Source organism: Anaerospora sp., from assembly GCF_032013335.1.
Taxonomy (GTDB): Bacteria; Bacillota; Negativicutes; order Sporomusales; family DSM-15969; genus Anaerospora.
Genome location: NZ_DALZUO010000012.1, coordinates 1 through 113,903, shown reverse-complemented (window position 1 = coordinate 113,903; position 113,903 = coordinate 1). Strand labels below are relative to the sequence as shown.

Below are 113,903 nucleotides of genomic sequence, written 5' to 3'. Positions count from 1 at the left end.
ACTTGTTTAGTTTTGCATTTCACATCACAGAATTAAGAACGAGGCAAATGTTGCAGAAATTCCGTTTGCGTTGCATATTATTTAATGAAAATTCTGCAGCTGTGGATTTGTGTTGCAAAAAAGATGAAAACGATGCACTTAAAAGCCCTACTGTCAGAAATACAGTAGGGCTATCTTCCTCATAATATATTATTTTTTTGCAGATGATGGATTAGATAATGCTATACATGAACCAATGATAAAGATTCCGCCGATAACAGTTGTTAGTACCGGCGCTTCATTCCAGAATAAAAATCCCCATACCGCATTATAAATGATACCGATATAACGAACGACTTCGACTACGGCAACACAATCATGCGAAAAGGCCCTCGTTAAGAAAATCTGGCCCACTAGTGCGATTGCTCCTAGAATGATTAGATAGAAAAGCTCAGTATAGCTAGGGACTACAAAATTGTTCCATATCATGGGAATGGGTACCAATGTGACGGCAGCCATAAAATAAAAAATAATTTCAAATGTATGGTGTCTTGTACTTAAATAGCGGAGAACGATAGCTACGCAGGCGGCAATTGCGGCACTTAATAGGCCAATCAGCGCATTGATTGAGTAAGCTGAGAATTGAAAAGGGTTGATCGTCAGCATGGCACCAATAAAAGCTAATCCTAATAACGCCCACGTTCTTCGAGACAATGTTTCCTTAAGAAAAACAGCAGAAAGAAAAATTGCGATAACTGGTGCTAAGTTTATTAGAATGCTGGCATCAACCAATGATATTTGAGAAATAGTGTAAAAATGAGTTATCACGTACAAGCCGCCGAGTAGACCTCTTAAGATCAACATAGGGATATCCGAAGTTGAAAACTGTACTTTCTTGCGCCTCATCATATAGTAGATAAGAACAAGACCGATCACACCTCGAAAAAAAGCAACTTCTGCGGAAGGAATTGTTAACGTGACTGCCTTGACAAGGGCATTCATAATACTAAACATTAGTGAAGCTAATACCGCAAAGACTATACCCTGATTCATTTTCCCTCGCATATATTCTGGTTTCACGCCCTGTTCAACATTAGGCATAAGCGAAATTATGATAATAAATATTATTATCATATAGTAACATTCTTATTTACTGACGTCAATGTGACTATGCGTTTTGCTAACTAACTAATTTCATTGCTCTAACCTTCAATATCGTCTCCAACATCACTACAGCTTGATCTTTACAAACTTAAAAAAGTCAAAGCCCTGTGTCAATACATGATACAGGGCTTTGACTTTTGTTTAATTAGAGCAGTTTATAGTACAACAAGCAAACAGACTTCCCCCTAAGGCATCGTGGTTGCATTAAATAATAATATTATTTAATAGTAATATTATTATTTAATTATCATACTTATTAATAGATGTGTCACAAATGGAGGTTACCATGGAGACAAACGTAAATTCTCACTTAAGTAAGCTTTTAAGCCTATCGCTCCTGCTCCTGGCGAGTACATTGAATCCCGCTGCTTGGCTTCCCAGCGTATTGCCTGGAGCTCAAACTGACTTTTTGCAGGAAATGACTGCTATTTTTCTCAGTATTATCATCGAAGCCTTTCCGTTAGTCTTAATTGGAGTGATTGTTTCTTCGTTTATTCATATCTTTATTTCCGATAAGTTAATCCATCGTTTATTGCCCAGAAGCAGTATGATTGGCATCGCCTGCGGCAGCTTACTGGGAATCTTCTTCCCCTTATGTGAGTGCGGCATTATCCCGATCGTCCGCCGGCTAATTCAAAAAGGCGTTCCTGCGTATATCGCAGTACCCTTCATGTTAGCGGCACCGGTTATTAACCCTTTAGTTGGTTTCTCCACGTACCTTGCCTTTAATTCCTCCTATGACATGCTGGTATACCGCTTCGTCGGCACTTTTGTTTCTGCAAACCTCATCGGAATTCTATTATATACTGGAGGGACAAAGTCTGCAGTACTCACTTCTTACACTGAAGGTCATAGCTGCGGTCACTCTGGATGTGGCTGTAGTCACGAGCATTCGCAGCATCACCCGGGATTATTGATCCGATTACGAGACATGCTGTACCATACGTGCGACGAGTTCTTTGATATGGGACGATTCCTTTTGATCGGCTCATTTCTCGCGGCAGTTATCCAGGTAACAGTTCCACGAACGCTGTTGTTGAGCGTAGGACAGGAACCTATTGTATCCATTCTGGGAATGATGGGTTTTGCTTTCGTTATTTCTGTCTGTTCACAGGCAGACGCATTTATTGCAGCCCCATTTGCGGCCTCTTTTACGCCAGGTGCAATTGCTTCGTTCTTGATTTATGGGCCTATGCTGGATATCAAAAATGTCATTATGATGTTTACTGCATTTAAAGTATATTATGTAATTAAACTGATACTCCTGATTACAACTATTGTTTTCCTGCTTTCATTGCTGATTAACTATCTTCCTCATCTTTGGGAGGTGTTCGCGCTTGCATAGACTTTCACATGCAACCGAAAATTTGCTGCGCCTACTGATTCTAGTTTGTTTCACGTTCTTGTTTTACCGGGTGATAACAAAGGGTGATCTGTTGCAATTAATCCACCCGCAATTCACTTATAATGCCACAGTCGGCTTGGCTATCTTTGCCCTGCTAGCTACTGTACAAACCATACGATTTGTCAGTGATAGCTTAGCAAGCAATGCCGGAAGGCAAGATCATAAGTTTGCCGGATGCTTTTATTATATTTTTATCGGTACCCTTGCCATATGTTTTCTCATACCGGCCAAATCCTTAGGATCAATAACCGCTGGACAAAAAGGGCTGAAGCATTTTAGGGGTCCCACTACTGCATCAACCCTATTGGATAACACTGCATCCGCTCCTCCAATCAACACCAAAATACAGCAACGGCTTTCAGCATCTGTCCCAAAACAAGCTCCTATTCTCTATATTAATGATGAAAACCATATCCGTTTGATTACCGCGATGTACGAAGACACGGCGAATTTTATCAACCGGGAAATCAAGCTAAAAGGCTTTGTCTATCGGCCAGTGGGTCTTAACGACAATCAGTTCATGGTGGTACGGTTTGAAATTTCCTGCTGCGCCGCCGATGCAGTCCCTAGCGGTTTAATTGTAGAATGGGCCGATAATGCTGCATATAAAAATGACACGTGGTTGGAAGTACGCGGCATGATTCAGCAAGGGAACTATGAGGGAGTTCCAGTTCCTTTATTGAAAGCAGCTGCGGTTTCCACTATAGACCCCTTGCCTAACCCCTATGTATATACAGGCGATCCTATTGTGCCTCAGAATCACGAGCAGAACGTTCCCCAAACACCCCCACCCAACAATCCGTCGGCAAAATAAGCGTCCAAGTCCTTACGGCATATCACATTTCTTAGCGATGCCGTCTCCGTCAAACTTAGGGCAGGCTGAAACGAAACAGGTAGGTCGATTCGTACTTGGTCTTAATGTAATCTTCATTACATAAAATATACTTATGCTGTGGCAGCAGTTCAACAAAATCAACAGGAATCATTTTTTTGATGCCGACCTGAAATCCTTCCGTAAAAAAAGCTCCGGCAATTGCATCAAGAGTGTGCAGGTTGGGTTTTAGCACACTCTCCTGAGATATTGTCTGCAGAAAATAAGCTGCGCTTGGATTATTATGATAATCGGTATACGTGGCGTAATATACGCCGCCCGGATTGAGCGAAAGCCTGATCTTAGCAGCATGCTCTGCCAGATCGCCAACCAAGTAAAGCACCGATAAACTGAAGGCAATATCAAACCGTTCGCCAAGCTTTTCGGGTGAACCGGTAACAGCATATCTGAGAGGTAGCTGACCACGGCGTTCTTCAGCAACTGCTATCGACTTTGCGCCAAGATCAATGCCTGTTGCTGTTTTAAAGGGCTTACGTTCATATAAATATCGCAGGAATCCGCCCTGATTGCAGCCGAAATCCAAGACAGTGGCTTTCGTTAATTGCTGCTCCTTCATGGCATCAACCACAGCTTGCCAACCGGGACGATGCCTTTCTTCCATTTCATTTTCACCTGCTATATCCTTCACCCAGGCATCGTAAACCGGTTCGGGCTTATTCATGTTCCTCTCTCCTCAATAATGCAGGAAATCAGCATAAGCGTTACAGCTTATTCAGTTCCGGCAATGAAATAATGCGGGTGCATACTTTTTCAGCAAGTGCTTCATTATGGGTGACCACAATTAAGCCCATGCGGCGTTCATCCACAATTCGAACCAGCAGTTCCCATATCTGAGCCTGGGTAATCACATCAAGCATTGTGCTCATTTCATCGGCGATTAAAAACCGTGTTTTGGGTCCAAGTACTCTGGCAATGCAAAAACGCTGCATTTCACCGCCGGATAATTCACTTGGCCACCGGTCAAGCCAGCCCTGTTCAATGCCCATAGCATCCAGTGTACCTTGATCGGGAGTCCAGCCTTCCTGTAGGATATCTTTCATGCGCCACAACGGATTTATTGCCTTTTCCGGATGCTGATAGATTAGTTGGAGTGGGCTATATCCTTCAGCTGGCAGTTCCCGGCCATCAAGTAATACCTTACCGGATGCCGGTTTTATATAGCCTGCCAGTATTTTAGACAAGGTACTCTTTCCGTACCCGGACGGGCCAACCAGGCCAACACGCTCGCCCTCGCCTACGGATAACGTAACATCTTTTAATATCCATGAACCATTGTGGTAGCGAAAACTGATATTTTTTGCCTCAAGTAGCATGACAGCAGCGTACCTCCCCACCTCTGACGGTCTGCATTTTTATTGTTTGGGCGGCAGTGCATTCCGGTGAGCAGCGGTTGCAGCGCGCTGCATACGGGCAGCCGCACTGCAAGCTGCCGGCATAGGGCTGACCGCCTCTAATCGGCTGAAAACCGTTTTGCGGCAAAGCATTCCATAAAGCCCGGCTGTAGGGATGACGCAGGGCATCGCCGCCCTTAATGAAATCAGCAACAGGGGCAATTTCCACCGTTGTGCCTGCATAAAATACCGCAATCCGGTCGGCGAACAGAAAAGCCAAATCAATGTCGTGCGTAATCAGCATGACTGCTTTGCCTTCGTCAGCAAGTTCCCGGAAAAATTTCATTGTTTTCTCTGCAATTTCGGGGTTGAGTCCCGGTGTTGGCTCATCGGCAATGATGAGCTTAGCATCACTGATAACGGCAGTGGAAACAAGGACCCGCCGTGCCATTCCGCCTGACAGCTGAAACGGATATTTTTCCGCCGTTTCTTCAGTCAGCTCAAACCGTTTAAATACCTGAGCCTGCTGTTCTTTGGTGCCATACAGGCCCCGTACCTGAGGTCCGACTTTTTTCAGTGGATCCAGGTAAGAGACTGACTGAGGCACCAGCGCGATATCGCGTCCCCGTAAGCTCTCCTGTACTGCAGGTGTAAGCTCTGTCCCACAATACTTCATACTGCCGCTGACAGCAGCATTTTTTGGCAAAATCCCCAGAATCGCATGGGCAAGCAAGCTCTTGCCGCTGCCTGATGATCCAGCGACCGCCACAATTTCTCCAGCCTTAATACTCAGGTTAATATCGGAAATAACCTGAAGCTCGGTTTGCCTGAGTCCTTTATCATACATGCGAAATTTGACAGCTAAATTTTGAATATCCAACACCGGAGCAGTATCGTTGGTTTTCATTGTACTCCTCTCCTATTCCTGGGCGCTTGCCGGATTCAGCAGCCTTTGCAGGTTTTCGCCAATTCGGTCGAACAAAAGTACCATCATAAGCAGCGAAGCACCGGGCAGGACTGTCAGCCACCACATACCGGCCGTCAGATACCGCATCGATTCGGATAGAATAATACCGACTGCCGGTTCACGCGGCAACAGTCCAAATCCCAAAAAAGTAATGGACGCTTCATGTAAAATAGCATGAGGGAAAAGCAAAATCAAGCCGACAATATACTGGGGCACAACATGGGGAAGGATGTGTTTTACGGCAATCTTCCAGCGGCTTGTCCCCAGTTTCCGGGCGGCCAGCACGTACTGGGAATTGCGTACTGCCAATACTTCCGCCCGGATTACCCTTGCCAGTATCGGCCAGTGAGTCAGTGCTACTCCCATCCATACACCAAACATGCCTTTGCCCAGTACAAAGGAAATAAGCATTAATAGAATCAGGTGAGGAATCCCCTGCATTAAGTCCACCAGCCACAGAATAAAGCTGTCGACCCTGCGGCCCATGGTAGCTGCCGCAATTCCCATCATAACGGCAATCAACGAACTGACGGTAGCAGCCAGCAGCCCGATCCACAAGCTAATCGATAGTCCCTTTACGGTACGCATAAACATATCGCGGCCCATCCAGTCTGTCCCAAAGGGATGCACCGGCGATGGCGCCAGATTCTTCTGCTGAAACTGCGGTGCATAAGCGGATGGATCTAGCAGCACTCCAGCAGTCGCAATCACCGCTAAGATAAGCACCGCGCCGGCAATAGCGGCCAGCGTGCGCGTACGGAGATTGAACTGCCAATAGGATGTACCCTTGTGAACAGTCTGGCAACTTATATTACTCATGCGGTATCCCCTCCCTGATTTGCGGATCAATCACTGGGTACAGCAGATTGGCAATCAAATTGCCGGCAAAGACAAAAAATCCGCTGCACAATGCAATACCCAAGAGCAGAGGCAAATCCAGTTTTGTTCCGGCAACAACGGCCACATAGCCCAACCCCGTATAAGAAAAGACCTTTTCTGCCAACACCGAACCGCCAAACAGCTCACTGATTGAGGCAAACTGTAACGTAACTGCCGGCAATAAAATATTGCGTAAGCCGTGATGATACACAATCTGCCATTTCGTTTCACCGCGGGCGGCAGCAAATAGCGCATAGTCACTGTTCAATACATCAATTAATTTTTGCCGGGTGTGCAAAGCGATCTGGGAAATTCCCGTAACCGATAAGGTAAGTGCCGGCAGTACCAGATGGTATAAGCGGTCGCCGAACGTAACCGCTGCCGTCTCTTTCCCGATAGGTGTACCCAGCGCAATTGGGAACCATCCCAGCCATACGCCAAATACCATCAAGATTAACAGTCCCAGCCAAAATACGGGCGCAGATGCAATGAGCAGACAATATACCTTAATAAATTTGTCTACTCTCGTGTGTTGACAAGCAGCTGCAGCAACACCTAGAATAAAGCCGAAGAAACCGGAAAAAATCCAGGCAACCCCCATCAGCATGAGCGAGTTCGTAAAATGAACCCGTATGACTTCCGTCACCGGCTGCTGGTAATACATAGATGTCCCCATATCGCCATGGACCAATGCACTGACCCATTTGCCCAGCCTTTCCAGGGGCGGATCATTCAGACCCCAGTATTCGGCAATAGCCGCTCTTTGCTCTAGCGATACAGGATTCTCGGCCGTAACATAGGCTTCCATCGGATCAATCGGCGATGCTTGTACAAGCACAAAAGTTACAAGAATAACTGCCACCAGCAACCCGATACCCCGCACCAATGTCCGGCCTATATATGTGATCATAGGCATGCGAAATTCCTCCTCTCAGACAAACCCCGGCCCCGGAGCAGACAGCACTGCCGCTTCGGGGCTCATTGCAGGTTTGATTTCATCTACTTTTTCCAGGACCAGTCCATAATATTGCTGATCACGACAAACCCGTGATCATGGGGATGCCATTTTTGTTTACCAAGATCCAGACCATCGCGGACAAAATACAGATGGCTGATGTTCATGAGATAAATATATGGAGCATCTCCCAGAACACTGCCGCCAGTCTGGCCGTCCCACTGGGCTTTGCGCCAGTTCTCATCAGCTGTCTGATCATCCAGTGCGCCAATTGCCGCATCCAGATAACCATCTACAACCGGATTCTTATAGGCAACAATATTAAACCAGCCGCCTTTAGCCGCAAACCGGCTGTGCAGGGCATTCAGCATATAGATAGGGCTATAAGCACCGCCCCCCAGGAGAAAGGCATCTTTATGCTTATGGTTAACGCGGTCCGAAGAACCAAGTCCATCAGCAATAACATTGATGCCAAGCGCTTTCGCCTGTTCACTGAAAGCCATTGCAATCGATTCACGCGTGGAATCACCGGCTTCATAAACAAGATGAAACTCTGCTTTTAAGCCATTCTTTTCACGAACTCCGTCACCATCCGCATCCATCCAGCCATTTTGCTCCAGCAGTGCTTTTGCACCGGCAATATCGCCGTCTTTCCATTGGATCGCTTTATTCTCCCATGGCAGATAATCGGAAATGGTAAAGACAGGCTGTCCATAACCGTTCAATACATTGTCAATCATTTGTTTTCTGTTTACACCCAGAGCCAGAGCTTTTCTGATTATACTATCGCTGGTAACCGCATTGCCGATCTCATAGCCTTCCCCGCTTTTTTCTCCCGGAGTTTGAACAGGCAGCGAGACGGAGCGGAAGTCAAAGGTTTTGCAGTCAACAATGTTATAACCCGGTATGGCTTTGACGGCCAGTGCTTCCGTTGTTTTTACCACATCCACCTTGCCGGCCTGTGCCGCCGCGTATGCGGCATCATTGTTCAGGAACAAGAAGACAATCCGTTTAAACGGTGCTTTACCGCCATAATAATCATCATTGCGTTCTACAATCAGCTGCTGGCCTCTGTCCCACTGGACGAATTTATACGGACCGGAGCCAATTGGCTGCTGGGCATAAGCTTTACCGTCACCATATAAATGTTCCGGAACAATCCCCAGTGTTGCCACCTGATATGGAAAAATCGACATTGGCTTCTTCATATGGAAAACAACAGTCTTATCATTCACTGCTTCCGCTTTATCCATCTCGGTTAAATCAACGAAACTGGCCGCTTCCTTTGTTTTATTAAAAGTAAAGGCCACATCCTTAGCCGTCAGCGATTTGCCGTCATGAAATTTTACGCCTTCCCGGATAGTGAAGGTCCAGGTCAGGCCATCGCTGCTTACTTTATAATCGGTTGCCAGATCCTTGACGATTTTATTGTCCGGGCTGACATCCAATAACTTGCTTTGAAACAAAGTTCCCCCCTGGGCCCCCCAGCCGGTAACGGGATCAAAGCCCGAGGCCTTTTCACCGCCGATAGCAACAACAATCTCGTCTTTTGCCGTTGCCTGTGTCTTCTCATTTTTACTGCCGCCGCAGCCCGCAGCCAGAAGTATGCTGCCCAGCATAGTAATCACTATTGCTATTGCAAATAATTTCTTATAACTCTTGCTACTCACTTCTTAATCCCCTTCCTCTTTTGCCGTATCAGCGAAGCATTAATTAAAATACATATCAAAAGCTCCGTAATAACGGTGGTCATGCTTACCGGTTAACTTATCCTCCAGATTTTGATACTGCAGCGACATACGGATACCATCCATTACCATATTCTGATACCCAAGCATCAACCCTTTATGGCCGTTTGTCTTGGCTTCACCAACCCCAGTAAAGTTGCCGTAATTGCCAGGCAAGGCATCTTTATCAATATCCCGGTAGGTAAGAGCAATAGCCTGATCATGGGGTACGAGGATGTTGACAAGTCCCTCATAGGAATAAAATCCTGCTTGCCGCTTGCCGCTTACCCAGTTATACGAGACTTGGGCCGCCCATGCATCGGGTGAGCCGGAGGCATCGGATTTTGTGTAATTAAGTACGCCGGTAACCCCTTTTTGTATTTCCCATGAAAGGCCGGTATCCACATAGTTTGCTGCCACTGCTGGAGCATCCGTTTTAAGGCTGCCATCAGCAGAAATATAGCCTACATTATATTCAAAGGATTTTGTGGGTGCAAAATTCAGATTTATCCCTTTTAAATCAGTATTTTTTTCCGGATTGACCCAATAGCCGTCCAGCCTGGTTTTGCCGAACTGATGTTTCAGCGCAACACCGTCAGCATCGCCCTGCAAGGCCAGGGGAAAATAACGGCCAACAGCCAGCGCCATCCGGCCGGCCTGAAACTGATCAATGCCAAAGAAATCTTTCACTTGGATATAGCTGCGGGTAAAGCGCATTTCATTGGATGTATTCCCGTTTTCTGAGCTGCCGCTGCCAAATTTGCCGCTGGCCTGAATACGTGATTTATAGCTCACCCGGTCATTGAAATCGGCGTTGAGGTGCAGCCGCTGCCGCCAATTAAAGGCATTGCTGCCTTCTTGTTTTTTACTGTCCACATCTGAGGCTTCAATTAAAGTCTCGCCGTCAATCGTAACTGACGTTTTCTTTGCTTTCGTTTGTTTTGCCGGCTGCACCGCTTCTTTAGGGAGCTGTTGTTCTGTTTGCACTGTCCGCACGCCAAGCGTATTCAGCTCTACGGCAAATTCATGTGCCAGCCGGTCAATCTTTGCCTTTTGCTGTTTGTCAGCCTGATCATATTTACTCAGTGCATTGGCTAAAAACCGGGCCATTTCATAGCGGGTAGCAACTTTATCTTTGTCATAGGCAGCCGCATCATAGCCAGCAATCAGCTTATCCTGGACCAATGCATCAATTTCAGCATAAGCCCAGTGATTTTGAGACACGTCAGCATACGGGTTTTCCTCTGCTGCAGCCACCCCCATACCCGTCATCAGCGTTAAAGTAAGCGCCGTGATTACTTGTTTTCTTAGTCGTTTTCTCATGTCTTGCTCCCCTCGTCTTTCGAATAATCATCTATGAATGCAAAGCAGGTATGTACTGCTCTGATTATAGAGCTCTCGCCGATAAATAAAACAGCCCTGTCCTTCTTAATAGATAAAAAAGGAAAGGGCTCATACGGTTTTAGCCATTGCAGCTGCCGTTTTAATCCCCTCCCTGTCGCTCGCAGGTCAAATGGTGACGTCATACAGGCAGTTCTCCTGGCTCTGGCTCATTGCTTACCCAAACCTTCCCAGGATGTATATCCCAGTGGTATTATCTTGAGTCTGCTCCCCATTACAGTGGCGGGACCGCACCGGCCTTTAACCGGTTTTTCTATTAAGTCGCATATAGCAACACCTGTTCAATCTATGTAGTTGATAATGTTTTTCAATAACGGTAACTATCTTTATTATAAAGAAAGGAGTTTTTATTTGTAAAACGAAACATATTAATAATTGCTATCGAAATTTTTAATACACTAGATAAGGAGAGCCTTAGTGGATATAGAAGTTTTAAAAACAATGCAAATTTTAACCCAAACGAAGAGCTTTTCAAAAACGGCAGAAATACAAAATATTGTCCAATCAACAGTTAGTGCCCGTATCGCCGAGCTGGAAAAGACATTAGGGCAAAAATTGTTTATCAGAGATAATCAGCGTGTGGTATTGACGCAAAGTGGCCTTATGTTTCTTCCTTATGCCCAGCATATCTTGGAAGACTTCGAAAATGGCAAAGCCCTTTTAAATTCAGCAGCCCTATTTGATGACCGCTTAGTTATAGGAAATGTATATTCAGCAATGCCAAATCTCTTACTCCCGGTTTACCGTGAATATTTGCGCTGCTTTCCCCGCATCTCGGTAAAAGCAGTTGCCGGCCATTCAACGGATATTTTGCAGTCTTTGGTAGACGGCATTATCGATATTGCAATCGTTTATCAGTTGCCAAGAATTCGCCGGTTTACAACATTCCTATGTAATGAAGAAGATTTTGTTTTAATATGTCCTCCCGGTGATCCGCTTGCAAATCAGGTGGAAATGCCGGTTAAGGACCTGGCAAAGATTGATTTTCTGTTTCATAACTGGGGAGGAGCTTTCAGTGATTGGATTGCCCAATTATTGCCAGGAACACGTTGGTTTCACGCTAACATCGGTAATCCGTCTTTTATTGTTTCCCTTGTTGAAGACGGAGCCGGTTCAGCTATTCTGACCCGTTCTACTGTTCAAAAAGCCTTGAACAGAAACTCCGTAATTGAAATTCCCCTCACCGGTTCACCCTTGCCGCCCCGCTGGCAGACGTATGCAGTTGTTCATCCCAAGCGGCTTTCCCGTCAACCGGTTCGGGACTGGCTTGACATGATGAGTAAGCATGGTTTGGCAGCAGTACCTATTTAGCTGATATACTCAAATATTCAGCTTTGTAAAGAAAAAATCTCTAATATAAAAAGAACAGCAAGCTAATAGCTTCCTGTTCAGATCGTCGGCAAAAAGGCACTTTCGCAAAGCGTAAGGCGCCTTTTTAAATTGCGTATGCTTCATTGCATGTTTTTCCTTTGCATTCGCAAACACTCTGTTCAATCGTTAATCATTACGCAAGTTTCATCGTAAGCAAGGGAACTGCAACTGAAAAATTCGCTTCCGTTTTTTCTCGCACATCATCCACTGATACTTCGGGTGCTAATTCCCTAAGAACAAGTCCAGCCTCAACCACCTCAAATACACAAAGATTTGTAATAATCAAGTCAACCACACCTTTCCCAGTCAATGGAAGAGTGCACTTTTTTAAGATCTTTGAAACCCCATCTTTTGAAGTATGTTCCATGGCAACAATCACTTTCTTAGCGCCTGATACTAAATCCATCGCTCCCCCCATTCCTGGTACAAGTTTGCCCGGAACCATCCAATTCGCAAGATTTCCTGTCTGATCAACTTCTAATGCGCCAAGCACGGTAATATCAACATGTCCCCCTCGAATAATAGCGAAAGACATTGCACTATCAAATACAGCACCACCGGGAATGATTGAAACAGGCTTAGCTCCTGCGTTGACCAAATTGGGATTAGGTGGGCCAGTTAGTGGAGCTAAGCCAACGAAGCCGTTTTCAGACTGTAGGATAACCCTTACTCCTTCTGGCAGGAAGTCTGCGGCTAATGTTGGGATACCAATACCGAGATTTACAACATTACCATCCTGAAACTCTTGCGAAACCCGTTTAGCAATTATCGTTTTTGCATCCATCTCTTAATCCCCCCTATCCCTGGACAATCCAGTCAATGAAAATACCTGGTGTCATTACCTGATCCGGATCAATTTGACCAGCTTCTACGATGTTCTCTGCTTCGACGATAACGACCCTGGCTGCCATAGCCATCAGTGGGTTAAAATTGCGGGCCGAGCGCTCAAATATTAAATTTCCTGCAGTATCAGCCTTATACGCCTTTATAAGAGCGACATCAGCTCTTAACGGTTTTTCTAGCAGAAAATCTTTTCCGTCAACGGTTATCACTTCTTTTCCTTCGGCAACTATTGTTCCGATCCCAGTCGGCGTTAATATGCCGCCTAATCCGGCACCACCAGCACGAACACGCTCAGCAAGTGTTCCCTGTGGTAGAAGTTCAACCTCAAGTTCACCCGTGTTCATTTTTCTTCCAGTTTCCGGATTTGTCCCAATATGAGAAACAATTACCTTCTTTAGTAGGCCATCGACCACAAGTTTCCCTATGCCTTTATCAGGAAAAGCCGTATCATTCGCAATAACAGTAAGCTGCTTTGTTCCTTGAGCTACTAGTGCGTCCACAAATACCTCTGGTGTGCCTACAGCAAGGAATCCCCCAATCATAAGTGTCATACCATCTTCTATTTTCTGCATTGCTTGTTCTATTGTAGTAATTTTAGACATGCTATCCTCCACCTATTATAAAATCGAAAAGCTTTAACGCTTTGATCGATTACGTATTTTGGGTTAGCTCATCAGCGAGCTCATCAAGTTGATGAGCAAGAGAACCGACTTGCTGAATTGCGCTAGTCACTTCAACAATTGATGACGCAATTTGATTAATTGCTTCATTGACTTGCACAAAATGCCTGTATGATTGAGTACTATCTTGTTGAATTGCTTTAACAATAAAATCAACATTCTTTACAGATGTAGCGCTTTCAGTAGCTAACTTACGTATTTCCTCTGCTACTACACTGAAACCACGCCCTGCTTCGCCAACTCGCGCAGCCTCGATTGCGGCATTAAGCCCCAATAGATTTGTTTGACTTGAGATATTCTTAATAAGTCCTATAATTTTGTCTGTTTCTCTCACTCGTTCCTCTGATTTCAGGGCAGCCTGAGTTAAGTTAGTAATGAGTGAAGCTATTTCTTGTGTCTGGGCGGATATTTTTTCTGAAGTGCCAGCTATGGAACTAATGCCCTGGTTTAATATCCCAGCCATCTCCTTCATAGCATCCTGCATATCTACTGGTTCAGTCACTACAGCACATCCTAATACATTCCCTAACTCATCAAATATTGGAGAGCACACAGCAATATATGGCATTCCATAAAGGGTCTTATCGCCTCTTCTTATAACTCTGCGCCTCTCTCGAATAGCTTGCTCAACTGCCGAGCCGGGTTTTATAGGATCTCCCGGTGAAACTCTCATATCAAAATTCTTTGCCGGTTTATAAAGTAAGAACTTCTCCAAATCGGTTAAAGATACGCCAATTTCTTTATTTAACAAACTATTAAATAACGGTAATGCCTGCATAAAGCAATCTAAAATAGAGTTAACCTTTAGCTCCACAATAAATTCCTCAATTCGACAGTTTTCTGTCTCAAATTGTTTAAGTTTATGCTTAGTCATAAGAAAAATTAGGCAAGACTATGGCTGCAATACTTTCAAAGCACCCTTAGCCTTACCTTAGATTGCACTTATCTACTCTTACTAACAGTCAGACCTGTGCTCGTATCTAAGTCTTATTTTAGATATAATACTCAGATGCTTTTAATTGATGAATTAACTTCTTCATAAACTTTTTCCGGACTTCTGGTACTTCCTCAGGAGAATACTCATAAAATCCTTCCCCGCTTTTTACTCCCAATTTGCCTTCATCTACTTTCTTTCTAAGCAGTTGATTGGCACTTTGTGAATTGTCCATTACTTTTAACAAGTTATCGCCTACGACGCACCAAATATCTAAACCGCCAAAGTCAGTAACTTCTAAATGTCCCGTAGTAGCATAGCGAAAAGCCGGACCAAACTTTAATGCCTTGTCTATTTCCGCAGGTTCTGCTACTCCCATTTCAATAAGGGAAAATACCTCTCTGGCAAGCCCTTGCTGAATTCTGTTGGCAACTAACCCTGGTACATCTTTTAGTACTTTTACTGGTTGTTTATTGATCGATCGATAAAGCTGATCGACTTTTTGGTATATCTCTTCAGGCATATTACCAAAGAAAGAGAGTTCTACGATCGGCATAAGATGGGCTGGATTATACATGTGATTAATCATCATCCGCTGTTTGCGGTTTTCACTAACTAGTTTCATCATTTCCTGTAAAGGAAGACTTGAGGTATTACTGGCAAAAATAGTTGTTGGAGGACACAGTTCATCCAGTTGTTTAAATAAATTTTGCTTGAGCTCCATTACTTCCGGAGCTGCTTCAATTACATAATCACGATCAGCCACAGTACTTTGCAGGTTAGTCGAAAATTTAATATTAGCAAGGCAAGCTTCAATTTCCAAATTTGGAAGGTAGTCTTCGCTAACGAATAGTTCTAATTCTTGTTTAATAAGCTCTTTAGCTTTTGTAAGAACTTCTGCATTCGTATCATAAATGTTCACATCATAGCCATATATAGAAAACGCTGTAGCTATACCGTGTCCCATCGTTCCTGATCCGATAATTCCAATTTTTTTCATGCATATTCCTCCTCATGTTTACTGCTGCTTATACTCTTCTATTGATGGTCATATGAAAAAGCTCAGAGTTATGACTCCAATTAGTCCCATAATTGCAATGAGAGACGTTAACCCACCCCATATAACAAACATTTGAGGTAAAGTAAAGTTAAAGTACTCTTTAACCATCCAAAAAGCGGCATCCGTAGGTGGATCAAAAAATACTGAGCCGCAAGCCAGCGCTATCACCATCAGCTCAGGATTTACACCTGGTTGAGAAAGTAATGGCAATAGAAGGCCTGCTGCTGTAAATAAAGTTACAGTGGACGAGCCTATCGCAACTCGTATAACTGCTGTAATCACCCAGGCTACAATATAAGGAGATAGTGGCATTCCCACCATTAAAGAAGCTACATATTGACCTACTCCACTATCAATAATAACCTGTTTAAACGCACCACCTCCGCCGATGACGAGGATAATCATCGCAATGGACTTTATGGACTGTTCGGCGGATAACATCAGCTCCTTGATGTTTTTGCCTTGGGCAAAACCAAACGAATACATGGAAACTAATAACGCTATTAGCAGGGCCATGTCGGTAGTACCAATAAACTTAAATACCGTAACAATAAGGGAATCTTTAGGAAAAGCTGCCTCGATTACCAGTGAAGCTATAATAATAATTACAGGAACAAGGGCTGTAAAAAAGCTAATGAGAAAGCCAGGCAGCTCGTGTTCTTCGAATACTTTTCCAACTTTAAGTCCACTGGGTATTTCAGTATTTACTCCAGCTTTTTTGACAAGCTTATAAAACAAGGGTCCCGTCACTAATAAAGTTGGAATGGAAATGATAATTCCATAGACAAGTACCAACCCGATATTTGCATGAAATATATTTGCTATTGCAACAGGACCCGGATGAGGAGGTAGGAAGCAATGGCTTATCGTAATTGCTGATAACATCGGGAGGCCTACTTCAAGCAAAGGAATTTTTCCGGCTACCGATATTGTAAATACGATCGGAATTAATACAACAAAACTGACTTCCCAAAATAAGGTAATGCCCACAACAAAGCCAGTTATAGCAACCGCCCAAGCTACGTGTTTACGACCAAACTTGGCGATTAAAGTGTCAGCTATTCTTTGTGCACCTCCACCATCTGCCATAATTTTACCAAACATGGCACCAAGACCTAAGATAATGGCAAGATGGCCCAGTGTTCCGCCCATACCCGCTTCGATTGAAGCAATCAGCTTTGTTAGCGGTAAGCCCTCGGCATAACCAACAACCAAGCAGGTGATTAACAGTGATAGAAATGCATTCAATTTGCATTTTACTAGTAAGAAGTAAAGAAATGCGATACCAAGCACTAAAATAATAATGGGCATAATGTCCACTCCTTGATCGCTAAATTTCTATAGTGTTAGAATACTTAATTTAATTATTCTAACTCCTCAATTCACCATTTTATCTTTAAGATACACATATAAGCGTTATAAGCCATTTAAGTTTAGTATTGTTCTTGTATCTTTCGGTGTAGCTATCTCTTTGCCCAAGCTTTCCGCAATATTTCTAATAACTGCTACTTGCTCACTGCTAGATTTAGCTAATATACCTGGCTTAATATATATATTATCTTCCAGACCAACTCGGACATTTCCACCCATTGCAAGTGCAACTGTTGTAAGCGGAAGCTGATATTTGCCTGCGGCAGCGCAAGACCAGGTAAACTCGCCAAGTTGTTCACGCGCAGTTTTAACCAAATACACTAAGTTTTCAATGCTAGCTGGTATTCCACCAAGTACACCCATTACAAATTGCAGGTATACCGGCTTTTTAATAATTCCTTTCTTTACGAAATAAGCGATGTTATTGATCATGCCTACATCATAAACTTCGAACTCAGGTAATGTTCCATGTTCATTCATTGTTTTAATATAATACTCAAGGCCTTTAAATGTATTAGCAAAAACAAGATCATTAGTTGCCTCTAGAAATGGAATCTCCCAATCAAACTTAGGCTGTTGAATTCGGGCTGCAGCCGGTGCCAATACAAAGTTTACTGAGCCGGCGTTGCATGAGGCCAATTCTGGTCTAAACATAGGAACAGCAACTAATCTTTCTTCGAGCGTCATACCTATAGCACCACCTGTTGTTATACAAATAACAACATCTGAGCGGCGCTTAATACCATCAACAATTTCACTCATTAAGCCAATATCACTGGTTGGTTTACCTGTTTGGGGATCACGAGCGTGAATATGCACTACAGAAGCGCCTGCATCGCAGGCCTTGACTGCATCTTCAATGATTTGCTCAGGAGTAATAGGTAAATAAGGTGTCATGCTGGGGACGTGAACGGCTCCTGTTATTGCAGCGGTGATGATTACTTTTTCTGTCATTTTTTCTCTCCTCTTTTAAACTAAATTAGTAGAAACAGCTACTATCCTCCTTTCCACTTCTTCCTGCCATCTATCTATAGAGCAAAATTCGTGCCAATGGCATAAATCCTTATCATTCACTATTCTCAAACAGTTCTGATTACACGAGTGTAGTCTATCTACTACACCTGTGTAGTTTTTTAATGGAAAGCAACAGAAAAACCCCGTCTTCACAAATTGAGAAGACGGGGTTTCTATTTATTAAGCTAAATCATAATTCCATACTTTTTTATTTTTTGATGTAAGACGGTTCGATGAATATTGAGTTCTTCAGCTGCTAGTGTTTTATTACCATTCGATCTCAATAGTGCTTTCACTATAGCTTGTTTTTCTGCCAATTCTTTGGCCACTTCCAAGCTCTGCCCAACGCTATCACCACTATCATCACTCACTGTTTCTATCATGCGTGGCATTAGATAGTCAAAATGCTCTATGCCTAAATCACCCGCACCTGCAATAACAGCAGCCCGTTCAATAACATGTTCGAGCTCTCTTATATTACCTGGCCAATTATATTTACGAAACAGCTGCAACACTCCACTTTGTATTCCACTAATATTTAGTCCATGATTTTGATTTACTTTTTCAATGAAATGCTCTATCAATGATTCAATTTCCTCTGCTCGCTCCCGCAATGGAGGACTGTTTATTTCTACAACATTGATACGGTAATATAGATCTTGACGGAATTCACCCTTACGTACTAAATCTTGCATATTTTGATTGGTAGTACAGATTAATCTTATATCAAGTTCAATAGTTTTTACGCCGCCAAGTCTTTCAATTTCTTTTTCTTGTATAACACGTAATAGTTTCGATTGAAGATAAAGTGGTAATTCATTTATTTCATCAAGTAGAAGTGTTCCCCCATTTGCCAGCTCGAATTTACCGGGCTTGCCACTTTTTTTTGCACCAGTAAAGGCTCCTTCTTCATAACCAAACAATTCTGCTTCTAATAGCTCTCTGGGTATAGCTGCGCAGTTGATTCTAATAAAAGGCTTATGACGACGGGGGCTCAATTGATGTAAAGCATGAGAAATTAACTCTTTCCCGGTTCCAGTCTCACCGCTAATAAGGATAGTTAGTGTCGAAGGAGCAACTTTTTGCAAAAGTGACTTAACTTGTTTCATCTTAGCGGAATCTCCAATGATCTGCTCTAATGAATATTTTGCCCCCCTCAGCTTCCCTAACTCCGCTTTAACATGCTTTAATTCAAACTTTAACCGATCGATCTCTTCTAATAATCCATTTACTTCGTCTAATTTGCGAAAAGTAGTTATAGCAACGACACCAACTGGTTGTCCATTATGGTTGATTGGTATTCTATTACAGACTACTGGGATATTGCCATTAATTAAATGGACAGAACCAATTTCTGCTACACCAGTTTTCGCAACAATATCCATACGAGTTTGAGGAATAACATCACGTACCTGCTTACCAATTACCGCTTCCTGAGAAACATTCATAATTTCAGCATATTTCTTATTTAAAAAGACAATTTTTCCAGCAATATCTGTAATAATTAAGCCATCTAATGTTTCGAGTGCACTCTCTAAGATTAACGTGTATTTTCCATCGAAATAATTCAAAATTCCACCTTCCCTCCTAGTCTGCGTAGCTCTTTGGGTCGAATAAAGTATAAGCAGCATCTAGAATTTGCTTTCGTCGGTTTTCTTGAATTTTATCTTTTTATAGTTAAAATTACCATAGCTTGCCTCTATTCCTAATGTAATTATACCCAAATACGATAAAACAGCAACCTACACTGCCGTAAGATTTAGCTAAAACGATTGCAGGAATTTGCCTAAAAGTGAAATGCCTCCCCAATCAAATGTGATTTGGGAGGCATCTCTTTATGCGTGTGAATTTCGCCACTTCTTTGATGACTCTCAGAAAAGTAAGCAAGCTACATATTTATAATTCATAACTCAGGATTAATAATTGTAGCTAACCCTTTCATCTTAGCTACATCTTCCTTAACCAACCGTCCGTAGTACTGCTGTTTCCATTCATACCATAAATACTCGAAAGTCAATGCATGTATAATGCCTTCTTCCATATGTACTTCTGCCTGATTATAGTTACCAAAGACTACTTTTCTTGTTTCAAAACCATCGATGAGTCCCTTTAATTCACGTAAAAATGAAACTGATTTTGGAGTTATGCCGCCTCCAACCAGGCATTGAAGATTTTTTTGCTTTGCTTTTAAAAAAATACTTTTTGCAATAGACAATACCTTAGGAGAGTTGACATCTCCGAGTTTTAAAGCACTGCTTAAATCAGTACGCCCCAATACGATTCCATTTAACAATTTAATGTTATCTGCTGCGAGTATTTGGTCAAATTTTTCATACCCATCAACAGTTTCAATATTGATAAGCAAATTAGCATCTTCAAGCTCTTCCGGCAAGAGCTCACTTTCCACCATCTCTAAGAACTTTTCTAATGCAAACTTGGATTCGATCATGGGTGCCAATACCGTATCAACACCAATCATCTTGGCAATTCGTAAATCAGTTAGTGCTTCACAGCCACCAATTTTGACAGTTAAATCCACGCCTGCCCGTAAAACAACTTCCTTTGTTCTAAGCATTTCATCCAGGCGAATCCCTTCCGCTTCCATTGCCACTTTAACACCTGTAACACCATAATTCTCACGAAGCTCTTTCAAGATAGAAACCATGCGTTTTTCTATTGCGTTCATATAGACCTCCAACAGCTACGAGTTTTATTTCACATGCCGATTTCTGACTTCATTTATCCCCGACTTTTACAGAACCGCAATATGCAGAATCAGCTATTGCGTATTTTAATCCAGTTAAGCCTGCCTCCCACTTTCACAATATCTAACTCGTCTTGCGACAAAGGACTCCCTACTTTTATTTCCAAGTTCTTAGAACGATTACGCACAATATATGGAGTCCCTTCTTGTAATAAAGCTGTGTCGAGTGAGATCACGTCACCCTGTTCGAAAGCTGCGAAATCACTCTCATCCGTAAAAATTAGCGGGATAATTCCGAAGTTTACCAGGTTAGCCAGATGAATCCGGGCAAAGCTCTTGGCAATTACAGCCTTTACTCCCAAGTATCTAGGTGCCAGGGCAGCCTGCTCACGGCTGGAGCCCTGACCATAATTATGCCCGGCAATAACAATACCGCTGCCGACTTTTTTCGCCCTCTCCGCAAAGGACTCATCAATCACTTTAAAGACATACTTTGCTATTTCGGGAGTGTTGCAGCGGATTGGCATAAAATTCGCCCCTGCTGGCACAATATGGTCTGTTGTAATATCATCCTCAACTTTGATGAGAACTTCCCCGCTAATATCCTCACCAAGCGCTTCGAATTCCGGCAATGGCCGGATATTTGGACCGCGTCTAATTGGCTTATCATCATATTGTTCTGAGGGCTTCAGAAACATGCTTTCGTCAATAATAAAGCGTGCTGGTATCTCATAACGAAGTGAAGCTAGCCCTAAATCACGTGGATCAGTGATTCGCCCTCTGATTGCCGAAGCCGCTGCAACTTCAGGACTGACGAGGTAAACGTTTGCCGATTCAGTTCCGCAGCGCCCGATAAAGTTCCTTGGACCGGTTCTTAGTGATATCCCATTTGTCGGCGGTGCAAATCCCATACCATTACAAGCACCACAGAACATTTCCATAATACGCACACCTGAACACATCAAATTATCAATAACTCCACGGCGCATACTTTCTAGCATGACTTGACGGCTTCCGCAATAGAGTGCAGCATCAACATTACTATGAACGGTTTTTCCATCAAGAATCTTTGCGATTGACAGCACATCCTGCAGAGAGGAATTGGTACAGCCCCCAAACATGACTTGATCAATAGCCATTCCTGCTACCTCCCGAACAGGCACGACATTGTCAGGCTGATGCGGCAATGCAATAAGAGAGTCGAGTTCAGACATGTTAATTTCGATTACGCTATCATATACCGCATCTTCATCCGGCAAAATTGCAACCCAGTCTTGTTCTCTGCCTTGCGCCTTAAACCATTGGCGGGTGATTTCATCACTGGGGAACACGGATGTGGTTGCGCCTGTTTCTGCGCCCATGTTACAAATGGTAGCTCTTTCCGTTACATTTAACGTTGCTACACCTGGTCCGGTATATTCTAATATGCAATTAATCCCGCCTTTAACTGAAATTCTCCGGAGAATCTCTAATATCACATTTTTAGCTGACACCAACGGCGGCAATTCTCCAGTAAGTACAACCTTTGTAATTTCAGGCATTTTGATATAAAATGGCTCACCGGCCATGGCCATTGCCACGTCCAGCCCGCCAGCTCCAATCCCGAGTGCCCCTACCCCTCCTGCATTTACCGTGTGTGAGTCACTGCCGATGATGCTTGTTCCGGGCTTAGCAAACCTTTCTAAGTGTAATTGGTGGCAAATACCACTGGCAGGCTTTGTACATATAATTCCAAACTTATTTGTGATATCCATCAAAAACCGATGGTCATCGGGATTTTTGAAATCGGCTTGTAAGATATTGTGGTCAATATAGCTTACGGAAAGGTCTGTTTTTACTCGTTTTAATCCCATGGCCTCGAACTCAAGATACGTCATAACACCTGTAAGATCATGAGTGAGCGTCTGAGACATACGAATGCCAATCCGATTTCCTTTTTTCATTTCTCCATCTACAAGAGCTGCGTTAATTAATTTTTCTGCAACAGTTAGTCCCATGTTAACCCTCCACTTTAACAATTACCGGATCAATGCCTGTTTATAAAGGAACAACACCCATAGCGATTGCTGTCCCCAGCATAATCAGCGAGGTTATAATCGACGGCAAGAGAGCACTTTTGGTAAGTTCTTCAAACGTAACATTGTTCATCCCTACTAATAGGTAAGTTGATGCTACTAGCGGGCTTAATAGGTGACATCCCTGAGCAATGAGAGAAGCCCTGGCAATTTCTGCCGCACTAATTCCATAAGTGGCAGCAGACTTAGCAAGAATCGGAACAATGCCAAAATAAAATGCATCATTTGTTAAGAAATAATCAAAGGGTAAGCTGGACAGGGCGGTTATCAGAGCCATATGTGAACCCATTTCAGGCGGAATAGAAGTCGTCAATACATTTGCCATGGCATCAATCATCTTTGTACCTGCCATGATACCCGTGAAAATACCTGCACCTAAAACCATGGAGATATTAGGAATTACATTTGTTCCATATTCAGCTACCCGTGCTTGCTGCAGTTTCAAGCTGGGATAATTAATCATTAATGCTAAAGCGGTACCAATCATAAATAGAACGTTAAGCGGTAAAAACTCTGTCACTAAGGCGGCCATAAGGACCACAGTCATTAACAAGTTAGTCCAAAACAAATTGGGGCGTTTCAGTGCTGCACAGTCTGGATCACTGCCTTCAATGTTACACGTGCTAAACTCAGCTGCAGCATGTTCTGCAGCCCCGATTTGCAATGTACCCAAACGCGTACGTTCTTGTAAACCAAGCCTATATGCCCAGAAAAGCACCCACATAGTACCAGCAACCATTGCTGGTATAAGCGGCACGAACACCTGTGATGCTTCTAAGCCCAGTGCACTCATCACCCGGCCGGTGGGTCCGCCCCAGGGAATAATATTCATTACTCCGTTTTGCATAATAGCCATTGTCGGCAAAATGATAGGATTAATACCCAGTTTTTTGTGAACTGCCAGCATCGCAGAGGTCGTGATAATATACGTTGTTGCGCCGTCACCGTCTAGTGATACAATACCTGCAAGCAATGCAGTACCTACAACAACCCGCATGGGGTCACCTTTTGAGGCTTTTAATATCCTGTTGATTAGAGGATCGAACAATCCGGTATCAATCATTACGGAAAAATACATCATCGCAAAGGCAATCATGACTGCCGTAGGTGCCACCTTTTTAATTCCATCAAGCGCCATTGCACCTACTTTGGGACCAAAACCTAACCCGATACCAAACAGAATAGGGATAACAATCAGAGCATTCATCGCTGTAATCCGTTTGGTCATGAGTAGATACATGAAAACTATGACCATAATAAAACCGGCAATCGCTAGTGTAGACATTTCATAGTCCTCCCTCAAATTAGTACTTGCATCTGTGACATAACACAATAACTCCCCATACTACCTTCCTGTACAGTCAAGTTCGACATGAACATTAATATTGCAAAATGTGTGCCAACTTTTTTGAGAGCTGAAAAATAGAGTGAAATGGCGTAATTATCAAAATGTTTCGATCGTTTATTTTTAAAAAATTCACGAATCTTCGATGATGTTTCACGTAACCCATGCTTCACCTAATAAAATGTCATCATGTTTCATTCAAATGCTTTGTTGTTTCATCAATATCTATTTATTGTTGCAAAAATAAGCTAAATATTGTTTCAAAATACCGGAAAAGGCTTTCGCCTCTTTTCTGAGAGGTGAAAGCCTTTTAAACATCAAGCTCGCATAAATTAACATATTCTTATACCCAATCGTGTCATTCGCCGCCAAAGTGTCGATCTACTAACTCCTAATGCTTTTGCTGCATCGCTTATCTTTCCGTTACAAGCTTTTAATGCTTCTTTTATTAGGGTGACCTCCTGCCTGTCTTCCTGGGAGGCTCTACGAGTAATTTCTAATCCCATAATCTTTTTGACAAAGCTTGTGCTGATTTTGTCGCGCTGTGACATTGCAACAATTCGCTCAATAATATTTCGCAGCTCGCGGATATTGCCCGGCCAGGTATGGTTCTCTAATAGTTTAAGTGCCCCTGTGCTAAAATCCAATTTTTTTCCTTGAGCTAACTCTTTCATAAACTGTTTTGCATAGACGGAGACATCCTTCTGGCGGTCTCTAAGTGGAGGAATCTGCAAGTATAAAACATTTAATCGATAAAATAGATCCTCTCTAAATTTATTGGCTGCAACTAATTCACTTAGATCCTTATTAGTTGCGGCAATAATCCGGACATCCACAGGTAAAACCTTATCGCTCCCCAGTCTGACAACATTCTTTTCTTGTAAAACCCTTAGCAATCTGCTTTGGTTCACAACATCCATTTCCCCAATTTCATCTAAGAAAATAGTCCCTCCATGGGCTACTTCAAAAAGACCTGCTTTTCCTTCTTTATTTGCCCCTGTAAAAGCCCCGCTCACATATCCAAAAAGCTCACTTTCCAACAATTGGGCCGGTAAGGCTGCACAGTTTATCGCTACAAACGGTCCAGTTGCTCTCCGGCTATTGTTGTGAATACTTTGCGCAAAAACTTCTTTTCCCGTACCTGTCTCGCCTGTTATAAGAACATTAGCCTCAGTCACAGAAAAGCTTTTTGCCATTGCAATTGTTGCAGCCGTTGCTTTACTTGTACCGTAAATATCTTTAAACTGAGAGTTTGCGATATGTCCTTTAATGTATGCTTCTTTTCTGATCCGTGCTTCCATCATCTGAATCTTTGTTATATCTTGAAATGTGGCAATCGCTCCAATTATTTTTTTTCCATCTTTAATAGGAACTTTATTGCAAAGAATCTGAATGTCATGGACCTTATAGATATTATTTAATTCTTCTTTTCCATTGCACAAGATACTTTCCAAGCCTATTTCTGGACATATTTCATCTATTTTGCTTCCAATTTCTCCAGTACAGCGAAAGATTCTTTGCGCTACAGGATTAAAGGTTGTAATTCTGCACTTTTCATCCACGGAGATAATTCCATCATAAACATGATTCAAGACAGTTTGAATTAAGCCCATTCTCCTTTTTTCCAACTCTATCGACGTTAGGATCGATTTGGCACTAAAAAAGGCATCTACATAGGCTTGCGTTCCTGTTTTGATCTGAACGCAAGGTAATTCTTTCTTCTTCGCAGCAACAACTGTTGTAAATCCACCAAGGATAACAGCTGCTCCATCGTGCATAGCCAGCTCTATCATTGAATTAACACTGTCTCTTGTAGTTAAATGATACTTCTTGATCTTGACGCCAAGTGCGGATTCCAAACTCTCGATTTGTTTAATCATGGAAGGAAACGATACGACTGCAATATTGCTGCCATACTGGCGGGCCTCTTCTAACGCTAAAACTAAATCGAAGCCGCTAATCGGAACGTCCAGTACAACTATATTAGGATGCACAGCCCGGATGTTCAGAGCTGTCTCCCCCCGAGCAATGATTATTTCTATCCCCTGTTTAATTAAACGTTTTGCTTTTACAAGCCCTTCGTCCAGTGAACCAATTTCAAATATGATTTCAGCTTGAAAATCGCTTAGTATCGCTTCGATTTCTGTACTTTTATTTTTATCCGGTGCTAGAAAAGCGATCTTTTTCATTTCACACACCCTACTGCTAGCTTTATCCTGAGAGAGGACTTAGCGAGTTTCCTATTACAGACTACAATTCAGGACAATTTCTACAATTCTTTTATTACATTTAGATACCTTTAAAGGAGCTAATAGTCCAGATTGTAAGCAGAACCTCTTATCGTCCGATAAGAGGTTCTATATAGTGAATTACCGCTTTACTTCGACTTTTGCCAGTTTTTCATAGTAACGGATCAGGCTGCCATGATCAGCGTCTCCTAAATCATCTACCTTTAGTGCCTGCATCATTTCCATGACTGCAGCAGTAAGCGGCAATGGGACACCAATTTCATGAGATGTTTCCAGGGCATTGTTCAAGTCCTTGATGTGTAGATTAATGCGGAAGCCAGGGTCAAATTTGCGATCCATTACGAGCGGTGCTTTTGCATCAAGAACAGTACTCCCTGCTAATCCACCCCGGATTGCTTGATAAACTAACTCCGGTTCTACACCCGCTTTTGCAGCTAAAACTAAAGCCTCGGACATAGCAGCAATATTGAGTGCGACAATAACTTGGTTAGCAAGTTTCGTAACATTGCCTGCACCAATATCTCCAGTCAAAACAACGGAGCCTGCCATCGCTTTTAATATTGGATAGCACTTTTCAAATATCTCTTTCTTACCACCAACCATTACCGATAGAGTACCTTCAATAGCTTTGGGCTCGCCGCCACTTACAGGAGCATCTAACATCTCGATCCCTTTTTTAGCAAGCTCCGCTGAAAGCTCACGGCTGACCAATGGAGCTATAGAGCTCATATCAGCAACGATAGTACCTGGTTTAGCCCCTTCGATCACTCCGTTTACACCTAAAACAACCTCTTTTACATGTGGAGAGTTAGGGAGCATGGTAATGATAAGCTCAGTCTGTTCTGCGACAGCCTTCGGGGTCGCAGCAGCTGAGGCACCAGCGGCAACTATCTCATCAACCGAGCCTTGATTTCGATCCATTACAACGAGTTCATAGCCTGCTTTAAGCAAATTCTTGGCCATGGGTTTTCCCATTATTCCAAGCCCAATAAATCCAATTTTCATATAAACCACTCCTCCATTAAATAACGTAAGAATTACAACGTGTAACCGAAGTCTTTAATCCATTGAAAAGAAGAATTTCCTTTCATACTGGGAACATACTCTAGTCCAATATACCCCTGGTAACCAAGTGCATCAATTTCTTTAAAAATAAAAGAATAGTTTATTTCCCCTGTTCCAGGTTCGTGTCTCCCTGGATTATCCGCAATCTGAATGTGACCAATGCTAGCAATATTTTTTCGGATTGTTGCAGCTAGTTCACCTTCTTCTCGCTGAGCATGGTAAATATCATATTGGACAAACACATTCGGCATCCCTGCCTCTTCAATGAGGGTTAATGCTTGCTCTGTGCGACTAAGAAAGAAAGCAGGAATATCATAATGATTAATTGGCTCAACTACCAGTTTTAGGCCAGCTTCTTGTAATGCCTTTGCTGCGAAGCGTACGTTTTCAACAAGGGTAGCCATGTGCTTTTTATTATCGTAACCTGCAACAATTTTACCTGCTAAACAGTTTACTTGGCTCACTCCCAATTCAAGAGCATACTCGATTGCTTTAGGCACTCCTGCCTGAAATTCTGCTATGCGGTCAGGGTTTGCTGCTATTCCACGATCACCATTGGCCCAATCACCGGAAGGCAGGTTAAACAGAATTTGTTTAAGGCAATTTGCCTCAAGTTGTTGCTTTAATTCCCTTGCGCTGAACTCATAAGGGAAAAGATACTCAACATAGGTAAATCCCGCTTGACGAGCCAATGAAAACCGTTCCATAAAAGGAACCTCAGTAAATAACATGGTTAAGTTAGCTGCAAATTTAGGCATGTATATCCCTCCTCATCTCTATTTAATTTATTGTAGGTTGACTACTAAAATAACCGGCAAAGGTAATTTGCTCTAAAACGAACATTTATTAAACAAATTCTTTTACAGCGTCGACCGCAGCACCCATAGAACAATCTGTCTGTGTTTCACAAACGATATCGATAACATAAGGCACTTTTGATTTAGCAGCTCTTGCCAAGGCTGCCTGAATTTCCTCTGGCTTGAATACTCGCTCTCCAGCGCAGGCAAAACCTTCAGCTACTTTCACATAGTCCATAACACCTTGATTAACGGTCATTGCTACTGCATTTTCAAAGTCGTAAGCGTATTTTTGGTTTTGTCTGATTAGCCCAAGATACGCATTGTTCACGATAACAACAATCACGGGAATATCATAAGCTCTAGCTACTGCAATTTCTTGTACATGAAAGGTAAACCCAAAGTCTCCCATAACAGCTACCGCGTGTTTACTAGGATTTGCAATCTTTGCTCCAAATGCTGCGGGAATATCCCACCCTAGCGTACCTGCACCTCCGGAAGGCATATAAAGTCCAGGCTTATTGATATCTTGAAGTTGTCCAGACCAGATTTGATTCAATCCGCATCCTGTAGTAAACATAGCATCATCTTTAAAGAATTTATTTAATTCTTCATATACCCGCTGTGGTTTCATTGGTACGCAGTCATAATCTGTTTTCCTTTTTAGTTCCACTCTGAGTGCTTTGAGTGCTTCAATTCGAGCAGGACCTTTTACTTTACCGTCTTCTAAAGCTACAGCAAGAAGTGCTTCTAATGCATATTTCGCATCAGCCACGATACCGAGATCAGGCTGGAATATCTTACCGATTTCTTTCGGTTCTACGTTAATATGAATAAATTTTCTGCTTCCTTTATATGTAGCAATATTTCCGGTATGTCTGTCCGTGAATCGGCAGCCGACACCGATAATTAGATCGGAATCACAGAATACTCTATTACCAATAGGTTGACCAACTTGGATGCCTGCGTGACCAGCGTATAGCGGATGATCAACAGGTATACCGCCTTTAGCCATATAAGTAGTAATAACCGGGATTTGCAGAGTTTCGGCAAACTTTACGCACAAGTCAGTTGCCCCAGCTAATACAACACCACCGCCCATGATAATGGCAGGGCTCTTAGCTTCATTAATCATATCAATCGCTTTGCGAATGTCAGAAATATCCGGACGAGGATTTTCATACTGTAAAGGCTTGTACGTGTCTGGATCAAAATCAATCTCAGCCATTTGTACATCTAGCGGCAAATCAACTACTACTGCTCCTGGCTTACCGGATTTCGCCGTTTTAAAGGCATGTTGCATGACATCAACAATGGTGTTAGGATCCATTACACAATAGGTAGCTTTCGCAACAGGCTCGCAGATTTTTGCAATATCAACACATTGGAAGGGATCCTTGTCAAGCTGAGCAGTCACTGCTTGACCTGTAATTGCAATTAAAGGAATCGAATCGATATTTGCTGTGTATATGCCTGTAACGAAATTCGTCGCTCCCGGTCCTGATGTACAAAGTGCCACAGCCATATTGCCACAAGCTCGATAGTAACCATCAGCGGCGTGAACAGCAGCTTCCTCATGACGCACACAATAATGCTTAATCGCTGATAAACCTAAGTATTTGTAAACGGGATTTATGCCTGCTCCTGGGATGCCGAAAGCATCAGTAATGCCTTCTTTTTCAAGTATTTTAACCACTATTTCTGCAACTTTCATCGGAAATTCCTCCTATTTTCTCTGTGCTTTTGTATGTTTTATCATACTATTCACAATCTTCATTGCCACTTGAGATCATTATAGCCCAGAGTTAAATATAGGTAAAATTCATAATTAGAATATTCGTTATGCCTTCAAGCTATGTTATAATGAATGCAGTAGGAGGCGATTTATGGATATCCGTCATCTAGAATACTTTATTGAAGTTGTACGCCAGGGAAGTTTCAGTAAAGCTGCTAATACCTTGAATATTACTCAACCATCAATTAGCAAAATGATTAAATGTTTAGAGGAAGATCTGGGTGTCACATTGTTATATAGGCAAACTAAGCACCTTGAGCTAACCGATGCTGGTCATGCCGTTCTTGAAAGAGCGCAGCAGATCGTTTCTTTATTTCAGAATCTTTCCGGTGATCTTGATGGAGTTTTTAATCTTGAGAAGGGAAAGATTAACATTGGGCTTCCTCCTATTGCGAGCTCCACTATATTTCCACAGATTTTTGGAGAGTTTAATAAAGCATATCCCGGAATCAACATCCAGCTTTTTGAATTCGGTTCAAAACGCGTTGAAGTAGGAGTACATGAAGGCTCGCTCGATGTTGGTCTTATCTGTTCCAACACAAGCAAGCCCGATGCTTATGATCTTTTGCCAATGGTAAAAGATCCCCTTAGGATTATCATTCCGCCTTCACATCCTTTAGCCCAATACTCAACTGTTGACTTTTCTATGCTTTCAGCAGAGCCTTTCATTTTATATAACGAGGATTTCAGCTTGCATGACCGTATTATGGAGGCTTGTGCAGCAACCGGCTTCGAGCCGCAAATCATCTGTAAAACTTCCCAGCGAGAGTTCATGATCCGGATGGTAGAAGCTAATGTGGGAATCGCCCTTCTTCCAGGACATATCTGTGACGAATTAAATAAAACATCTATTCTATCTCTGCCTCTCACAAATCCTGAAATCTATTTGCAATTATCAGTAATTTGGAAAAAGGACCGTTATCTCCCTTTTGCCGTAAGAAAATGGCTAACGTTTATTGCTAGATATACACAATTAGATACGATTAAATTTCAATAATAAATGGTTAAATAAAAGCGGCCTTTCCTCAATTGAAGAAAGGCCGCTTTTATATCAACGAGACTGGCGATGAGTACATTTTAGCTCCACGAGATCCAGTGCCGTGGCTTGCATAGCTATAAACTGAGAACTTTAAGAACTGAATTGAAGCCTGTATAGCTTACTATATAATCCATCAGACTTAACTAATGCTTCGTGATCACCACGTTCTACGATCTTGCCTTTTTCCATTACAAGGATTAGATTCGCACGTTGGACAGTTGATAACCGGTGAGCAATAACAAAAGATGTTCGCCCCACCATCAGCCGGTCAAGTGCTTGTTGTACTAGCAGCTCGCTCTCGGTATCCAATGCAGAAGTAGCTTCATCAAGAATGAGTATCCGAGGATTTTTTAGAACCGCTCTGGCAATTGCAATCCGTTGTCGCTGTCCGCCGGACAGTTGGGCTCCACGTTCCCCGATCGGAGTTTCATACCCATCAGACATTTCCATGATGAATTCGTGCGCATTTGCCACCTTGGCCGCTGCGATTACTTCCTCCCTGGAAGCATCTAAGTTTCCATACGCAATGTTTTGATATATTGTACCACTGAAAAGAATTGTCTCCTGCGGTACAATACCAATTTGCTCACGAAGAGACTGCAAGGTAACTGTATGAATATCGATGTTATCAATACTAATCGAGCCAGCCACAGGATCATAGAACCTGGGGATGAGATTTGCTATTGTAGTTTTTCCTGCGCCGCTAGGCCCGACAATAGCAATTAGCTCTCCTGATCTAGCTTCGAAAGAAATATCCGTTAAAACCTGCTCTTCTGGTTTGTATGCAAATGAAACATTGTTAAAGGTTACATGTCCCTCTACGGTTGATAACTCTTTAGCATCCTTTACATCTTTAATTTCCGGTTCTATATCAAGCACTTCAAATATTCGCTGCGCCGCCGCCAAGGCCCGCTGAACATCTGTGTATACATTACTTAGCCGTTTGACAGGAGTGGGCAGGTTAATCACGTATACGAGAAAGGAAATAAGGGCTCCAGAAGTTAAATTACCGTTTATCACTTCGTGTCCACCGAACCAAATGATAGCTGTAATGCCAATGGTCGATAATATATTAATGATGGGTGTAATGATAGCCATGACTTGAACAATTTTCATTTGCGCTTGAAAGTTTCGCAAATTTTCATAATCAAAGCGCTCTAATTCGTAGCTCTCACGGGAAAACGACTTAATAACCTTAACGGCTAAGATCGTTTCCTGAAGAAATGCAGTAATATCGGCAGCCCGCTCCTGTAAAGTGCGGCTCTTCATTCGCACTTTATGACCGGATACATTTACGGTATATAAGATGAGCGGAAAAGTAACAAACATCAACAGAGAAAGCTTCCAGTCAATATATAGCAGTAAGATGATCGACCCGACCAACGTTACTGAGTGATTCACGAAATCAATTACATTATTAACCAATGCTGTTTGCAGTGCAGCTACGTCATTAGTAATGTAGCTCATTATCGTACCAATAGGGCGCTTTTCAAAGAATAGCATCGATAGTTTTTGAAAGTGCTGATACAAATCTCTGCGAATATCAATAATAATTTTTTGACTGGAATAAGCCATAAGATAGGTTTGTCCATACATAAAGATGCCCTGAAGTACGATTAAGAGTATGACAGTACCTGCAATTAAATTCAGTGTATCAGCGTCCTTTGTTGCCAAAACATCATCGATTACATTACCGATAATTTTCGGTAAATACAAATTAACCGCTGAGGCTAAAATCGTACAAATTAGAGCACTTACTATTGCCAAACTGTATGGCTTTATGTAATGCCAAACGCGGACATAGATTCCCAATAGTATCCACCTCATTGTGAAATTCGCCATACGGTTAGTATGCCTGGTCACTTCCAAATCTACTATTTCATATATTTGTGCTGGTTTTTTATTAAAGCCGACTTGTAGGATCTTCATTTAGAGCAAACAATAGCCCTTTCAAAAGACTGCTGTCTTAGTAATAGCGGATAGCTGCTGGCAGCCTCCTGCGCTCCCAGATGGCAACACGGGGACAAACAGGTCCTCATTAAGCCACAGGCAAAAAGTAATGCAAGAAAAGCCGCCAGACTGCATTCCATACAGCCTCTGAAATTTCAAACTATCAGGCCACATTTTCACCGTTACCGATGGTACGGTTCTCCGTTCGGGTCAAACGATGCAGACTATGAGAAATGAGACCTCCTCATTGCCCTCAGAATTTCATTTCCTCTGGTTTTATTTTGTTTTTACTAGCATAAAAAAATCTCCCCCTATAATAGACAATTTATTTTTTCATTGTCTATTATAGGGGGAACATATCATTTTAGTGCGACAGCCTCTTAGTTATTCATTCACAAGGATACGTTCAGTAGCTCATGCATGGTGAGCGCCACCTTGGCATCAGCTTAATCACTTCTATCCGCAGCAGTTTGGGGCTCTTGCCCTAGCCTTGTCATCTCAGAACTTCATGCTGAGGTTAACTTTGAAGGATTGATCAACGAGATGGTTGGCGAACTGCCCGTTGTAGGAGATGCCAAGCGTTGCGGTCGGTGAAAGCGTGAAGTCGAGACCTGCCTCGACCACAGCGGCGTCACGGGCGATAGGTACGCCGCCGGTCATGAATGTACTCGAGCCCGAAGCATAGCTCAAGGTCGCCGTCGGGATTGTGTCACCATAGGCGTGACGCCAGCCCAGCAGGCCCCGCGCTGTCATCGCTTTTTTGCCCAGATTGACGCTGGTTGTAGTACGAAGGCCCAGAGTTGTGAATATCGTATCCATTGACACTCCCGATCCGGTGAGCGCCGCCGCGCCGCCATGCTCGCGCAGACCGTTGGCGTCAAAGTTCACATAGGACAGATTTGCGAACGGTTCGAACTTCGTAACACCCTTCTGGGCCCCGTAGCTCAGTTCCGAGAACGCCTGGAACGTCCCGGCATTGTAACCGTCGCTCAGGCGATCCGAGAAGCCGGGGAACGACACGCTGCGTGTCGTGTCAATATTATGCCAGGTATAAGCCAACCCCGAACGGAGCCCGAGCTGCCCCCAGTCCGATCCGCCATAAAGGCCAAGATGATAGTTGTCGCTCGAGCCCGAAGAATGACGATCCTTCACGTCGAGGTTCGTATGGCTGTAGCCCGCGACAGCGCCTAACCGCCAGGTGCCGAACGCCGGGATATCCGAGCCGAACAGGAAACCGCCTGTTGAGCGATCCATCTTTGCCGCATTGCCGTTACCGCCGGTATGGCCCCACGATCCGAGCGCCTGGCTCCAGACACTGTGTTCATTTGCTTTCATCCTCAGTCGATCGTTCATCGCATTGCGCACGAAACGGCTGTCCTCAATCAGTGTTGTCGCAACCGATGCATGAAACTCGCCCGAAAGCTGGTCGAAGGCATAGCGCGCCTGATCTGAGGACAGGTTCAGCACGGCATCATAGATGGAATTGCCAAGCGTGAGGCTCTCCGTCCCCTTGCCGGTGGCGATCTGATTCGCTGTTAGCCCGATGCCGTCAAAGCTCACATTATTACGTGTCAGGCGCAGATAGACATTGTTAGCATCATAGGAGAGCAATGGATCGAGGAAGGCAAGGTTCGAGGTCACCCCGTCCGTAAACGTGCCGCTTACCCCGTTGGTGGCTGACAGGATGGTGTAGGTTGTCGCTGGTGCGTAGTTTCCTGTTGCGGCCAGGACCTGAACTGAGCCGCCATTGATAGTGGCTGTGCCCGATGCGCTGATCCTGTCTGCTTGTCCCGCTGCATTCGTCTCGACTTCGTAGACCGAGCCCGTATCGAACGTGATATCACCTGCAACATTGAGCGTGCCGATTGAGTTGCCAGGTGCAATTACCCCGTTCATGGTGAGGTTGCCGACCGTGCCGGTACCCTGAAGGCGGCCACCCGTCTGGATATCCAGCACACCGCCCAGCATCCCGTTCACTTTCAGGGTGCCTGTCTGAACTGTGGTTGTACCTGCGAATGTCCCGCTATTGCCCGTTAGCGTTACCGACCCCGATCCGACCTGCCGGATCGCGCCTGCTCCTGTGATCTGGCCGTTAAAGGTCACGCCGTCGGAACGATCAAACGCCAGAATGCCGTTATTGACAACATCGCCGGTGATCGCTCCTGCAGTTCCGCCATTACCAATTTGCAGCGTACCGCCGGAAATGGTCGTACCGCCGGTATAGGTATTTTCCTTGGTGAGAATAACGGTGCCGGTTCCATTCTTCAGCAGGCTCCCGGTACCGGAAATAACATTGTTATATGTCCCAGCGAATGACTGATCAAACGCAACCTGTCCATTATTCGCAACGGAACCGCCAAGAGCCGTTGTATTGCCGACGAGTTGACCGTTAAGCACTGTCGTCGCTCCGGTATAGGTCAGAGTACCGGCCATGTTCACTGTGCCTGCACCATCCTTTACGAGATCGCCAGAGCCGGAGATATTGCCGGCAAACGTACCATCCGTGTCCTGATCGATTAGCAACGTAGCGTTGTTGACAACATCACCAGTCAGGTTATCGGTTGTGACGGAAAGCGTGCCGCCAGAGATAGTTGTACCGCCGGTATAAGTATTGTTGCCAGTGAGTGCCAGCGTTCCGGTGCCCGTCTTGGTGAAGCTGCCCGACCCGGAAACCGTGTTCGCCAGAGTCCCGCTGCCATCGACGACGAGCGCACTGTTGTTGGCGATCGCACCGCTGCCGAAGCTGGTGGCGGTACCTGCCAGCGTGCCGCCGGAAATGGTCGTGCCGCCGGTATAGGTATTGTTGCCGGTGAGCGTAGTTACGCCGTTTTCGGCAATAATCCGCCCTGCGCCGGAGATATTGGCGCCAAGGGCATAATTGGTGTTTGTATGGTTGAAGATGATCTCACCCGTGCCGGACCCGAAGGCGATACCGTGGGTGGCAGTGACAGTGCCGGCAGCTGTGGCGGGCTGCCCCTCAAGCGCCCCAATCACCAGTTTGCCTGAGCCGCCTGTATAGGCGATGCGGATCTGGTTGTCCGCCATGATCGAGGCGCCGTTTGCGACGACCACCGACGCATCCCCGGCAAACCCGATATAGAAATTGCCGAGCGTTGGGGTGGTCAGCCTCGAATTGGCCTTTGCCCAAAGCTGGGATCCGGTGCCAGTCACAACGACGCTGCCTTGCGCATTCGGGTCCATGCCGACCCCGACCGTACCGGCCCAAGCCGTTGCGCCGTCAGAGATCGTCAAGTTGCCGTTACCATTGACGGGGCCGGTGTTGGTCGAGCCGCTCTGCCCGCCAACAAAGATTCGCTCTTCGCCGACAAGCTGGGTATCCGCCCCAGTCACCGTCATCGTGACCAGTGAACCGCCACTTGCACCCACATAGGTGCCACTAGTGTAGACATTGGCGCCTGCCGAGACCGTCACCGTGCCGCCATCAGAACTGAGCCAAGCCGAACGATTGGCATCGTTCGGATCGCCGATTTCCACATGCGTGCCGGCTCCGGTGAAGGTGATTTGCGCGCCTGCGCCTGCATAGATCCCGGATTTGAGAATCCGAGCTGTTGCACCGTCAGAAACCGTCAACGAGCCGGTCGAGCCTGCACTGCGGGCAACAGCGACGCCAGCGTTGTTCTCCCACAACGTGCCTGCGCCTGCTACCGTCATCGTAGCCGAACCACCGTTCTCGCCCAAGGATAGACCGCCACCCGTGATGCCAAGCCTGCCGCCACTCGAGATCGCCAGCGTTCCAGATCCACTGCTGCCCAGAGAAATCGAGTCGGCGGAAAGCGACGAGTTGGCACCAGTCACCGTGATCTCTCCCGTCGCGCCGGCGTCATAGCCGGCCGTCACCAGTCCCGTCGATGACAGCGATCCGCCGCTTTCGACCAGAACCGAGCCAGAGGAACCGCTGGACTGACCGATGTTGACCGCAGCGAAGCTGGCGGCGCCGGCATCAGACACTGTCAGCGACCCGGCACCCTTAAGACCAACATTCAACTGATTGCTGCCGGTCCAGCGCGAGCCGGACCCGGTCACGGTCGCCTGGCCGGTCGCACCTGCCTGATTGCCGATGTAGATGTTGTCAGTAGTGAGCGTCGCACCGCTCTCCACGAGCAAAGTGCCTAAAGCACCGTTTGTCTCGCCGACCTGAAGGGACGAAGAGAAGCTGCCGGTTGCGCCATTCTTCAACGTCAGGTTTCCCATGCCGTTTTGTCCGACCGATACAGGTCCAGTCGCTGTCAATGATGAGCCGCTTCCGTCGATTGTCACGGATCCCGTGCCTGCGACTGGGCTTAGGTAATCCTGACTCCCGAGATACAGGCCAGTGGTGCTGACCGTGCCGCCATCCGTGACATTGACATGGCCCGTCCCTCCGTTGATTCCGACAGTCGCGCCATAGCTTGTCCAACGGCTTCCCGATCCCGTCACGGTCACAGTACCGGTCGACCCGACAGCGCCTCCGATGTGCTCGTATCCGCTGTTGGTGGTCAGGATGCCGCCGTTGCGGATGGTCAGCGTGCCGGTCGAGCCGCTGTCACTGGCGATTTGCATTTGGTTGGCCGCCGTCACCGCGCCGCCATCTGCGATGATCAACCCGCCCGTGCCCTGCCGTCCGACAACAAGTTTGCCGGTGTTCGCCCAGTTTGAACCAGAGCCGTTCACGGTCACCGTGCCATTGCTGCCTGCGTTGTATCCGATGTTGCCGTTCGTTGCGCTGACGGTTCCGCCATTCTCAATGGTCAGCGTACCTGTGCCCGCATTCCCGACATATAGGTCGCCAGTATAGGAGGTCGGTGTATTGATGGTATTTCCAACTGTGTCAATGATCTCGTCGCTAGCCAGCGCCTTTCCTCCCCAGGAAAGGGTTAAAGATAGCATAATAGAGGCTAGAAGAAAGCGCCGCTTGATCCGGGTAGGTCGAGTAAGAAGCGAGTACTGATTTGCGGCAAAATCAAGCTTTGATAAATTTGCCATATGAAACCCTCCTAAAAATTTATATGGTATGTATATAATTATTAAACGAGATCACCTCCTCGTCGTGCGAACGTTATGCGCTTCATATATATTTCACAGAAGCTTTGGCAGGGGTAAAAGAGTGCCTAGGTGAACTATAATTTGCTATATGTAATATTTGTTAGCACTTTTAATCAATTACTAGTTAATATAATAATATCATCATAAAACGTCTAAAATTATAAATATTTTCTTGATAAATCAACGTTTCCATTGATCAAATGTGTCAACTATCTTTGTTTAAAAAACCGGAGCGCCGACTGGGTTAAGACCACAGTCGGCGCTCGTCTAGTATATATAGTTCAAACTCTTTTATAATAGCCATTATAAAAATCGCAACATCCTGAGGATTGTTGCGATTTACAGGACATTTAGGGCAGATACCTTTCCCCAGCCTACAGAAACGCAAAGAAGCCTCAAATCCTGCTAAGATTTGAGGCAAATTCAAGCACCGTTACCAGTGTTACGGTATCGGTTAAGATTCATAGATAATTAACTATCCCTTTTTTCCTCTCAAAGTCGTATGCGTTCTTCAAAACTCACTTCTTTGTGCACTTGATGCAGCATCCATTGATGGCCGAAAGGATCACTGAAACTAGCATTCGACACTCCATAATCCGCCAATTCAGTCACTGGCTGAAGCTCTGTGCAGTCCGCGCTGATGGCCCTTGAAAATGTTTATGACTTCATTTTCACCTTTTGGAAAGCTTGTAACCTCAACACGTTAAAGATCAAATACTTTTTCGTATAATTCCAATGCTGTCAAGCTGTCTGTACTAACCATATCAATTTCTACACCGGTCATGTTAAGCCCCCTTAAATAAAATCCGTCATTTCAATTCTGCTATAATTGGTACTCGCTATTCTCACAATAAAGTAATTTCACTTATGAACTTCCCATTGTGCTCGTTCTCAGACAAACAAATTGGAATTTGCATATTATAATAAGGTTCTTGAAGCTAAACCCGGTTGGGCGCTTCTTCGGCAACAATATTCCAACTTACGCCGTACCTATCAGTAAGCCCTGCATGAAATGAGCTATAAAATGTAGCGGTCGGTGGAAGAGTGATTTTAGCGTCAGTACTCAATACATTGAAAATTTTTTGTGCCTCTTGTGCTGAGGCTACTTTTGTAGTCAATTTTATCATATTACCTTTGTACACTGGCTCTGCTATTTCATCTGCAAACCAAAAGAATGTATCACAGATATTCATTTCGGCATGCAAAATCCAGTCTTTCAGATTTGCCGGCGGGGCAGTAACACCCTCCGGTACATAATCCCCATATGGCAGTGACATCAGAACTTCACTATTAAAAACAGTCTGGTAAAACTCCAATGCCTCATTGCAATTTCCTGCAAATGTGATATAAGGTGTGACCATGTTTTTACCTCCAGTTATTTTTTATGGGTAGACAAAGTCCTGTTTATCTTCGCATTATAAATATTGCACATTAACTATGAGAAAACCTCATCAATTTTATCCTCCAATTGAGCAAGAACCAGCGACCATGCCTGTCCCTCGATTCTTCATCTGGAAACCCTGCATGGTTAATCATAACACTGTTCCAATCTCAACCTTTTTTAATTCTACAGTCACAACCCGTTTCAGAACCTTTAGTTCCATCAGCACCCGTTAGCCATGTAAGTTCAACCAGTTGGTCAGGCACAAGTCGAAGAAAACAGCATAGTGAGGATGGCGCTTCCCTTCAAAGGCTGTTTCAAAGTAAAAAACAGTGGAACCTGGTTCTGCAAACCAGAGGTCAAACTGTTCAATCCAAGCTCAGTACAATACACTGAGTGGAAACTCTCTACAGAAAGCCTAAAATGTCCCGCTCTCCCCGTCGGGCTGAATTGTCAAATGAGTATCCGGTATTCACTGCTAAGCTGCTCCCGCTAGATTTAACAGTGAAGAGGACTTCATAGTTCTATTATGCATCAATTTTATTTAAATATCGACCTATGCACTATCCTTTACATCTTCTATTATACCAAAAAACCCGCGAATTTCGCGGGTTGACAACGTATTACCATCCTGTATTTTTTAGAGATTCTAACTTAATGTTTTCTTCCTTTGTCTGAGGGAATATAAACCATATTTTCCCACAGCCATGAAGCCAGGCAATTTACCCGGCTGGCACTTTTGTGTGTCAAAAAATGTTTTTGCAAGCAACCGCTCTTCTTTATTTACAAGATAGCTTTATCATATTTCTTTTCTTGTTTCATTTTGAGAAGGCGGTTCCACTTTCATTCCTTCGCCGGATGTTGAGACAATCTCCCGGCAGAGCAAACAATAGCCCTTTTCAAAAGACTGCTGTCTTAGTAATAGCGGATAGCTGCTGACAGCCTCCTGCCCTCCCAGAATTCGCCCTCTTCTTTTCCCTATTATGTACCCGATAAAAAATGCTGTTATAAATACCAAAAACAGCTCAAACATAATGTTTTACCGCAGTCCATCGTAATAATCCCCCATAGACAAGCACAATCCCTGTTAACACGGGGACAAACAGGTCTTCATTAAGCCACCAGGCAAAAAGTAATGCAAGCAAAGCCGCCAGACTGCATTCCATGCAGCCTAGACGGGAGGCAAAGTTTCGCCGGCCACTTTTGGAATCAATTTTTATATCAATACAGTCATCAATAAGCTGAACTGCGATAACAAACGATAACGAAAAAAACGTCATTTCCCAGCCAAATAGGGCTAAACATAGTAGTAACGTCAATAAAGATTCCTGCCAGCCAGTTAAGCCTAGCGGAAACCGGTTTTTAAAATCATTAAACATACCTACGATATAACTGGCGAAAAACAAGGACAGACTGACGGACGAATGAATGGCAGCTGCAATACTAATAAAAAAAATAGCATAAAACATAGTTCCTATTCCCAATAGTTCAGTCCAATTAGCCTGCCCTGTCAGGCGGTCCTGTTCCTGGTCTAAATAGTCATCGGCAAGCTTTATTGCAAAGGCACAACACGATACGGCTGTGACAATACAAGCGAAATTATATATTGCGGGCCACATAGGCTTTCACCTCTTTGAATCCATCACTATGTAGTGCTGAAATAGGGATAATTTGCGCATGCGGAAATTCAGCTGTCAGCCTGGTGATAGTTTCTTTAACCATTGGCAAATCCGTTTTATTTGCCAGCATGATATAGTTTTGACGAGCTGTGCCATACTGATAGATCTCCTGATCAATCTGGTTGTTACCCGGAGCTTCACTTTTGCGCATGCGTGATAAATCAATAACATGCAGAATGAAATCCGCACAGCGAACTAAGCCTAAAGTTTGGGCCATTGCGCACCGAATGGATTGATCGCTATGTATTTGTTCAGATATTCCGCAAGTATCGGTTAATTTAAAGGTAACCGTTGCCTTCCCAATCGGCATTTTGAGTACCATTGACTGCAAAAGACGTGTCTTATGTAATGCCATACTGCATAATTCTGTTTTTGCATCTGCAATTGACAGGTGGCGGCAGGTCAACAGACCATCATAACTGCGAGCTGTAATATCAACTGATTTACTGCCAAGAAAACTTGCGAAATTGAGTGCAAACAGAGTTTTTCCAGAATTGGGATAACCAACTATGACGCACTCTTTCATGTCTTCACCTCCGTTAGATCAGCGATTTCCAATAGCATTAACTCTTCCCGTGTTATATGAGATTTCGTGATTAAACGTACAGCCTGCTTTCGAATGGCTTTTTCAATCATATTTCTTACCGTTCTGGCATTTCCGAAATGATTGTCTTCTTGTTCTTTAGGCGATAGTAATCGCTTCAAAAGTAAAAGCTTTGCCTCGTCACTTAATTGATATTGACGCTGCAGACACATTTTTTCGGCAATTTTCATTAATTCATTTTGACTGTAGTCAGCAAAAGTAATTTGGATGGGAAGTCGTGAGCGCAAACCGGGATTTGTTTGCAGAAATGTTTCCATTTCATGTTGATAACCGGCTAGTATGAGTATAAAGTCATCTTTCTTATCTTCCATCGCTTTCACAAGACAGTCAATTGCCTCTTTTCCAAAGTCCTTTTCACCGCCCCGGGCAAGTGAATATGCTTCATCTATGAACAATATCCCTCCTTGTGCTTTTTTTAATTGGTCTCTTGTCTTTTGTGCAGTATGACCAATATATTCACCAACAATATCCGCTCTTTCAACTTCGATTAAGTGTCCTCGATTTAATACACCCATTTCACGAAACAACTTCCCAATGATACGGGCAACTGTTGTCTTACCGGTTCCTGGATTTCCCTTAAAAATCATATGTAAAACCATAGGGTCTGCAATTAGCTGCTCTTTTTGTCTGCGTTTTTGTATTTCAATAAATGCATGTATTTCACGAACCAAACTTTTGACTTCTGTTAAACCAATTAAACTATCTAATTCACGAAAGATATCTTCCAGTTTTTGCTGAGGAGCATTTACTGTACTAGTAGTTCCAGATTTTGATCTCATGTCCATTTCCCTCAATTTTCGAAAGGCTTCAACAGGAGATATTGCACCATCAGCCATAGCTGTTAGCACATCTTGAGGCCAAACTGTTGTCATATTCATCACCCCGCCTCAGAGTCATCGGTGATATATAGTATATGCCACTGTGTCTAAAGCGTGAAAGGAGCTTTCCCAACGACGTGCTTAATTACGGTAGCACTGAATAGGGGCAGCTGGTTTCGCATTTTTTACATGGTTTACCATATAAAGGATTGCATGATAGGTTCACTTGTCAGCATATGTATAATAATGCGTACTATCAATAAACTGAGGGGGACTGCATGAATGGAACTGGGCTATGCTGCGCTTTTCACCGCTTTCACCGCCGGCTTTTTTTCCTTTCTTTCTCCCTGCGTGTTAGCTGTTTTGCCAGCTTGCACAGCATTTCTGGGCAACACAGGAAAAGCCGAGCAAATTCCCCAGAGGTGGCAATTATGGATGAATATGAGTATCTTCTTGAGCGGCTTTATCGCAGTCTTTCTTGCAATTGGTGCCGGCGCAACCTACCTTGGCTATGCCTTGCATAATTATCAGCACATCATTGGCAAAATTGGTGCAGCATTTATGGTAATAATGGGCTTGCAGCTTAGCGGATTCATTTCTTTTTCTTTCACAAGCCATAAGTATCACTTGCGTTTCCCTGCTAATGCTAACCCATGTGGCATCTTTCTACTGGGAGTAGCCTCCACGGTTGCCTGGACACCTTGTAATGGCCCCTTACTTGCACCTGTATTACTGTATGCTAGTACTTCTCCATCCTTATTAAAAGGAGTTGCCTTTTTTCTCGTATATAGCTTAGGTTTTTGCCTGCCCTTTGCATTGCTGGCAGTTACATTAGAGCGGTATATAAGTAAGATACGTCTCTTTTCAGGCAGGTTACATGTTATACAGCGTACCGCTGGCATACTGCTGGCAATCGGTGGAGTTCTACTCTTTTTCGATTGATTGGTTGAATGACGGATCATGATGCGGGAAGTGTCACTTAAAGCCGATTGTGGTCCATAGGTAACACGAAAGTAAGCACACCCTCTGCTGAAACATTTCAGAGGATGTGCTTACTTGATTAAAAGATCAATATTTCGCTTAAAACTACTACCGTCTTGCAGCTTAGTTTCAAGAATAGGTCATTATCCCCTAACGTAAAACTCTGCTGGCATTTAAAACAGCCAATAGGGCTACCCCTACATCAGCAAATACAGCCTCCCACATCGTGGCTACACCGGCAATGCCCAACGCGATAAACACTCCCTTTACACCCAAAGCAAATATCACATTCTGCCATACGATTCGCCGAGTCTTACGACCAATCTGAATAGCCTCAGCAACCTTTGACGGCGCGTCGGACATGATTACCACATCGGCCGTCTCTACGGCTGCATCAGAGCCTAATCCTCCCATTGCAATGCCCACATCTGCACGGGCAATAACTGGGGCATCATTAATACCATCTCCAACAAATGCAATGTTTTTACCGTTTTTTTCCTGCGTAAGAAGTTCTTCGAGGATGGCTACTTTTTGTTCTGGCAATAATTCTGCCCGGTAAAAATCAAGCCCCAGTATAGAAGCTACATCCTGGGCCACCTTTTCACGGTCACCAGATAACATTCCAACCTGTTCCACGCCTGCTGCTTTAAGATCGGCAACAACAGAAACTGCGTCAGCCTTCAGCTCGTCGGCGATTACCAAATGCCCGGCGTACACCTTATCAACTGCCAGATACACTACCGTGCCTGCTTCCTGTACCGGCGCAACAGGGATACTCTCTCTCTGAAGCAGTCGCTCATTCCCGACGAGCACTTGTTGCGCCCCAATCCTAGCACGTACCCCGTGTCCAGCAATTTCCTCATATTCGTTTAATAAGGACGCATCCAAGGCTTGCCCATAAGCTTCCATTATCGACTGGGCTATAGGATGATTGGAATGCACTTCGGCCTGCGCCGTTAGTCTGAGCAGGTCTTCCGCAGCGAAGCCGTTTTGCGGATAGATACCAGTTACTTTGAATACCCCTTGTGTCAGAGTGCCTGTTTTATCGAAAACGACTGTCCGAGTAGCAGCTAAGCTATCCAGATACGTCGAGCCCTTAACCATGATACCTCGTTTAGCCGCTCCTCCCACACCACCAAAATATCCGAGAGGGATGCTGATTACCAAACCGCACGGACAAGAAATTACCAATAGAATTAAAGCCCGCCGTATCCAGTCACCAAAACTCTCACCCGGCCAGATGAAGGGGGGTAAAACGGCTACGGCTACTGCAGCCAGCACTACAACTGGTGTATAATAGGCAGCAAATTTCGTGATGAATTTTTCGGTCCGAGATTTTAAACTGCTTGACTGTTCTACCAGTTGAATAACTTTTGCAATCGCTGATTCACCTACAAGTTTAGTAACCGTAACTGTCAAAACACCCGTCTGATTGACCATGCCGGCTAATACTACTTCTCCAGGACCAACCTGACGGGGAACAGACTCGCCAGTCAAGGCTGATGTATTTACCCGGGATTGGCCGGAAGTTATTTCACCATCCAAAGGTACCTGCTCACCGGGTTTAATGATAATTACATCCCCGATCTTTACCTTATCCGGACTTACTTTGTTCAGCATATCCCCTTGTTTTAGATTAGCATACTCCGGCCGTAATTCCAACACGGCTACAATAGACCGTCTGGATCGCTCGACAGCTAAGTCCTGTAAGAATTCACCGATTTTGAAAAACACCATAACGCCTACAGCTTCTGGCATTTCATGCAGCAAAATGGCGCCTACTGTAGCAATTGTCATTAGAAAATTTTCATCAAAAAATGTCCCCTTGCCGGCATTACGAATTGCACTGATTACGACATTCCAGCCGCTAATTCCGTACGCTATCAGGAATACAGCGTACTCAGCGATATTATACGGAGTGTCATGCAATGCATCCCGAAAAATTGACCCCACTATTAGTAAAGCCAGAGCCACACTAATCAAAACAATTTCTCGGGTTGTATTTAGTTGACCGGCACTATGGTCGTGATTGTGTTCATGTCCGCCCACTTTGACCTCCTCCTTCTATAGAGTCACCGACCTAATTGTATTTAATATGCTCTTAACTGCCTCTTCCGGACTAATTCCATATCGCATACATATGAATATATGTTCATATGTATATATCATAAGGGCTTACAATGCTTCTTGTCAATCCCAAACTATGCTGCACTCTTAAGAATGATTAATTCACACTGAAGCGTAAAAAAGTCCTGAGACTTTATGTCTCAGGACTTTTGATTACGGATTATTACTTTTCAGTTCTTCCCGTCTGTCATGCTGTATGTTAGGAGATAATGGCCTAAAGGGGGTAATAGTGGAAATTGCATGCTTGTAAACAAGTTGCTGCTTGCCTTCATTCTCCATTATTACTGTAAAATTATCAAACCCTTTAACTGATCCACGGAGTTGAAAACCGTTTACCAAGTAGATAATTACCGGAACGTTTTCTTTACGAACTTGATTCAAGAAGCTATCCTGTAAATTAATCACTTTTGTTGTCATGGATACTGATTCCTCCGCCACATTGTTTTTACTTCTTTATTCTACTAAAGTTAAAATCTTCCTGCAATAATGCTGTAAATATATGCCAGCATTTTATCATACTCTGAAAAAGAGTCCACTTCTACCCAGTTAATGTAGGGCATTCTACGATACCACGTCAGTTGACGCTTAGCGAAGTGTCTTGTTGCTTTTTTAATATTCTCAGAAGTAGTTGATAGATCACACTCCCCCTTCAAGTAATGGATTACTTCTTTATAACCAATTCCTTGCATGGACTGATTAGTAGGGGATACGCCCTGATGCAGCAGCATTTGGACTTCAGAAATTAAACCTTGTTCCATCATAGCATCAACGCGTTTATTAATGCGTTCGTATAATAGCGATCTGTTCATAGATAACCCTATTACAACAGCATCATACAGCAGATTACCTTGACTGCAGCTTGTGGTCTCGCTAACTGTTTTTCCTTCTATTTCATAAACTTCCAATGCCCGGATCACTCTGCGAACATCGTTAGGATGAAGTTTAGCTGCCTTTTCCGGACAAACTTGAGCTAACATATTATGCAGATAATCATTGTCATGCTCTTTAGCTAGATTCTCTAGTTTTTGTCGAAGTGCTTCATCGCCAGCGGTTGCATTGAAGCAATATCCTTCCAGCAATGACTTCACATATAAGCCCGTACCTCCTGCTAATATAGGTATTCGACCTTGGCTGTTTATAGAATGAATAAGTTTTCCGGCTTGTTGTTGGAAATCGACTACACTAAAAGGCTCAGTTGCTTCCAGGATATCGATCAGATGGTGGGGAACACCTTGCTGTTCGACAAGCGAGGGTTTGGCGGTACCAATATTCAAGCTGCGATAAACCAGCATAGAATCGCCCGAAATAATCTCGGTGTTTAACTTTTTGGCCAAATCAATGCTTACTTGTGTCTTACCAACAGCTGTCGGCCCGACAATGACAATCAGACGTTCCATATTAATGCTGAACCTCCATAATGCCATATTGAACACTGCTGTACTTTCCACCAACAAATTGGGTGAAACCAAGGCGTTCAAATTCTGGGCTGCCTTGCATTTCTTTTAAGACAATCCGTTTCCTGGCCACTCTTTTGGCTTCCGCAAGAAGAGCAAGTGACACAGGCCGCTTATCTGCCAGCAAACGAATGGGTTTTAAATTCGAACTGCTTTGAATTGGCTGGCGGAACATCGGATCAAAGTAAACAATGTCATAACTCTCATCCGGTACATGACAAAGATATTTTTCCGAATCAGCCTGAATGACTTCAATTTGCCGCAGCGCTGCTGTGATATCGGGAGATTCACCGATGAAACCTGATAATCCTGCTTTCGCTATAAAAGCAAGCAGCAAGGAATTTTCTAAACCGGTTACCTTACCGGATGGTCCTGTAGCAAAGCTGGCTACAATAGCATCAGTGGCCAATCCTAGAGTGCAATCTAAAACAGACATACCCGGTTGTAATTGCATTGCATTGATCATATGGTCATGTTTACCATTTTTGAGATTTTTTATACGTAATTCAGCCATACTCAGATGGAAAAAGTAGTTTCCATCATCGGTATAGATTAGCGGACCTTGTTTGGAAAACAATAATATTACATCAACATGAAAGTTCTTCTGTATAGCTGCAAGTGAATTTCTATTGCGTGCAACAAATTCGACATTTAGCTGTTGTGCAAATTCACGCGCAGCTTGTTCAGTAGCAGCTGTTGGATGGTAGCCAGTGGTTATAACAAAATTCATGTGTTCACCTAGTTAAGTTCGTTTAAACATTTTTGCCAGTTCATCTGCAGAAAAACGAATAATTGCCGGCCTGCCATGAGGGCATGTGAAGGGCAGAGTAGTTGTACAAAGCTCGCTGAGCAATGCTTGAATCTGCCGCATATTTAAGGTGTCACCGGCTTTTATTGCGGCCCGGCAAGAGGCAATTTGCAAGACTGCATGACGCAATTCCTGACCGGTAGGCTGTTGATTATTACGAAAAGCCATAATAATTTCCCGGAGTGTTGCCTCAATATCAGATTGGGGCAAATCGGCAGGAAGCTCACTGATTCGGATCAGGCTGGGGCCAACATGCTCCAAGGAAAAACCAAGTTCACGCAGCGTATCGCCGTTTTCCATTATGATTTGAATATCAGTCTCGTCCATTGTTAATAGCAAAGGCACTAAAAGCTGTTGTGCCGGAATGCGTCCCACACTCTCACTGAAGCGGTCATACAAAATCCGCTCATGGGCCGCATGCTGATCGATAATATACAAACCTTCTTCACCTTGGGCAATAATATAACACTCACTTACTTGTCCAAGTGGCCGTAACACAAATTGGGGCTCCTGGGTCACTGCCGCCGGTTCAGATAAATCAGTTTGTTTACAATGGACCGGCGGGTATTCGACACCAGCCAAATCGCTTTCCTGAAGCCGTGCTGTCTGAGCAGCTTGTATTGGCAGCGACTCTTCTCTCCACAGAGCCGGAGCCGGCTGGCTGTAAGGCGATTCTGCACGGTGAGCAGTTGTATCATGCGCTTTCCAATTTTCCGTTGCAGGCGAACTGGTACGTATCGGAGTCGCAATAGCAAGGGGGTTATGCTGGGCAGTTAACGCATTAACGATTGCACGATATACGGCACGGAAGACACTCTGTTCATCACTGAACTTGATTTCACTTTTTTGGGGATGAACGTTTACGTCAATTGTTTCGGTAGGAACAGTAATATGTAAAATTGCTAGCGGATAGCCCGATTTGGGAAGCAGTGAGTGATAAGCATTGTCCAGCGCCTTTGATAGCATGCGGCTGCTGACTACCCGGTTGTTCACTACGAATGTCTGCCATTGGCGGCTGCTTTTCAGTAATGTTGGCTTACCGACGAAACCGGAGACACCAATGCCATCTTGTTCATTGTTTACAGCAATCATTTCCGCTGCTGCCTGAGGGCCATACAAGCCGGCGGCAGTTTCCAGTAAGCTTCCATTACCGGGAGTAGACAATACGAGCTTATTGTTATTGAGCAGCTTAAAAGCAATCGCGGGGTGAGATAAAGCCGCTTTTCCAATTACAACATTAATGTTACTGCTTTCCGTACTAACTGATTTGAGAAACTTTTGCCTGGCAGGAGTATTGAAAAACAGTTCAGTGACTGTAATCGTTGTGCCAACGTTGGCTCCGGCTTCTCTCACTTGTTGAACAATTCCACCGGCGATTTCAATATGTGTTGCCATGGGTGCATCATGCTGACGGGTAGTCATTGTAAATTTGGAAACAGCTGCAATACTAGGCAATGCTTCCCCACGAAAGCCCAAAGAATGGATCTGATATAAATCTTCCACTGCGTGAATTTTACTTGTTGCATGACGGAGAATTGCTAATTGGGCATCATGATCATTCATGCCGATACCATTATCTGTAATCCGGATATAGGCTGAACCGCCATCGGATATTTCCACTTCAATTTTAGTGCTTGCAGCATCAATAGAATTCTCAATTAATTCTTTTACAACTGATGCCGGACGCTCTACAACTTCACCAGCTGCAATTTTATTTGCTGTATTTTCGTCGAGAATATGAATGATTGAGGTCATCCACGTCCGACCTCCTCTTTAGCTTGATTATGAAGCCGGTATAACAGGTTCATCGCTTCAATAGGAGTAATACTTAATATATCGATACTACGCAATTCATCAGCAACAGCAGAGGAAAACAAACTCTGTGTAACATTCACAGAAGCGGTAGCTGCTGCGAGCTGCTCAAAACCGGCTTCTTTATTTGTCTTGCAGCTTTCTAATTCAGCTAGTATTTGCTGTGATCGCTGAATTAACTTTTTCGGAAGGCCTGCCAGCTGAGCAACATGGATACCATAGCTTTTGTCCGCTCCGCCGGGAATAATACGACGCAGGAAAATAACTTCATTGCCCCGCTCTTTTACAGCAACGGTATAATTTTTAATACCTTCATATTCGTCTGCCATTCCCGTTAGTTCGTGATAGTGAGTAGCAAACAGCGTTTTAGCCTTTATGCGTTCTTTCACATATTCGATCACAGCCCTGGCAATACTCATTCCGTCAAAGGTACTAGTGCCTCGGCCAATCTCATCTAAAATAACCAGGCTATTTCCTGTTGCATACTTAAGGATATGAGCAACTTCATTCATTTCTACCATAAATGTACTTTGCCCGGTTGCCAGATCATCGCTTGCACCGACACGGGTAAAAATACGATCCACAGGACTGACATACGCTTCTCGAGCCGGAATAAAACTACCGATCTGGGTCATCAAGACAAGTAGAGCGACTTGTCTCATATAGGTAGATTTACCGGCCATATTGGGACCCGTTATGACTGCAATTTCCGTTTCATAGTGATTTAGCAGTACATCGTTAGGAACAAACATTTCCCGGACCAAAAGCCGTTCAACAATAGGGTGGCGGCCATCTTTGATGTGTATTTCGCGATTGGTACCGATAGTGGGACGAACATAATTATATTGAAAAGCAGCTTCACTCAGACTGGCTAAAGCATCAAGCGAAGCAATCTGGCGAGCGGTTTCTTGTATTCCTTTTATTTGGCACTTAATATGTTCGCGAATTTCATTCAGTAAATGATATTCAATTGTTACAATTTTCTCCTGTGCTCCAAGGACTTTGATTTCAAAATCTTTTAACTCAGGAGTGATATAACGCTCAGCATTCGCTAACGTTTGTTTGCGGATGTAGTGAGCGGGAACTGCAGAAGTATTGGCATGGGTAACTTCTAAGTAATAGCCAAAGACTTTGTTAAAGCCCACTTTTAGAGACTTAATACCGCTCTGTTCTTTCTCTCTCGCTTCTAATTCCTGAATCCATTTTTTACTGTCACTTGCAATAGAACGCAATTCATCCAATTCACTATTATAGCCTGGTTTTATCATGCCGCCATCGCGAACAGATAGCGGAGCATTATCCACAATCGCTTTATCTATTAGTACAACAATATCTTCATGCAGCACCGTATAGCGGCAGATTTGGGTAAGAGTTCGTGAATGGGTGTCTGCCAAATTCGTGATGATTTCTGGTAATACTGCTAATGATGTTTTCAATGCTGATAAATCACGGGCATTCGCAGCACCAATTTCAATGCGGGTTACAATTCTTTCAAAATCGTAGATGTTTGCCAGGAGCTGCTGCAGTGATTTTCGCAATATTGACTTCTCTACAAGCTCGGCAACGCTTTCTTGACGGGTTATAATATCTTCGGCATTTAACAGCGGATACTCCAGCCATTTGCGGAGTAATCGCCCTCCCATTGCCGTTTTTGTAAAGTCAAGAACATCGAGCAGCGTTCCTTTTTTTCCTCCGTCCCGGATATTACGGGATATTTCGAGGTTACGTAAGCTGGAGGCATCTAAGATTAAATAATCATTGTTATCTAGCTTTACTAAATGATTGATATGAGAAATATCGCATTTAATTGCTTCATGCAAATAATGCAATAGGCAGGATACAGCTAGATAGGCGGTCCGGCAAGTGGGTACTTCAACTGAATCAAAATGTTGTTTTGGCAGTTCTTCTACATCCTGAATGTCAGCTAGGTCCATTGTTGTTCTGGCACAATTAGGGATCCGGTTTTCTAAGAAGCTTTCAATTTGTTTTTGCAGGGGAACTGTGTTTACCCAGACAAGTTCAGCTGGTGACAAGCGGAATAGGTAGTCACACAACGTTGTAATGCGGTCAGTGCCGGTAAAAGTTGCCCACGTGCATTCGCCGGTAGTGATATCAGCTGCACACAAGCCTAGCGTTTCGTTTTCACCATACAGAGTGACCAAGTAATTATTGCTTTTATCAATTAAGGCTGCCTCAGATAAAATAGTACCAGGTGTGATAATCTTCACTACTTCTCTGCGAACTATTCCTTTCACTTGCTTAGGATCTTCCACTTGTTCACAAATCGCTACACGAAAGCCTTTATTGATAAGCCGCAAAATATAGTTCTCTGCTGCATGATAAGGGACTCCGCACATTGGAACACGCATACCCCCGCCACCGTCTCTGGCGGTGAGTGTTATCTCCAATTCACGACTGGCAATTTCCGCATCTGCAAAGAACATTTCATAAAAATCACCCAATCGAAAAAATAATATCTCTTGGGGATGGCGGCCCTTAATCTCTCGGTATTGTTCCATCATAGGCGTATAGGTTGCCGTCATATTCATCTTCCTCTTCCGCTAAACCATTTGGCCCTTAAAAAGCCATGTTTGGGCCTGCATGAGTTTAACCATTTTTAAATCTCCAATACATTCCTGGCCTTTATCCCAAATAACAATTTTGTTAGTGCTTGTTCTACCCATCCAGCGGGAGGCATCATTTTTACTAGGCCCTTCTACCATCACTTCCACTGTTTGCCCTTCGGTCTTGCGGTTAATAGCTAAACTAATATCATTTTGAATATCCATCAGCTGCTGGAGGCGGGCTTTTTTAACTGGAAGCGGAATTTGGTCAGGCATTTCAGCTGCCGGAGTTCCCGATCGCACAGAATATAAGAACGTATAAGCGGCGTCGAACTGCAGCTGTTTAATAAATTCCAGTGTTTCTGCGAACAATTCATCTGTTTCTCCAGGAAATCCGATTATCAAATCAGTTGTTATACTTGCGTCTGGAACTGCTTGTCTAATTTTAGCTACTAGATTTACATAATAGTCGACAGTATAGCCGCGATTCATGCGTTTTAAGATTGTATCACTGCCAGACTGAATCGGCAGATGGAAATGCTTGCATATTTTACTGCTATTTGCAATTGCTTGGATGACCTTATCTGACATGTCACGTGGATGCGATGTCATATAACGGACTCTGGAAATAGATTGAATACCGTCAACTGCCTGTAAAAGATCGGCAAAGTCAACCTCTTCTTCGCTGTCTTTACCGTAAGAATTCACATTTTGTCCTAACAGTGTGATTTCTTTAAAGCCCTCATTGCCAAGCTGTTCAATTTCCTGAACGATATCTCGCAAGGGGCGGCTTCTTTCCCTGCCACGTACATAGGGGACAATACAATACGTGCAAAAGTTATTGCAGCCGTACATAATAGGAACCCAAGCAGATATCTGATTTTTACGGATGGTAGGGACTTCTGGGGCAAGCCGTTCCGCCTGATCCCATACAGCAAGTACTTTGTCCCGTGATTGCTCAACTTCTTGTAAAAGCTCCAGCAATTGATGCGTATTATGTGTGCCCATGACAATATCGATATGGGGCGCTTTTTTGAATAATTTATCGCGGTCTTTTTGGGCCATACATCCTGCAATGCCAATTACTAAATTTGGATTAAGCGCTTTCAATCGCTTAAGTTCGCCAATTTTACTATATATCTTTTTTTCTGCGCTTTCTCGGACGCAGCATGTATTAATTAAAATAACATCAGCCTGTTCCATATTATCCGTATTTTGATATCCGGTGCCGCGCAGTTGACCGGCCAGGCGCTCTGAATCATTCTCATTCATTTGGCAGCCAAATGTATAAGTGAAAAAATATTTTTCTTTGCCTAGATTTGATGCGACATTCGAACTTTTATCTGTAGGTCCGGATATAACTTTTATATGATTTGACATATATCAACAACTCCTAGAATTATCCTTCAAGTTATTATACCCGAAATAAGCAGGTCAAACAAGGCTAGTACCTTGCCAGCTCTAAAACGATAGGGTAGTGGTGAGGCTATTTTTCGCAAAACGAGGCGGAGGAAGGAGGCATACCGGCTGTATGCTGACTGACGACAACGAAGGGTTGCGGAAAATAGACCGCCAGTACTCACTGGATTAGAGCTGGCAAGGTACTATTAAAACAGTAGGATGATGGCGAAGCTATATCATCTATGGTTATCGGTGCATCGGGAAAATGACAAAAGAGCCCAGATGTCCGGACTCCTCTCAAACCAATAAATGCAATTTTCGCAATTTCACAAACCTGATAGTAAGCTCTAGTAGTTGACAGGACTATAAAACACTAACGAAAGTATCTGTTAATCAAGTAGACTTGGAGCTGTTCCTTCTTTAAAGCTCCGGTATTTATCATAAATAATTCTAAGTGCTGTAATAATTGCTTTTTTAGCGCTTCCTTGATAAACCTGATCAATTAATCTGAGCGCTTGATCGGGACCGTTCTTTAAGTTTTGTCCTACTAACATTTCTGATACATGATGACGCGCGACACTTGTAGCTAAGGTGCAGTCTGCTTCAATAATCTCGCCCGTATCGATATCAATAACCAATATGAGCCCAATTACTTTGTACATCTCGCTTGCCGTAATGCCTGTTGGTAGTTTAGCATATCCAGAAAACAATACATGTTTAATTGGTTTTTCCATAAACCCTCCTGCCGGCTTATTCAATGCTAAGCCGTTTTACTTCAATATTTACTTCTTTTACCATCATACCTGTCATGTATTCTACTGTTTTTTTAATGCGTGCCTGAGCCTGGTGCACTACTTCCCAAATAACATTTCCATACCTTATAGTTACGTCCAAGGAAATCGAAATTCCTTTCTCACGGTCATGAGAATTTTTAATAATTATTTGCCCAGTCCGTGTAATTGCCAAATCACTAACTGCCACATAATCGACAATAGCAGAAATTGCCGCATCAGAGATCAATAATTTTCCATAATAACTAAATGTAGGCCGGACAATTGATTTTTCTCCTAAACGGCGTTTTTTGTGATGTGACTTTTTAAAAAAAATTTCTAAGGGATCAATCAGATAACCTGAAAAATGAGGTTTTAATTCTATTGTTGGTACTGGTATGATATGTTTACCTTCTTTAAGACGGCTTTCACGGGCCTTGGCAATTTCTGCTTTAGTAGCAATATCTTCAATGCGTATTACATTACTAATGTCAGGTAGCTCCAAAGCAGTAGTGATTTTTTGTATCATATTAACCGAAGTTCCCAGAATTAAAATACGCTTAGGCTGTACAGTCTCAATCGCTTTTCGAACTTCTTCAGCATGATCTGTATCCATAAAAATTGCTCTTTTTACTGCCCTTATTTTGCTTGGTTCCTTTTTTGCTGAATGTCCGGCAATAATTTTGCTGTCCTTGATTAGCAAGCCGTCATCAATAATGGCATCAATATTGTTCTCATGGGCTACAATAAGCGCCCGATGACTTTTGCCCGTTCCACTTGAGCCTACTAACGCAACGACCTCCATGTCCAGCCTCCTCAATTAGTCATACATAAAAATAAAACACCTTTTTACAGGTGTTGTCAAGTAGAAGAATTACCTGTTCGATTATTTACGTTTCTTGCTAGACGTAATTTTTCCTCTAATTCAGTGATTTTCGCATTACGACACATAATAGCCTTAGCATAGCGGCAATTGTTTTTTTGCAATCGTTCATTCTGAATCTCAAGACTATTCACTTGTTCTCGCTTTTCCCGCTCTACCGAATCAATCAAATTCATCAATACCCGGCGGCTGATGCGCAATGCTTCTACTTTATCTTCCAGATCTTGAATTCTGGCGCGAAGTACCTCAGCCAGGTTGCTATCTTCGCCCATAATCAATCCTCCTAAAGTTTCTATACAAAAGATGTTATTCAAGTCAAGCTTTTTTTATGTCTAAACGCTCCTGGACAGCTTGCTGTAATCTTACAGCAATACTGTCCGGCACAGTAAAAGTTCCAAGATCCTGAGGGAATCTCCCAGGGATAGCATGAAAATCAGAGCCGCCAGTGACTACAATGTGATGAGCCTCAGCATAAGCTAGATATGTTTTTGTCTGCTCTTCATCATGGCTGGGATGATATGCTTCTACTCCATCAATTCCGAGCTCAATCATCTCTTGTACGATTGCATCACTGCCCACAAGGCCGGGATGGGCAAGTACGGCTAATCCCCCTGCCAGATGAATTAATTCTATTACCTGACCCGGGCTTAGTTTGTAGTGTGGAATATAGGCGGGACCGTTCTTTTCCAGTAAGCCATTAAAAGCATCCTGGATACTTGTAAAGTAACCAGCTTCAACCAGTGCCTTAGCTACGTGCGGTCGTCCTATTGCCTTTGCTTCACCTGCAATTTCGTTAACTCTCGCAAGAGAAACAGAATAACCTAATTGATGTAAGCGTTCCACCATTCGCTGGACTCTTGTAATGCGATCATTGATAATGATCGCTAACTGTTTCTTTAGCGTTTCATTTGTCGTGTCAATGAAGTAGCCTAAAATATGTACTTCATTATGTGGCAAATCAGTGCTAAATTCAATACCTGGTATTATCGTTAACGGAGTCGGTGTTGGTAGATATTGCAATGAAATGAATCCGTCAATTGTATCGTGGTCAGTAATCGCAATAAATTGCAGTCCTTTTTCTGAAGCTCTAGTAACAACTTCCCAAGGAGTCAGCCGTCCATCCGAAGCGGTAGTATGGATATGTAGATCAGCAGTCATAGCAGATCACCTTTTCTGCAAAGTTTCGGCTAATCGAATTAGCGTTCGGACGCCCACACCGGTAGCCCCTGCTTGATTATAGCCAGTGTCTTTGGGGGTCGTCACAGTGCCGGCAATATCGATATGCACCCATGGCGTTTCAGCTGCGAATTGAGCAATAAACAGTCCGGCTGTTATCGCACCGGCATGACGTCCGCCTGAGTTTTTTAAATCTGCAATTGTACTTTTAATTTGTTCAAAATAATCGTCGTGATTAGGTAGTTTCCACATTTTTTCACCGGACTGCTCTGCGGCATCCAGTACTTGCTGACACCAAGCATCATTGTTCGTTAATACACCTGATGTAATCGTTCCTAAAGCGACTACGCAAGCGCCGGTTAACGTTGCCAGATCAATAATTTTAGTTGCACCTAAATAACGGGCATACGAAACTCCATCTGCCAGTATAAGTCTGCCTTCCGCATCCGTATTAATAATTTCAATAGTCTTCTTGTCCATTGAAGTAATAACATCACCCGGCTTAAGCGCTTTCCCTGATGGCATATTTTCTGTACAAGGAATAATTGCAATGATATTCACAGCTAGCTTTAGCTGAGCTATGGCTGCCATAGCTCCCAATACTGCAGCTCCTCCGCCCATATCATCTTTCATGTCTTGCATCCCCTCACCTGGTTTGAGAGAAATGCCCCCACTATCAAAAGTAATTCCTTTTCCCACAAAAGCAATTACTTCATTATTTGTTACATCGCCCATGTGTTTAAGTACAATTAGTTTTGGCGGCTGCTCACTGCCCTGAGCTACTGCTAACATTGCATTCATCTGCAATGATTCAATATCTGGAAATTCTAATACTGATAAGTCCATGCCATATTGCTCAGCAAGGAAAGAGGCTTCTTCAGCCATACGGGATGGTGTCATATAATTTGCTGGATGATTGACTAAATCACGAGCAAAATTAACACTTTTACCAATGATAATTGATTTTTCAATTTCAGCATTGCCAAGTTCTAGTGTCAAAGAAGTGTCATGTTGAACAATTAGTACTTTCTCAATTGTATCAGAATTAGCCGTATTCGACTTATACTGGTTAAACTGATAGTTTCCTAGTATTATCCCTTCAACAATTGCCTGTGCCGCTGCTACGCAATCCTGACCATTATCATGAGCATAAATCGTTGTGGCCAAAGTTGTCGATCGAATTTGGCGGGCTGCCTTAAGTGCGATCGCACTTAAGGCACGGATTCTATCGTTAGTTATTTTTTGTTTTTTTCCTAATCCCAGTAACAGTACGCTTTTAGGTACAATTTGGTTTAAAGTATAAATTACGGTGGTCTTACCATATTCTACACAGGAAGGCTGAGTGCTGAGCAAAGTAGTGATTTGCCCTGCCAGTGCCTGATCTAGCTCAGCTACCGCTGTGTCCGAAATGCTTTCATTCTCAAAGTGTCCAATTACCAGGGTATCACAAGGCACGTGAACAAGTGATTCTGGCATCATTGCAATATTCAATATAACGTTCTCCTTTTCTCTGGTATACCTATATTATAGTATGTCATAAAGGCCTTGGCAAAACACAAAACCTGTTCATTACGAACAGGTTTTTTATCCTACCTAGGTTCTACGATTAATTTAATTGCCGTTCTTTCTTCTCCATCAATCATTATATCAGTAAAGGCAGGGATACAAATTAGATCAACACCATGTGGGGCAACAAATCCTCGTGCAATTGCTACTGCTTTAACCGCTTGGTTTAGTGCTCCGGCGCCAATGGCCTGCATTTCTGCGCCGCCCCGTTCTCTAAGCACTCCTGCTAAGGCACCTGCTACAGAGTTAGGGTTAGATTTAGCTGATACTTTTAATACGTCCATGTCCTTTAGTACCCTCCTTTGAATAATCAAACAATGAGGAAATTATCGCATGATATAAAATATTCTTTATTCACTAAAAAATCCCTCTATTTAAAAGACGATTTTTCAAATATTTACAAATAAATTCAATAAATTGACAAATAAATAAAGAGACCTTAGTAAGTCTCTTTAAAAACACAGGCAATTAACTATTTATTAAAAACTAAAACACGCCCATCTTCACGAATGCCAATTAAACGATTCAATGTATGGTTTCTTTTAACATTTTGCAGCATGTTGTCAATTAATTCCTCTTGAATAAGCAAATCTTCCTCTAACATAGAATCGTTGTTGTCAGTTACCAGTTTATCACGGAAATTATCGCGCAATAAGGCAATAAGTAATGTAATTTCGCCTTTGGTAAGAGTAGCCACATCACGGGATACAACAAGCATAGTAACTCGCTCATAGCTGCTTAGTTGAACTGCAGCTTCATACTCACCTGCACTGGATAACATGAGGTATGCTTCAATACTTTTTAAAAGAGTATCTTTTATTGCTTCAAACTCAGCGGCAGTCAAAATACTCGACAACATAAAAGTAAGCTTAATTGAATTATGAAGAGGATCAAAACTGATTGTTCCAATCTCCGGATAACGCACTAAAATAGAAATAAGTAAATTAACTCCATCAGATATTTGTTCATCATCCTGCGTATATTTCGGCATTAGGTATCACCGTCCATCCCAATAAATAAATTGAAAATCTTATCAACATAATTGCTGTGATACATATTCTCTAATGCGATAGTAATTCCTGCTTTTAATTATTGGAAAAAACGAAGGACCTTGTAAAAACAAGGTCCTTCGTTTTATTTTGCATAATCAACGGCACGTGTCTCACGAATTACCGTTACCTTTATTTGACCCGGGTATTCCAGTTCACTTTCAATCTGTTTTACAATATCACGCACCAGACGAATAGACGCTAAATCATCAATTTTATCTGGTTTTACCATGATTCTTATTTCTCGTCCCGCCTGAATGGCAAAGGATTTTTCAACACCATCAAAGGATTCAGCAATTTCTTCCAATCGTGTTAACCGTTTTAAATAACTCTCAAGTGTCTCTCTGCGAGCACCAGGGCGTGCAGCGGAAACAGCATCAGCGGCAGCAACAAGAACAGCCTGAATAGTCTTAGGTTCTTCGTCACCGTGATGTGCAGCAATAGCGTTTATAACCTCAGCAGACTCACGATACTTTTTAGCCAGATCTGCTCCGATTGTTACGTGAGGACCTTCCACTTCATGGTCTACTGCTTTTCCAAGGTCATGCAATAAACCGGCACGCTTAGCTAACATATGGTCAACACCTAATTCAGCAGCCATAACACCAGCTAAATGAGCAACTTCAATGGAATGTTTCAACACATTCTGACCGTAACTGGTACGGTATTTAAGTCTTCCGAGCAATTTGATAACTTCAGGGTGCAACCCATGAACACCGGTTTCAAAAGTAGCCTGTTCACCAGCTTCTTTAATCTTTTGCTCAACTTCTTTTTGGGCTTTTTCAACCATTTCTTCAATGCGGGCTGGATGTATACGGCCATCAGTTATTAATTTCTCCAACGCAATACGGGCCACTTCACGGCGGACCGGATCAAAACCAGAGAGTATAACCGCTTCAGGAGTATCATCAATAATGAGGTCAATACCTGTAAGCGTTTCTAATGTGCGAATATTTCGGCCTTCTCGACCGATAATCCGACCCTTCATTTCGTCATTAGGCAAAGCAACAACGGAAACGGTAGTTTCAGCTACATGGTCTGCAGCACACCGTTGAATAGCCAAAGAAATAATTTCTCTTGCCTTCTTATCGGCTTCTTCCTTAGCCTGCTGCTCCAAATCCTTAATCATGATTGCTGTTTCATGTTTAATTTCTTCTTGTACATTTGCCAGGAGTAGATTACGAGCATCTTCAGAAGTTAGCCCGGAGAGTCTTTCCAGTTCAGCTAACTGCTTGGTATACAATTCATTGATTTTTTCTTGACTTTTATCTACATCAGCTTCTTTACGGCTGAGGATCTCCTCTTTCTTTTCTAGAGAGTCGATTTTTCGGTCAAGATTTTCCTCTTTTTGTACCAAACGTCTTTCCAGACGCTGAAGTTCGTTGCGGCGCTCTTTAATTTCTCTGTCAAGTTCGGTGCGCAACTTATGCATTTCTTCCTTGGCTTCAACTAAAGCTTCTTTTTTCTTAGCTTCAGCAGAGCGCCCAGCATCATCGAGTATTTTTTTTGCTGCATCTTCAGCTGCGGCAATTTTAGCCTCAGCAATATTTTTGCGAATATAATAGCCGACTGCAGTACCTAGAATACCAACGATGACAGCAGTGATAATAATCTCTACGATATTTTCCACCTCCTTTAACTACTTAATATTAGGGAAAAGCCGAGTATTTAACTCGGCTTTTAAAAGCATCATGAATTGCTCCCTTATGCTTCAGGCTCTTAAAAGTAAACAAGCAATATATGGTTACACGACTGACTACTATAATTGTAAATGTTTTTCAAAGTAGTGTCAAGTTAACCAGAATCTGAATTGCTTAAACCTGCCCGGTAATTTCATTAATAACTTTGACTACAGTTGAATTAGTAAATCCCTTTGTCAGCAAAAACCGGGCAATCTTATCTTGAGCTACTTCAGTCTGCCTGGCAAATTTGCGCTGCGCCATAATAAGTGCCCGCTCATATTCGCTCTGATAATCATAATCTACAATCTCATTCTGAATGAGGCTTATATCCAATCCACGATTTTTCAATTTAGCAAGGATATACTTTAAGCCGTGTTTGCTGCTGTTAATATACGCAGTAAATAACTGACGGCACAATGCCTCGTCATTGATGTAGCCTCGCAAACGAAGCTTATCTAAAGCAGCAGAAACCTCCTGCTCCTCCCAGCCCTTTTGCCTTAATTTTGTCAGCAGCTCTTTTTCACTAAGAGATCTCCCGGCAAGAAGTTTGACTGCATCATGCAAGGCCGTTGAACTATTCGATATCATCTTCTTCAACACGAACAGCTACCTTTGCTTCACCAGTTAATAAGGATTCACGGATTTTGCTCTCAATCTCGATTGCAATTTCCGGATTATCTTTCAAATACTCTTTAGCATTCTCCTTACCCTGCCCCAGGCGTGTTCCAGCATACGAATACCAAGTTCCACTCTTAGCGATGATCTCCATATTAGTTCCAATATCAACAAGACTCCCTTCACGGGAAATTCCAAGACCGTACATAATATCAAACTCAGCCTGCCGGAACGGAGGTGCAACTTTATTCTTAACAACTTTTACTTTTGTGCGATTGCCAACAACATCATTACCTGCTTTAATAGCTTCTCCCTTACGAACTTCCAGACGAATGCTGGCATAAAATTTCAAAGCTCGTCCACCAGTCGTCGTTTCAGGATTACCGAACATGACTCCAACCTTTTCGCGTATCTGATTAATAAAAATAGTAGTAGTTCTGGATTTACTGATGATACCGGTGAGCTTTCTCAGGGCCTGAGACATTAAGCGTGCATGAAGACCAACATGGGAATCTCCCATTTCACCTTCTATTTCCGCCCGAGGAACAAGCGCTGCTACAGAGTCGATAACAATAATATCGATAGCTCCGCTCCGTACCAATGCTTCGGCAATTTCTAAAGCTTGCTCACCATTATCAGGCTGTGAGATTAGCAAATTATCAATATCAACACCAAGCTTTTTAGCATAAACAGGGTCTAGCGCATGTTCAGCATCAATAAACGCTGCAATGCCCCCCATCTTTTGCGCTTCGGCTATCACGTGGAGTGCGACTGTTGTTTTACCGGATGATTCAGGTCCATAGATTTCAATAACACGGCCACGCGGTACGCCGCCAACTCCTAAGGCTATGTCTAACGCTAATGCACCTGAAGGGATTACCTCAATATTCATTTTAGCAGCAGCTTCGCCGAGCTTCATGATAGAGCCCTTGCCATAATCTTTTTCTATTTGGCGAAGCGCATTTTCCAATGCCTTTTGCTTGTCCATTCTTGTCCTCCCCAAGGTTATTACTAAGATAATTGTACAAACGTTTGTTCGCACTGTCAATTAATTTTATTAAATAAGGTATCGCCTGTACATTACCGGAATAAAAATGTAATGAATCAATTAAAGGCGGAGGTGTATCGGATGAAAGAAAAAATTCATCCACCCTACTATCAAATCACTGCCACTTGTGCATGCGGGAATTCTTTCGAGACAGGATCTACAAAAAAAGTTCTCAAAGTAGATGTATGCTCAAAATGTCATCCCTTTTTTACGGGTGTACAAAAGATTGTAGATACTACAGGACGTGTGGAACGATTTACTAAAAAGTATGGTTTGGAAAAAGTATAATGGATTAGCGGCCACGTGCAGGTTCGACATTAACCCGGTAACCCTTTATGGAGTTTTTATGCATGACCGATAAGACCCGTTCAGCTACGTCTTCCGATATATCGACGAACGTAAATTTTTCGTAGATATTAATTACGCCGATCATATTTCCTGCTATGTCAGCTTCTTCGGCAATAGCACGAACCATATCTTCCGGACGTATTTTTTGCGCCTTGCCAATATTAAAGAAAAGTCTGACCATCCCCGGCTTGCCGCCTGTATTACTAAATGCAGGCGTCTTTTCTTCTTTTTCTTTAAAGCCTTCTTGCCACAATTTTAAAGCGGCTGCCGCAAGGTCCATCGGATCATAATTTACAGCCAGGTCCGCCACTAAGGAATGGTAATCGGCAAAATTCTCTTGCTCCGCAGTCTGCATAAGCTGGCTTTTAATCAGTTCTCGCTGCCGTTCTAATACATCTGCCGACGAAGGTAACTGCCGCCTCATAATACGGGCTTTCACCAATTGTTCGATCAGCCGCAGTTGGCGATATTCACGGGGTTCAATAAAGGTAATGGCCACCCCTTTTTTCCCGGCTCTGCCTGTACGGCCAATTCGATGAACATACGATTCCGGGTCCTGCGGCACGTCATAGTTAATGACATGAGTAATATGTTCAATATCGATACCTCTGGCTGCAACGTCTGTTGCAATCAGGATTTCCAGCTTGCCATCCCGGAATTTACGCATTACTCTATCCCGTTGAGCCTGACTTAAATCGCCGTGCAACCCATCTGCCAGGTATCCCCGTGCCTGGAGTGAAGCTACTAAGTCATCAACGCCTTTTTTGGTTCTGCAAAAAATAATAATACGCTCTGCATCTTCGACATCCAGTACACGGCACAAGCCTTCTAATTTGTCCCGTGTTTCATAATAATATTGGTCAATTAAAGGAACGGTGAGCTGTTCTTTGCTAATCGTAATGGTTACAGGCTGCCGCATGTAGCGCTCCGCTAACCTTCTAATCGGAGCTGGCATTGTCGCCGAAAACAATAATGTTTGCCTCTCTTCGCTAGGAATATGACGCAAAATATTTTCAATATCTTCAACAAAACCCATATCCAACATTTCATCAGCTTCATCCAAAATCAGCATTTTTACTGTATTCAACTTAATTGTGCCTCTGTTAATGTGATCTAAGAGGCGCCCTGGAGTACCAACAATTACCTGAACACCAAACTGTAACGCCCGTATTTGCCTGTCAATTGCCTGGCCGCCATAGATAGGAAGGACTTTCATTTTTCTAAATTTACCTATTTTAGCTAGTTCTTCCGATACTTGAATTGCAAGCTCCCGTGTAGGAGTAAGAACTAACGCCTGAATCTGGCGCTGATCAGTCACTCTTTCTACAATCGGTATTCCGAAAGCTGCAGTTTTACCAGTGCCCGTTTGAGCTTGTCCAATGACATCATGCCCTTCCATAACCAAGGGAATAGTTTGACTCTGGACCGGAGAGGGTTCTTCAAAGCCCATGGCAGCTATTGCTGCCATGGTTTTTTTATTTAATTCAATCGAACCAAATAGACCAAATTCTTTCAACGACATTTCCTCCTTAGATTTCAAGCGCATATCTTCTGAGCTCAAATAAAGCTGCTTGTGATGTGCGTTGTTTTATTTCTTTGCGCTTTCCTAAAAACTCAAATCGGAAACAACGACTGCCTTGCGGGCCGTCAATAGCGATATAAACCAACCCAACTGGCTTGTCTGCTACTGCACCTCCCGGACCGGCAATACCCGTTACACCAATACCTATGGAAGCGCCAAACTTATTACGAATATTAGAAGCCATACTGAGAGCAGTAGGCTCACTTACTGCTCCGTAGTTTTCCAGTATCTCATTCGGCACACCAACAAAATTACTTTTTATTGCGTTGCTGTAGCAAACTATCCCACCGATTACATAGTCGGAGCTTCCGGCAATATCTGTGAGCCGGCTGCTAATTAGACCACCTGTACAAGATTCTGCTAAAGCTACTGTCAACTCTTTTTCTCTAAACAGGCTGCCAACTACCATTTCCAGCGAATCTGAATCCGCGCCAAAGACAGCATCACCTAAGCGGTCACGTATTATTTTCTCAATCCGCTGAATTGCGGTTTGAGCCTCACACTCATCTTTACATTTGGCGGTAAGCCGAATATGGATTTCGCTTTTCTTCACTAATAAGGCAATTGTGGGATTGCCCTGCGCTTCCACCAAGTCCTGAAGTGACGCTTCTAAGCTGGATTCGCCTATTCCGTACACACGCAATACACGTGATAAAATCACACCCTGCGAAAAATAGCGTTCCTGTAAATAAGGAATCACTTTTTGGCTGAACATTGCTTTTAATTCATTCGGTGGTCCTGGCAAGTGGATAATAACTTTATTATTTTCCTCTATTATTACTCCCGGTGCAGTACCGGAATCGTTATCTAGAACAATAGAGTTTAAAGGAATGAGAGCTTGTCTCAAGTTACTTTCCGGCATCGTTATGCCACGCTTGCTAAAGTATGCTTCTATTTTAGCAGCGCTTGCTGCGTGTTGACAAAGTTTCCGATTTACTAGATTTGCTGACACTTCTTTGGTTATATCTCCTAGCGTTGGACCTAGTCCGCCAGAAGTGATGACAATATCGGCCCTGTTTAATGCTGTAGCAAAAACCTGAGCCATCCGCTCCCGGTTATCCCCAACCGTAGATTGATACATTACATTAAATCCTAATGCATTTAATTGCTGCGACAACCATGCCGAGTTGGTGTTTATAATTTGACCTAATAATAATTCTGTGCCTGTAGTGACAATCTCAACAATCATCATCGTACCCCCTTACTATTAGCATTCGAGTAGGTTAAAAAAAATCCTTTTTCATTTAAAATCAGCACCAAAGGAAAGCAAAAAAACAAAATAGTAGGATTTCCTACTATTTTGTTTTAAAGAATGTATTATAGTTTTTCTGCGACTAAATCATAGGTAAATCCCTGCATAATCTTTACTTTTACAATAGTTCCAATTTTAATATCAGCCGCATTCTCAATAAATATCTGACCGTCAACATCAGGTGCTTCCCTACAAGAGCGGCCAAATACGATATCAGGCTGCTCAAGGTTTACTCCCTCAACAAGAACATCAACAATCTGCCCTTCCATAGAGCGGTTAATATCTTCGGAAACCTGACACTGGAGCGCCATTAAATCATGATACCGTTCATCCTTGATGTCCGAGGAGATCTGGTTTTCCATCACACCGGCTACAGTATCTTCCTCCTGGGAATATGTAAAAATACCTACATGTTCAAATTGCTGTTCAGTTACAAATTGACGCAAGGTTTCAAACTGCTCTTGTGTCTCACCCGGAAAGCCAACAATAAACGAGGTTCGGATTGCTACACCTGGAATTCTACTGCGAATTTTACTAAGCAACGTACAGACATCCGCATTCGTATCAGGTCTGTTCATTTTTTTCAAAATATCATCATGAATATGCTGAAGCGGTAAATCAATATAGTTACAAATTTTAGGTTCCTGTGCAATGATATCAATCAGTTCATCGGTAAAATACTTAGGATAGCAATATAATAACCGAAACCAGTGATCTCCTTCAATTTTTACAAGCTCTTTTAAAAGAGCTGTAAGCTGAGGAGTCCCATACAAATCACGTCCGTAACTGGTAGTATCCTGCGCAATTAAATTTATTTCCTTAACGCCTTCGGCAACCAGCTGTTTTACTTCTGCAAGAATAGATTCAATCTGCCTGCTGCGGAAACTCCCTCTTACCTTAGGGATAATACAGTACGAACAGCAATTACTGCATCCATCTGCTACTTTTACATATGCACTGTATTTAGGAGTGGTTTTTATACGAGGCATGTTTTCATCATATAAAGTATCTGCCTTGCCGACAATCATAATTCGCTCACCAGCTAAGGCGGCATCAACGGCTTCAATAATTCGATGCCACGCACCAGTGCCGATGATTGCATCTACTTCAGGAAGCTCGTCCAACAGCTCTTGCTGGTAGCGCTGACTGAGACAGCCGGCTACAATTAATCCGCGGCACTTCCCTGTTGTCTTATATTCGGCAAGCTGCAAAATAGTTGCAATTGACTCATCTTTTGCAGATTCAATAAAGCTACAGGTATTAACAATGAGTATATCCGCATTAGCCGGATCATCGGTTAATTCAATCTTTCTTTCAACTAACATGCCTAACATAATTTCTGTATCAACAAGATTCTTGGCGCAGCCAAGGCTTACAAACCCGGCTTTTAACATAGTTTTCTCCCCCAAATCATTTACCTAACCGCACGGCTTGCACCCAATTATCTAGTAATTTGTGCTGTTGTTCAGTCGTAAATTGATATTCCTTATCAAAAAGCATAATTGGTTTTTGTTTATAGTCTTTATATTTTTTTATTTCTGGATTAGTCGGTATAAAATAAAAACGATTTTTATCTAACGTTTGCTGCGCTTCAGATTGCAAAAGCCAGTCAATAAACTGTTGTGCTTCCGGTTTGTGAGAAGCATTTTTCACTAAAGCACTGCCTGTTAACACATAAGAGGTTCCTTCCTCCGGATAAACTACCTGCAGCGGAAAACCTTCCTGCATATATCTCAAAGTTTCACTTTGAACGGCTATCGCTATATCGCATTCTCCCATTCCAGCCATGCGCACAGGTGTTGACAAGAATTTAGCATATTGAATAATTTGAGGATGAAGCTTCTTAAAAAACAGCAAGGTTTGTTCCTCACCATTTATACTTGCAAAAGTATATAATAAATTGGCTGCTGCATCTGCAGCAAGAAAATCGGTCATAGCCAGACGCGTTTTGGGATCAGTTGATAAAGCTGCCCAGCTTTCGGGAATCTGCGGTGTTTTTTTCAAGTAATCCTGATTAACGGCAAAAATAATAGGGTCAAACCAGAGTCCTGTCCAAATATCCTGCTCATCCTTAAAGCGGGATGGAATAATATCGGTTTGTTCTGAAGCGAAAGGTTCAAGCAAATTTAGTTTGCCAGCCTGCTGTAACATTGATTTTGATGTCACAATTACATCCGCTCTGGGGCTAATCGACTCATTCTTTAGGCGGACAAGCAATTCTTGTTCGCTTACGGGGACTAGATTGACTTGTATCGTAGAGCTTTTCTCGAATTGTTCAGCTAGTAATGCAGCCTGTTCTACCGGCAAACTCGTATAAACAGTAAAGCTAGTCCCATTTTCTTTTTTAGGGCGCCCGGCAAAACCTTCTAAATAAGTGGTTCCCACTAGCACAATTACCAATAAGAAAAAAGCCATTAATAATATGGGCAGATACCGACGCATAAGGCATTCGCTCCTTACACCAAACGTATATTTGTACAAGCACTAAATTATATTATATCTGATTAGGAGATGCTAATCAATATAATTCATAGCAATCATAAGAGATTGATTCAATAAGGAGCCGCATTTCCACAATTTCTAAGCTTAAGTTATTCCCAATTATTGATAAATTATGTACAATATAAGAAGTGCATAAGAAAGGAGCTGTTACACATGAGTGATCGCCCCCGATGGATGACCATGTTTCACCCCGATTTAACCTGGCCTTTACTTTTGATTATTGGTTACTTGTTTTTGGTTGCCATCGGTAATTTACTAGCTGCATACAATAACTTTGTAACACAATCAAATGTAGTAATGGCATTTGGCAATCTTATATCGACGCTGTTATATGCCTTGCCTGCTTATGGGTTAACAAAGTTAAAGCCCTGGGCCCGATTTATAGAATTGGCGCTATCTGTTTTATCGGTTATCATAGGTATTTTCCTCATGCTGAGCGGAAAGTTAGGAACGGGAGTGCTCGTCGTTGTTCCCCACGGTATCATTGCTATTTACTTACTAACTGATAATTGCAGAAAACTATTTGCAATCAAACCTAACATACAGTAAAAAAGCAAGCTAGCGACGGCTAGCTTGCTTTTTTACTGTATGTTTAGGAGAAGGCCTGGTTTTGTCCGGTCGCCCAAATGGCTGCGACTTTGCATTAGGAACATTTCTTCTCGGCCGAATTAGGCATTTGGGTCCATAACCAATTAAATCTTCTCGGTGAGCTTTGGTTAATGCTTCAAAAACAAGCTCATAATTTTTAGGATTCCGGAACTGCATAAGAGCACGCTGCAGCTTCTTTTCATGGGGATCTTTAGCAACATATACTTTTTCACCGGTAAGGGGATTGAGTCCGGTATGATACATTACTGTTGACAAGCTTCCTGGAGTAGGAATAAAGTCTTGTACTTGCTCTGGCTGATAGCCAATATCCCGCAGAAATTCAGCCAATTCCACAGCTTCTTTCAGGCCGGATCCGGGATGACTGGACATGAAATAAGGCACTAAATACTGTTCTTTACCAAGCGCCGCATTCGTTTTTTTATAGGCATTCATAAACTTTACATAAGTTTCTTTTCCTGATTTCCCCATTAGCCGCGTAACTTTTGCTGCGATATGTTCAGGCGCAACTTTCAGCTGCCCGCTCACATGATGTTCACAAAGTTCTGCTAAAAACTCGCTGTCATTAGCAGCTAGCAAGTAGTCATAGCGCAATCCAGATCGTATAAAGACTTTTTTCACTCGCGGCAATGCACGGAGGGTTCGTAGTAATTGCAAATAGTCACTATGGTCAGTTGATAGATTCTTACACGGAGCAGGTGCTAAACAATGCCGTCCTTTACAAGCCCCCCGGACCTCTTGATGACTGCAGGCTGGCATTCGGAAATTGGCCGTTGGCCCACCGACATCATGAATATAACCCTTAAAATCAGGCATTTTTGTAATTAGTATTGCTTCGTCAATAATGGATTGTTGACTGCGGCTTTGAATAATCCTGCCTTGATGAGATACGATGGCACAAAAGCTGCATCCGCCAAAGCAGCCGCGATGACTGACCAGGCTGAATTTAACTTCCTGAATAGCCGGGACTCCACCATCTTTATCATAGCTGGGATGAAAAGTACGCTCATACGGCAAATTATATATTTCATCCATTTCATCAGTAGATAACGGCAATGCCGGAGGGTTTTGGATAATGAAAGTCTCCCCATGGCGCTGTACTACCGTTTTTCCGCGAATTGGATCCTGTTCTTCATATTGAATTTGAAAAGCCTGCGCAAAAGCGTACTTATCTGTAATAACTGCTTCATGCGGCGGGACTTCGATATAATCCCATATATGTTCTATCGTGTCAGATGAATAACAGGTTCCACGCACATCGCGAATATGAGATACAGCGATCCCTGCAGACAATTGATCAGCAACCTCTATTATTTGTTTTTCACCCATTCCGTAGATTAACAAATCGGCCCGGGAATCGACAACAATAGACCGGCGGATACTGTCTGACCAGTAGTCATAATGAGAAAAACGTCTTAAGCTGGCCTCAATACCACCTATAATCAAGGGAATTTGCTTCCATACTTCCCGAACCCGGTTACAGTACACAATGGTAGCCCGGTCAGGACGACGTCCAGCTTGCCCTCCCGGAGAATAATTATCAGTACTGCGGTATTTTTTTGCGGCTGTAAACTTATTAAGCATAGAGTCCAGGTTACCTGCAGTAACCAAGACCGCAAGGCGAGGTTTACCCAGCTTTTTAAAATCAGCAGTTGAGCGCCAATCAGGTTGTGCAATAATTCCGACCTTATACCCATGCCGCTCCAGCAACCGCCCAATAATAGCAGGACCAAAACTAGGATGATCCACATAGGCATCACCGCTGATTAATACAAAATCAAGCTGATCCCATCCACGATCTTGCATTTCTTTCTTGCTAGTAACTAAAAATTGGTTTGTCATATCATCTCTCCAGTAAGTAAATAGGACTTGGTATATGATATCCAAGCCCCGGTAATCTCCATTGAACTAACGAGTAAATTTTTTCGTTATTACTTCACCAAGGGCACCAAGCTTTCCTACAGGCTGTCCATTATACGATAATTCAGCTGCCCCTGCATTTCCTAGCTTCACAACAATAGTTTGCTCCGCTTCCCATGTTCGCAATGCACCAGAATCTACGATTCCTTCAAAAATCTCTTTACCATCAACTGTAATTTGCGCCCAACATTCTGCAGTAAATTTTGCTGCAACGATAACAGGTTTAGTTTTAGCAGGCTGCTGTGCAGGAACTTGCGTTTGCGGCGGAACTTGCGCCTGTGGCTGAACCGGCGCTGGCGCGGTTTGTTTGGGTTGTATAGAATTTGGATTTGCTTCTTTTCCCGAAGTAAACCACCATACACCACCGGCTAGAATAACTGCTGCAGCACCAACGATCATCCATTTAGTCGCCGAGCCTCCGGTTGGGGAGGAATCTGGGTGCGCATTCACTGCCGCCTCTGGTTCTTCAATAGTAGTATTGCTGGCAGGAAGCTGCTGCTGGCGGTACAAATCGACCATGGCTTGGCCGTTAAGACCTAAATAATTAGCATAATTTCTTATAAAGCCTTTCAGATAAACTTCACCAGGGACTACTGCAAAGTTATTGTTTTCAATAGCACTTATGTATAATGCGCGAATACTTGTAGCAGCTTCTACATCTTTTACCGTCAGCCCTCTTTTTTCTCTCTCAGATAGCAGTATTTCTCCTACCGTCTCCACGAAACTACCTCCTCAACTATTGTACAAAATCAATTATCGCCATGCCTGCTATATCTTATTAGCGGTTACAAAATGACTAAAATTAACTCTTTCTACTATTATTGCCTGAAATATTTCGTATAAACCTGGTCAGACGTCATGATTATTTCTCTCGCCTTACTTCCTACATTGGGGCCTACAATCTTTAATTCCTCCATCGTATCAATTAATCTTGCAGCTCGAGTATAACCAATGCGAAATTTACGCTGCAACATAGATACCGAGGCTTGACCGGTTTCGAGAACCATTCGAACTGCTTCTTCCAGCATTTCATCTTCAAATTTATCTTGCTCTTTATCCTCGGCGGGCTCAGGACACCCTGCAGTGACTCCCTCAGCATATTCTGGCTCAGCCTGCCGTTTGATGTACGTTACTAATTCCTCTACTTCATTATCAGCAATAAAGGCACCTTGAACACGTAAGGGCTTTGCAGCTCCTACGGGATAGAATAACATATCTCCTTTTCCAAGTAATTTTTCTGCACCGGCCATATCCAATATTGTACGAGAATCGACTTGGGAAGATACTGCAAACGATATTCGGGAAGGAACATTCGCCTTAATGGTACCGGTAATTACATCAACAGAGGGTCTTTGTGTTGCAAGTACTAAATGCAGCCCTGCAGCACGAGCCATCTGTGCTAAACGACAAATAGCGTCTTCAACATCAACCGGTGCAACCATCATTAAATCAGCTAATTCATCAATTATAATAACAATTAACGGTAATTTATCATCAACAGTAACTTCATTGTAACGACTAATATCCCTCACACTAGCTGAGGCAAATAAAGCATAACGACGTTCCATTTCTTGCACAGCCCAGCGTAAAGCTGCTGCTGCTTTTTTGGCATCCGTAACCACTGGCGTCAGCAAATGAGGTATACCGTTATAATTCGAAAGCTCGACAACTTTGGGATCAATCAACACAAATTTCACTTCACTTGGATGAGCACGAAATAAAATGCTTGTAATCAGCGTATTGATGCAAACACTTTTCCCTGAACCGGTGGCCCCTGCAACAAGTAAATGGGGCATTTTTGCCAAATCTGCCAGAACAGGCAGCCCAGCAATATCTTTACCTAAAGCAACGGTAAGCCGGGAAGACGCTTTTTGAAACTCTTCGCTTTCCAATACTTCACGCTGATGGACACTGCCTACATCTTTATTAGGGACTTCGATGCCGATAGCTGCTTTTCCCGGAATCGGAGCTTCAATACGCACTCCCGGAGCTGCTAATTTTAAGGCAATATCATCAGATAAATTGACAATCTTGCTTACTTTTACACCTGGAGCAGGTTCAAGTTCATACCTGGTAACTGCCGGTCCCTGGCATGTGTTTACAATTTTTACACTAATTCCAAAGCTGGCTAACGTCTCTTCAAGTATACGTGCATTATCACTGACTTCTTTGCTCTTATTTTGTTTTGGTTTTATTGATTTTTTTAAAAGAGTAAGCGGGGGAACCGTGTAGGGCTGAATTCCGGCAGCAGGTACAATTGGTGTAGCTATTGCCTCCGGCTCATGACTTACAGCCGGTGCAAATTCTTGTTCAGCCTGCCTGCTGAGAGGCTGCACCGGTGTAGAACGTTCGATGCGTTCAGTTCGCTCCGCACGTTCTTTTTCCTGATTATAAAAGACTGTATTTGAACGGGTAGTTTCCTCGTAATGCTCAGCCATCTGCTCATACGTGCAAGCGATTGCTTCTTTTGCGGTCATTAAACTATCCGTCGCTTTTTCTTTAGCCATTAATAGTGCTTTAGCCAGTGACCATGTAGTAGCTAAAAGTAAGGAGGCTATCGACAAAGCAATAAGAACGATTAAACTGCCGTCTAAACCAAATAATTTTCGCAGTGAAAATAGTGTTATGCCCCCGATAAATCCCCCGCCAGGTACAAGGCTTTCCGGTAAGACCTCTTTGCCCTCAGCAATCACAAAATGGTGGTACAAGGTAAGCAATAAAAAATATAATAAAGCAAGTCCCCAAAATTTGACTGAATAAACAACCGGCTGACGGCTCCATATGTAGCGGGAGCCAATAATAATAGCAACAACAGGTAAAACTGCCGCTCCTACACCAAAAGTATATTTTAGCATTTTACTAATAAAAATACCTACAGGTCCAGCATGAAAGCCGATGAGACTAATAATTGATATTAGTCCTGCGGTTATAAATAATAGCCCTAACAACTCATATTTCAGTTCAGAATTAGACTCTGTGATCCATTTAAACAAACCGCACCACCTCTGAAATTACGTATATTCGACAAATTTGTTTAAATCCCTTCACTTTTCCATAAAAAAGGAAAAGCTCTCCTTTACAGAGAGCTCCTTAACTGATTGACTACTCATAAGTCGGTTTATAGGTGAGCATCGTGCCCGGTTGAAGTTCTGCCGTCATATAATCTTCCGGGCAGGTTGATATAAGTCTAATAATTCTGGACTGATTAGGAGAACAGCGTTCGACGATGACCTTCTTTCCCGCCAAATCGACTTCTTCGTAAACAGGCTGTGAGTCTACTGTATTTTGCTCTTGAAAGACGAGTTCAGCAGGGATAATGGTCCATAAAACCATTATTGCTTCAACCCCTTACTTTCTTTTTGTGCTTTAATCAGCTGCTGCAGTTTGAAAAGTGCATTTGATACACCGCCAATTTCGTTAATAAGACCGTAATGGACGGCATCTTTTCCTACAACGTTAGTTCCAATATCACGGGAAAGTTCACCTGTTTTAAAAAGCAGCTCCTTCCATTTCTTTTCATTTATGTTCGAATGGGTTACAACGAATTTATTCACTCGATCCTGCATTTTTTCCAAATAATCAAAAGAACTGGGAGCACCAATGACCATTCCGGTAAGCCGGATTGGATGTATTGTCATGCTGGCACTTTCAACAATAAAAGAATATGTGGCTGATACTGCAATAGGAGCACCAATACTGTGTCCACCACCAAGCACAATGGATACTGACGGCTTTGACATACTGGCAATCATTTCAGCAATCGCCAAACCTGCCTCAACATCTCCCCCAACTGTGTTTAACAGCAGCATTAACCCTTCAATTTCCGGATTCTGCTCAATTGCAACAAGCTGTGGCATAATATGCTCATATTTGGTGGTTTTGTTCTGTGGCGGAAGAACCATATGGCCTTCAATTTGGCCTATAATAGTCATAATATGAACATTTGATTTTGCAGTGGGCACCTCTGTGCTGCCTAGCTCCTGAATATTCTCGACGGTTGTCCCTTTTTTTGCTGAGGCAGATCGCTGTTTTTTAGGTGTTTCTGCCGGTAATGATGGCTCATTAGGGTTTTCCGGATTCGTTCCAGGAGGTGCTATAACAGGGTTAGCATTATCTATCATAATTTCCCTCCAACTAGTAATATCCTTACTAGTATGGACCTGGATTCAAGTTTCATACCGATAACAAAAAGATAAACCGAGGATTAAGCCTCGGTTTTGGTCATACTTCCATTATAATAGGTAAAATCATTGGTCGGCGGCGTGTTTTTTCATATAAATATTTTCCCAATACTTCACGGACACTGGTTTTAATGGAAGCCCATTCGGTAATCCCATTCACTTCACATTTTTCCAGAGCCAGTTTAACCCGGTCCTTCGCTTCTTCCATTAGTTGTTCTGACTCGCGTACATAGACAAAACCACGCGATACAATATCAGGACCAACTAATATTGAACCAGTTTCTTTATCCATTGTAACAACCATAATGAGTATGCCATCCTGAGACAGCTGACGGCGGTCTCTGAGAACAATATTTCCCACATCGCCAACACCGAGTCCGTCGACAAGTATACTGCCGGCTGTTACCTTTCCGCTGACTTGCCCCTTTTCACGAGTGAATTCGAGAATGCTCCCATTATCAGCTATAAAGATATTTTCCTTCGTCATGCCCAAATCCTGGGCTAATTTAGCGTGCTTAATTAAATGACGATACTCCCCGTGAACAGGTATAAAGAACTTCGGTCTCACTAAGTTATGCATTAACTTTAGTTCTTCCTGACTGGCATGACCGGAGACGTGAATACCCGCAGCAGACTCATAAACAACTTCAGCACCCTGGCGAAGAAGGTAATCGATATTGCGGAATACCAATTTCTCATTGCCTGGTATTGGCGTTGCGGAAATAATAATAGTATCTCCTGGTGCAATGTCTACTTTCTTATGATCCGACATCGCCATACGCGTTAGGGCCGACATGGGTTCGCCCTGGCTGCCGGTAGTTATGATAACAATCCTTGAGGCAGGATAGTTATTAATTTCATCAATATCAATCAATATGCCGTCAGGAATATGTAAATATCCCAGTTCGATAGCAATATTGACTACATTAATCATACTTCTTCCTAAAACAGCTACTTTTCTGCCATATTGATTTGCGGCATTGATGGCTTGTTGTATACGATGGATGTTTGACGAAAAGGTGGCGATAACAATTCGCTCACGAGCAACTCTAAAAGTTTCTTCAAATGTTGCTCCTACTATTCGTTCGCTCTGTGTATAGCCAGGACGCTCAGCATTCGTACTATCTGCAAGCAGCACGAGCACACCCTGATCACCTAGCTCGGAAAACTTATGAAAATCACTGCTTCTCCCATCCACAGGAGTCTGGTCAAATTTAAAATCACCAGTATGAACAATAGTACCGACAGGTGTTTTTATAGATAGTGCTACAGAATCGGCAATACTATGATTTACGTGAATAAAACCGATTTTGAAATGCCCCAAAACAATTTCGTCACCTGCTTCAACAGTATGTAAGTTACTGTTAGCAATATTATTCTCTTTTAAACGGTTACTCACGATTCCCAGTGTTAAACGAGTACCGTAAACAGGAACGCATAATTGTTTTAGAACAAAAGGCAAGGCTCCGATATGATCTTCATGTCCGTGAGTCAAAATAATAGCACGTATTAAATCCCTATTATCAAGCAAATAGGAAATATCAGGTATTACCAAATCAATACCCGGCATGCTATCCTCCGGAAACATCAGGCCCGAATCAATTACGATGATGTCGTCCCCGCAACGAACGACAGTCATATTTTTTCCTATCTCACCAAGTCCGCCTAGAGGAATTATCTGTAATTTTTGCGGTAATTTGGCCAAAAAAAGTTACACCTCCGAAGATCAATACTAAATAAAGTAAAAAACAGCGAAAAGACAACCCTATTTCTCTATACCGCCGCCCATGTCGAAATAGTTAAGGACCACGCCGTTCCGTCCACTTGATTTTTATTATATCGCATTCCAGCATTTACAACAAGTGGCAAATCCACTAGCTTATTATATGCAATTAAGCCTTATAAATACTTCAGCCATCTTCCTCACGGAAGATGGCTGAAGTATTAATTTAAAGCGCCTACATCACGCATTGCCTGCTTAATATGCTCAAGTTCGTTTTCTGTTGCTGCCACCATCGGCAGGCGAAGCGGTCCTGCATTCAATCCGATCACGTTCACAGCCGTTTTTATCGGAATAGGATTAGTAGTAATAAAAATTGCTCGGAAAAAAGGATGAAGTTCTAAGTGAATTGCTTGTGCTTTTGCTAAATCTCCTAAGAAAAATGCTGTGATCATTTCTTTCATCTTTTTACCTACTATGTGCCCTGCAACACTGATTACACCCGTACCACCAACAGCCAATACCGGCAATGTCAAACCATCATCGCCGCTATAAACGAGAAATTCCGGTGGGGTAATCCGTATGATTTCAGAAACCTGATCAAGACTTCCGCTTGCTTCTTTGACAGCAACAATATTTTTACATGCTGTAAGCCGTGCAATTGTTTGTGGCAATATATTAGAACTTGTACGGCCAGGCACGTTATATACAATGAAAGGTAAAGCACTCGCATCTGCAATTGACTTAAAATGCTGATAATAGCCCTCTTGAGTTGGTTTATTGTAATAAGGACCGACAAGCATTGCGCCATGAACTCCTAGTTTTTCTGCCTCTTGCGTCAAAGCAATGGACGCGCGGGTATCATTAGATCCTGTTCCGGCAATAACCGTCGCTTGATCGCCGATCGCATCCAGAACTGTTGCGAATAACCGAAGTTTTTCTTCCTTGCTTAATGTTGCAGACTCGCCGGTGCTTCCGGCAACTACAACACCATCAGAACCATTTGCTACAAGATATTGGGCCAATTGTGCTGCGGCAGCATAATTTACAGATTGGTCAGGATTAAATGGGGTAACCATAGCCGTTAGAATTCTTCCGAAATCTCTCATATTATCCTCCCCTTTAATTGGATAACCCGAACCGTTCATGCAAGGCTGTAACCGCTCTATTGACATCGTCATTTTTAACAAGGACAGAAATGGACGTGTGGGAATCTACAGTTTGTAGTATCGGTATATCATTAAAAGATAATGCTTCAACAAAATTAGCCATTACACCCGGCACCTCACGCATGCCGCCGCCCACTACCGACACTTTAGCACAGTTGCGTGTTGTTTCCACTTCATAGCCAAGAGTTGCTAATTTGGCTATTGCAGTATCGGCTACCTCTTCCATAACTGTAAACATAATTAACCCCGGATGAACATTAATTAAATCAACACTAATCCCACTTTCAGCCATTGCACGAAAAACCTTAAAGCTTTCATTGTGAGTAGTTGCCGCATCCAAAATAACTTTGATTTGCATAACACCAGGCAAATACGTTACTCCAGTTGCTACCTTGTCAGAAACAGCTGTTTCACCGGTTTCTTTTTGAATTACATTTGTGATCAACGTTCCTGGAGCATCGGAAAACGTAGATTTTACCACTAGAGGAATGTTCTTTTGCATAGCAATTTCAACTGCCCTCGGATGAATTACCTTAGCCCCTTGATGGGCAAGCTGGCATACTTCACCATAACTGATTTGGTCTAATATTTTGGCATTTTTAACAATTCTTGGGTCTGCTGTCATAATGCCATCAACGTCTGTGTAGATTTCAACCAATTCCGCATTAAGAGCCGCTCCCAGCGCTGCAGCGGTTGTATCACTGCCACCGCGTCCCAGTGTCGTTAGTTCCCCGTCTACGGTCATACCTTGAAAACCGCACACAACAGGAGTTTTACCTATTTTTAAAAGATTAAGCATCCGTGAAGGATCAACCTTTAAAATACGGCCATTATTGAAATTATTATCAGTAATCATACCGGCCTGCCCGCCAGTCAGCATGACTGCATCAATTCCCGCAGCCTGCATGGTGCCTGCCATAACAACAGCCGATATGATTTCTCCACAATACATAATTTGATCAAGTTCTCTAGCTGCAATGTGTTGATACGTGTTTTTGGCTACGCCAATTAAGGTATCCGTTGCGTACGTATCCCCTTTACGTCCCATAGCTGATACTACAACTACAGGACGATAGCCTTGTTGGCGTGCATTTTCAATCTTTGACAAAACCATTTGTCGAACTTCCGGTGAGGCGACTGATGTCCCCCCAAATTTTTGTACGATAATACGCATTCTCTGCACCTCAAATTAAGTTTTGCTCAATCATATATTCGGCAATTTGTAAGGCGTTTAACGCTGCGCCCTTTCTAATTTGATCACCGACAACCCACATGTTGAGGCCGTGAGGTACAGAAGTATCTTTGCGAATGCGACCGACGAAAACCTCATTTCGGTCTGATGTATATAATGGCATCGGGTATATCATCTCATCCGGGTTGTCTTCAACAATCACTCCTGGGAAAGCATCCATTAGAGCCTTAGCTTCCTCTACAGTCAAAGGTCCTTCCAGCTCTAGATTGATTGACTCTGAATGACTCCGGTAAACAGGAACACGTACTGTCGTTGCCGATATGCCGATAGTCGAGTCACCAAGAATCTTGTGTGTTTCATGCACCATTTTCATTTCTTCTTTTGTATAACCATTTTCTAGAAAAACGTCAATTTGCGGCAAAAGATTAAATGCGATTTGATAATGCTTAGGCAGGCTGGCACTGGGCAGAATGTTAGCTACAACCGGACGTTTGTCGATTGTGGCTTTCACCTGCTCATCAAGCTCATCTATCGCTTCCTTGCCGGCTCCTGACACCGCCTGATAAGTAGAGACGATGATCCTCTTTATTTTTACTTTATCATAAATTGGTTTTAAAGCCATCGCCATAATAATAGTTGAGCAATTAGGATTGGCGATGATGCCCTGATGCTCATGAATAGCCAGAGGATTAACTTCAGGTACTACCAGAGGCACATTGGGGTCCATTCTAAATGCACTTGAATTATCAATAACAACCGCTCCGCGTTTGACCGCTTCCGGCGCAAGCGCTTTGCTTGCTGCTCCACCAGCAAATAATGCAATTTGCACATTTTCAAAGGATTCAGGTTTTGCTTCTTCCACCACATATGTCTGACCCATAAAGTCTATTGTTTTACCAGCTGAACGTGCTGAAGCCAGTAATTTCAAATTGGCAAAGGGAAAATTTCTTTCTTCAATTAGCTTTAAAAATTCCTGTCCAACTGCTCCAGTAGCTCCTAAAATTGCCACATTATACTTTTTCATACTACCACTCCATTCAGCATTTAATCCATTATTTGTTCTAAGCCGCAAACCAGACCACTTATTGAAAGCACTTTTTTACATGCTAGTACAACGCCGGGCATAAAGGATTCACGGGAGATGGAATCATGACGTACAACAAGCGTTTGTCCTAGACCACCAAATATAACCTCTTGATGAGCTACATATCCCGGAAGGCGAACGCTGTGAATATGTATTCCTGCGTAATTTGCTCCTCTGGCTCCTTGTAGCTTTTCTACTTCATCAGGATGTCCCTGCTCTAAAATTCCCCGTTTTTGGGCAATTAGTTCAGCGGTGCGCAAAGCGGTCCCCGATGGCGCATCAAGCTTCTGATCATGGTGAAGTTCAATTATTTCAATATGAGGAAAATACTTAGCTGCATCCTGTGCCAATTTCATCATTAGAATAGCTCCAACAGAGAAATTTGGTGAAACAAGCGCATTAACACCAGTCGTCGTGCATAATTCGCGAACTTCAGTCAGGTTTTCTTCTGATAAACCTGTAGTACCGACTACAGGACATACCCCACTATTCAAGGCAACCCGGATATTATTCATTACTGACTCTGGCCTTGTAAAATCAACCATGACTTGTGGTTTTGTTTCATTGATTATTGTTTGCAAATCATTGCCAATCATTACGCCAAGTTTGCCAACACCAATCAAATCACCAACATCACTAAAATCAGATTTTACATCAACCGCTCCTACAATTTGCAACTGATCATCTGTATGTACTGCTTTTAATACTTCTCTACCCATTTTTCCATAAGCACCACAAACCAATACCCGAATCACAAACGCCACCTCCGAAAATTAAAATAAGGCAGTCGGTAGAGCTAATCTCACCGACTACCTTATATAGGCAGAAATAAAGGATAACATGGAAAATATGATATTTCCCTTTATCCTAGTGAGATAGCGCTCCACCGAAGAACAACCTTCAGTGACAGTTTTAACACCTATTCGATGTAAAACCAGCGTGAAAGACCGGCATCATTTCACACTTCGGCAGTCAACCCTTTTCTTCCAGTTCATCGACACCACTCTTCCTGAAAGTACTCCTGTTGACCGCACCTCTACCTTAACCCTGTACAGGATGAGGTCTATTTATTTTACGTTCATTGTATAATAATGGTTACATGGAAGTCAACAAAGTTTTGAACTTTTTATCTGTATTTTACAGCTTATCTGTAAAATACACCTTCGTAACGCCTTATTTCATCAAGCCGTAACGACGAAATCTCTTCATAAATTAAGGCTGCCTATCATTCAGGCAGCCTTAACTATCAAATATTAAGCGCGCATTTCCATACGCAGTCTATCGGCGATCATTGCCATAAACTCTGAATTTGTCGGTTTGCCTTTTTCCAGTTTTACCGTGTAGCCGAACAAACGATTAATCATATCGATATTCCCTCTGTTCCAGGCAACTTCAATCGCATGACGAATTGCTCTTTCCACACGGCTGGGAGTAGTAGAGTATTTTTCGGCAATCATAGGATATAAAACTTTAGTAACGGCACCAAGCAGTTCAATTTCAGATATAATCATCATGATGGCATCCCGCAAATATTGATAACCTTTAATATGAGCAGGAATACCAATTTCCCGAATAATATTGGTTACTTCAACGTCAACAGATTTTGCTTTGATTGCTTGCGCAGTTACCTGCGGGCGCTGAGTAGTAATCATACCGGCAAGCTGCCTGATACGGCTAACCAGTACTTCCATATTAAACGGCTTCAACACATAATAATCTGCACCTAATTCAACAACACGCTGTGTGATTGTTTCTTGACCGAAAGCGGTCAGCATAATAATTTTAGGGCGCTTACCACCGGTAGTATTAATTCGCTCTAATACACCAATGCCATCAAGATGTGGCATAATAATATCAAGAATAACGACATCCGGCTTTTTTTCATCAATGATCGATATGATTTGCTCGCCATTGTAGGCAACACCTACTACTTCAATATCAGGCTGCTGGCTGAGATACTCATTCATGATTTCGGAAAACTCTTTATTATCATCCGCAAACGCCACTTTGATTCGTTCTTTGAGCACTTGAACATCCTCCCTGCATCGTTTTACATTTTTATAAATTCGACAAAGTTACGTCAATTCCTTCCTTTATTGGAAAAAAATCCAAATTTCTTCCATTTATATAATTAACTTCCAGAATGCTTGTTTTTTAGTAATTTATAATCAAAAAAGATCATTATTCCACTTTTGTATTAGTGGATAATGATCTCTCTTATTATCTACTCTATCAAGAAGCCTGTAAATAAAAATCGTCTTTATAACTAAATAGTTTATAAGCAGTCTGTTTATTTTTGGGTGGAATAAGCCCGCTTTCCATCAGCATCCAATCAATAAAAACGCCATAACCGCGCGTTGGATCATGAACAAATACATGCGTTACGGCACCAATCACACGTCCATTTTGAATAATAGGACTACCGCTCATTCCCTGCACTATTCCGCCTGTTTTATCAAGCAATCGGGGATCAGTAACTTTGATAACTAATCCTTTTCCTTCTGGAGCCTCTTGATAATTGATTTTTTGTATTTCAATCGAAAATTTTTCAATTGTTTGGCCATCTACGACGGTAAGTATTTCCGCCGCTCCTGTTTGCACTTGGCTCATTGATGCAACTGGCAAAGCTTCAGGATATAAATTGTTTTCAACTGGAGTGTTTAAGTTGCCATAAATTCCAAAAGGGGTATTTTTCTTAATATCACCTAGTAATTGGCTTTCTTCAATAAAAACACCTATTTTCTCGCCAGGTTGTCCTCTTTTTCCATGTTGAATGCCTGATACTGTAGCTAAAACAATTTTGCCTTGATTGCAATCAATTGGCTGATTTGTATCGCTATCGGTAATAACATGCCCCAATGCTCCGTAATTTTGCGATTGAGGTTCAAAAAATGTTAATGTACCAACACCGGCTGCACTGTCACGAACGAATAAGCCAATACGGTAACGCTTTGTATCTTTACATAAAACAGGTGTTAAACTGACATGCAAGCGATTGTCACCACGTTTAATTAATACATCAATAGGTTGGTTGTTTTTTCCACTCTCATCAATAAGCTCAGCTACCTGTGCATCACTTTGAACGGGATTGCCATTGATACTAAGCATAACATCGCCAACTACTATGCCGCTATCTTTGGCTGGAGTGACATATTGGTCCTTTGTGTTCAATACGGGAGAGATGCCAACAACGATGACTCCTTGAGAATGAAGCACCACACCAATCGAGTGGCCACCGGGAACAATTTTAAGTGATGGCAATACATCCACTTCAACGGTTCGTACCGGTATTAATCCTAACAGCTTAAAATCAACCGTAGCCGTGCCACGATTGACTGATTCTAAAGACACGGGTCGGGAAAGAGAAAAAACGGAAAGAGGCGATTGCAGACGAACGGCTTCATTTTTTCCATCATTTACGGTAACAGTAAGCGGAAAGTTGACTGTAAACAATGCAGTTTCACCTTCAATTACGCGCATATGCGGGGGAAGGCCATAAATATGACGGAATTGAGGAGAAAAAGCAAAGGCAACGATGAGAGATGCAATGAATAGGCCTACTATAGATCGCCGGCAAATGCCTTTCATATTTTTGCCATCACTCCCTTTGTTTACTAATTTAACCCTTTTTCTATCGGCTGCTTTTGGTCATAAATTAAAGATTCCCGAAAAAAAAGCGGATTATTCCGGAGTTATTAGCATAGATTGTCAAATAAAGCTGTTAAGGTTGATTTTAAGCAAAAATAAAGCGCAAGCTCACGCTTGCGCTTTATTTTTCCATATTTCTTTTTTTTCTTTAGCCATTGCAACTAACTGAGATGTATTTTCCAAGGCAATTGCTGTGATGCTTTTTCCTGTAATCATGCGGGTAATTTCCATAATTTGCTCATCTTCAGATAAACTACGGACTGTTGTATAGGTCCGCTCACCTTCCGTAACCTTCGTGATGTAATAGTGACCATCAGCCATGCATGCCATCTGAGGCAAATGCGTAATACATAGTACCTGCTTATTGCAGGCAACTAAAGCTACTTTTTCAGCAACCATCTGTGCAGTTTGTCCACCAATACCGGCATCAATCTCATCGAAGATCATGACATCAATATCATCGCGCTTAGCGCATACAGTCTTGATCGCAAGCGCAATTCGGGATAGTTCACCACCAGATGCAATCTTATGTAAAGGTTTCAACTCTTCACCAAGATTTGCGGAAAAAAGCATCACCACTTGGTTATTACCTGAAAATGTGTATTCGTCCGTTGTCGTGATATCAAAAATCAACCGGGCATTTGGAATTCCTAAATCAGTCAGATGGTAGCAAATTTCCTGAGATAATTTCTCAGCAGACTCACATCGCAATTGATTGAGTGCATTCGCCGCCATTTCTAATTGTTTTTGCTGCTGATTTTTTTGATTAGTAAGGGCAGCTATTTTTTCACTAGAATTATCAATTAATGCCAATTCATCAAGAGCCTGCTGATAATACTGTAAAATTTCTTCAATGGATGCGCCATACTTTTTTTTCAACTTATAAATAATATCAAGACGATCTTGCAATTTAGCTAAACGTTGCGGATTAAAATCAAAATTATCACAATAACTGCTAATTTCCATGGCAACTTCATCCAATTGATAAAAAGCTTCCTGGATCATGACTAATGAAGCACTTAATCTGGAATCATAACGGACAACTGTTTCTATTTCTTTTTTTACATCTATTAGTGCTGCTATTATACCAGAATTGCCTTTAACACCTTGGTTTAGAAGCGCATGAGCATGTTGAGCCGATTTGGAAATTCTCTCAGCATTTCCCAGAACACTGACTTCGGCTTCCACATCCTCCTCTTCACCTGCCCTGAGATTGGCTGCAGCTATTTCCTGCGTTTGCCAAGTAAGCACATCGATTCGCTGCTCACGATCGCGGGAATGAGAATTTAATCGGCCGAGTTCCGCTGTTGTACGAAGCCACTGTTGATATATTTGCCGATATTTTTCAAGCTCGGCACCAATGCGAATATCGAAAGCATCAAGCAGTTCCATATGCGCGCCTGAACGAAGCAAAGCCTGATTCTCATGTTGTCCATGCATGTCGACAAGCAGTTCACCAAATTGTCGCAGAACCATTAGCGGAGTTTGACATCCGTTAATAATTATAGTATTTTTCCCGTTCCTATTCACTCGCCTGCTGATAATCAGCGTATCTTCTTCTAAAATAATGCTTTGTTTTTCCAGAAGGGCTTTTACAGCATTATTAGCACTTACATCAAAAACAACTTCAACGCGAAAGAAGTCACAGCCCGTACGAATTGCATCAACTGACGATCTGCCGCCAAGAACGACATTAATTGCGTCAATCAGAATTGATTTTCCAGCACCAGTTTCACCTGTCAAAATATTGAGGCCGGTAACAAAATCAATATGTACCTGCTCAATTAACGCAAAGTTGACAACTTGTAATGACTTTAGCATGACAAATTTCTCCTTTAAGGTTAACCCAACCCTATTGCAATAACCGATGAAATTTTGCTAATACCTGAGGAGCTGCTTCGGGTGGCTTTACAACGATAAAAATCGTATCGTCACCTGCAACTGTTCCCATTATTTCCGGCCAGCGAACATGATCAATTGTTGACGCCACAGCATTCGCTGCACCGGGTAATGTTCTTAGTACAACAATATTCTGGCTATAGTCCATTCCTACAATAGAGTCCTGGAAAATTCGTTCCATCCGCGATTGAGAAAAAATGAGATTTTGTTCGGGCGGCGCAGCATACCGGTAACGCCCTTCCCCTGTAGGGACCTTGATTAGCATTAACTCTTTGATATCGCGGGAAACGGTGGCTTGCGTAACTTCTATACCATCTTTTCGGAGTGCTTCAGCTAATTCTTCCTGCGTTTCTACTACGTGATGTTCTACTAACTCTTTAATCTTCGCGTGACGCAAAGCCTTCACGCACTTCACCCCTCTTTTTTTCCACTATATACAAAACAGGCGGTTCGTTCACTTGATTGAGCATTTGCCAACAGCCTACATTAAACTCCGCTTGCGGCAATTTACTTAATTGCGCTAAAAGCTCGTTGTTCTCCGCTTTACCTGACATATGTCCCGGATAAGCTACTATTGTAATGATACCATTTCCATTCAACAGTTGAATACTTTTATTGATTGCCTGTATGGTTGTCTCGGCGCTGGTTGTTATGGTGTGACTCGAGCCCGGCAAATAGCCCAAGTTAAATGTTACAATATCTACTTTTTCTTTGATGTAGTGATCTATGTTACAATGGCTATCTAAAATACACTTTACTTTATTTTGGTATTGATTGTCGAGAAGCAATTGCTTAGTTTTTATAATTGCCTCTTCTTGTATATCAAAAGCCCAAACGCGTGCATCGCTCCTCGCATGCTTGGCCAAAAATAGGGTATCCTTACCATTCCCGGCAGTTGCATCTACAATGCAATGCGCATGGGGCAGGCGCATGAAAAGGATTTGATGCGCCATTTTTAGTGCTCCTGCGAAATTCATGCTAATCTTCTCTCCGCAACTTGCTATGAAGAGTTTCATAAAAACCACTTTCCAGAAAACGGACTAGCTTTGCCCGCAAAGCAGAGCGGCGCACAAGAATATTATCATCAGCCATTAAACTATATACCTTCTGTCCATCAACTGTTAATGCCACATCATCATGTGTTGTTGCCTGAAAGCTGATTTTTACTTCTTCTTCTTCGGAAATGATAAGCGATCGCAAATTCAGCGAATGAGGACAAATCGGTGTTATGACTGTCACTTTTAAATTCGGACTGATGATTGGTCCTCCGGCAGATAAAGAGTACCCTGTTGAACCAGTTGATGTAGCAACAATTAATCCATCTGCGGGATATGTTTCTGTAAATTGATTATCAATATACAAATTTAAGCGAATAAGGCGGGAGAATCCCCCTTTTGTAACAACAACATCATTTAGGGCGGGAGGTAATTGGATTGTTTCCTTGTTACGGATAATCACAGTTTCTAACATTAGGCGCTCTTCAATGCGATAAGCTCCAGCAAATAATTGATCTAATCCAGCCTGAAGTTTCGATACCTCAATATGAGTTAAAAAGCCAAGCTGCCCTAGATTAATACCACATACAGGAATACCGGCTGGAGCGACTTCTTTTGCAACATTTAATAATGTTCCATCGCCGCCTAACGTAAGAGCTAAAGAAATCTTTTCAGGCATGAGTTTCCGATTACAAGCAAACTCAGGATATTGCAGTTCATTGGCTTCATCCTGCGGCATTAGTACTTGTATTGCATATTTTGCACAATGCTCGATAACCATCTTCAAGACGGTACTAACAGCTGCCTTCTTCGGGTTAGGATATATTCCGATTATTTGCACAGCAGTTCTCCCCTATCCTATAAGTTGGGAATGTGATGCTTCCACAATTTCTTCAATATCGTTATGCGATATTGTCTTTTCACTTAGCTGATTAGTCAATAAAGCTAAGTATTCAATATTGCCTTCTGGTCCTTTCACCGGCGAAAAAGTTAGATTAATTGGATAAAGACCGAGTTCTTGAGACTCATCCAGAACTTTTTTTATTACGCTTTTATGTACTAACGGGTCTTTTACGACCCCTTTTTTGCCCACCTTTTCCCGGCCAGCTTCGAATTGAGGTTTAATAAGGGCAACCACAGTGCCGCCAGGCGCAAGTATTTCCTTCACAACCGGCAGTACCTTAGTTAAAGAAATAAATGCAACATCAATTGAAATAAAGTCCACAGACTCTCCCAGCGACGCTACAGTTACATTGCGGATATTTGTTCGTTCCATGTTAACAACGCGATCATCTGTCCGCAGAGACCAAGCTAACTGACCATAGCCGACGTCAATTGCATATACACGTTTAGCTCCATTCTGCAGAGCACAATCGGTAAATCCGCCAGTTGATGCACCAATATCAGCCATAACTTTTCCTTGTAGATCAATTGAAAAACTGGAAAGTGCTTTTTTTAGTTTTAGTCCGCCACGGCTTACGTAGCCTATACTGTCACCGCGAACAACAATATCAGCGGTAACAGATACCAGCGTGCCAGATTTATCAATTTTTTGATTATCAACATCAACCAACCCAGCCATAATACTAGCTTTCGCTCGCTCACGGCTTGGAACCAGCCCCCGGCTGACAAGCAAAACATCCAATCGTTCTTTCATTAACGCGCTCCAAACTGCTGGCTAAAAGATTGAACAGATTCGGCAATGCCTTCCGGCGTCATTCGATATTTATCTAACAATTCTTTTCGAGAACCCTGTTCGATAAATTGATCTGGCCAGCCAATTCTGAGAACTTTTACCCAGTTAAGATTATTTGAATTAATATATTCAAGCACTGCCGAGCCGAAACCGCCCGACAAATTATTGTCTTCTACTGTAACAATACTGCCTGTTTCACGCGCTAAGCGACGGATTAACTCTCCATCGAGCGGCTTGAGAAAACGGGCGTTAATAACCCGGCAAAACGTTCCTTTTTGCGCTAATAACTGAGCGGCCTGCATACAGGGTTCAACCATTGCCCCAATAGCAAGCAGTGCAATAGATCCTTCCTTGATCAACTCTTCTGCTTTTCCTATAGGCAGCACTTGTGGATCCTTAGTTATATCAGCTCCGGTGCCGCTCCCGCGGGGATAACGGATTGCAACAGGTGCATTAGCTTGAACTGCTGTTGCAAACATATTGCGAAGCTCTCCTTCGTCTTTTGGGGCCATAACAACGATGTTGGGGATGTGGCGTAAATAAGAAAAATCAAAAACACCGTGGTGCGTAGGACCATCTTCGCCAACAATTCCTGCTCGGTCCAAAGCAAAGATAACCGGCAGCTTCTGAAGGCTGACATCATGCAGAACCTGATCGTACGCTCGCTGTAAGAAAGTTGAATACAGAGCAACTACCGGTTTTTTACCTGCGGCAGCTAAACCAGCCGCCATCGTTACTGCATGCTGCTCTGCAATTCCTACGTCCCAAAAGCGATCAGGATAATGACTTGCGAATTTTTTTAAGCCAGTACCTTCCGGCATAGCAGCCGTTATAGCAACAATATCAGGATCATCCGCTGCGAGCTTAAGCAGGACATCACCAAAGACAGAAGTATAGGTTGGATTGCCAGGCGTTTTGTTTATTGCTCCCGTTTCAACACAAAATGGACCAACACCATGAAATTGAGCAGCATTACACTCAGCCGGTTTGTAGCCTTTCCCTTTTTGGGTAATTACATGAATGAGCACAGGCCCATCGATATTTTTCGTCTGCTGCAGTACCTCAACTAACGAGCCGATATTATGTCCATCAATTGGTCCGAGATAAGTAAAACCTAATTCTTCGAAAAATACACCAGGTACAAGCAGGTATTTTAAGCTATCCTTGACTCTTTCCGCAGTTTTGGCAACACTATCTCCAATTGCCGGTATACGGCGCAGCAAATATTCAATATCATGTTTCACTTTCGAATAGGTTGATGTCGTACGCATTTTAGACAAATATTCCGAAAGGGCACCTACATTCTTTGCAATCGACATTTCATTGTCATTTAAAATAACAGTCATACGTGTCCCTAAATGGCCTGTATGATTCAAGGCCTCAAAGGCCTGACCACCAGTTAAGGAACCATCTCCAATAATGGCAAGTACATGACTTTTCTGACCTGACAAATCTCTGGCCAAAGCCAGACCAAGCGCTGCTGAAAGCGATGTGCTCGAATGCCCCGTTCCGAAGGCATCATGCTTACTTTCATTTCGTTTGGGGAATCCGCTAATTCCATTTAGTTGACGAATCGAGCTAAAGCTTAATCGCCGGCCTGTAAGTATTTTATGGATGTAGGCTTGATGTCCCACATCCCAGATGAATTTATCCTGTGGACTATCAAAAACTTTATGCAGTGCTAACGTGAGTTCAACGACTCCTAAATTAGGTGCTAGATGACCACCGTTCTTGGCGATCGTCTGAATAATTAAACTTCGAATTTCAGTGGCTAATTTCTCTAATTGAGAGAAGGATAGTTTTTTTAAGTCTTGCGGCTGCTCAATATTTTCCAGCACAGTGACCAAATGGGCTCCCCTCTTTCCAATCAAGCATCATATATACTGATACCTTATTTATAATATAAACTAAACAAATAGGCGATAAAAAAGCCAAGTACGGCTCCAGCTAAAACTTCGAGCGGAGTATGTCCAAGTAATTCCTTTAATCGAGTATCATGAACCGTATGTTCCGCCTTTAATTCCTGCATCAGCTTATTCAGGACTTTCGCCTGTTTGCCTGCTGCACGGCGGACGCCTGCTGCATCATACATAACAATACTAGCCAAAATTACAGCTACTGCGAATAAGGGAGAATCAACTCCATCATGAAAACCAATAGCCGATGCCAGGCTGACCACCAACGAGGTATGAGAGCTCGGCATTCCTCCGGCGCCCACTAAACGTTCTGCCTTAAATTTTTCGTGTTTCCAAAAAGCAGTAATCGTCTTTAATATTTGGGCGGTTGCCCAAGCTGTAAATGCAGTCATAAGAATGATGTTTTTACCAATAGCTGCCCAGAATTCTGCCACGAAGTACACCTCAACTGTCGCGATTAAGCAAGTGTCTTACTAAATCCCTTAATATATCTGCTTCTGAACCAAAATCCTGTAAACTAAGCAAAGCTTTCTCTACTGCCTGATCAGCTAATTTTTTCGCTCCCTCGAGCGAATATAGCGTCACATAAGTGGCTTTATGGTTTCGAATGTCACTGCCTACAGGCTTACCGATTAGTTCCTGATTGCCAACCACATCTAAGATATCATCTGTAATCTGAAAAGCCAACCCAAATTGTTCAGCATATACTGTTAACTGGGCAAGCTGAGTGGCAGATGCGCCTGCCAATATTGCGCCTGAACGAATTGCAGCCCGGAACAATGCACCGGTTTTAGCCTGATGCATATATTGAAGCGTCTGGGCATCTAACGTCTTTCCTTCTGACAATAAGTCCACTGCCTGACCGCCAACCATACCTGTGGCCCCCGCAGCTATTGCGATTTCTTTCACTACGTCCAGCAAAACTGCAGGCTGAACATCCGGCTGAGATAAACAAACCTCGAAAGCAGCAGTCAGTAAGGCATCTCCAGCTAAAATTGCCATTCCCTCACCATATACGATATGATTCGTCGGCTTTCCACGGCGATAATCGTCGTCATCCATTGCGGGCAGATCATCATGAATTAAAGAATATGTGTGGATCATTTCCAGGCTGCAGGCTGCAGGCAAATAGCTGCTGCCGGCCGCTCCTACCGCATCGGCAGCAGCCATTAATAATATGGGACGAAGTCTTTTACCACCGGCAAAAAGACTATAACGCATAGAATCAAACAGCACATGGGCATATGCATGCTCGGCAGGGACTGCCTGCCGCAAGGCACAGTCGACAAGAGCTGCTTTTTCACTACAATACTGTTTTAGCATTTGCTTTTCTCCTCGTTAAAAAGCAGCGGCTTTTCAACAAGTATCCCCTGCTCTTTTTGTAATATCTTATCGATTTTCTTTTCTGCTACTGTTAATTTAGCAAGACAAAGCTGAGAAAGCGCTACCCCTTGGGCAAACTTATCTAAAGAATCTTCTAGCTTTAACTCACCTTTTTCCAAGAGTTTTACAATTACTTCTAATTTTCCAAGAGCTTCTTCAAAACATACGTCACTAGTATCATTTATGTTGTTTATTTTATCATTCATGACCATTAAGCCTCCTTAGCTGCACAAACTCGGGCACTCAGTATTCCCTGGGATAATAAGATTTCAATTTCTTGATCCGGTTCAACCTGGCTAGCGTCGGAGACAACTTGTCCTTCTTTTGTACGTGTTATACTATATCCTCTGGCCAGTACGGACAAAGGATTGAGCATTGCCAGCTTTTCTGCCTGAATAGAAAAGGCATGTTTTTTAGCCGTTAGCTGCAGCTCTGTAATTTGAATGAGACGCTGCTGCAATAAATCCACCTGCTGTTGCTTAGCAGCAAGTAAATCCATGGGCCGCTGTAAGGCCGTGCTTTGTCTGAGCTCTAAAACGCTTCGCCGTTTTTCCTTGACGATTGCCTGGATGTGAGTGCCCATTAGATTTTCTAAGGTTCGTACATACCTGCTCAATTCATATATATCCGGTACAACAATCTCCGCTGCCTGAGAAGGTGTTGCAGCCCTCAAATCAGCAACAAAATCAGCTAGCGTAAAATCCGTTTCATGTCCAACTGCTGATACAACCGGAATTTTTGAGGCTGCAATTGCCCGAACTACCTTTTCATCATTAAAGGCCCATAGTTCTTCCAAGGATCCGCCGCCGCGACCAACAATGATTACATCTACCTGATTATACTCATTAAATACCTGCAGTGCATCAACTATTTGACCTGGAGCTTCTCCCCCCTGCACTTGTACAGGAAAGAGGACTAACGCGATTGAAGGATGGCGACGCTTGGCCACCGTAATAATATCGCGCACGGCAGCTCCTGTAGGGGAAGTTATAATCCCAACGGCACGGGGCAATACAGGAAGAGATTTTTTTCTCGTTTGAGCAAATAGCCCTTCAGCAGTCAGTTTTTCTTTTAGCTGCTCATAGGCCAGACTCAGTTCACCGACTCCTTCAGGAACCATATGATCAGCGTATAGTTGATATTGACCATCACGTTCAAATACAGTAACAGTGCCTCCGACAACTACCTTCATGCCGTCCCGCGGCTCAAACTTTAATAGCTGACTTCTGCTGCGAAACATCACCGTCTTAATCGTAGCATCGCTATCTTTCAATGTAAAATAACAATGCCCGGAATAATGGCGTTTAAAATTAGATATCTCGCCACGTACATAAATTGAATTTAGGGTACGATCCTTGTCTAAAATATGTTTTATGTAACGGGTAACATCACCTATAGAGAAAATCTGCATAAATTCACCTTAATTTGACAGTTATAATCTTATGATATACTAAATGCAAAAAAAAAAATAGAGGCTGTTAAAAAAGCCCCTAGTACACAGCTAATATCGACGACCAAAGTAGCGTAGTGCTGAGTAACCGCTAATGGTGCCCACCACAAACCAGAAAACATGTCCCGGTGGTACTAGATGACCAACTATAACTCCAATTGCTGCGCCAATAAGGGTATACAGCAGCATGGCAGTCACCTCCGGTATTTGCATTTATGTATAATATGCAAACACAAAACGAACTGCTACTGCTGCTGTAAGGCAAAATATGCAGCACCTACTGCATTATCCGAGCTATATGCTGGTTGGGGAATATACAGTTGAATTTGTTTCTTGCCTAACTTTTCTTGCAGGTAGCTGCGAATAAATAAATTCGCCGTCACACCGCCTACAATGAGTACTTGCTGCAATTGCGTCACTGTAACAGCTTGTCCAATTAATCGAACAATTGATTCGGCGATACATTTTTCAACTCCGGCAGCTACTGCTGAAGCAGCTTCCCCTTTACTAATAAGCCGTTGTGCATGTGATTCGGGCCCGGAGAAACTAACTTGCAAGCCCTCTACCGCAACCGGAATTACACTTGCCTGCTCTCTGCCGGTACAAGCAAGCTTTTCTAAATGAGGTCCGGCGGGAAAAGCAAGTCCTAAAGCGACTCCAACACGGTCGACAAATTGCCCGGCATGTAAATCGCGGCTTTCACCCAGAATCGTTAGTTGTGGTTTCATATGAGAATTACGGACTAGTACAATTTCAGTTGTACCTCCCGATAGATGTAACGCCAAAAAATCATCAGCCAGCGGTCCGGCGGATGACCAAAGTCCGGCATATATATGATTTTCTTGATGACTAATTGGATGAACCGGCGTTTTTAAAGCGGTTCCAAGCACACGGGCATAATTGTGTCCAACTAAAAAGGCTGGCATATACGAATCAGCCGACGGCCGGGGTTGAGTGGAAACTCCAATACCGGCAAACTGATAAGAAGCAGGCAGCTCGGCAACAGCCTGCTCTAAGAGGCCCGGTAAGTTCCGTGTATGCTGGAAAACCATTTCAGATTGTGCAAGACCTCTTCCACCTGGCTTGACTGTCAGTAATTTGCGATAGTCTTGAGATAAATTGCCTTCTTGATCCAGGATAGCAATTGAAGTAGTGTAGCAGCTAGTATCAATGCCTAGGTAATAGTTCGTCATTGACTCTTTTTCTTAACTAATGAACCAAGAATACCGTTGATAAAGCGGCTCGAATCTTCCGATCCAAAGGTTTTCGCCACTTCTACCGCCTCGTTAATAGCAACATTCGGTGGTAGCTGCTCTTCACCAAATTTCATTTCATATATAGCAACGCGGGCTATATTTCGATCCACTGCCGCCATACGATCGAGCTTCCACTCCGTAGCGGCTGATGCAATGATCCTATCAATTTCGCCAAGACTTTGCTGCGTCCCAGTAACAAGCTTCTGAGCGTATTGCTTGGCGCCTTCACTTAAACCGGCATGTTCATCCAAAACGGCTTCCATCGCCGTCTCTGTAGTAATCTGATTAAAATCCAATTGAAATAAAGCTTGTACTGCAACTTCCCGGGCTTTTCTACGACTCATAATTCCCTCTTTCCGTTACCGGTGGTAACTTGGCGGTAATAATTTATCTAAAATATCCATAATATCTTCTTTTTCATCAATCCGTTTGCCAACTACATAGCCAGCTCCAACACAAAATACAATAAAAACCGTTTTAAAGAAACCAAAATGCAATACCAGGATTCCAAAAACAAAACCAAATAATGCACCCATTAATTTACCGCCATGATGCTGCCATATTTCCATTAAGAGTTGGTTATTCATAATGCCACCTCTATTCAACTCGATGTTTTGTTTTAAAATCATTAGAGATATTTTCCACTAAGATTCTAACATCAGCTATCTCTACACCAATTGTATGTTTAATATGCTCATGAATACGCTGCTGTACTTCTGCGGTAACTGCAGGAACATTGCTTTCGGGGCTGACAATTGCCTTCACATCTACGGTAAGTCCTTGTGCTGATTGTCCTACAACCACTTTTACTCCCCGCACACCTTTAGCATGGCGAACTGCTTTGCTGACAAGATTTTCAATAGCATCAATCGATATATGCACATCGCCCATTGGATTGTGATGAACTAATGTATCTTTCGCAGTCCGGGAACGTGATCCGGCCAACAACAATCGAACACTGATTAATAAGAAAAGTGCTCCTGCCAGGGCCGCTTCCCATTGTCCGTAAATATAATAGAGGGTTGTCCACACTAATTCTAAAGGAATAAGGCGAAGTCCCATTAAAACTACGCCTAATGACAAAAAAGCAAGGACAAACGTATATATTGTGAGTATAACTCTATCAAATATCCCCATGTTAACTCCTTTCTAGCGAACGCGAATATCTTTTTCTTCACCATCCTGCCCAAATCCAACACCTTGAATATGAATATTGACTTCAACAACATCAAGTCCAGTCATGGACTCAATTGCTCTTTTCACATTCTCCTGGACGCGAAGAGCTACGTCAGGGATACGCACTCCATATTCAACAATAATATATAGGTCAACAGCGGCCTCTCTTTCGCCAACCTCTACTTTAACGCCTTTTGATAAGTTCTTTTTACCAAGCATTTCTGCTATGCCGCCTACCAGGCCGGCGCTCATACCTGCTACACCGGTTACTTCGGTTGCTGCTAAGCCGGCAACAATACCAACAACTTCATCTGCTATCCGGATTGAGCCTACATCATTATGTTCTGTGCGTTCAATGCGCTCGCGTTTCTCCAAAATCAACCCCCCTTTGGCTTTCTATGGCACAATATATTACTGTTACTAGCAGTTTATAACTCTTCCAGTATACCAAACTTCTTCCATTTTTACAATTTTGAGGCATACAATCGCTAATATTCCTAGTATTGCCTATCCGCGCCTATTAAAAACAAAGCACCTATAAAAACTTACGGCATAGTTGGCAGCCATTTTGCAGCTTTAGGGTTTTGCACTAATGGTAATATCCTCCGCCTTAACCCCAGTAACCCGGCTAATGGCATCCGCAACTTGAATCACTTCTTCCCGTGAAAGCGTAGAAGTCTTTACTACCGCGCTGACCGAGTTTTCTCTAACAAAGACAAGAGCATCACTAAAACCGCGTGCCTTAATCAAATTCTCCATCTCTGATTCCCGTTGTTTGTCTAATGCCATTTTTAATACTGATTCTTGTGCTTTCTGCCTCATATCATCCGTTTTGGCATTTTTAAGAATGTCCCGTATGAGATCGGAGCGTTCACTGCGAACCTTATCTCTTTCCAGGCGGTATTCTGTAAAAAAATCAGGTGCACTGACTTGTAATGCGTTGTCTGCTACAACTTGTTTTGTTACCTGCATAGCGTTTGAACGATCTACTTTCGCTTGTTTATCAGCACTAAGATTTTGCAAGGAGACTATTGCCGCTAGAGTAAAAACAACGATTCCAACAACCCAAAGTGCAGTTTTTCTGTTTGCTTTTTTTATTGATAAAATCATTAGCAATTACCTCACTTTCTTTGTGGAAGTACTGTTATTTTATAGGGAGCCACTCCCATGCCCGCTTCTACTGCTTTCGTAAGATTAGCTTTCACAATTGAATCATGCGCGCCGTCAGCAATTACTAATATGCCTTTAATTGCCGGCTTTGTTTCTTTGACCATAACAGGATGATCAGCACTGTTTTCCCTGCTCATTAATATTTGTTCACTTTCTTTACTTTCAGTAGTTGTGCGCAATCCGCCACTTGTATCTTTTTCCTGAATAACTTTATTTTCTTTGATTGTATTTTTAGCATGCTCCTGCGTACCTGTGTTCTCCAGGGTAATGCTGATGACAACAGAACCGGCTCCCTTTACCTGCGATAAAATATTGGCTAGCTTAGCCTCTAATATATCTTCGTAACTTCGATTAACCGTAGCTGCAGGCGGTTTAACCTCTTTCGCAATTTCACTAGTTCCTTTTGGTGCTTGTTGATCAAATATTCCTCCGGCAACAAGCAGGCCAACTCCCAATAAACCAATCACAATTAAGCGCATATTGATTACGCCATCCCGTATCAATTGAGAAGGCCATAACCGCTTGGCTTTTGCTGCCCACTCCCCCATAGCATTCATCTTATCTTCCTCCTTAATTTAAGCGTTGTATCGTCAACTGATCTTCACGAATCGGATAAAGTTCCGTTATTACTCTTTGAATCTTATCTCGCGTGGCAGCGGATAGCTCCGGGCGATTATCAGCAGCAGCTGTATTTGTTGTATCTATCGAAACTTTTTTTATTTTACTATTTGTACTTGTTAAGCCTGGCTGAACATATAGAACAATTTTCTTGATGGCGCCGATGTTTTTACTGCCTTCTTCATCATTGGTTTCAACCGCAACCCTTACTTCTGCAACACCTTCGACAGCCATCACCAGTGCGCGAATTTGTTTAGCTAGGTCTTTTCTGTACATTTCATGCGTCAATTGACTGCGTCCTTTTGCTGCCTCCTGGGAAGCCCGTTCAATTTCAGAAGCCCTTGTTGCGGGATTACCAAATACGGCAACCGGCTCGGGCAATATCTGACTGTGCAAGACATTGATTAGGGGATTAAGTATAGACAACATAATGAATAATCCCATAATGACCCGTACGAATCGCTGCATACTGCTGGCAGGAAGCAAAAACTCTAAAAATGTCGCAAATAAAACGACCATAACAATACTCTTAACCCATGCGGATATTTCTGCCATCATAGTTAAATCCCGCCTTATCTCAGCATTAAAGCCATACTGCCAGCGCCGATAATCATCGTAATCGCCAGGAACAGCATTAATGCTACTGTAAGCAGCGCTCCGAACACCAGCAGTAAATTATTACCAATTCCATCTAAACATTTTGCCATTTTTTCATCACCCATTGGCTCAATCAATGCTCCGGCGACTTTAATGATCAAAATCAATGAAATAAGTTTAATTACCGGTAAAATACACAACAGTATAATAACTAATACTCCAAAGACCCCTACAGCATTTTTCAGTAATAGAGATGCTCCCATTACCAGCTCTACTGTATCGGCAAACATTTTGCCAACAACGGGAATAAATGTAGCAGTTGCGAACTTTGCTGTTCGAAGAGTCAGTCCGTCAGCAACACTGCCAGTAACCCCTTGAATACTGATAATACCGATAAAAATCACCATAGTTAACCCAAGGATAATCATACTGGTTTGCTTAAACACACTAGCGAGATTATTGAGGCGGTATTTGTCTGATAGGTAATTTACGCACTCCAGAACACCCGTTAAGAAAAGCAGCGGCAAAACAATATCTCTTACAATTACACTTACCGTATTAATCACAAACAGCATCAGCGGTGTAAATAGTGTAGCAGACGTTATTGCCCCCATACCGGCCAGAAGTGAAATCAAGAGTGGCAGTAATGCCTCCATAAATCCAATCATGGTTTGGACTGTCTGCCTTACAATGCCAAGTGCATTATAAAATGCGGTCAATGCAATCACCGTAAGAAAAACAAAACATATCCCATAAGCGAGTACAGAAATAGCAGAGCTTTCAAACGAATTCTGCAAGTTTTGCAATAGGGCACATAGCACAGCTAAGAATAGTAATTTGCCCATAAGATGAATATTGGCTGCTAATTCTTTAAATAAGCGAGCCATCAGTGACTGGGTCAGTTTTTGCCAGTCATAGGCTAACCCGTTGCTGGCAATGTCCTTGATTGTTTGCGGTGACAACATTGGAATATCTTCATTTAGCTCATGATTTATATTACTAATGAACTGATTAATATTATCTGCAGACAAAGTATTGAATAGTTTCATACTAAGTTCATCCGTTTCCGGTGAAGCAGCTACACAAATATAACAATTCATTAGCAGCATAATTGTAATAAACACAATTCGCATACTAATTCCACCTTACGGTAATAATCGTACAATCGTATCAAGAACTAGCGCTATTATCGGAATCGCCATGATCATAACTAAAATTTTTCCAGCAAATTCTATTTTACCGGCAACCGCACCTTCTCCGGCATCACGACATACTTGAGCGCCGAATTCGGTAATATAAGCGATACCAATAATTTTTAGAATAGTATTTAAGTACATTTGACTAATTTGAGCTTTTTCTGCTAAATCACGAAATAAATTCAGCACTACACTAAGTTTTGAGAGAACCATGAGAAAGATGATAGAAGCAAGGGTTATACTAAGCTGTACGGCAAGTTCAGGTTTTTGTCGTTTAATGATAAGAATGAGTAGCGTTACAACAAAGCCTAGCCCAACAATTTGCACAATTTCCATGCCGTACACCCCTTAGAATAGCTTAAATACATCCTGAACCGTAGTGAATAATCGTCCAAGTAATTGCACAACCCACACTAAAACAACTGCAAAACCGGCTAACGTACATAAATGAGCCATATCTTCCTTACCGGCCTGCTTCAGCGCAGTATGAAATACCGAAATCAAAATACCAACCCCGGCGATTTTAAAGAGTAAATCCAGTCCCACTTTTGACGCTCCTTTCTAAATCAGCATAATAACAGCTGCTAAGCCACCACAAACCCCTAGATAACGGTACATCTTCATATTTGGATCACGCTGGGAAAGGGCCTCTTGCTCGACCTTCTGCAATTGACCTTGAATAAGCATTAATTTTTTTTGCTGTTCTTCCCGGTTCATCATACCTAGGTTAGTACTAAATAATTGAATAATTTCTATCTCTGTTTTTTCCAGCAACAGCTGTTTTCTCATATCCTGATAGTTTTGCCAAAAAGCGATTTGCGGGGTTAATTGTGCATTATCGGTTAGTGCACAGCCTGTTCGATGAAACAATCTGGCAATAGGTCCTTCTATTCCTCCGGCGCATAGCCGCAAGGCATCTCCTAAGGGTATAGCCGACACACAAATATAGGATTGTAGCGCTGCTAAGCAGCTTAAAAGCTGCCGTATTTGCCGGGGTCTTTCCGCATATCTCCAGGCAAAATGAAATCCAATAGCAATACTTGCAGACAACAACAAAATACTGCCGGCAATTTTTAACCACATATTCTAACACCCCCCTTATTGCAATATAAACTCTCGCCGCTGCTGGCAGCAATAACACGCTCAACAGTACCAGGATGGGGGCGATCACTCAGTACAACGTAACGCTCAAAATAGTGATTCTGGACTAATTCACCCACAAAAGGGCGATATTTTATATCCTCATGGCTTTTCCCGTGAACACTGGCAATAACCGTAACACCGCTGTGGAGCGCCTCCCGGACAGCATTACAGTCTTCTGCACGGCCAAGTTCATCCGTAATAATGACTTGCGGCGACATGGAACGAATCAGCATTAACATTCCAACTGCTTTCGGACAACCATCAAGAATATCCGTCCGCGGCCCAACGTCCATTGTAGGTATGCCGTTACGGCATGCTCCTATTTCAGAACGCTCATCAACAATCCCCACCTGCCAGCCAGGGAGTTTTAGCCAATTTAATCCTGTGCTAAGATAGCGGGCTATATCGCGTAATAAGGTTGTCTTACCTGATCGGGGAGGAGAAATGATTAATGTGCTAAGTGTATTGCCTTCCGTTGTTACCAGATAAGGCATTAGTGCCTTGGCACATCCGAGCACCTGTCTAGCAATGCGGATATTAAGGGAACTAATATTTTTTAGCGTTTTTATGTGACCGTCTTCCAATAATGCCTGCCCGGCAACACCGATCCGATGTCCGCCCTGTATAGTAATGAAACCGGAACGTAATTCTTCTTCAAATGCATATAGTGAGTTTCTACTAATAATTTGCAGGGTCCGCTGCAGGTCATCATGGCTGCAGATTAGCGCCTGTTCTTTAAGCTCGGTAAGGTTTCCCGCCTCAGTCAGCATGCTGTCAGTGATCCCCATGACAGTCAGTACCGGCAAGCCCGTCCTCAAACGGATTTCAGTAATTTGCGATTTATATAATGATGGTAATTTTTCTATACCAGCGGCAATTCTTGGTGCAATAACCGGACAGATTTGCTTTTCTAGAATATAATGATCGTCCATAGTCCACTCCTTTCTTTACATAGATATGGGCCAGGACATAACTTTATGCTCAAAATAAATAAAAAAAGACTTGGTATGTACCAAGTCTTTTTTTATATTTTCTATTGTTTTATCCGTTACACACCGGGGTGCATAGTATGACGAGTATCGAGGTTGTCCAACTCATCTTCATCGAACGCTAATGTGTTGTCATAGACAACTCCACCACAATGGGGGCAGGTTACCTCAATAGCATCCTCATCATCTAAAATATCGGCATCAAAAGTGACTTCCTCATGACAAACCGGACAAGCAACTTCGACAAAATCATCATCATAGTCTTCTCCTAATCCGGAGTCAGCAGAATCGTCATAGGAGTCTACATAAACCTCATCTTCCAAATCAGTAAGATCTTCGTCAATGGTTTCCATATAGGTTTCCAAATCTTCTTGTGCTACATTTACGCACTGGATCTCTTCAGCAAAACTGTCCAAAACATCCACGATTTTTAACAGCATTTTTCCTTCTGCTGAGTTTTCATTTAGATTTAAACCTTTAGTTAATCCCTGAAGATAGGCAACTTGTTCTTTTAAATTTCCCATAAATATAAAGCCCCCTTTTGCTATGCTGCTGTACACCGCTATTATTCCCGGCTTCAACAAAAAACATAACAAAGGAGGCAAGCAAATTTATGCTCTCTCGAGATAATCGCCGCTGCGAGTATCAATTCTGAGGACATCATCTATGTTGATGAATAAAGGTACCTTCACCGTGTAACCGGTTTCCAGCTTAGCAGGCTTGGTACCTCCTGTTGCAGTATCACCACGGATTCCAGGATCAGTCTCAACTACGCGCAGTTCAACGGAATACGGCAGCTCAACACCAATTACGATACCTTGAAAGAACATAACTTCAATGCTCATATTTTCTTTCAAGAAGTTTTTGGCTGTACCCAATTGCTCACTGGTCATGACAATTTGTTCAAAATTCTCATTATCCATAAAATTATATTCTTCGTCAGTTTCATACAGATATTGCATATCGCGACGATCAATATGAGCCTTAGGAAGTTTTTCGCCGGGATTAAAAGTACGTTCAACAACAGCACCAGTTTGTATGTTTTTCATTTTTGCCCTTACAAAAGCGGCCCCTTTACCTGGCTTAACGTGTTGAAAATCCACAATTTGCCAAACATTTCCATCAAATTCAATTGTTACACCTGGACGAAAATCATTACTTGATATCATTATTTACCCTCCTAATTATCGCTCTACTTGTATCAGTTGTTTACTACTAGCTGTTAATACTTCACAACCTGCGGACACCACAACAACTGTATCTTCAATGCGGACGCCACCCCATTCCGGAATATAGATACCCGGTTCAACAGTTACTGTCATGGCGGCTTCCAGCATCGTGTCACCTCCGGGAGATAAACGAGGCTCTTCGTGAATATTTAGTCCAACGCCATGGCCTAAACCATGTCCAAAGTAATTTCCATAGCCAGCATTTGTAATAATACTGCGGGATACTTCATCAATCTGCTTTCCCGTCCTGCCCGGTTGAACAGCTGCTACACCTGCGAGCTGTGCCTGCAGCACGATCTCATATATTTGGCGTTGTTTATCACTTGCTTGGCCCATAATAATTGTCCGAGTAATATCAGAATGATAGCCATTATAAACAGCACCAAAATCCATTGTCACAAAATCACCGTTTGCAATGATCTTTTCAGATGCAATACCATGAGGCAATGATGATCGAACTCCTGATGCTACTATAATATCAAAAGCTGATTTTTCAGCTCCTAATCGCCGCATCGTATACTCTAATTCTAAGGCAACTTCCCGTTCTGTCATTCCTGGGCGAATATATTTAAGGATGTGAGAAAAGGCTTGATCTGCAATAAAAACCGCTCTCTTCAGAGCAGTAATTTCAGCCTCATCCTTCATCATTCGCAATTCATCCACTCTACACGGAATTAACTCAATGCCGGAAAGCTCACGCTCCATTGCTTGATAGTCCGCCCACGTAACATAATCCATCTCGAAGCCAAGCTTCTTAACTTCGAGATTGCTTGCAGTCTGACCAAGAGTTTTTAAAATAGCGACTCCATGGCGCACTATTTCAAAGTCTGGAGCCTGACTTTGGGCCTGGGTAACATATCGGAAATCAGTCAATAATTTTGCATCATTACCGGTCACAAGCAATAGTCCGGATGAGCCACAAAAACCGCTGAAATAAAGACGGTTTTCAGGCTTTGTAACAATAAAACCCTCGAGACCTTTATTAGTACATAATTCACGAAGACGTTCAATCCGATTATTCATGACATACCACCATCCCTTATCGCAAATACAGTCTTTACAATGAGCTGCAAAAGCTAAAGTCGTAATATGACATCACGTAACTGGTGATATCATCAGGGTTTTATCCCTTATTATGATATTAACTTTTATATATTACCATAATTTTAATCTTTTGACTAGAATAATCTTCTAATTGACAGCCAGTGCTGCTTCCGCAATTTCACGAAATATGGGAGCGGCCACATCGCCGCCCGACATGCCATCTTCAACAAAAACTACAATTACATAGGCTGGGTTGTCGAGGGGAGCATAGCCGGCAAACCAGGCATGACTTAGACTTTTACCATTCTTATCATAGTGGCCTGTTTCGGCTGAACCCGTTTTCCCTGCCGAGCCTCCCTTCTCAACATAAGCTTCCTGTCCTGTCCCGTAGCGTGTGACAGCAGACATCATTTCACGCAGCTGTATAGCGGTTTGTTTATCCAATACTCTGGTGCCCCGGGATAAGGGGAAATTTTTAATTACCTTGCCTTCCGGTGTAATAAAACGACTGACCAAACTTGGACCAACTTTGATACCATCATTAACTATTGTTCCAATGAGTGAAGCAACTTGTAAGGGAGAAGCCTCCAAAAATCCTTGCCCTATTGATAAATTAGCCAAATCCCCTGGATAAAGACTTTCTGCCGCAGGTAAATTTCCATCTGCTTCACCATCAAAATCCAGCTTAGTCTTTGTTCCAAAACCAAGACGCTTAGCATAAGTAATCAGTTCCTCTGCTCCTAGCTTTAAGCCAACATTAATAATTACAGGATTACTGGAATAGGCAATTGCGTCAGCAAAAGATATTTTTCCACGTGGTCCTTTTTCATAATCCCAGCCTTTAATCCGTATGTTATTTACATCAACATAGCCTGGGTCAAAAAATACATCTTGAGGCTTAACAATTTTATTTTCAAGGGCTGCCGCTGCCAATACCAGCTTAAAAACAGAACCGGGCTGATAGGCAGATAATGCACGATTCATAAAAGGCGCTGCACTGCTGGTTAAATAGCTGTCCAAATGATTCGCATCAAAATTAGGGCGAGATGCCATCGCCAGAATTTCACCTGTAGATGGGCGCATAACTACTACGGCACCTTTTTCAATTTGTTTATCCATGATTGATTCGACTACTTTTTGAATGCGTGTATCGATTGTCAATATAATGTGGCTAGGTCCTGTTCCCTCAGCAATACGTAATTTCTTATAGCCAAGACCTGGAATGAGCTGCTGAGTTGCATCTACGAGGGCAGCAACATATTCAGGCTGACTGCCGCGCAGCACTTCATCATACATTGCCTCAAGCCCGCTAACCCCCCGATTATCCGCTGTATTAGTATAACCAACCAAATGAGCTCCAAGAGAAGTAAAGCTGTATCGTACTTTTTCTGCTACCGCTAATACACCTGCTAATTTCAGACTATTAATCTTTTGTGCAGTAACTGCATCTATATCCGTCTTTAACTTAAAGGGTCGATGATTCGTTTGTAAGAGGGAGTCAATCCTGTTTTCGTCTTTGCCGCTAATAGCGGCAAGCTGTTTCGCTATTTGCGCAGATTCTTTCAATTGATCCGGAAAGATTACGATGCTGAAATGTTGCGCAGTATTTGTTAAGGATACATTATTCCTGTCCAGGATTTCGCCGCGAGCTATATCTACCGGTACTTCCTGTACCCGTCCGCTTAAGCTCTCCAGCGTCAGATGGGGACCTTCAATCAATTGCAAATAAAACAGTCTGCCTAGCAGCAGCACTGTGAAAAAGCCAAAAAAGAAGCACATTTTATTAATGCGCGACAAATGAAATACCATACCATCACCTCAGTGATAGTATGGCATAAAAGCTGGAAGTATTATACAAACTCCACATCGATTGGCAGGCTCGACAGAATTTGCTGTATTTCCGGACGCATGTCAGGTGTTGTGCGGATAAGTAACAAACCTTCACTGCGATCAATAGTTGTAACAACACCGAAGTACTCATACCCTTCCATAATTCGGCTGATATAGGTAATATTACGAGGTTCTACTTTAATACGTACACCATCATCACTCACTGTTCGCTCACCTTTCGGCGCAGCATCGCAAAAGGAACTACCGGCTGACTCACCGGCAATGTGACCAACTGCAGCGGGTGCGGCGCGACTTGAATAGAGTTGCCCTCGAGATCTTTCATCCAATGAATAACTTGAGAAAAATTGGGCTGCCCAGGTTGCGCAATTTCAATTTCCTCGCCTACTTTTATATTATTACGCTGCTCGATCACAGCCACTTGGCGTTCAGCATCATAACTGCGAACGAGGCCGACGAAGTCATGAGTCTGTGTATTGCTTGAACCTGAGTAAATTTGATCATTCTCATTAGGTTTAGCAAAATAAAAACCCAACGTATACGGTCGATGGGAGATTTTATTTAGTTCCTGCCACCACTCTTCACGAACAGAAAATTTTTCCGGATTAGCCAGATAAGCATCCAGCGCAGCTCGATACACTCGCGTCACCGTCGCCACGTAATGTACGCTTTTCATGCGCCCTTCAATTTTAAAACTAGTCAGTCCTGCTTCCACAAGCTGCGGTAAATGGGCAAGCAGGCACAAATCCTTAGAATTAAACAGATAGGTACCACGTTCATCCTCAAGCACGGGATAAAACTGATCAGGTCGTTTTTCTTCTACTACGGCAAACTTCCAGCGGCATACTTGTGCACACTCTCCACGATTAGCATCTCGATTCTGCGTAAAATAATTACTTAACAAACAGCGCCCGGAATAAGAGATGCACATAGCACCATGAACAAATGCTTCAAGTTCAATATTTACTTTTTCCCGAATTAACGAAATATCTTCCAGCGAAATTTCACGAGCCATGACTACACGGCTCACGCCTTGCCCCTCCCAGAATTTAACCGAAGCCCAATTCGTGTTATTTGCCTGCGTACTAATATGAATCGGCAAATCAGGTGCCACTTCCCGAACCACACTGAATACACCCAGATCTGAGATAATAACCGCATCAGCGCCAATATCACGAATATAACGAATATAGTCGGGCAAGGCCGGTAAATCTTCATTATGAGGGAAAATATTAACGGTAATATATGCTTTTTTACCTTGACTGTGAGTGAAGGCAACAGCCTCTCTTAGTTCTTCATCCGTGAAATTATCACTAAAAGCTCTAAGGCCAAACGATTTCCCACCCATATATACAGCATCGGCACCATATAGTAAGGCCATTTGCAATTTTTCCATGTTACCTGCCGGTGCCAATAACTCAAGTTGCTTCATCTGTTTTCTCCTCTAAAAAATAAGATACTGCCAGTCCATCTTCCGTCTTGTAGAGCGTTGTTGAAAATCGAGGATCTGCAGTCACTGTATTCAGATAGCCCCGCAGCCGCTTGACAATCGTCCGAAAACGGCGTGGTGTATCAACAGCTTCGTTGATTACCATTCCGCGAAAAAAAACATTGTCAGCAACAATACAGGCTCCTTTTGTTAGCTTATCCATTATTTTGGCGAGGTAATCGGGATACTGCCCTTTAGCCGCATCAATGAACACCATATCAAAGCTTCCGCTTAACTGCGGAAGTAATTCACCGGCATCGCCGCACAGCAGCGTTATCCGATCTGCAGCCCCAGCCTGCTGAATAAAATTACGGGCAATTTCCGCTCTTTCCTCATTTAATTCAATTGTTGTGATATGACTGGTTGCTGGTAAATGAGCAGCCATAACTAATGTCGAATAACCAATTGCTGTTCCAATTTCCAATATTGATTGAGGATTTTGTTGCTTAACAAGATTGATCAATATATCTTCTGCTTCCTGCTGCACAATTGGAACCTTATTTTTAATTGCGTAGTCTTTCATCACTTCCAACTGGACAGCGATAACTCCCATTACTGACTCACCTGCTCAATTGTTATCAAATGCTCGTCATAGGTTTTGCTGAAATGATGGACTCCCTCATTATCGGCTACGAAATAAAGATAATCTGTGAGCGCCGGTTCCAAAACAGCCATAATAGAAGCAGTGCCGGCATTGGCAATTGGTCCTGGCGGAAGTCCCATGTTTAAATAAGTATTATAGGGTGATGGGATCTCCGTATCTTTAATTGTAAGCTCCGCTTTAGGATATCCTAAAAGGTATTGAATGGTAGCACAAGACTGAAGAGGCATAGCTTGTCTAATTCGATTTAAAAATACACCGGCAATTACAGGCCGGTCTTTTTCAATACGGGCTTCTTTTTCAACTAAAGATGCCAAAATCATTACTTCGCGGATAGTGAGCCCTTGTTTTTTTGCTTTTTCTCTCATTTGAGGGGTAAAATTACGATCAAATTCGCTTACCATAAATTGCAGCAGCTCTTCTTCCTTGATCCCCCTCGGCACTCGATAGGTATCAGGGAAAAGAAATCCTTCCGGCTTATAACCGACTCTGGTATCAGCATCAATATAAGCAAAGGGCTGATAGTCCTTTGCTGCTGCTTTAAACTTTGCAGCATTAGCTATTTGCTTACTCTCCAATAATGCTGCTATCTGCTCAATTGTCAAGCCTTCCGGAATCGTAATTTGGCTATAAGAAACTTCCCCTTTGGCGAGCATGGTAATCATTTTCGGCATATTCATATCTGGAGTAAACGTGTATTCACCGGCTTGCAACGAATTGGAAAAGCCTGACCAATGTACATACATACGAAATAATGTTGTATTTTTAATTAATCCTTGCTGCCTTAACAGGGCCGCTATTTCATTAGCTGACATCCCCTGTTTAATAATGATTGTAACGGGCTCGCTGCTAGTAAAGCTGATTGGCTGTGCTGCACCATATAATAAACCTGCTATAAAAAAGCTAATCACCGCTACGGCTAAAATTGATTTGGTCATTAGCGAATTAGAAAGCTGCATTCCTATCACCTCTTTTTAAAAACCGTGTCTACATTATACACAAATAGACAGAAAAAAAGAAGCCTCTCAGGGCTTCCTTAGGATTCTAAGTCTTCGTCACCCACAAGTTCTTCATAGGCCTGACGGACAGCTTCGAATTCTTCGTCAGTAGGATCTACATAAACGTCTTCGCCATCTTCATCTGTGTCGATACGAGCGATATAAACATCTGTTTCGTCTTCATCGCAGCCGCAGCCATCGCCGCATTCGCAATCGTCTTCAACCTGAAGTGGTACTAATATAGCAAAGCGTTTATCTCCAACCGGAACTATCATATCTTCACGGTAGTAGTATTCGTTACCTTCCTCATCTGTCATTACAACGACCAATTCTTCTTCTACATCTTCCAGGTCGTCTTTATCAAATTCAGCCATTTTTTGCCACCCCTTTGTTAAGATTAATGTAATTTTATCCTAGAAAAAATATCCTGTCAAGGAAGTTCTAGGATAAGCTCTTCCTTGGCAGACTGTCTAAGTAGCCTTGCAGGATAAAAACAGCCGCCATTTTGTCAATAACCTGCTTGCGTTTAGCTCGACTCACATCAGCAGCAATCAGCGCTTTTTGGGCAGCAACGGTCGAAAGACGCTCATCCCATAATTTTATCACGATCCCCGGAAACAGTGTTCCCAGTTCGCTGGCAAATTGCTGAGTCAGCTCACCTCTAGGCCCAATTGTGCCATTCATATTTTTGGGTAAACCTACAACTATTGTGGTGACTTCATATTGATCAATTAACTGTTGAAGTCTCTCGATATCGCGGCTTAAAGATGTACGGCGAATGACTTCAATACCTTGGGCAGTGCACAGCAATAAATCACTCGCAGCAACACCAATCGTTTTGTCGCCTACATCAAGTGCAAGTATGCGCATGGTTCCTCCGATTAATCCTATTTATCCTTCACATAGGCTTTCACCAGTTCTTCCAGCAATTCATCCCGTTCCAGTTTACGAATCAGCCCCCGGGCATTATTATGGCTGGTAATGTAGGTTGGATCTCCGGAAAGCAAATAGCCTACAAGCTGATTAATCGGATTATAGCCCTTTTCCTGCAAGGACTGATAAACGGTTGAAATAATGACGGCCGCTGCATTGTTCTCTTCATTGCCAACACGAAACATCATTGTTTGATCAGATACATTGCTCATGCGCCATCCCCCTCTCAAGGTAGTATTACTTTCTCCATTCCAATATATTCTACTAAAACTAATTTTTTCCTATTTTTATGAAAACAGAAAAAATAATAGGGTAGGACGAGGATTACCTCGTCCTGTATTTGCTTTACTTTACTTGGCTTTGTGCAACTTCAACAGCCAACTTGAGCGCCTCAGCTGCTTTCTCAGGCTCTTTACCGCCTGCCTGGGCCATGTCCGCCCGTCCGCCGCCGCCGCCGCCAGCTGCCTTAGCAGCAGCTTTTACTATATTTCCGGCATGAATACCTTGCGCTACAGCCTCTTTGGTAGCCATAACAACAAAATTAACTTTGCTGTCACTGACTGCTCCTAATACGACGACACCATCGCCGATGCGATCGCGTACTAAATCAGCTACATTACGCAAATTATCCATATCGGAGGCTTCTACTTGGCCTGCCGCTATCTTAAGTGTACCGACCTGCAGACAATTTGCAACTAATTCATCAACAACGCCTTTTGCCAGCTTTGTATTCTGCACAGCAATCTCTTTCTCAAGCTCTTTTACCCGGCTGAGGAGCGTATCAATACGCGCATTGACGTCTTCAGGACGAGTTTTTAAAGTCATTGCAACTTCAGAAAGAATTTGTTCATGAGTCTTTACAAGCTCGATAGCGCCAAATCCTGTAACCGCCTCGATTCTCCGGACTCCTGAACCAACACCGGCTTCACTCACAATACGGAATAAGCCGATTTCAGCCGTACTGCCTACATGCGTACCGCCGCATAGCTCTCTGCTAAAATTGTCAACCATGACGACACGTACCTGATCGCCATATTTCTCACCAAACAACGCAGTAGCACCCATTTCTTTGGCTACATCCTGTGTTGTTTCTATTATGCCCACATGTAAATTATCTAAAATAACTTTGTTAACGATAGCTTCCAGCTCAGTCTGCTGCTGAGGTGTAACTGCCTCGAAATGTGAAAAATCGAAACGCAGACGGTCGGGGCCCACTTGCGAGCCTGCTTGATTAACATGATCGCCAAGTACAGTTTTTAATGCGGCATGAAGCAGATGGGTTGCGGTATGATTACGGGCAACAGCGCGCCGCCTGGAACCATCTACTGTAAGAGCGACTGCTTCACCAGCCTTTAAAAAGCCTTCTGTCACTATACCAAGCTGATATGTCGTGCCATCAGGAAGTTTTCTGGTCTGCAGCACCTCGGCTTTACCCATTGCACCTGTAATTTGACCAATATCGCCTACTTGGCCGCCGCCCTCAGCATGAAAGGGAGTCACATCCAAAATAATGAGTACTTCTTCCCCATCATGAATCTCATTAACAACGTTCCCCTCTTTGGCGAGTAACACTAGTTTAGCAGTTTCGGCATTTTCTTTAACACTTAGCTTATCGGTAGCCAATTGAGAAAGGTCAGGTAGAATTACTTTGGACTCAACATCGGTTCTTGCGGCCCGGGCACGCTCACGCTGTTCCTTCATAGCCAAATCAAAGCCGGTTTTATCCAGCTCCATATCGTAGTCTGCAAGGATTTCCTGTGTCAACTCCCAGGGAAAACCATAAGTATCATAAAGCTTAAAGCCGGTAGCTCCGTCCAGCGTGTTTTTTTCAGCTTGGCGGAGTGTGTTAATGTGTCCGGTAAGTAATTCAAGGCCCTGAGCCAGTGTAGTATGGAAGCGTTCCTCTTCCAACTGAATCACTTTTTTAATATATTCTTTCCGGTCAGCTAAATCCGGAAAGGGTTCAGCAAAGATCCCTGCCACAATATCAACAATTGGTGCAAGAAACGGTTTTTCAATGCCCATCAAACGGCCATGGCGAACAGCACGCCGCAGAATCCGTCTGAGAACATAGCCTCGTCCCTCATTAGAAGGCAGTATGCCGTCGGCAATCATCACGGTCATACTGCGTGCATGATCAGCGATTACCTTTAAGGACACATCAGTTTTGGGTAGCTGCCCATAGGTAACATTTGCGACTTGCGCAGTATGTTCAATCATCGGAAATAACAAATCAGTTTCAAAATTAGAAGGCTTATTTTGCAGTACAGAAGCAATACGTTCTAAACCGGCACCGGTATCAATATTTTTCTTTGCCAGTGGTGTATAGTTTCCGGCCTCATCCCGGTCGTACTGGGTGAAAACCAAATTCCATATTTCAAGATAACGATCGCAATTACAGCCTACCTTGCAATCATCCTTGCCACAGCCGCGTGCTTCGCCAAGGTCAATGTGAATTTCTGAGCAGGGACCACAAGGTCCAGGACCAATCTCCCAGAAATTATCCTCTAACCGTACTATTCGCTCTGCCGGTATGCCAATATCATTCAACCAGATATGATAAGCTTCATCATCTTGGGTATGTATCGTAATCCATAGTTTATCTTTCGGCAAATTGATTTGCTCGGTCAAAAACTCCCAGGCCCAGGCGATTGCTTCTTTCTTGAAATAATCGCCAAAAGAAAAGTTTCCTAACATTTCAAAAAAGGTATGATGACGTGCAGTGCGTCCAACATTTTCAATATCGCCGGTTCGAACACATTTTTGACTAGTTGAAATACGTGGTTGAGGCGGCTTCATTTTTCCGGTAAAAAAAGGTTTGAAAGGAGCCATTCCTGCTCCGATTAACAGCAATGTCGGATCGTTTTCAGGGATTAACGGATAACTTGGCAGTACTAAATGATCTTTGCTCTTAAAAAACTGCAAAAATTTATTACGTAATTCATTCCCAGTCATTATTATCATCCTCCACGACATAAGGCACCATATTCTTCTGGAATTATACATTAATTTAGAATATCCGTCAATAATTGGAAAGTACCGCAAGTCCTAAATAAGCATGCGGATCATATGACGGATAAACACTTTACCAACGGCAGCAATTGGCACACCCAGCAGCATTCCAGGAATACCGCCTAATTCGCCTCCAATAAATAAAAAGAAAATAACGGATAAAGGATGGAGCCCCACATTATCTCCCATGATTTGGGGGCCGATGATACTGCCTTCCAGCTGATGAATAGCGAAAAATAGCAGAACTACCTTCAGTGCCAGCCATGGTGAGCTTAATAGTGCGAGTGTAACTGCAGGTGTTGCCCCGATAAAGGCACCAAAATAAGGAATAATATCCAATATCCCCGCTACTATACCGATTAAAAGTGCATAGCGGACTCCCAGTATTTCAAGGCCAATTGTAACAAGCATCCCCACAATTAATGCAACTGTTAACTGACCGCGGATAACACCGCTTAACACTTTATCAATCTCCCGGAAAGTTAGAATACATTCGGTATGCCAGCGCATCGGTATCATTTGTAGTAACTTTTCTTTTATCTCATACCAGTCGTGCAGTAAATAAAATGCTAATATCGGTGTAATTACCAGGCCAATAGAGTGACTCACCAGACCAATCAACGCATTTACTGCATCAGCAATAAATTGTTGGATATCATTTTGTACCATAAGGAGCGCATTATCAATAGCAACTCTGAGAGAATACGGCAATACTGAATTTTGATATTGAGACTGAACAAATTGAATTAATTCTTCACCTTTTGCCACCATAAACGGCAATTCCCGTCCAAAGTTCTCTAACTCTCTAATAATGAGTGGTATCCCACGGGCACCTACGAAAATCATTGTGGAAAAAACTAATATGTACAGCGCCAGGATAGCTGCAGTCCGGCGCAATCCTTTATTCTCAAGATAGCACACAGCCGGGTTAAGTAAATAAGCTAAAAAGAGGGCTATAATGAATGGATATAGTCCACTGCGTACTGACCAAATAAAATAAACAGTCACTATAACCGCTGCAACAAGTATTGAAATCCGGATAGTACGTTTGTTTATTATCACAGGGGTTCACACCTCATCGCTGCTTTTGCCTTTTCCCGCTTTACTCAACTAAGCTTAATAGGACCCAAGGAAAAAGACCGAGTTCCTACTTTTGTCATTGAAATAAAAGTAGCAAAAATTCTAGGCCTGTCTTCCAAAAGACTTGGAAAAAAAGGCACCTTACTAAAATCCGCAAAACTCGCTGCGCTCAAACAGAACGGATTTCTTAACGTAAGTTGCCTTTTTTCCATCCTGCGGACCGTCTTTTTCCAGAAGGGCCGAAAAGAGCGGGGAACGAACGGAACGTGGCACGGGGACGGTTCCATTGACACAGTATTTCTGCAGCCTCGTTCCTTGTTTTAGTAGCCTATGACCCTTATAAAAATTGCCGTCCCATAGGGTGGAAGCAGGCCTCTCTTGCGTAAAGAAATTCCGACTGTTTGAGCGCAGCGAGTTTCGGAATTTTAGCAAGAGAGGCCTGCTTCCAAGGCCATTTTTGTACAGGTCTTGATTTTTTGGTACTTTTGTATCAAGACAAAAGTACAGAACTACAATCCCTTGCTTCCC

107 protein-coding genes and 2 riboswitches are annotated in these 113,903 nt (G+C 42.9%); of the genes, 8 read left to right on the top strand and 99 right to left on the bottom strand.

All coding sequences use genetic code 11. The features are described from left to right. A partial coding sequence (locus RTR76_RS11730) for a hypothetical protein (protein WP_312520864.1) occupies positions 1 to 185 on the top strand: 185 nt, incomplete at its 5' end. A gap of 4 nt (positions 186 to 189) precedes the next feature. Here RTR76_RS11730 and RTR76_RS11725 read toward each other — a convergent pair. Then, positions 190 to 1,113 (bottom strand): DMT family transporter, encoded by a 924-nt coding sequence (locus RTR76_RS11725; protein ID WP_312520862.1) that lies wholly within the window; start codon positions 1,111 to 1,113, stop codon positions 190 to 192. 316 nt (positions 1,114 to 1,429) lie between these two features. Here RTR76_RS11725 and RTR76_RS11720 point away from each other — a divergent pair, with 316 nt between their 5' ends. Further along, positions 1,430 to 2,488 carry a permease gene (locus RTR76_RS11720; protein ID WP_312520860.1) on the top strand — a complete coding sequence of 353 codons (1,059 nt, stop codon included), beginning with the start codon at positions 1,430 to 1,432 and terminating at the stop codon, positions 2,486 to 2,488. Beyond that, a complete protein-coding gene (locus RTR76_RS11715; RefSeq protein WP_312520858.1) occupies positions 2,481 to 3,362 on the top strand; it encodes a TIGR03943 family putative permease subunit in 882 nt (293 codons plus the stop codon). Before RTR76_RS11720 ends, RTR76_RS11715 begins: the two co-directional genes overlap by 8 nt. 55 nt (positions 3,363 to 3,417) lie before the next feature. Here the strand turns inward: RTR76_RS11715 and RTR76_RS11710 are convergent, their stop codons facing one another. From RTR76_RS11710 to RTR76_RS11680, 7 genes are all read right to left on the bottom strand, one after another. Continuing rightward, on the bottom strand, positions 3,418 to 4,101 hold the full coding sequence (locus RTR76_RS11710) for a class I SAM-dependent methyltransferase (protein ID WP_312520856.1): 684 nt from the start codon (positions 4,099 to 4,101) through the stop codon (positions 3,418 to 3,420). 40 nt (positions 4,102 to 4,141) lie between these two features. Then, complete coding sequence (locus RTR76_RS11705) at positions 4,142 to 4,753, bottom strand: ATP-binding cassette domain-containing protein (RefSeq protein WP_312520855.1); 612 nt, start codon at positions 4,751 to 4,753, stop codon at positions 4,142 to 4,144. Continuing rightward, positions 4,743 to 5,678, bottom strand: coding sequence for an ABC transporter ATP-binding protein (locus RTR76_RS11700; RefSeq protein ID WP_312520853.1), 936 nt, complete (start codon positions 5,676 to 5,678; stop codon positions 4,743 to 4,745). Before RTR76_RS11700 ends, RTR76_RS11705 begins: the two co-directional genes overlap by 11 nt. A 12-nt stretch (positions 5,679 to 5,690) precedes the next feature. Beyond that, complete coding sequence (locus RTR76_RS11695; protein WP_312520851.1) at positions 5,691 to 6,557, bottom strand: ABC transporter permease; 867 nt, start codon at positions 6,555 to 6,557, stop codon at positions 5,691 to 5,693. Continuing rightward, complete coding sequence (locus RTR76_RS11690) at positions 6,550 to 7,533, bottom strand: ABC transporter permease (RefSeq protein ID WP_312520849.1); 984 nt, start codon at positions 7,531 to 7,533, stop codon at positions 6,550 to 6,552. The genes RTR76_RS11695 and RTR76_RS11690 overlap by 8 nt, the downstream gene beginning before the upstream one ends. Before the next feature lie 83 nt (positions 7,534 to 7,616). Beyond that, positions 7,617 to 9,242, bottom strand: coding sequence for an ABC transporter substrate-binding protein (locus RTR76_RS11685; protein ID WP_312520847.1), 1,626 nt, complete (start codon positions 9,240 to 9,242; stop codon positions 7,617 to 7,619). A 39-nt stretch (positions 9,243 to 9,281) separates the two neighbouring features. Beyond that, positions 9,282 to 10,622: a hypothetical protein gene (locus RTR76_RS11680; RefSeq protein ID WP_312520845.1), complete on the bottom strand. Its 1,341-nt coding sequence runs from the start codon at positions 10,620 to 10,622 to the stop codon at positions 9,282 to 9,284. Positions 10,623 to 10,810: 188 nt separating this feature from the next. Further along, positions 10,811 to 10,996: riboswitch (cobalamin riboswitch) on the bottom strand. 121 nt (positions 10,997 to 11,117) lie between these two features. On the opposite strand from RTR76_RS11680, the gene RTR76_RS11675 reads away from it, so the two are divergent. Continuing rightward, on the top strand, positions 11,118 to 12,011 hold the full coding sequence (locus tag RTR76_RS11675; RefSeq protein WP_312520843.1) for a LysR family transcriptional regulator: 894 nt from the start codon (positions 11,118 to 11,120) through the stop codon (positions 12,009 to 12,011). A gap of 193 nt (positions 12,012 to 12,204) precedes the next feature. On the opposite strand, the gene RTR76_RS11670 is transcribed toward RTR76_RS11675, so the two are convergent. The 14 genes from RTR76_RS11670 to RTR76_RS11605 all read right to left on the bottom strand — a co-directional run bounded on the left by RTR76_RS11670 (position 12,205) and on the right by RTR76_RS11605 (position 29,922). Then, on the bottom strand, positions 12,205 to 12,855 hold the full coding sequence (locus tag RTR76_RS11670) for a 3-oxoacid CoA-transferase subunit B (protein ID WP_312520841.1): 651 nt from the start codon (positions 12,853 to 12,855) through the stop codon (positions 12,205 to 12,207). A gap of 13 nt (positions 12,856 to 12,868) precedes the next feature. After that, positions 12,869 to 13,516: an acetate CoA-transferase subunit alpha gene (gene atoD / locus RTR76_RS11665; protein ID WP_312520839.1), complete on the bottom strand. Its 648-nt coding sequence runs from the start codon at positions 13,514 to 13,516 to the stop codon at positions 12,869 to 12,871. A gap of 49 nt (positions 13,517 to 13,565) precedes the next feature. Next, positions 13,566 to 14,408: a methyl-accepting chemotaxis protein gene (locus RTR76_RS11660; RefSeq protein ID WP_312520838.1), complete on the bottom strand. Its 843-nt coding sequence runs from the start codon at positions 14,406 to 14,408 to the stop codon at positions 13,566 to 13,568. A 178-nt stretch (positions 14,409 to 14,586) separates the two neighbouring features. Continuing rightward, on the bottom strand, positions 14,587 to 15,528 hold the full coding sequence (locus RTR76_RS11655) for a 3-hydroxyacyl-CoA dehydrogenase NAD-binding domain-containing protein (protein ID WP_312520836.1): 942 nt from the start codon (positions 15,526 to 15,528) through the stop codon (positions 14,587 to 14,589). Between the two features lie 48 nt (positions 15,529 to 15,576). Beyond that, positions 15,577 to 16,899, bottom strand: coding sequence for a gluconate:H+ symporter (locus RTR76_RS11650; protein ID WP_312520834.1), 1,323 nt, complete (start codon positions 16,897 to 16,899; stop codon positions 15,577 to 15,579). Between the two features lie 105 nt (positions 16,900 to 17,004). Continuing rightward, positions 17,005 to 17,913, bottom strand: a complete 909-nt coding sequence (locus tag RTR76_RS11645) for a 3-keto-5-aminohexanoate cleavage protein (protein ID WP_312520832.1) — start codon at positions 17,911 to 17,913, stop codon at positions 17,005 to 17,007. A 245-nt stretch (positions 17,914 to 18,158) separates the two neighbouring features. Then, positions 18,159 to 19,544: a sigma 54-interacting transcriptional regulator gene (locus tag RTR76_RS11640; RefSeq protein ID WP_312520830.1), complete on the bottom strand. Its 1,386-nt coding sequence runs from the start codon at positions 19,542 to 19,544 to the stop codon at positions 18,159 to 18,161. A gap of 332 nt (positions 19,545 to 19,876) precedes the next feature. After that, positions 19,877 to 20,659: an aldolase/citrate lyase family protein gene (locus tag RTR76_RS11635; RefSeq protein WP_312520829.1), complete on the bottom strand. Its 783-nt coding sequence runs from the start codon at positions 20,657 to 20,659 to the stop codon at positions 19,877 to 19,879. 89 nt (positions 20,660 to 20,748) lie between these two features. After that, complete coding sequence (locus RTR76_RS11630; RefSeq protein WP_312520827.1) at positions 20,749 to 22,674, bottom strand: aconitate hydratase; 1,926 nt, start codon at positions 22,672 to 22,674, stop codon at positions 20,749 to 20,751. 40 nt (positions 22,675 to 22,714) lie between these two features. Beyond that, a complete protein-coding gene (locus RTR76_RS11625) occupies positions 22,715 to 24,037 on the bottom strand; it encodes a citrate:proton symporter (RefSeq protein ID WP_312520826.1) in 1,323 nt (440 codons plus the stop codon). 392 nt (positions 24,038 to 24,429) lie between these two features. Continuing rightward, a complete protein-coding gene (locus tag RTR76_RS11620; protein WP_312520824.1) occupies positions 24,430 to 26,286 on the bottom strand; it encodes a sigma 54-interacting transcriptional regulator in 1,857 nt (618 codons plus the stop codon). A gap of 180 nt (positions 26,287 to 26,466) precedes the next feature. Then, complete coding sequence (gene garR / locus RTR76_RS11615; RefSeq protein WP_312520823.1) at positions 26,467 to 27,351, bottom strand: 2-hydroxy-3-oxopropionate reductase; 885 nt, start codon at positions 27,349 to 27,351, stop codon at positions 26,467 to 26,469. A gap of 32 nt (positions 27,352 to 27,383) precedes the next feature. Then, positions 27,384 to 28,169 (bottom strand): hydroxypyruvate isomerase, encoded by a 786-nt coding sequence (gene hyi / locus RTR76_RS11610; protein WP_312520821.1) that lies wholly within the window; start codon positions 28,167 to 28,169, stop codon positions 27,384 to 27,386. An 88-nt stretch (positions 28,170 to 28,257) separates the two neighbouring features. Further along, a complete protein-coding gene (locus RTR76_RS11605) occupies positions 28,258 to 29,922 on the bottom strand; it encodes a thiamine pyrophosphate-dependent enzyme (RefSeq protein ID WP_312520819.1) in 1,665 nt (554 codons plus the stop codon). A 172-nt stretch (positions 29,923 to 30,094) separates the two neighbouring features. Between RTR76_RS11605 and RTR76_RS11600 the strand changes: the two genes are divergently transcribed. Beyond that, positions 30,095 to 31,000 carry a LysR family transcriptional regulator gene (locus tag RTR76_RS11600; protein WP_312520817.1) on the top strand — a complete coding sequence of 302 codons (906 nt, stop codon included), beginning with the start codon at positions 30,095 to 30,097 and terminating at the stop codon, positions 30,998 to 31,000. 132 nt (positions 31,001 to 31,132) lie between these two features. Here the strand turns inward: RTR76_RS11600 and RTR76_RS11595 are convergent, their stop codons facing one another. The 6 genes from RTR76_RS11595 to spoVK form a co-directional block, all read right to left on the bottom strand. Next, positions 31,133 to 32,854 (bottom strand): ABC transporter ATP-binding protein, encoded by a 1,722-nt coding sequence (locus RTR76_RS11595; protein WP_312520815.1) that lies wholly within the window; start codon positions 32,852 to 32,854, stop codon positions 31,133 to 31,135. Positions 32,855 to 33,490: 636 nt separating this feature from the next. Then, entirely contained in the window at positions 33,491 to 37,975 is a 4,485-nt protein-coding gene (locus RTR76_RS11590) for an autotransporter domain-containing protein (protein ID WP_312520813.1), read from the bottom strand. A gap of 998 nt (positions 37,976 to 38,973) precedes the next feature. Continuing rightward, positions 38,974 to 39,396 carry a VOC family protein gene (locus tag RTR76_RS11585; RefSeq protein ID WP_312520811.1) on the bottom strand — a complete coding sequence of 141 codons (423 nt, stop codon included), beginning with the start codon at positions 39,394 to 39,396 and terminating at the stop codon, positions 38,974 to 38,976. A 1,045-nt stretch (positions 39,397 to 40,441) separates the two neighbouring features. Further along, the gene (locus RTR76_RS11580; RefSeq protein WP_312520809.1) at positions 40,442 to 41,035 is read right to left on the bottom strand and encodes a hypothetical protein; all 594 of its coding nucleotides are present in this window, start codon (positions 41,033 to 41,035) and stop codon (positions 40,442 to 40,444) included. Continuing rightward, positions 41,016 to 41,621, bottom strand: a complete 606-nt coding sequence (locus RTR76_RS11575) for a GTPase domain-containing protein (protein WP_312520807.1) — start codon at positions 41,619 to 41,621, stop codon at positions 41,016 to 41,018. Before RTR76_RS11575 ends, RTR76_RS11580 begins: the two co-directional genes overlap by 20 nt. Next, positions 41,618 to 42,577 (bottom strand): stage V sporulation protein K, encoded by a 960-nt coding sequence (gene spoVK, locus RTR76_RS11570; protein WP_312520805.1) that lies wholly within the window; start codon positions 42,575 to 42,577, stop codon positions 41,618 to 41,620. The genes RTR76_RS11575 and spoVK overlap by 4 nt, the downstream gene beginning before the upstream one ends. A gap of 222 nt (positions 42,578 to 42,799) precedes the next feature. Between spoVK and RTR76_RS11565 the strand changes: the two genes are divergently transcribed. Then, on the top strand, positions 42,800 to 43,459 hold the full coding sequence (locus RTR76_RS11565; protein ID WP_312520803.1) for a cytochrome c biogenesis protein CcdA: 660 nt from the start codon (positions 42,800 to 42,802) through the stop codon (positions 43,457 to 43,459). A gap of 189 nt (positions 43,460 to 43,648) precedes the next feature. Here the strand turns inward: RTR76_RS11565 and RTR76_RS11560 are convergent, their stop codons facing one another. The 17 genes from RTR76_RS11560 to recA form a co-directional block, all read right to left on the bottom strand. Next, positions 43,649 to 45,547: a heavy metal translocating P-type ATPase gene (locus RTR76_RS11560; protein ID WP_312520802.1), complete on the bottom strand. Its 1,899-nt coding sequence runs from the start codon at positions 45,545 to 45,547 to the stop codon at positions 43,649 to 43,651. Positions 45,548 to 45,778: 231 nt separating this feature from the next. Continuing rightward, entirely contained in the window at positions 45,779 to 46,042 is a 264-nt protein-coding gene (hfq, locus tag RTR76_RS11555; protein WP_312520800.1) for an RNA chaperone Hfq, read from the bottom strand. A gap of 50 nt (positions 46,043 to 46,092) precedes the next feature. Further along, on the bottom strand, positions 46,093 to 47,022 hold the full coding sequence (gene miaA, locus RTR76_RS11550; protein WP_312520798.1) for a tRNA (adenosine(37)-N6)-dimethylallyltransferase MiaA: 930 nt from the start codon (positions 47,020 to 47,022) through the stop codon (positions 46,093 to 46,095). A gap of 1 nt (position 47,023) precedes the next feature. Further along, positions 47,024 to 47,809, bottom strand: a complete 786-nt coding sequence (locus tag RTR76_RS11545) for a class I SAM-dependent methyltransferase (protein ID WP_312520796.1) — start codon at positions 47,807 to 47,809, stop codon at positions 47,024 to 47,026. A gap of 12 nt (positions 47,810 to 47,821) precedes the next feature. After that, positions 47,822 to 49,642: a DNA mismatch repair endonuclease MutL gene (gene mutL, locus RTR76_RS11540; protein WP_312520794.1), complete on the bottom strand. Its 1,821-nt coding sequence runs from the start codon at positions 49,640 to 49,642 to the stop codon at positions 47,822 to 47,824. After that, positions 49,639 to 52,242 (bottom strand): DNA mismatch repair protein MutS, encoded by a 2,604-nt coding sequence (gene mutS, locus RTR76_RS11535; RefSeq protein WP_312520792.1) that lies wholly within the window; start codon positions 52,240 to 52,242, stop codon positions 49,639 to 49,641. The genes mutL and mutS overlap by 4 nt, the downstream gene beginning before the upstream one ends. A gap of 18 nt (positions 52,243 to 52,260) precedes the next feature. Then, positions 52,261 to 53,622 carry a tRNA (N6-isopentenyl adenosine(37)-C2)-methylthiotransferase MiaB gene (gene miaB / locus RTR76_RS11530; RefSeq protein ID WP_396144904.1) on the bottom strand — a complete coding sequence of 454 codons (1,362 nt, stop codon included), beginning with the start codon at positions 53,620 to 53,622 and terminating at the stop codon, positions 52,261 to 52,263. A 431-nt stretch (positions 53,623 to 54,053) separates the two neighbouring features. Continuing rightward, complete coding sequence (locus tag RTR76_RS11525; protein ID WP_312520788.1) at positions 54,054 to 54,398, bottom strand: DUF3870 domain-containing protein; 345 nt, start codon at positions 54,396 to 54,398, stop codon at positions 54,054 to 54,056. Positions 54,399 to 54,414: 16 nt separating this feature from the next. Beyond that, a complete protein-coding gene (locus RTR76_RS11520) occupies positions 54,415 to 55,239 on the bottom strand; it encodes an Asp23/Gls24 family envelope stress response protein (RefSeq protein WP_312520786.1) in 825 nt (274 codons plus the stop codon). A 56-nt stretch (positions 55,240 to 55,295) separates the two neighbouring features. Next, positions 55,296 to 55,589, bottom strand: coding sequence for a translation initiation factor 2 (locus RTR76_RS11515; protein ID WP_312520785.1), 294 nt, complete (start codon positions 55,587 to 55,589; stop codon positions 55,296 to 55,298). Between the two features lie 43 nt (positions 55,590 to 55,632). Then, positions 55,633 to 56,475 carry a PHP domain-containing protein gene (locus RTR76_RS11510; protein WP_312520784.1) on the bottom strand — a complete coding sequence of 281 codons (843 nt, stop codon included), beginning with the start codon at positions 56,473 to 56,475 and terminating at the stop codon, positions 55,633 to 55,635. 6 nt (positions 56,476 to 56,481) lie between these two features. Beyond that, positions 56,482 to 57,984, bottom strand: coding sequence for a leucyl aminopeptidase (locus RTR76_RS11505; RefSeq protein WP_312520782.1), 1,503 nt, complete (start codon positions 57,982 to 57,984; stop codon positions 56,482 to 56,484). Positions 57,985 to 58,082: 98 nt separating this feature from the next. Further along, the gene (locus RTR76_RS11500; RefSeq protein WP_132082244.1) at positions 58,083 to 58,343 is read right to left on the bottom strand and encodes a stage V sporulation protein S; all 261 of its coding nucleotides are present in this window, start codon (positions 58,341 to 58,343) and stop codon (positions 58,083 to 58,085) included. Positions 58,344 to 58,531: 188 nt separating this feature from the next. After that, a complete protein-coding gene (locus tag RTR76_RS11495; protein ID WP_312520780.1) occupies positions 58,532 to 59,050 on the bottom strand; it encodes a hypothetical protein in 519 nt (172 codons plus the stop codon). Positions 59,051 to 59,193: 143 nt separating this feature from the next. Beyond that, positions 59,194 to 60,738 carry a ribonuclease Y gene (rny, locus tag RTR76_RS11490; RefSeq protein ID WP_312520778.1) on the bottom strand — a complete coding sequence of 515 codons (1,545 nt, stop codon included), beginning with the start codon at positions 60,736 to 60,738 and terminating at the stop codon, positions 59,194 to 59,196. Between the two features lie 184 nt (positions 60,739 to 60,922). Next, the gene (locus RTR76_RS11485) at positions 60,923 to 61,390 is read right to left on the bottom strand and encodes a regulatory protein RecX (RefSeq protein ID WP_312520776.1); all 468 of its coding nucleotides are present in this window, start codon (positions 61,388 to 61,390) and stop codon (positions 60,923 to 60,925) included. Then, positions 61,365 to 62,393: a recombinase RecA gene (gene recA / locus RTR76_RS11480; RefSeq protein ID WP_312520774.1), complete on the bottom strand. Its 1,029-nt coding sequence runs from the start codon at positions 62,391 to 62,393 to the stop codon at positions 61,365 to 61,367. The genes RTR76_RS11485 and recA overlap by 26 nt, the downstream gene beginning before the upstream one ends. 141 nt (positions 62,394 to 62,534) lie before the next feature. Between recA and rpmE the strand changes: the two genes are divergently transcribed. Further along, the gene (rpmE, locus tag RTR76_RS11475) at positions 62,535 to 62,741 is read left to right on the top strand and encodes a 50S ribosomal protein L31 (protein WP_312520772.1); all 207 of its coding nucleotides are present in this window, start codon (positions 62,535 to 62,537) and stop codon (positions 62,739 to 62,741) included. A gap of 4 nt (positions 62,742 to 62,745) precedes the next feature. Here rpmE and RTR76_RS11470 read toward each other — a convergent pair whose 3' ends face one another. The 4 genes from RTR76_RS11470 to RTR76_RS11455 form a co-directional block, all read right to left on the bottom strand. Beyond that, positions 62,746 to 64,323, bottom strand: a complete 1,578-nt coding sequence (locus tag RTR76_RS11470; RefSeq protein WP_396144875.1) for a DEAD/DEAH box helicase — start codon at positions 64,321 to 64,323, stop codon at positions 62,746 to 62,748. Between the two features lie 7 nt (positions 64,324 to 64,330). Then, positions 64,331 to 65,575 carry a competence/damage-inducible protein A gene (locus RTR76_RS11465; protein WP_312520768.1) on the bottom strand — a complete coding sequence of 415 codons (1,245 nt, stop codon included), beginning with the start codon at positions 65,573 to 65,575 and terminating at the stop codon, positions 64,331 to 64,333. A 125-nt stretch (positions 65,576 to 65,700) separates the two neighbouring features. After that, positions 65,701 to 67,029, bottom strand: a complete 1,329-nt coding sequence (gene rimO, locus RTR76_RS11460; protein WP_312520766.1) for a 30S ribosomal protein S12 methylthiotransferase RimO — start codon at positions 67,027 to 67,029, stop codon at positions 65,701 to 65,703. Positions 67,030 to 67,045: 16 nt separating this feature from the next. Then, entirely contained in the window at positions 67,046 to 68,077 is a 1,032-nt protein-coding gene (locus RTR76_RS11455) for an extracellular solute-binding protein (RefSeq protein WP_312520764.1), read from the bottom strand. A gap of 213 nt (positions 68,078 to 68,290) precedes the next feature. Between RTR76_RS11455 and RTR76_RS11450 the strand changes: the two genes are divergently transcribed. Further along, positions 68,291 to 68,686, top strand: coding sequence for a hypothetical protein (locus RTR76_RS11450; protein ID WP_312520762.1), 396 nt, complete (start codon positions 68,291 to 68,293; stop codon positions 68,684 to 68,686). Positions 68,687 to 68,695: 9 nt separating this feature from the next. Here the strand turns inward: RTR76_RS11450 and RTR76_RS11445 are convergent, their stop codons facing one another. The 50 genes from RTR76_RS11445 to RTR76_RS11200 form a co-directional block, all read right to left on the bottom strand. Continuing rightward, positions 68,696 to 70,585: a YgiQ family radical SAM protein gene (locus RTR76_RS11445; protein ID WP_312520760.1), complete on the bottom strand. Its 1,890-nt coding sequence runs from the start codon at positions 70,583 to 70,585 to the stop codon at positions 68,696 to 68,698. Between the two features lie 66 nt (positions 70,586 to 70,651). Beyond that, positions 70,652 to 71,383, bottom strand: coding sequence for a RodZ domain-containing protein (locus tag RTR76_RS11440; RefSeq protein ID WP_312520758.1), 732 nt, complete (start codon positions 71,381 to 71,383; stop codon positions 70,652 to 70,654). 98 nt (positions 71,384 to 71,481) lie between these two features. After that, positions 71,482 to 73,656: a DNA translocase FtsK 4TM domain-containing protein gene (locus RTR76_RS11435; protein ID WP_312520756.1), complete on the bottom strand. Its 2,175-nt coding sequence runs from the start codon at positions 73,654 to 73,656 to the stop codon at positions 71,482 to 71,484. Between the two features lie 109 nt (positions 73,657 to 73,765). Beyond that, positions 73,766 to 73,996, bottom strand: coding sequence for a YlzJ-like family protein (locus tag RTR76_RS11430; RefSeq protein ID WP_312520754.1), 231 nt, complete (start codon positions 73,994 to 73,996; stop codon positions 73,766 to 73,768). Further along, positions 73,996 to 74,784 carry an ATP-dependent Clp protease proteolytic subunit gene (locus RTR76_RS11425; protein ID WP_312520752.1) on the bottom strand — a complete coding sequence of 263 codons (789 nt, stop codon included), beginning with the start codon at positions 74,782 to 74,784 and terminating at the stop codon, positions 73,996 to 73,998. Before RTR76_RS11425 ends, RTR76_RS11430 begins: the two co-directional genes overlap by 1 nt. Positions 74,785 to 74,884: 100 nt before the next feature. Next, the gene (locus tag RTR76_RS11420; protein ID WP_312520750.1) at positions 74,885 to 76,549 is read right to left on the bottom strand and encodes a ribonuclease J; all 1,665 of its coding nucleotides are present in this window, start codon (positions 76,547 to 76,549) and stop codon (positions 74,885 to 74,887) included. Positions 76,550 to 76,788: 239 nt separating this feature from the next. Beyond that, on the bottom strand, positions 76,789 to 77,673 hold the full coding sequence (gene dapA / locus RTR76_RS11415) for a 4-hydroxy-tetrahydrodipicolinate synthase (protein WP_312520748.1): 885 nt from the start codon (positions 77,671 to 77,673) through the stop codon (positions 76,789 to 76,791). 13 nt (positions 77,674 to 77,686) lie between these two features. After that, positions 77,687 to 78,907, bottom strand: a complete 1,221-nt coding sequence (gene dapG, locus RTR76_RS11410) for an aspartate kinase (protein ID WP_312520746.1) — start codon at positions 78,905 to 78,907, stop codon at positions 77,687 to 77,689. Between the two features lie 10 nt (positions 78,908 to 78,917). Beyond that, the gene (locus RTR76_RS11405; protein ID WP_312520744.1) at positions 78,918 to 79,949 is read right to left on the bottom strand and encodes an aspartate-semialdehyde dehydrogenase; all 1,032 of its coding nucleotides are present in this window, start codon (positions 79,947 to 79,949) and stop codon (positions 78,918 to 78,920) included. Between the two features lie 20 nt (positions 79,950 to 79,969). Beyond that, the gene (dapB, locus tag RTR76_RS11400; RefSeq protein WP_312520742.1) at positions 79,970 to 80,764 is read right to left on the bottom strand and encodes a 4-hydroxy-tetrahydrodipicolinate reductase; all 795 of its coding nucleotides are present in this window, start codon (positions 80,762 to 80,764) and stop codon (positions 79,970 to 79,972) included. A 113-nt stretch (positions 80,765 to 80,877) separates the two neighbouring features. After that, a riboswitch (Lysine riboswitch) is annotated at positions 80,878 to 81,056 on the bottom strand. A gap of 206 nt (positions 81,057 to 81,262) precedes the next feature. Beyond that, entirely contained in the window at positions 81,263 to 82,036 is a 774-nt protein-coding gene (gene spo0A, locus RTR76_RS11395; protein ID WP_312520740.1) for a sporulation transcription factor Spo0A, read from the bottom strand. Positions 82,037 to 82,241: 205 nt separating this feature from the next. Next, positions 82,242 to 83,597, bottom strand: coding sequence for a SpoIVB peptidase (gene spoIVB, locus RTR76_RS11390; protein ID WP_312520738.1), 1,356 nt, complete (start codon positions 83,595 to 83,597; stop codon positions 82,242 to 82,244). Positions 83,598 to 83,765: 168 nt separating this feature from the next. After that, the gene (gene recN, locus RTR76_RS11385) at positions 83,766 to 85,478 is read right to left on the bottom strand and encodes a DNA repair protein RecN (protein ID WP_312520736.1); all 1,713 of its coding nucleotides are present in this window, start codon (positions 85,476 to 85,478) and stop codon (positions 83,766 to 83,768) included. Positions 85,479 to 85,509: 31 nt separating this feature from the next. Further along, positions 85,510 to 85,962, bottom strand: coding sequence for an arginine repressor (gene argR / locus RTR76_RS11380; protein WP_312520734.1), 453 nt, complete (start codon positions 85,960 to 85,962; stop codon positions 85,510 to 85,512). Then, positions 85,934 to 86,509: a class I SAM-dependent methyltransferase gene (locus RTR76_RS11375; RefSeq protein WP_312520732.1), complete on the bottom strand. Its 576-nt coding sequence runs from the start codon at positions 86,507 to 86,509 to the stop codon at positions 85,934 to 85,936. Before RTR76_RS11375 ends, argR begins: the two co-directional genes overlap by 29 nt. A 25-nt stretch (positions 86,510 to 86,534) precedes the next feature. Continuing rightward, positions 86,535 to 87,392, bottom strand: coding sequence for an NAD(+)/NADH kinase (locus RTR76_RS11370; RefSeq protein ID WP_312520729.1), 858 nt, complete (start codon positions 87,390 to 87,392; stop codon positions 86,535 to 86,537). A 12-nt stretch (positions 87,393 to 87,404) separates the two neighbouring features. Beyond that, complete coding sequence (locus RTR76_RS11365) at positions 87,405 to 88,208, bottom strand: TlyA family RNA methyltransferase (RefSeq protein WP_312520727.1); 804 nt, start codon at positions 88,206 to 88,208, stop codon at positions 87,405 to 87,407. After that, positions 88,208 to 90,094 (bottom strand): 1-deoxy-D-xylulose-5-phosphate synthase, encoded by a 1,887-nt coding sequence (gene dxs / locus RTR76_RS11360; protein WP_312520725.1) that lies wholly within the window; start codon positions 90,092 to 90,094, stop codon positions 88,208 to 88,210. The genes RTR76_RS11365 and dxs overlap by 1 nt, the downstream gene beginning before the upstream one ends. A gap of 44 nt (positions 90,095 to 90,138) precedes the next feature. Continuing rightward, a complete protein-coding gene (locus RTR76_RS11355) occupies positions 90,139 to 90,597 on the bottom strand; it encodes a divergent PAP2 family protein (protein ID WP_312520723.1) in 459 nt (152 codons plus the stop codon). Positions 90,598 to 90,607: 10 nt separating this feature from the next. Then, a complete protein-coding gene (locus RTR76_RS11350; protein ID WP_312520721.1) occupies positions 90,608 to 91,486 on the bottom strand; it encodes a farnesyl diphosphate synthase in 879 nt (292 codons plus the stop codon). Further along, positions 91,480 to 91,752, bottom strand: a complete 273-nt coding sequence (gene xseB, locus RTR76_RS11345; protein WP_312520720.1) for an exodeoxyribonuclease VII small subunit — start codon at positions 91,750 to 91,752, stop codon at positions 91,480 to 91,482. The genes RTR76_RS11350 and xseB overlap by 7 nt, the downstream gene beginning before the upstream one ends. Before the next feature lie 5 nt (positions 91,753 to 91,757). Further along, complete coding sequence (xseA, locus tag RTR76_RS11340; protein WP_312520718.1) at positions 91,758 to 92,957, bottom strand: exodeoxyribonuclease VII large subunit; 1,200 nt, start codon at positions 92,955 to 92,957, stop codon at positions 91,758 to 91,760. A 90-nt stretch (positions 92,958 to 93,047) separates the two neighbouring features. After that, complete coding sequence (locus tag RTR76_RS11335; protein WP_312520716.1) at positions 93,048 to 93,185, bottom strand: hypothetical protein; 138 nt, start codon at positions 93,183 to 93,185, stop codon at positions 93,048 to 93,050. A gap of 56 nt (positions 93,186 to 93,241) precedes the next feature. After that, positions 93,242 to 94,189 (bottom strand): O-sialoglycoprotein endopeptidase, encoded by a 948-nt coding sequence (locus tag RTR76_RS11330; protein WP_312520715.1) that lies wholly within the window; start codon positions 94,187 to 94,189, stop codon positions 93,242 to 93,244. Further along, a complete protein-coding gene (gene nusB / locus RTR76_RS11325; protein ID WP_312520713.1) occupies positions 94,186 to 94,596 on the bottom strand; it encodes a transcription antitermination factor NusB in 411 nt (136 codons plus the stop codon). Before nusB ends, RTR76_RS11330 begins: the two co-directional genes overlap by 4 nt. A gap of 15 nt (positions 94,597 to 94,611) precedes the next feature. Beyond that, positions 94,612 to 94,839, bottom strand: a complete 228-nt coding sequence (locus RTR76_RS11320) for a DUF2273 domain-containing protein (protein ID WP_312520712.1) — start codon at positions 94,837 to 94,839, stop codon at positions 94,612 to 94,614. A gap of 10 nt (positions 94,840 to 94,849) precedes the next feature. Then, complete coding sequence (amaP, locus tag RTR76_RS11315) at positions 94,850 to 95,389, bottom strand: alkaline shock response membrane anchor protein AmaP (protein ID WP_312520710.1); 540 nt, start codon at positions 95,387 to 95,389, stop codon at positions 94,850 to 94,852. A 12-nt stretch (positions 95,390 to 95,401) separates the two neighbouring features. After that, positions 95,402 to 95,803 (bottom strand): Asp23/Gls24 family envelope stress response protein, encoded by a 402-nt coding sequence (locus RTR76_RS11310; RefSeq protein WP_312520708.1) that lies wholly within the window; start codon positions 95,801 to 95,803, stop codon positions 95,402 to 95,404. A gap of 201 nt (positions 95,804 to 96,004) precedes the next feature. Next, positions 96,005 to 96,538, bottom strand: coding sequence for a SpoIIIAH-like family protein (locus RTR76_RS11305; protein ID WP_312520707.1), 534 nt, complete (start codon positions 96,536 to 96,538; stop codon positions 96,005 to 96,007). A gap of 11 nt (positions 96,539 to 96,549) precedes the next feature. Further along, positions 96,550 to 97,155 (bottom strand): hypothetical protein, encoded by a 606-nt coding sequence (locus tag RTR76_RS11300; RefSeq protein WP_312520705.1) that lies wholly within the window; start codon positions 97,153 to 97,155, stop codon positions 96,550 to 96,552. Between the two features lie 13 nt (positions 97,156 to 97,168). After that, positions 97,169 to 97,774 carry a stage III sporulation protein AF gene (gene spoIIIAF / locus RTR76_RS11295; RefSeq protein ID WP_312520703.1) on the bottom strand — a complete coding sequence of 202 codons (606 nt, stop codon included), beginning with the start codon at positions 97,772 to 97,774 and terminating at the stop codon, positions 97,169 to 97,171. A 14-nt stretch (positions 97,775 to 97,788) separates the two neighbouring features. Next, positions 97,789 to 98,946, bottom strand: coding sequence for a stage III sporulation protein AE (gene spoIIIAE, locus RTR76_RS11290; RefSeq protein ID WP_312520702.1), 1,158 nt, complete (start codon positions 98,944 to 98,946; stop codon positions 97,789 to 97,791). 12 nt (positions 98,947 to 98,958) lie between these two features. Continuing rightward, on the bottom strand, positions 98,959 to 99,345 hold the full coding sequence (spoIIIAD, locus tag RTR76_RS11285; protein ID WP_312520700.1) for a stage III sporulation protein AD: 387 nt from the start codon (positions 99,343 to 99,345) through the stop codon (positions 98,959 to 98,961). Positions 99,346 to 99,357: 12 nt separating this feature from the next. Continuing rightward, positions 99,358 to 99,555 (bottom strand): stage III sporulation protein AC, encoded by a 198-nt coding sequence (gene spoIIIAC, locus RTR76_RS11280; protein WP_132082205.1) that lies wholly within the window; start codon positions 99,553 to 99,555, stop codon positions 99,358 to 99,360. Between the two features lie 15 nt (positions 99,556 to 99,570). Beyond that, the gene (locus RTR76_RS11275; protein WP_312520698.1) at positions 99,571 to 100,092 is read right to left on the bottom strand and encodes a stage III sporulation protein AB; all 522 of its coding nucleotides are present in this window, start codon (positions 100,090 to 100,092) and stop codon (positions 99,571 to 99,573) included. Beyond that, a complete protein-coding gene (gene spoIIIAA, locus RTR76_RS11270; RefSeq protein WP_312520697.1) occupies positions 100,083 to 101,084 on the bottom strand; it encodes a stage III sporulation protein AA in 1,002 nt (333 codons plus the stop codon). Before spoIIIAA ends, RTR76_RS11275 begins: the two co-directional genes overlap by 10 nt. A 116-nt stretch (positions 101,085 to 101,200) precedes the next feature. Further along, positions 101,201 to 101,701, bottom strand: a complete 501-nt coding sequence (locus RTR76_RS11265; RefSeq protein ID WP_312520695.1) for a CD1247 N-terminal domain-containing protein — start codon at positions 101,699 to 101,701, stop codon at positions 101,201 to 101,203. A gap of 51 nt (positions 101,702 to 101,752) precedes the next feature. Beyond that, on the bottom strand, positions 101,753 to 102,310 hold the full coding sequence (gene efp / locus RTR76_RS11260) for an elongation factor P (protein ID WP_312520693.1): 558 nt from the start codon (positions 102,308 to 102,310) through the stop codon (positions 101,753 to 101,755). Positions 102,311 to 102,325: 15 nt separating this feature from the next. Continuing rightward, entirely contained in the window at positions 102,326 to 103,393 is a 1,068-nt protein-coding gene (locus RTR76_RS11255) for a Xaa-Pro peptidase family protein (protein WP_312520691.1), read from the bottom strand. Between the two features lie 168 nt (positions 103,394 to 103,561). Next, the gene (locus RTR76_RS11250) at positions 103,562 to 105,223 is read right to left on the bottom strand and encodes a penicillin-binding transpeptidase domain-containing protein (RefSeq protein WP_312520689.1); all 1,662 of its coding nucleotides are present in this window, start codon (positions 105,221 to 105,223) and stop codon (positions 103,562 to 103,564) included. 41 nt (positions 105,224 to 105,264) lie between these two features. Then, positions 105,265 to 105,468: a DUF4911 domain-containing protein gene (locus RTR76_RS11245; RefSeq protein ID WP_312520687.1), complete on the bottom strand. Its 204-nt coding sequence runs from the start codon at positions 105,466 to 105,468 to the stop codon at positions 105,265 to 105,267. After that, positions 105,465 to 106,694 carry a U32 family peptidase gene (locus tag RTR76_RS11240; RefSeq protein ID WP_312520685.1) on the bottom strand — a complete coding sequence of 410 codons (1,230 nt, stop codon included), beginning with the start codon at positions 106,692 to 106,694 and terminating at the stop codon, positions 105,465 to 105,467. The genes RTR76_RS11245 and RTR76_RS11240 overlap by 4 nt, the downstream gene beginning before the upstream one ends. Continuing rightward, entirely contained in the window at positions 106,681 to 107,304 is a 624-nt protein-coding gene (locus RTR76_RS11235; protein WP_312520683.1) for an O-methyltransferase, read from the bottom strand. Before RTR76_RS11235 ends, RTR76_RS11240 begins: the two co-directional genes overlap by 14 nt. Next, a complete protein-coding gene (gene mltG / locus RTR76_RS11230; protein WP_312520681.1) occupies positions 107,304 to 108,311 on the bottom strand; it encodes an endolytic transglycosylase MltG in 1,008 nt (335 codons plus the stop codon). The genes RTR76_RS11235 and mltG overlap by 1 nt, the downstream gene beginning before the upstream one ends. Positions 108,312 to 108,388: 77 nt before the next feature. Then, positions 108,389 to 108,724: a DUF1292 domain-containing protein gene (locus RTR76_RS11225; RefSeq protein ID WP_312520679.1), complete on the bottom strand. Its 336-nt coding sequence runs from the start codon at positions 108,722 to 108,724 to the stop codon at positions 108,389 to 108,391. Positions 108,725 to 108,791: 67 nt separating this feature from the next. After that, positions 108,792 to 109,220, bottom strand: coding sequence for a Holliday junction resolvase RuvX (ruvX, locus tag RTR76_RS11220; RefSeq protein ID WP_312520677.1), 429 nt, complete (start codon positions 109,218 to 109,220; stop codon positions 108,792 to 108,794). A gap of 17 nt (positions 109,221 to 109,237) precedes the next feature. After that, entirely contained in the window at positions 109,238 to 109,495 is a 258-nt protein-coding gene (locus RTR76_RS11215; RefSeq protein WP_312520674.1) for an IreB family regulatory phosphoprotein, read from the bottom strand. A gap of 133 nt (positions 109,496 to 109,628) precedes the next feature. Next, positions 109,629 to 112,247: an alanine--tRNA ligase gene (alaS, locus tag RTR76_RS11210; protein ID WP_312520672.1), complete on the bottom strand. Its 2,619-nt coding sequence runs from the start codon at positions 112,245 to 112,247 to the stop codon at positions 109,629 to 109,631. A gap of 84 nt (positions 112,248 to 112,331) precedes the next feature. Then, the gene (locus RTR76_RS11205; protein ID WP_312520670.1) at positions 112,332 to 113,357 is read right to left on the bottom strand and encodes an AI-2E family transporter; all 1,026 of its coding nucleotides are present in this window, start codon (positions 113,355 to 113,357) and stop codon (positions 112,332 to 112,334) included. A 162-nt stretch (positions 113,358 to 113,519) separates the two neighbouring features. Then, on the bottom strand, positions 113,520 to 113,903 hold a 384-nt coding region (locus RTR76_RS11200), incomplete at its 5' end, for a hypothetical protein (protein ID WP_312520668.1).

Coding starts and splice junctions, on each gene's coding strand:
- RTR76_RS11520 (WP_312520786.1), bottom strand. CDS start 55,239: ATGGAGGTCGTTGCGTTAGTAGGCTCAAGTGGAACGGGCAAAAGTCAT.
- spoIVB (WP_312520738.1), bottom strand. CDS start 83,597: ATGAAAGGCATTTGCCGGCGATCTATAGTAGGCCTATTCATTGCATCT.
- RTR76_RS11650 (WP_312520834.1), bottom strand. CDS start 16,899: ATGCCCATTATTATTTTAGTGCTTGGTATCGCATTTCTTTACTTCTTA.
- RTR76_RS11235 (WP_312520683.1), bottom strand. CDS start 107,304: ATGGGAGTTATCGCTGTCCAGTTGGAAGTGATGAAAGACTACGCAATT.
- RTR76_RS11465 (WP_312520768.1), bottom strand. CDS start 65,575: ATGATGATTGTTGAGATTGTCACTACAGGCACAGAATTATTATTAGGT.
- rpmE (WP_312520772.1), top strand. CDS start 62,535: ATGAAAGAAAAAATTCATCCACCCTACTATCAAATCACTGCCACTTGT.
- RTR76_RS11565 (WP_312520803.1), top strand. CDS start 42,800: ATGGAACTGGGCTATGCTGCGCTTTTCACCGCTTTCACCGCCGGCTTT.
- spoIIIAF (WP_312520703.1), bottom strand. CDS start 97,774: ATGATGGCAGAAATATCCGCATGGGTTAAGAGTATTGTTATGGTCGTT.
- RTR76_RS11670 (WP_312520841.1), bottom strand. CDS start 12,855: ATGGATGCAAAAACGATAATTGCTAAACGGGTTTCGCAAGAGTTTCAG.
- mutS (WP_312520792.1), bottom strand. CDS start 52,242: ATGACGGCAACCTATACGCCTATGATGGAACAATACCGAGAGATTAAG.
- RTR76_RS11405 (WP_312520744.1), bottom strand. CDS start 79,949: ATGAAAAAGTATAATGTGGCAATTTTAGGAGCTACTGGAGCAGTTGGA.
- RTR76_RS11240 (WP_312520685.1), bottom strand. CDS start 106,694: ATGAAGCAACTTGAGTTATTGGCACCGGCAGGTAACATGGAAAAATTG.
- RTR76_RS11335 (WP_312520716.1), bottom strand. CDS start 93,185: ATGCTGCTGTATACCCTTATTGGCGCAGCAATTGGAGTTATAGTTGGT.
- RTR76_RS11710 (WP_312520856.1), bottom strand. CDS start 4,101: ATGAATAAGCCCGAACCGGTTTACGATGCCTGGGTGAAGGATATAGCA.
- RTR76_RS11720 (WP_312520860.1), top strand. CDS start 1,430: ATGGAGACAAACGTAAATTCTCACTTAAGTAAGCTTTTAAGCCTATCG.
- garR (WP_312520823.1), bottom strand. CDS start 27,351: ATGAAAATTGGATTTATTGGGCTTGGAATAATGGGAAAACCCATGGCC.
- RTR76_RS11225 (WP_312520679.1), bottom strand. CDS start 108,724: ATGGCTGAATTTGATAAAGACGACCTGGAAGATGTAGAAGAAGAATTG.
- nusB (WP_312520713.1), bottom strand. CDS start 94,596: ATGAGTCGTAGAAAAGCCCGGGAAGTTGCAGTACAAGCTTTATTTCAA.
- RTR76_RS11305 (WP_312520707.1), bottom strand. CDS start 96,538: ATGATTTTATCAATAAAAAAAGCAAACAGAAAAACTGCACTTTGGGTT.
- RTR76_RS11450 (WP_312520762.1), top strand. CDS start 68,291: ATGAGTGATCGCCCCCGATGGATGACCATGTTTCACCCCGATTTAACC.
- RTR76_RS11635 (WP_312520829.1), bottom strand. CDS start 20,659: ATGAACGCAATAGAAAAACGCATGGTTTCTATCTTGAAAGAGCTTCGT.
- RTR76_RS11625 (WP_312520826.1), bottom strand. CDS start 24,037: ATGTCTACACTAGCGATTGCCGGTTTTATTATGGTCATAGTTTTCATG.
- RTR76_RS11655 (WP_312520836.1), bottom strand. CDS start 15,528: ATGAAAAAAATTGGAATTATCGGATCAGGAACGATGGGACACGGTATA.
- RTR76_RS11365 (WP_312520727.1), bottom strand. CDS start 88,208: ATGAAAGAACGATTGGATGTTTTGCTTGTCAGCCGGGGGCTGGTTCCA.
- spoIIIAA (WP_312520697.1), bottom strand. CDS start 101,084: ATGGACGATCATTATATTCTAGAAAAGCAAATCTGTCCGGTTATTGCA.
- RTR76_RS11725 (WP_312520862.1), bottom strand. CDS start 1,113: ATGATAATAATATTTATTATCATAATTTCGCTTATGCCTAATGTTGAA.
- dapA (WP_312520748.1), bottom strand. CDS start 77,673: ATGAGAGATTTCGGAAGAATTCTAACGGCTATGGTTACCCCATTTAAT.
- RTR76_RS11600 (WP_312520817.1), top strand. CDS start 30,095: ATGGATATCCGTCATCTAGAATACTTTATTGAAGTTGTACGCCAGGGA.
- RTR76_RS11275 (WP_312520698.1), bottom strand. CDS start 100,092: ATGTGGTTAAAAATTGCCGGCAGTATTTTGTTGTTGTCTGCAAGTATT.
- amaP (WP_312520710.1), bottom strand. CDS start 95,389: ATGGGGATATTTGATAGAGTTATACTCACAATATATACGTTTGTCCTT.
- RTR76_RS11330 (WP_312520715.1), bottom strand. CDS start 94,189: ATGACGAACTATTACCTAGGCATTGATACTAGCTGCTACACTACTTCA.
- RTR76_RS11510 (WP_312520784.1), bottom strand. CDS start 56,475: ATGACTGCTGATCTACATATCCATACTACCGCTTCGGATGGACGGCTG.
- RTR76_RS11585 (WP_312520811.1), bottom strand. CDS start 39,396: ATGGTCACACCTTATATCACATTTGCAGGAAATTGCAATGAGGCATTG.
- RTR76_RS11300 (WP_312520705.1), bottom strand. CDS start 97,155: ATGAATGCTATGGGGGAGTGGGCAGCAAAAGCCAAGCGGTTATGGCCT.
- atoD (WP_312520839.1), bottom strand. CDS start 13,516: ATGTCTAAAATTACTACAATAGAACAAGCAATGCAGAAAATAGAAGAT.
- RTR76_RS11605 (WP_312520819.1), bottom strand. CDS start 29,922: ATGAAAGTTGCAGAAATAGTGGTTAAAATACTTGAAAAAGAAGGCATT.
- RTR76_RS11350 (WP_312520721.1), bottom strand. CDS start 91,486: ATGCTAAAACAGTATTGTAGTGAAAAAGCAGCTCTTGTCGACTGTGCC.
- RTR76_RS11430 (WP_312520754.1), bottom strand. CDS start 73,996: ATGGTTTTATGGACCATTATCCCTGCTGAACTCGTCTTTCAAGAGCAA.
- RTR76_RS11375 (WP_312520732.1), bottom strand. CDS start 86,509: ATGGCGCATCAAATCCTTTTCATGCGCCTGCCCCATGCGCATTGCATT.
- RTR76_RS11425 (WP_312520752.1), bottom strand. CDS start 74,784: ATGATAGATAATGCTAACCCTGTTATAGCACCTCCTGGAACGAATCCG.
- xseB (WP_312520720.1), bottom strand. CDS start 91,752: ATGAATGATAAAATAAACAACATAAATGATACTAGTGACGTATGTTTT.
- ruvX (WP_312520677.1), bottom strand. CDS start 109,220: ATGCGCATACTTGCACTTGATGTAGGCGACAAAACGATTGGTGTTGCT.
- RTR76_RS11575 (WP_312520807.1), bottom strand. CDS start 41,621: ATGAAAGAGTGCGTCATAGTTGGTTATCCCAATTCTGGAAAAACTCTG.
- miaA (WP_312520798.1), bottom strand. CDS start 47,022: ATGGAACGTCTGATTGTCATTGTCGGGCCGACAGCTGTTGGTAAGACA.
- RTR76_RS11495 (WP_312520780.1), bottom strand. CDS start 59,050: ATGCCGAAATATACGCAGGATGATGAACAAATATCTGATGGAGTTAAT.
- recA (WP_312520774.1), bottom strand. CDS start 62,393: ATGGACAAGCAAAAGGCATTGGAAAATGCGCTTCGCCAAATAGAAAAA.
- RTR76_RS11580 (WP_312520809.1), bottom strand. CDS start 41,035: ATGTGGCCCGCAATATATAATTTCGCTTGTATTGTCACAGCCGTATCG.
- RTR76_RS11215 (WP_312520674.1), bottom strand. CDS start 109,495: ATGAGCAATGTATCTGATCAAACAATGATGTTTCGTGTTGGCAATGAA.
- alaS (WP_312520672.1), bottom strand. CDS start 112,247: ATGATAATAATGACTGGGAATGAATTACGTAATAAATTTTTGCAGTTT.
- RTR76_RS11590 (WP_312520813.1), bottom strand. CDS start 37,975: ATGGCAAATTTATCAAAGCTTGATTTTGCCGCAAATCAGTACTCGCTT.
- RTR76_RS11620 (WP_312520824.1), bottom strand. CDS start 26,286: ATGAAAAAGATCGCTTTTCTAGCACCGGATAAAAATAAAAGTACAGAA.
- RTR76_RS11320 (WP_312520712.1), bottom strand. CDS start 94,839: ATGAATAACCAACTCTTAATGGAAATATGGCAGCATCATGGCGGTAAA.
- xseA (WP_312520718.1), bottom strand. CDS start 92,957: ATGCAGATTTTCTCTATAGGTGATGTTACCCGTTACATAAAACATATT.
- RTR76_RS11250 (WP_312520689.1), bottom strand. CDS start 105,223: ATGGTATTTCATTTGTCGCGCATTAATAAAATGTGCTTCTTTTTTGGC.
- RTR76_RS11500 (WP_132082244.1), bottom strand. CDS start 58,343: ATGGACGTATTAAAAGTATCAGCTAAATCTAACCCTAACTCTGTAGCA.
- efp (WP_312520693.1), bottom strand. CDS start 102,310: ATGATATCAAGTAATGATTTTCGTCCAGGTGTAACAATTGAATTTGAT.
- spoIIIAE (WP_312520702.1), bottom strand. CDS start 98,946: ATGCGAATTGTGTTTATTACAATTATGCTGCTAATGAATTGTTATATT.
- mltG (WP_312520681.1), bottom strand. CDS start 108,311: ATGCAGCTTTCTAATTCGCTAATGACCAAATCAATTTTAGCCGTAGCG.
- RTR76_RS11690 (WP_312520849.1), bottom strand. CDS start 7,533: ATGCCTATGATCACATATATAGGCCGGACATTGGTGCGGGGTATCGGG.
- dapG (WP_312520746.1), bottom strand. CDS start 78,907: ATGCGTATTATCGTACAAAAATTTGGGGGGACATCAGTCGCCTCACCG.
- RTR76_RS11470 (WP_396144875.1), bottom strand. CDS start 64,323: ATGTCGTTGAAAGAATTTGGTCTATTTGGTTCGATTGAATTAAATAAA.
- RTR76_RS11255 (WP_312520691.1), bottom strand. CDS start 103,393: ATGAATAATCGGATTGAACGTCTTCGTGAATTATGTACTAATAAAGGT.
- mutL (WP_312520794.1), bottom strand. CDS start 49,642: ATGACCTCAATCATTCATATTCTCGACGAAAATACAGCAAATAAAATT.
- hfq (WP_312520800.1), bottom strand. CDS start 46,042: ATGACAACAAAAGTGATTAATTTACAGGATAGCTTCTTGAATCAAGTT.
- RTR76_RS11545 (WP_312520796.1), bottom strand. CDS start 47,809: ATGAATTTTGTTATAACCACTGGCTACCATCCAACAGCTGCTACTGAA.
- RTR76_RS11525 (WP_312520788.1), bottom strand. CDS start 54,398: ATGGAAAAACCAATTAAACATGTATTGTTTTCTGGATATGCTAAACTA.
- RTR76_RS11445 (WP_312520760.1), bottom strand. CDS start 70,585: ATGACAAACCAATTTTTAGTTACTAGCAAGAAAGAAATGCAAGATCGT.
- RTR76_RS11515 (WP_312520785.1), bottom strand. CDS start 55,589: ATGGGCGAAGATAGCAACCTGGCTGAGGTACTTCGCGCCAGAATTCAA.
- RTR76_RS11645 (WP_312520832.1), bottom strand. CDS start 17,913: ATGACAGAAAAAGTAATCATCACCGCTGCAATAACAGGAGCCGTTCAC.
- spoIIIAD (WP_312520700.1), bottom strand. CDS start 99,345: ATGGAAATTGTGCAAATTGTTGGGCTAGGCTTTGTTGTAACGCTACTC.
- RTR76_RS11680 (WP_312520845.1), bottom strand. CDS start 10,622: ATGAGAAAACGACTAAGAAAACAAGTAATCACGGCGCTTACTTTAACG.
- recN (WP_312520736.1), bottom strand. CDS start 85,478: ATGCTAAAGTCATTACAAGTTGTCAACTTTGCGTTAATTGAGCAGGTA.
- rimO (WP_312520766.1), bottom strand. CDS start 67,029: ATGTTAAAAGCCGGGTTTGTAAGCCTTGGCTGCGCCAAGAATCTTGTT.
- RTR76_RS11630 (WP_312520827.1), bottom strand. CDS start 22,674: ATGGGACTAACTGTTGCAGAAAAATTAATTAACGCAGCTCTTGTAGAT.
- RTR76_RS11700 (WP_312520853.1), bottom strand. CDS start 5,678: ATGAAAACCAACGATACTGCTCCGGTGTTGGATATTCAAAATTTAGCT.
- RTR76_RS11455 (WP_312520764.1), bottom strand. CDS start 68,077: ATGCGTCGGTATCTGCCCATATTATTAATGGCTTTTTTCTTATTGGTA.
- RTR76_RS11705 (WP_312520855.1), bottom strand. CDS start 4,753: ATGCTACTTGAGGCAAAAAATATCAGTTTTCGCTACCACAATGGTTCA.
- RTR76_RS11695 (WP_312520851.1), bottom strand. CDS start 6,557: ATGAGTAATATAAGTTGCCAGACTGTTCACAAGGGTACATCCTATTGG.
- spoVK (WP_312520805.1), bottom strand. CDS start 42,577: ATGAATATGACAACAGTTTGGCCTCAAGATGTGCTAACAGCTATGGCT.
- hyi (WP_312520821.1), bottom strand. CDS start 28,169: ATGCCTAAATTTGCAGCTAACTTAACCATGTTATTTACTGAGGTTCCT.